The 115,033-nt window shown below is 67.7% G+C and carries 100 protein-coding genes, 1 tRNA gene, 1 rRNA gene and 1 riboswitch; of the genes, 48 read left to right on the top strand and 54 right to left on the bottom strand.

What is annotated here, in order from left to right:
- The first annotated feature begins 88 nt into the window (after positions 1–88).
- Positions 89–547 (top strand): DUF4307 domain-containing protein, encoded by a 459-nt coding sequence (locus AC6EUH_RS06800; RefSeq protein ID WP_056433101.1) that lies wholly within the window; start codon positions 89–91, stop codon positions 545–547.
- Positions 548–742: 195 nt separating this feature from the next.
- The gene (gene greA, locus AC6EUH_RS06795) at positions 743–1,237 is read left to right on the top strand and encodes a transcription elongation factor GreA (RefSeq protein ID WP_056433100.1); all 495 of its coding nucleotides are present in this window, start codon (positions 743–745) and stop codon (positions 1,235–1,237) included.
- A gap of 114 nt (positions 1,238–1,351) precedes the next feature.
- On the opposite strand, the gene AC6EUH_RS06790 is transcribed toward greA, so the two are convergent.
- Genes AC6EUH_RS06790 through AC6EUH_RS06775 form a run of 4 tightly spaced genes read right to left on the bottom strand, consistent with a single transcriptional unit; the run spans position 1,352 to position 5,656 of the window.
- A complete protein-coding gene (locus AC6EUH_RS06790) occupies positions 1,352–1,975 on the bottom strand; it encodes a rhomboid family intramembrane serine protease (protein WP_056433099.1) in 624 nt (207 codons plus the stop codon).
- Between the two features lie 9 nt (positions 1,976–1,984).
- Positions 1,985–3,223, bottom strand: a complete 1,239-nt coding sequence (gene ilvA / locus AC6EUH_RS06785; RefSeq protein WP_056433098.1) for a threonine ammonia-lyase — start codon at positions 3,221–3,223, stop codon at positions 1,985–1,987.
- Between the two features lie 33 nt (positions 3,224–3,256).
- Positions 3,257–4,618, bottom strand: coding sequence for an AI-2E family transporter (locus AC6EUH_RS06780; RefSeq protein ID WP_056433097.1), 1,362 nt, complete (start codon positions 4,616–4,618; stop codon positions 3,257–3,259).
- A 48-nt stretch (positions 4,619–4,666) separates the two neighbouring features.
- Complete coding sequence (locus AC6EUH_RS06775) at positions 4,667–5,656, bottom strand: aldose 1-epimerase family protein (protein ID WP_499738160.1); 990 nt, start codon at positions 5,654–5,656, stop codon at positions 4,667–4,669.
- Positions 5,657–5,744: 88 nt separating this feature from the next.
- Between AC6EUH_RS06775 and galK the strand changes: the two genes are divergently transcribed.
- Positions 5,745–6,905: a galactokinase gene (gene galK / locus AC6EUH_RS06770; protein WP_056433094.1), complete on the top strand. Its 1,161-nt coding sequence runs from the start codon at positions 5,745–5,747 to the stop codon at positions 6,903–6,905.
- Between the two features lie 20 nt (positions 6,906–6,925).
- On the top strand, positions 6,926–8,164 hold the full coding sequence (locus AC6EUH_RS06765; RefSeq protein ID WP_056433091.1) for an acetyl-CoA C-acetyltransferase: 1,239 nt from the start codon (positions 6,926–6,928) through the stop codon (positions 8,162–8,164).
- Between the two features lie 146 nt (positions 8,165–8,310).
- Here the strand turns inward: AC6EUH_RS06765 and AC6EUH_RS06760 are convergent, their stop codons facing one another.
- Positions 8,311–9,237: a Bax inhibitor-1/YccA family protein gene (locus AC6EUH_RS06760; protein WP_056433089.1), complete on the bottom strand. Its 927-nt coding sequence runs from the start codon at positions 9,235–9,237 to the stop codon at positions 8,311–8,313.
- A 552-nt stretch (positions 9,238–9,789) separates the two neighbouring features.
- On the opposite strand from AC6EUH_RS06760, the gene AC6EUH_RS06755 reads away from it, so the two are divergent.
- From AC6EUH_RS06755 to AC6EUH_RS06740, 4 genes are read left to right on the top strand one after another with little or no spacing between them, the layout of a single operon-like run.
- A complete protein-coding gene (locus AC6EUH_RS06755; RefSeq protein WP_156367647.1) occupies positions 9,790–11,073 on the top strand; it encodes a branched-chain amino acid ABC transporter permease in 1,284 nt (427 codons plus the stop codon).
- Positions 11,074–11,082: 9 nt separating this feature from the next.
- Positions 11,083–12,051: a branched-chain amino acid ABC transporter permease gene (locus tag AC6EUH_RS06750; RefSeq protein WP_056433086.1), complete on the top strand. Its 969-nt coding sequence runs from the start codon at positions 11,083–11,085 to the stop codon at positions 12,049–12,051.
- Positions 12,048–13,124, top strand: a complete 1,077-nt coding sequence (locus AC6EUH_RS06745; RefSeq protein ID WP_056433083.1) for an ABC transporter ATP-binding protein — start codon at positions 12,048–12,050, stop codon at positions 13,122–13,124. Before AC6EUH_RS06750 ends, AC6EUH_RS06745 begins: the two co-directional genes overlap by 4 nt.
- Complete coding sequence (locus tag AC6EUH_RS06740) at positions 13,121–13,894, top strand: ABC transporter ATP-binding protein (RefSeq protein ID WP_056433080.1); 774 nt, start codon at positions 13,121–13,123, stop codon at positions 13,892–13,894. Before AC6EUH_RS06745 ends, AC6EUH_RS06740 begins: the two co-directional genes overlap by 4 nt.
- Positions 13,895–14,382: 488 nt before the next feature.
- On the opposite strand, the gene AC6EUH_RS06735 is transcribed toward AC6EUH_RS06740, so the two are convergent.
- From AC6EUH_RS06735 to AC6EUH_RS06620, 24 genes are all read right to left on the bottom strand, one after another.
- Entirely contained in the window at positions 14,383–15,735 is a 1,353-nt protein-coding gene (locus AC6EUH_RS06735; RefSeq protein WP_056433078.1) for an ABC transporter substrate-binding protein, read from the bottom strand.
- A 177-nt stretch (positions 15,736–15,912) separates the two neighbouring features.
- Positions 15,913–15,986: transfer RNA gene (locus AC6EUH_RS06730), tRNA-Leu, on the bottom strand.
- 32 nt (positions 15,987–16,018) lie between these two features.
- On the bottom strand, positions 16,019–16,966 hold the full coding sequence (locus AC6EUH_RS06725; protein WP_499738159.1) for an N-acetyltransferase: 948 nt from the start codon (positions 16,964–16,966) through the stop codon (positions 16,019–16,021).
- Positions 16,967–17,087: 121 nt separating this feature from the next.
- Positions 17,088–18,557, bottom strand: a complete 1,470-nt coding sequence (locus AC6EUH_RS06720) for an NAD(P)/FAD-dependent oxidoreductase (protein ID WP_056433073.1) — start codon at positions 18,555–18,557, stop codon at positions 17,088–17,090.
- A 38-nt stretch (positions 18,558–18,595) separates the two neighbouring features.
- Entirely contained in the window at positions 18,596–19,996 is a 1,401-nt protein-coding gene (locus tag AC6EUH_RS06715; RefSeq protein WP_499738158.1) for a S8 family serine peptidase, read from the bottom strand.
- A gap of 135 nt (positions 19,997–20,131) precedes the next feature.
- Positions 20,132–21,079, bottom strand: a complete 948-nt coding sequence (locus tag AC6EUH_RS06710) for a Ppx/GppA phosphatase family protein (protein WP_499738157.1) — start codon at positions 21,077–21,079, stop codon at positions 20,132–20,134.
- Positions 21,076–21,780: a DUF501 domain-containing protein gene (locus AC6EUH_RS06705; RefSeq protein ID WP_499738213.1), complete on the bottom strand. Its 705-nt coding sequence runs from the start codon at positions 21,778–21,780 to the stop codon at positions 21,076–21,078. The genes AC6EUH_RS06710 and AC6EUH_RS06705 overlap by 4 nt, the downstream gene beginning before the upstream one ends.
- A 150-nt stretch (positions 21,781–21,930) precedes the next feature.
- Complete coding sequence (locus AC6EUH_RS06700; protein WP_056433063.1) at positions 21,931–22,677, bottom strand: FtsB family cell division protein; 747 nt, start codon at positions 22,675–22,677, stop codon at positions 21,931–21,933.
- A 241-nt stretch (positions 22,678–22,918) separates the two neighbouring features.
- On the bottom strand, positions 22,919–24,199 hold the full coding sequence (gene eno, locus AC6EUH_RS06695; protein ID WP_144674259.1) for a phosphopyruvate hydratase: 1,281 nt from the start codon (positions 24,197–24,199) through the stop codon (positions 22,919–22,921).
- A gap of 157 nt (positions 24,200–24,356) precedes the next feature.
- Entirely contained in the window at positions 24,357–25,004 is a 648-nt protein-coding gene (locus tag AC6EUH_RS06690) for a MazG nucleotide pyrophosphohydrolase domain-containing protein (RefSeq protein ID WP_499738212.1), read from the bottom strand.
- A 67-nt stretch (positions 25,005–25,071) separates the two neighbouring features.
- Positions 25,072–26,232: an adenosine deaminase gene (locus tag AC6EUH_RS06685; RefSeq protein ID WP_499738156.1), complete on the bottom strand. Its 1,161-nt coding sequence runs from the start codon at positions 26,230–26,232 to the stop codon at positions 25,072–25,074.
- 93 nt (positions 26,233–26,325) lie between these two features.
- The gene (locus AC6EUH_RS06680) at positions 26,326–27,141 is read right to left on the bottom strand and encodes a DedA family protein (RefSeq protein ID WP_499738155.1); all 816 of its coding nucleotides are present in this window, start codon (positions 27,139–27,141) and stop codon (positions 26,326–26,328) included.
- Positions 27,142–27,238: 97 nt separating this feature from the next.
- Complete coding sequence (locus tag AC6EUH_RS06675; protein WP_499738154.1) at positions 27,239–27,889, bottom strand: DedA family protein; 651 nt, start codon at positions 27,887–27,889, stop codon at positions 27,239–27,241.
- Between the two features lie 139 nt (positions 27,890–28,028).
- A complete protein-coding gene (locus AC6EUH_RS06670) occupies positions 28,029–29,351 on the bottom strand; it encodes a thymidine phosphorylase (RefSeq protein WP_056433049.1) in 1,323 nt (440 codons plus the stop codon).
- A complete protein-coding gene (locus tag AC6EUH_RS06665) occupies positions 29,348–29,752 on the bottom strand; it encodes a cytidine deaminase (protein ID WP_056433046.1) in 405 nt (134 codons plus the stop codon). Before AC6EUH_RS06665 ends, AC6EUH_RS06670 begins: the two co-directional genes overlap by 4 nt.
- 2 nt (positions 29,753–29,754) lie before the next feature.
- Positions 29,755–31,080, bottom strand: coding sequence for an ABC transporter permease (locus AC6EUH_RS06660; protein ID WP_056433043.1), 1,326 nt, complete (start codon positions 31,078–31,080; stop codon positions 29,755–29,757).
- Positions 31,077–32,480, bottom strand: coding sequence for an ABC transporter permease (locus AC6EUH_RS06655; RefSeq protein ID WP_499738153.1), 1,404 nt, complete (start codon positions 32,478–32,480; stop codon positions 31,077–31,079). Before AC6EUH_RS06655 ends, AC6EUH_RS06660 begins: the two co-directional genes overlap by 4 nt.
- Complete coding sequence (locus AC6EUH_RS06650; protein WP_499738152.1) at positions 32,473–34,152, bottom strand: ABC transporter ATP-binding protein; 1,680 nt, start codon at positions 34,150–34,152, stop codon at positions 32,473–32,475. The genes AC6EUH_RS06655 and AC6EUH_RS06650 overlap by 8 nt, the downstream gene beginning before the upstream one ends.
- Positions 34,153–34,319: 167 nt before the next feature.
- Entirely contained in the window at positions 34,320–35,429 is a 1,110-nt protein-coding gene (locus tag AC6EUH_RS06645) for a BMP family lipoprotein (protein WP_442853907.1), read from the bottom strand.
- A 282-nt stretch (positions 35,430–35,711) separates the two neighbouring features.
- Entirely contained in the window at positions 35,712–36,743 is a 1,032-nt protein-coding gene (locus AC6EUH_RS06640; RefSeq protein WP_499738151.1) for an NADP-dependent oxidoreductase, read from the bottom strand.
- Complete coding sequence (locus tag AC6EUH_RS06635; RefSeq protein WP_056433031.1) at positions 36,740–37,171, bottom strand: organic hydroperoxide resistance protein; 432 nt, start codon at positions 37,169–37,171, stop codon at positions 36,740–36,742. Before AC6EUH_RS06635 ends, AC6EUH_RS06640 begins: the two co-directional genes overlap by 4 nt.
- A gap of 152 nt (positions 37,172–37,323) precedes the next feature.
- Positions 37,324–37,716 (bottom strand): MarR family winged helix-turn-helix transcriptional regulator, encoded by a 393-nt coding sequence (locus tag AC6EUH_RS06630; protein ID WP_499738211.1) that lies wholly within the window; start codon positions 37,714–37,716, stop codon positions 37,324–37,326.
- A 201-nt stretch (positions 37,717–37,917) separates the two neighbouring features.
- Positions 37,918–39,117: an amidohydrolase gene (locus AC6EUH_RS06625; RefSeq protein WP_056433023.1), complete on the bottom strand. Its 1,200-nt coding sequence runs from the start codon at positions 39,115–39,117 to the stop codon at positions 37,918–37,920.
- 129 nt (positions 39,118–39,246) lie between these two features.
- Positions 39,247–40,416 (bottom strand): mannose-1-phosphate guanylyltransferase, encoded by a 1,170-nt coding sequence (locus AC6EUH_RS06620; protein ID WP_499738150.1) that lies wholly within the window; start codon positions 40,414–40,416, stop codon positions 39,247–39,249.
- A 326-nt stretch (positions 40,417–40,742) separates the two neighbouring features.
- On the opposite strand from AC6EUH_RS06620, the gene sdhC reads away from it, so the two are divergent.
- The 5 genes from sdhC to AC6EUH_RS06595 all read left to right on the top strand — a co-directional run bounded on the left by sdhC (position 40,743) and on the right by AC6EUH_RS06595 (position 45,196).
- Positions 40,743–41,123, top strand: coding sequence for a succinate dehydrogenase, cytochrome b556 subunit (gene sdhC, locus AC6EUH_RS06615; protein WP_082492811.1), 381 nt, complete (start codon positions 40,743–40,745; stop codon positions 41,121–41,123).
- A gap of 2 nt (positions 41,124–41,125) precedes the next feature.
- The gene (locus AC6EUH_RS06610; protein WP_499738149.1) at positions 41,126–41,623 is read left to right on the top strand and encodes a succinate dehydrogenase hydrophobic membrane anchor subunit; all 498 of its coding nucleotides are present in this window, start codon (positions 41,126–41,128) and stop codon (positions 41,621–41,623) included.
- A 126-nt stretch (positions 41,624–41,749) separates the two neighbouring features.
- Positions 41,750–43,549 carry a succinate dehydrogenase flavoprotein subunit gene (gene sdhA, locus AC6EUH_RS06605; protein ID WP_056433010.1) on the top strand — a complete coding sequence of 600 codons (1,800 nt, stop codon included), beginning with the start codon at positions 41,750–41,752 and terminating at the stop codon, positions 43,547–43,549.
- Position 43,550: 1 nt separating this feature from the next.
- Complete coding sequence (locus tag AC6EUH_RS06600; RefSeq protein ID WP_056433008.1) at positions 43,551–44,333, top strand: succinate dehydrogenase iron-sulfur subunit; 783 nt, start codon at positions 43,551–43,553, stop codon at positions 44,331–44,333.
- Between the two features lie 98 nt (positions 44,334–44,431).
- Complete coding sequence (locus AC6EUH_RS06595; RefSeq protein ID WP_056433004.1) at positions 44,432–45,196, top strand: alpha/beta hydrolase family protein; 765 nt, start codon at positions 44,432–44,434, stop codon at positions 45,194–45,196.
- Here the strand turns inward: AC6EUH_RS06595 and AC6EUH_RS06590 are convergent.
- From AC6EUH_RS06590 to glyA, 11 genes are all read right to left on the bottom strand, one after another.
- Positions 45,159–46,325, bottom strand: a complete 1,167-nt coding sequence (locus tag AC6EUH_RS06590; protein WP_499738210.1) for a YihY/virulence factor BrkB family protein — start codon at positions 46,323–46,325, stop codon at positions 45,159–45,161. The two genes, AC6EUH_RS06595 and AC6EUH_RS06590, sit on opposite strands and share 38 nt — an antisense overlap.
- The gene (locus AC6EUH_RS06585; protein ID WP_082492810.1) at positions 46,270–46,935 is read right to left on the bottom strand and encodes a 2'-5' RNA ligase family protein; all 666 of its coding nucleotides are present in this window, start codon (positions 46,933–46,935) and stop codon (positions 46,270–46,272) included. The genes AC6EUH_RS06590 and AC6EUH_RS06585 overlap by 56 nt, the downstream gene beginning before the upstream one ends.
- A 4-nt stretch (positions 46,936–46,939) precedes the next feature.
- Complete coding sequence (gene trpS / locus AC6EUH_RS06580) at positions 46,940–48,067, bottom strand: tryptophan--tRNA ligase (RefSeq protein ID WP_056432997.1); 1,128 nt, start codon at positions 48,065–48,067, stop codon at positions 46,940–46,942.
- A gap of 17 nt (positions 48,068–48,084) precedes the next feature.
- Entirely contained in the window at positions 48,085–48,918 is an 834-nt protein-coding gene (locus AC6EUH_RS06575; RefSeq protein ID WP_056432994.1) for an exodeoxyribonuclease III, read from the bottom strand.
- A gap of 10 nt (positions 48,919–48,928) precedes the next feature.
- On the bottom strand, positions 48,929–49,504 hold the full coding sequence (locus AC6EUH_RS06570) for a hypothetical protein (RefSeq protein ID WP_056432992.1): 576 nt from the start codon (positions 49,502–49,504) through the stop codon (positions 48,929–48,931).
- A 124-nt stretch (positions 49,505–49,628) separates the two neighbouring features.
- A complete protein-coding gene (locus tag AC6EUH_RS06565; RefSeq protein WP_056432989.1) occupies positions 49,629–49,985 on the bottom strand; it encodes a VOC family protein in 357 nt (118 codons plus the stop codon).
- A gap of 24 nt (positions 49,986–50,009) precedes the next feature.
- Positions 50,010–50,858: an ABC transporter permease gene (locus AC6EUH_RS06560; protein ID WP_499738148.1), complete on the bottom strand. Its 849-nt coding sequence runs from the start codon at positions 50,856–50,858 to the stop codon at positions 50,010–50,012.
- Complete coding sequence (locus AC6EUH_RS06555; RefSeq protein ID WP_499738147.1) at positions 50,855–51,733, bottom strand: ABC transporter permease; 879 nt, start codon at positions 51,731–51,733, stop codon at positions 50,855–50,857. The genes AC6EUH_RS06560 and AC6EUH_RS06555 overlap by 4 nt, the downstream gene beginning before the upstream one ends.
- Positions 51,726–52,637 (bottom strand): ABC transporter ATP-binding protein, encoded by a 912-nt coding sequence (locus tag AC6EUH_RS06550; RefSeq protein WP_056433254.1) that lies wholly within the window; start codon positions 52,635–52,637, stop codon positions 51,726–51,728. Before AC6EUH_RS06550 ends, AC6EUH_RS06555 begins: the two co-directional genes overlap by 8 nt.
- Before the next feature lie 273 nt (positions 52,638–52,910).
- Entirely contained in the window at positions 52,911–53,834 is a 924-nt protein-coding gene (locus AC6EUH_RS06545; RefSeq protein ID WP_499738209.1) for a bifunctional methylenetetrahydrofolate dehydrogenase/methenyltetrahydrofolate cyclohydrolase, read from the bottom strand.
- Between the two features lie 25 nt (positions 53,835–53,859).
- Positions 53,860–55,161 carry a serine hydroxymethyltransferase gene (glyA, locus tag AC6EUH_RS06540; protein WP_499738146.1) on the bottom strand — a complete coding sequence of 434 codons (1,302 nt, stop codon included), beginning with the start codon at positions 55,159–55,161 and terminating at the stop codon, positions 53,860–53,862.
- Between the two features lie 169 nt (positions 55,162–55,330).
- A riboswitch (ZMP/ZTP riboswitch) is annotated at positions 55,331–55,416 on the bottom strand.
- 72 nt (positions 55,417–55,488) lie between these two features.
- Between glyA and purU the strand changes: the two genes are divergently transcribed.
- Both purU and AC6EUH_RS06530 read left to right on the top strand, forming a co-directional pair.
- On the top strand, positions 55,489–56,349 hold the full coding sequence (gene purU / locus AC6EUH_RS06535) for a formyltetrahydrofolate deformylase (protein ID WP_056432978.1): 861 nt from the start codon (positions 55,489–55,491) through the stop codon (positions 56,347–56,349).
- Between the two features lie 40 nt (positions 56,350–56,389).
- Positions 56,390–56,815 carry a class I SAM-dependent methyltransferase gene (locus AC6EUH_RS06530; RefSeq protein ID WP_056432975.1) on the top strand — a complete coding sequence of 142 codons (426 nt, stop codon included), beginning with the start codon at positions 56,390–56,392 and terminating at the stop codon, positions 56,813–56,815.
- A gap of 83 nt (positions 56,816–56,898) precedes the next feature.
- Here AC6EUH_RS06530 and AC6EUH_RS06525 read toward each other — a convergent pair whose 3' ends face one another.
- Positions 56,899–57,171, bottom strand: coding sequence for a hypothetical protein (locus tag AC6EUH_RS06525; RefSeq protein WP_156367646.1), 273 nt, complete (start codon positions 57,169–57,171; stop codon positions 56,899–56,901).
- 159 nt (positions 57,172–57,330) lie between these two features.
- Here AC6EUH_RS06525 and AC6EUH_RS06520 point away from each other — a divergent pair, with 159 nt between their 5' ends.
- Positions 57,331–57,849, top strand: a complete 519-nt coding sequence (locus AC6EUH_RS06520) for a gamma carbonic anhydrase family protein (protein ID WP_056432970.1) — start codon at positions 57,331–57,333, stop codon at positions 57,847–57,849.
- Positions 57,850–57,863: 14 nt separating this feature from the next.
- On the opposite strand, the gene AC6EUH_RS06515 is transcribed toward AC6EUH_RS06520, so the two are convergent.
- Positions 57,864–59,567 carry a flavin monoamine oxidase family protein gene (locus AC6EUH_RS06515; RefSeq protein ID WP_499738145.1) on the bottom strand — a complete coding sequence of 568 codons (1,704 nt, stop codon included), beginning with the start codon at positions 59,565–59,567 and terminating at the stop codon, positions 57,864–57,866.
- Positions 59,564–61,099 carry an amino acid permease gene (locus AC6EUH_RS06510; protein ID WP_499738144.1) on the bottom strand — a complete coding sequence of 512 codons (1,536 nt, stop codon included), beginning with the start codon at positions 61,097–61,099 and terminating at the stop codon, positions 59,564–59,566. The genes AC6EUH_RS06515 and AC6EUH_RS06510 overlap by 4 nt, the downstream gene beginning before the upstream one ends.
- A 109-nt stretch (positions 61,100–61,208) precedes the next feature.
- Here AC6EUH_RS06510 and AC6EUH_RS06505 point away from each other — a divergent pair, with 109 nt between their 5' ends.
- The gene (locus tag AC6EUH_RS06505) at positions 61,209–62,981 is read left to right on the top strand and encodes a PucR family transcriptional regulator (RefSeq protein WP_499738143.1); all 1,773 of its coding nucleotides are present in this window, start codon (positions 61,209–61,211) and stop codon (positions 62,979–62,981) included.
- On the opposite strand, the gene AC6EUH_RS06500 is transcribed toward AC6EUH_RS06505, so the two are convergent.
- Positions 62,960–63,751: a nitrilase-related carbon-nitrogen hydrolase gene (locus tag AC6EUH_RS06500; protein ID WP_499738208.1), complete on the bottom strand. Its 792-nt coding sequence runs from the start codon at positions 63,749–63,751 to the stop codon at positions 62,960–62,962. The two genes, AC6EUH_RS06505 and AC6EUH_RS06500, sit on opposite strands and share 22 nt — an antisense overlap.
- 318 nt (positions 63,752–64,069) lie before the next feature.
- Between AC6EUH_RS06500 and AC6EUH_RS06495 the strand changes: the two genes are divergently transcribed.
- From AC6EUH_RS06495 to AC6EUH_RS06450, 10 genes are all read left to right on the top strand, one after another.
- Positions 64,070–65,260 carry an ROK family transcriptional regulator gene (locus AC6EUH_RS06495; RefSeq protein WP_056432957.1) on the top strand — a complete coding sequence of 397 codons (1,191 nt, stop codon included), beginning with the start codon at positions 64,070–64,072 and terminating at the stop codon, positions 65,258–65,260.
- Between the two features lie 130 nt (positions 65,261–65,390).
- Positions 65,391–66,947, top strand: a complete 1,557-nt coding sequence (mmsA, locus tag AC6EUH_RS06490) for a multiple monosaccharide ABC transporter ATP-binding protein (protein ID WP_056432954.1) — start codon at positions 65,391–65,393, stop codon at positions 66,945–66,947.
- 53 nt (positions 66,948–67,000) lie between these two features.
- A complete protein-coding gene (gene mmsB / locus AC6EUH_RS06485) occupies positions 67,001–68,269 on the top strand; it encodes a multiple monosaccharide ABC transporter permease (protein ID WP_499738142.1) in 1,269 nt (422 codons plus the stop codon).
- 62 nt (positions 68,270–68,331) lie between these two features.
- A complete protein-coding gene (locus AC6EUH_RS06480; RefSeq protein WP_499738141.1) occupies positions 68,332–69,432 on the top strand; it encodes a substrate-binding domain-containing protein in 1,101 nt (366 codons plus the stop codon).
- A 191-nt stretch (positions 69,433–69,623) separates the two neighbouring features.
- Positions 69,624–71,048: an ABC transporter permease gene (locus AC6EUH_RS06475; RefSeq protein WP_499738140.1), complete on the top strand. Its 1,425-nt coding sequence runs from the start codon at positions 69,624–69,626 to the stop codon at positions 71,046–71,048.
- A 2-nt stretch (positions 71,049–71,050) separates the two neighbouring features.
- Positions 71,051–71,758 (top strand): ABC transporter ATP-binding protein, encoded by a 708-nt coding sequence (locus AC6EUH_RS06470; protein WP_056432941.1) that lies wholly within the window; start codon positions 71,051–71,053, stop codon positions 71,756–71,758.
- 150 nt (positions 71,759–71,908) lie between these two features.
- Positions 71,909–72,979: a Gfo/Idh/MocA family protein gene (locus tag AC6EUH_RS06465; protein WP_499738139.1), complete on the top strand. Its 1,071-nt coding sequence runs from the start codon at positions 71,909–71,911 to the stop codon at positions 72,977–72,979.
- Between the two features lie 870 nt (positions 72,980–73,849).
- On the top strand, positions 73,850–74,440 hold the full coding sequence (locus tag AC6EUH_RS06460; RefSeq protein ID WP_499738138.1) for a hypothetical protein: 591 nt from the start codon (positions 73,850–73,852) through the stop codon (positions 74,438–74,440).
- Positions 74,441–75,139: 699 nt separating this feature from the next.
- Entirely contained in the window at positions 75,140–76,300 is a 1,161-nt protein-coding gene (locus AC6EUH_RS06455; protein WP_499738207.1) for a serine/threonine-protein kinase, read from the top strand.
- Positions 76,297–76,851, top strand: coding sequence for an FIMAH domain-containing protein (locus tag AC6EUH_RS06450; RefSeq protein WP_499738137.1), 555 nt, complete (start codon positions 76,297–76,299; stop codon positions 76,849–76,851). Before AC6EUH_RS06455 ends, AC6EUH_RS06450 begins: the two co-directional genes overlap by 4 nt.
- Positions 76,852–76,981: 130 nt before the next feature.
- Here the strand turns inward: AC6EUH_RS06450 and AC6EUH_RS06445 are convergent, their stop codons facing one another.
- Positions 76,982–79,201 (bottom strand): NADP-dependent isocitrate dehydrogenase, encoded by a 2,220-nt coding sequence (locus AC6EUH_RS06445; RefSeq protein WP_499738136.1) that lies wholly within the window; start codon positions 79,199–79,201, stop codon positions 76,982–76,984.
- A gap of 247 nt (positions 79,202–79,448) precedes the next feature.
- On the opposite strand from AC6EUH_RS06445, the gene AC6EUH_RS06440 reads away from it, so the two are divergent.
- Positions 79,449–80,450, top strand: coding sequence for a trypsin-like serine peptidase (locus AC6EUH_RS06440; RefSeq protein ID WP_499738135.1), 1,002 nt, complete (start codon positions 79,449–79,451; stop codon positions 80,448–80,450).
- A gap of 568 nt (positions 80,451–81,018) precedes the next feature.
- Here AC6EUH_RS06440 and purH read toward each other — a convergent pair.
- Positions 81,019–82,704, bottom strand: a complete 1,686-nt coding sequence (gene purH, locus AC6EUH_RS06435; RefSeq protein WP_499738134.1) for a bifunctional phosphoribosylaminoimidazolecarboxamide formyltransferase/IMP cyclohydrolase — start codon at positions 82,702–82,704, stop codon at positions 81,019–81,021.
- Positions 82,705–82,864: 160 nt separating this feature from the next.
- On the opposite strand from purH, the gene AC6EUH_RS06430 reads away from it, so the two are divergent.
- Entirely contained in the window at positions 82,865–84,217 is a 1,353-nt protein-coding gene (locus AC6EUH_RS06430; RefSeq protein ID WP_499738133.1) for an MFS transporter, read from the top strand.
- A 68-nt stretch (positions 84,218–84,285) separates the two neighbouring features.
- Here AC6EUH_RS06430 and AC6EUH_RS06425 read toward each other — a convergent pair whose 3' ends face one another.
- Positions 84,286–85,215 (bottom strand): hypothetical protein, encoded by a 930-nt coding sequence (locus AC6EUH_RS06425; RefSeq protein WP_499738132.1) that lies wholly within the window; start codon positions 85,213–85,215, stop codon positions 84,286–84,288.
- A 147-nt stretch (positions 85,216–85,362) separates the two neighbouring features.
- Positions 85,363–85,935, bottom strand: coding sequence for a phosphoribosylglycinamide formyltransferase (gene purN / locus AC6EUH_RS06420; protein ID WP_499738131.1), 573 nt, complete (start codon positions 85,933–85,935; stop codon positions 85,363–85,365).
- Positions 85,936–85,974: 39 nt separating this feature from the next.
- Here purN and AC6EUH_RS06415 point away from each other — a divergent pair, with 39 nt between their 5' ends.
- Positions 85,975–86,421, top strand: coding sequence for a hypothetical protein (locus tag AC6EUH_RS06415; RefSeq protein WP_499738130.1), 447 nt, complete (start codon positions 85,975–85,977; stop codon positions 86,419–86,421).
- A 58-nt stretch (positions 86,422–86,479) separates the two neighbouring features.
- On the opposite strand, the gene AC6EUH_RS06410 is transcribed toward AC6EUH_RS06415, so the two are convergent.
- Positions 86,480–87,796 carry a cell division protein PerM gene (locus AC6EUH_RS06410; RefSeq protein WP_056432903.1) on the bottom strand — a complete coding sequence of 439 codons (1,317 nt, stop codon included), beginning with the start codon at positions 87,794–87,796 and terminating at the stop codon, positions 86,480–86,482.
- Between the two features lie 252 nt (positions 87,797–88,048).
- Between AC6EUH_RS06410 and AC6EUH_RS06405 the strand changes: the two genes are divergently transcribed.
- From AC6EUH_RS06405 to fdxA, 10 genes are all read left to right on the top strand, one after another.
- Positions 88,049–88,453, top strand: coding sequence for a DUF4383 domain-containing protein (locus AC6EUH_RS06405; RefSeq protein WP_499738129.1), 405 nt, complete (start codon positions 88,049–88,051; stop codon positions 88,451–88,453).
- Between the two features lie 450 nt (positions 88,454–88,903).
- The gene (locus tag AC6EUH_RS06400) at positions 88,904–89,512 is read left to right on the top strand and encodes a helix-turn-helix domain-containing protein (RefSeq protein ID WP_056432900.1); all 609 of its coding nucleotides are present in this window, start codon (positions 88,904–88,906) and stop codon (positions 89,510–89,512) included.
- Between the two features lie 176 nt (positions 89,513–89,688).
- A complete protein-coding gene (locus tag AC6EUH_RS06395; RefSeq protein WP_499738206.1) occupies positions 89,689–91,008 on the top strand; it encodes an MFS transporter in 1,320 nt (439 codons plus the stop codon).
- Between the two features lie 11 nt (positions 91,009–91,019).
- The gene (locus AC6EUH_RS06390) at positions 91,020–92,402 is read left to right on the top strand and encodes an FAD-dependent oxidoreductase (RefSeq protein WP_056432892.1); all 1,383 of its coding nucleotides are present in this window, start codon (positions 91,020–91,022) and stop codon (positions 92,400–92,402) included.
- The gene (locus AC6EUH_RS06385) at positions 92,399–93,685 is read left to right on the top strand and encodes a CaiB/BaiF CoA transferase family protein (protein ID WP_499738128.1); all 1,287 of its coding nucleotides are present in this window, start codon (positions 92,399–92,401) and stop codon (positions 93,683–93,685) included. The genes AC6EUH_RS06390 and AC6EUH_RS06385 overlap by 4 nt, the downstream gene beginning before the upstream one ends.
- A 29-nt stretch (positions 93,686–93,714) precedes the next feature.
- Entirely contained in the window at positions 93,715–94,539 is an 825-nt protein-coding gene (locus AC6EUH_RS06380) for an enoyl-CoA hydratase-related protein (RefSeq protein ID WP_499738127.1), read from the top strand.
- A gap of 32 nt (positions 94,540–94,571) precedes the next feature.
- A complete protein-coding gene (locus tag AC6EUH_RS06375; protein WP_499738126.1) occupies positions 94,572–95,498 on the top strand; it encodes a dihydrodipicolinate synthase family protein in 927 nt (308 codons plus the stop codon).
- Positions 95,498–96,283: an SDR family oxidoreductase gene (locus AC6EUH_RS06370; RefSeq protein ID WP_056432886.1), complete on the top strand. Its 786-nt coding sequence runs from the start codon at positions 95,498–95,500 to the stop codon at positions 96,281–96,283. Before AC6EUH_RS06375 ends, AC6EUH_RS06370 begins: the two co-directional genes overlap by 1 nt.
- 35 nt (positions 96,284–96,318) lie before the next feature.
- Positions 96,319–97,797: an aldehyde dehydrogenase family protein gene (locus tag AC6EUH_RS06365; protein ID WP_499738125.1), complete on the top strand. Its 1,479-nt coding sequence runs from the start codon at positions 96,319–96,321 to the stop codon at positions 97,795–97,797.
- A 6-nt stretch (positions 97,798–97,803) separates the two neighbouring features.
- Positions 97,804–98,124 carry a ferredoxin gene (fdxA, locus tag AC6EUH_RS06360; RefSeq protein WP_499738124.1) on the top strand — a complete coding sequence of 107 codons (321 nt, stop codon included), beginning with the start codon at positions 97,804–97,806 and terminating at the stop codon, positions 98,122–98,124.
- A gap of 203 nt (positions 98,125–98,327) precedes the next feature.
- On the opposite strand, the gene AC6EUH_RS06355 is transcribed toward fdxA, so the two are convergent.
- Positions 98,328–98,507, bottom strand: a complete 180-nt coding sequence (locus tag AC6EUH_RS06355) for a hypothetical protein (RefSeq protein WP_499738123.1) — start codon at positions 98,505–98,507, stop codon at positions 98,328–98,330.
- A gap of 55 nt (positions 98,508–98,562) precedes the next feature.
- Between AC6EUH_RS06355 and AC6EUH_RS06350 the strand changes: the two genes are divergently transcribed.
- On the top strand, positions 98,563–99,426 hold the full coding sequence (locus tag AC6EUH_RS06350) for an HNH endonuclease (RefSeq protein ID WP_499738122.1): 864 nt from the start codon (positions 98,563–98,565) through the stop codon (positions 99,424–99,426).
- 237 nt (positions 99,427–99,663) lie between these two features.
- Here the strand turns inward: AC6EUH_RS06350 and AC6EUH_RS06345 are convergent, their stop codons facing one another.
- Positions 99,664–101,046, bottom strand: coding sequence for a phenylacetate--CoA ligase family protein (locus tag AC6EUH_RS06345; RefSeq protein ID WP_499738121.1), 1,383 nt, complete (start codon positions 101,044–101,046; stop codon positions 99,664–99,666).
- Between the two features lie 250 nt (positions 101,047–101,296).
- Here AC6EUH_RS06345 and AC6EUH_RS06340 point away from each other — a divergent pair, with 250 nt between their 5' ends.
- From AC6EUH_RS06340 to AC6EUH_RS06310, 7 genes are all read left to right on the top strand, one after another.
- A complete protein-coding gene (locus AC6EUH_RS06340; protein ID WP_499738120.1) occupies positions 101,297–102,733 on the top strand; it encodes a flotillin family protein in 1,437 nt (478 codons plus the stop codon).
- A gap of 44 nt (positions 102,734–102,777) precedes the next feature.
- A complete protein-coding gene (locus AC6EUH_RS06335) occupies positions 102,778–102,981 on the top strand; it encodes an NfeD C-terminal domain-containing protein (RefSeq protein ID WP_499738119.1) in 204 nt (67 codons plus the stop codon).
- A gap of 544 nt (positions 102,982–103,525) precedes the next feature.
- Positions 103,526–104,689 carry a glycosyltransferase family 4 protein gene (locus tag AC6EUH_RS06330; protein WP_499738118.1) on the top strand — a complete coding sequence of 388 codons (1,164 nt, stop codon included), beginning with the start codon at positions 103,526–103,528 and terminating at the stop codon, positions 104,687–104,689.
- Entirely contained in the window at positions 104,686–106,113 is a 1,428-nt protein-coding gene (locus tag AC6EUH_RS06325) for a UDP-glucose dehydrogenase family protein (protein ID WP_499738117.1), read from the top strand. The genes AC6EUH_RS06330 and AC6EUH_RS06325 overlap by 4 nt, the downstream gene beginning before the upstream one ends.
- 179 nt (positions 106,114–106,292) lie before the next feature.
- Positions 106,293–108,464, top strand: coding sequence for a putative bifunctional diguanylate cyclase/phosphodiesterase (locus tag AC6EUH_RS06320; protein ID WP_499738116.1), 2,172 nt, complete (start codon positions 106,293–106,295; stop codon positions 108,462–108,464).
- A 139-nt stretch (positions 108,465–108,603) separates the two neighbouring features.
- Complete coding sequence (locus AC6EUH_RS06315) at positions 108,604–110,706, top strand: putative bifunctional diguanylate cyclase/phosphodiesterase (protein WP_499738115.1); 2,103 nt, start codon at positions 108,604–108,606, stop codon at positions 110,704–110,706.
- Positions 110,707–110,917: 211 nt separating this feature from the next.
- A complete protein-coding gene (locus tag AC6EUH_RS06310; protein ID WP_499738114.1) occupies positions 110,918–112,813 on the top strand; it encodes a putative bifunctional diguanylate cyclase/phosphodiesterase in 1,896 nt (631 codons plus the stop codon).
- Positions 112,814–113,432: 619 nt separating this feature from the next.
- Here AC6EUH_RS06310 and AC6EUH_RS06305 read toward each other — a convergent pair.
- The 3 genes from AC6EUH_RS06305 to rrf form a co-directional block, all read right to left on the bottom strand.
- The gene (locus AC6EUH_RS06305) at positions 113,433–113,735 is read right to left on the bottom strand and encodes an excalibur calcium-binding domain-containing protein (protein WP_499738113.1); all 303 of its coding nucleotides are present in this window, start codon (positions 113,733–113,735) and stop codon (positions 113,433–113,435) included.
- A gap of 93 nt (positions 113,736–113,828) precedes the next feature.
- Complete coding sequence (locus AC6EUH_RS06300) at positions 113,829–114,674, bottom strand: SDR family NAD(P)-dependent oxidoreductase (RefSeq protein WP_056427137.1); 846 nt, start codon at positions 114,672–114,674, stop codon at positions 113,829–113,831.
- A gap of 154 nt (positions 114,675–114,828) precedes the next feature.
- Positions 114,829–114,945: ribosomal RNA gene (gene rrf, locus AC6EUH_RS06295) — 5S ribosomal RNA — on the bottom strand.
- Positions 114,946–115,033 lie beyond the last annotated feature (88 nt).

The raw sequence follows: 115,033 nt of genomic DNA, 5'->3' as shown, positions 1-115,033 counted from the left end.
CTTCAGGCAGGTCTTCAGGCAGGTCTTGAGGCAGGGGTATCGGACCGGACCGGCGGACACCCCTCCCGATCCACACTAAACTGGACTGGTGACTTCCAAGGATCAGCCTGCCGCGCCTGCCCCGGCATCTCCCAGCCTAGCCAATCGTTACGGCGGCCAAAAGCGAACGCTGAGCGGTAAAGCCAAACGCACCATCCTGATCCTTGCCCTTGCGGCCGGAATGGGCTTTATGGCCTGGATATCGACGTCGAACGCGACCGAGAGCGTCACCTTCAAGGACATCGGCTACAGCACGCCGGACGCCACTGTGGCGGAGATCGATTTTCAAGTCACCAAGGACCCGGCCACCGCGGCCAAGTGCTCGGTCAAGGCGCTGGATTCCAAGTTCGCCGTCGTCGGCTGGAAAGTGGTGGACATCGCCCCCAACGCCGCCGACGCCGGTTCCGACGGCGGCCGCACCACGGTCCACCGGGCCACGGTGCGCACCGAGTCCCAGGCCGTGTCCGGCGTCGTCGACAGCTGCTGGATCCCCGACGCCGGCAACTAGCGTCGCGGCAGTAAGCCGGCCCGCCGGTCGCCGGGCGGCCGTAACGCGGTGTGATACACGCCGCAGGGTTCTTTGGTTTATCCACAGGATTGACTACAATGGATCAATACCTTTCCCCCGCTGAGCTGGTTGCTGAGTCCCAAAAGTGGCCACCGTGGCGGGGTCTTTGCTTGTTTGACCATAAAGGAGAAGTCCGTGTCTACCACCAACAGCGCAACTGCAGCTTGGCTTACCCAGGAAGCTTTTGACCGCCTGAAGGCAGAGCTGGACCACCTCTCCGGCCCCGGCCGGGCGGAAATCGTCCAGAAGATCGAGGCGGCGCGCCAGGAGGGCGACCTCAAGGAGAACGGCGGCTACCACGCGGCCAAAGAGGAGCAGGGCAAGATCGAAGCCCGCATCCGCCAGCTGACCGCTTTGCTCCGGGACGCCCACGTCGGCGAATCCCCGGCGGACGACGGAATCGTCGAACCCGGAATGATTGTTGTGGCCAAGATCGCCGGCGATGAGGAAACCTTCCTGCTCGGTTCCCGCGAAATTGCCGGCGACTCGGATCTGGATGTCTTCAGCGAGAAGTCACCGCTGGGTGCTGCCATCGTCGGCCACAAGGAAGGCGACAAGCTCAGCTACACCGCCCCGAACGGCAAGGACATCACCGTGGAAATCGTCTCCGCCAAGCCGTACGCCGGCTAATACTGTTCACCTGCTGCACCGCAGCGCACGACGCCGGTCCTCCCCTAGCGGGAGGGCCGGCGTCGTGCGTTGCGGCGCGGTTCATTTCGGCGCAGTTCATTTCGGCGCAGTGCGCTACTGCCGGGTGCGCGGAGCTCCTGCCCGCGGGACGCTCAGGAGCAGGGCGGCAAGCACGCCGCCGACGGCCCCGCCGAGGTGCGCCTGCCACGAGACATAGCCGGCCACCGTGGGGAGGATGCCGAAAAGGATCCCCCCGTAGGTCAGGAACAACACCACTGACAGCAGGATCTGCCACCAGTTGCGGTTAAAGAAACCGCGCACCAGCAGGAACGCAAAGAGGCCGAACACCAGCCCCGACGCCCCCACGGTGACGTTGAATCCGCCGATCAGCCACACCACAACCCCGGAGGCCAGCCAGCTCAGTGCCAGGGTTGTGAAAAAGACGCGGGTCCCGGACAGCAGCACCAGGAAGCCAAAGATGATCAGCGGCAGCGTGTTGGAGAACAGGTGTGCCAGGTTGGCGTGCAGCAAGGGGAAGGTCAGGATGTCCAGGAGCCCGTCCGGGCTGCGCGGGCGCAGGCCGAAGGTGCCGTTGAGCGAACGGAGCATCAGGGTGTTGATGATCTCGATGACGTACAGCACCAGGACAAACGATCCCACCACCAGCAGTCCCTTGCGGGCGCGCGCGGCGGTAGTATCGGCGGCGCGCGGCCTGCCGTTCCGGGTGGAGTCAAGCATCGCTGCCCCCTAGTGCACCACAATCGGCTGGAAGCCTTCGGCCCGGAGCGCCGCGAGGACCTTCTCGCAGTGTTCGTGGCCTTTCGTCTCCAGGTTCACGGTAATGGACACATCGCCCATGCTGATCGAGCCGCCCACGCGGGTGTGGTCCAGGCCTGTCACGTTGGCGTCGTTCTCGGCGATGATCCGGGCGATCGTGGCCAGTGAGCCGGGACGGTCGTCCAGCATCATGCGCACGGTCATGTACCGTCCCGCGGCGGAGAGGCCGCGCTGGATGACCTTGAGCATCAGCATCGGGTCGATGTTGCCGCCGGAGAGCACCACGGCGACGGTTCCCGGGTTCTCGATTTTGCCTTCCATCAGCGCCGCGACGCCCACTGCCCCGGCCGGCTCGACGACCATCTTGGCGCGTTCCAGCAGGAAGATGAGCGCGCGTGCCAGGGCGTCCTCGCTGACGGTGACGACGTCGTCGACGAGTTCCCGGATGATGCTGAACGGAAGCTGGCCGGGCCGGCCGACGGCAATGCCGTCGGCCATGGTGGAGACGCGTTTGAGCGGAACCAGGGCGTCCGCCGCGAGGGAGGGCGGGTACGCTGCCGCGTTTTCGGCCTGGACGCCGATGATCCGGATCTCACGGCCCAGTTCCTTGGCCCTGGCCTTGACGGCCACGGCCACTCCGGCGAGGAGTCCGCCGCCGCCGACGCCCATCAGGATGGTGTCGACATACGGCACCTGTTCCAGGATTTCCAGTCCCACCGTGCCCTGGCCGGCAACGACGTCGACATCGTCGAACGGGTGGACGAAGACGGCCCCGGTCTCGTCCGCATAGCGCTTCGCTTCGGCGAGGGCCTCGTCGACGTTGTGGCCGTGCAGGACCACCTCGGCGCCATGACTGCGGGTGGCGGCCAGTTTGGGCAGGGCGACGCCCAGCGGCATATAGATCCGCGCTTTGATGCCCAGGCTCTTTGCCGCGACCGCCACACCCTGGGCGTGGTTTCCGGCGGAGGCCGCGACGACGCCACGTTTCTTCTCCTCCGGCGAGAGTTTGGCCATCCGGACGTAGGCGCCGCGGACCTTGAAGGACCCGGCCCGCTGCAGGTTTTCGCACTTGAGGAAGACCTCGCCGCCCACCATGGCGCCCAGGGCGCGGGAGGATTCAACTGGCGTCCGCGTGATAATCCCGTCGAGCAGCTTCTGCGCCTCCAGGACATCGTCCAGCGTGACGGGCAGGCTCTCAAGGGTGTTCACGAACTAGTCTCCTTTTTCGGATCAGACTTCGGATCAGGGTGTGGACCCGGCACCCCGTCCGGCATCGCTGCCCGGGGAACCGTCGTCGGGTGCGGCGCCGTTGCCGCGGCCGGAGGCTACGCCCGGCAGGCGGGCGTCCCCCACGGGGATTTCCGCGCCGGACGCAGGTCCAGGAATGTCCTGCTGGCCCCAGGTGGCCGGCGCACTTTCATGTTCCCACGTTCTGCCGGCAATGTAGCGAATCGACGAGTTTGCTACGGCCAGGATGGGAACAGAGAACAGGGCCCCGGGAATTCCGGCAAGGTAGGACCCGGCGGCGACGGCCAGGATGACGGCCACGGGGTGCAGCGAGACGGCCTTGCCCATCACCAGGGGCTGGAGGATGTGGCTCTCCAGCTGCTGGACCAGCAAAACGATCCCCAGCATGATCAGCGCGTTGACCCAGCCGTTGGCAACGAGCGCCAGCAGGACGGCGACGGCGCCGGTCACGAGGGCGCCGACGATCGGGATGAAGGAGCCGAGGAACACCAACACACCCAGCGGCAGGGCCAGCGGCACGCCGATGATCGCGGCCCCGACACCGATCCCGACTGCGTCCACGAAGGCGACGAACATCTGGATCCTGGCGTAGCTCACCATCGAGGCCCAGCCGACGCGGCCGGCTCCGTCGGTTGCGGCGCGTGCTTTCCGGGGCAGGAGCCGCACGAGGAAGGCCCAGATGCGGTCTCCTTCCAGCAGGAAGAAGATCAGGATGAACAGCGCCAGGATCATGCCGGCCGCGAAGTGCCCGGCCGTGCTGCCAAAGGAGAGCGCGCCGCTGAGAATGCTGCTGCTGTTGTCTTGCAGGGCGGCCGTGCCCTCTTTCAGGTACTGGTCGATCTGGGCCGCGGAGAGGTGCAGCGGGCCGTCCGCGAGCCAGACCTGGATTTTCTGGATCCCGGTCAGCGCCTCGCTCCACAGCTCGGCGAAGCCGGCTACGAGCTGCCGGCCGACGAGGGCCAGCGCCCCGCCGATCACACCGATGAAGCCCAGGACGGTGATGGCGACCGCGAGACCGTTGGGAACCCGGTTCCGCCGGAGCCAGTTCTTCACCGGCGCCAGCAACCCGGCCAGCAGCGCGGCAACCATGACCGGAATCAGGAGGAAGCTGACCCTGCTAAGCAGCCACACCAGCGCGCCGGCCATAAGAATGATGAGCCCGAGGCGCCAGGACCACGAGGCTGCGATCCGCACGCCGTACGGGATGTCTTGGTCGATTTCCCGGTCCGTGACAGCCCGCACCTGTGCGGTGGAGACGCCGGCGGGGAATGTGGCGGCGGCGCCGGCCGAGTGACGGGTGGCAGCACGGGCTGCGTCGGAATGGTCTCGCGGGGCGGCCGGGTCAGCTGGGGTCATAGCCCCATGATTCACCAGCGCCGCCCGGATGGGAAACGCTGCCGTCCCTCACGGCTCAAGGGACGCGCTGATCCCCCACGTCATGGCGAACCGCTCCCCCGGCGGCAGCCAGCGGAGGCCGTCGCCGCTGTTGAACGCGTTGGCCGGACCGGTCATCGGTTCGATCGCCACGGCCTTGGCCCTGCCCGGGAACTGCGTGGTGACGAAGACATGGACGTAGCCGCAGCTGGCGTCCTGCCAGAGGCTCACGTGGCGCCCGTCCGGTGCGCTCAGCGTGTGGCGGGCAATGCCAGCGTCGAACGCCAGGTCGGTGTAGGCGGAATCGAGGTCCAGATCGGCCACCAGCCGCCCACCACGGAGGTCGAAGTCGCCGCTCACGGGTTCCGTGCCGCGCGGGATCAGGCGCTGGTCCGTCTCAAGCCTTGTGCGGGCACCCACAGTGACAGTGAGCTGCTCGCTGGGCACGTCCCCAAGCCGGAGGTAGGGATGGGCGCCGAGGACGAACGGAGCCGGCTCCTGGGAATCGTTGATCAGCTGCTGCCGGACCACAAGGCCCAGGTCCGCGGCCAGTTCGTAACGCACCCGGTGGCGCAGCAGGAAGGGGTACCCGTGCTGCGGGAACACGGCCGATTCGAGGGTGACCGAGAATTCGGATTCGTCGACCAGTTCATAGGAGGCGTTGCGCAGCAGTCCGTGGCTGGCATTGTTGCGGGACACCTCGGTGATGTCCAGCTGCTGCTTCTTGCCGTTGAGGTACCAGACGCCGTCCTCCACGCGGTTGGCCCACGGCGCCAGCGTAATGCCGGCGGCGCCCGGCGAAATCTCCCCGTCCCCGTAACTCTCCGTCAGTGCCGCGCCGCCCCGGCTGTACAGCCGCAGCCCGGCGGCCAGTTCGGTGACGACGGCGAGCGCGTCACCGCGCCGCAGCTCATACTGCCGGCCCGTGGCATAGCGCCGGACGGAAGGGTCCGGGCCGGGGCCGCCGGTGGAGTTCGCGCTGTGGGGGGATTCCGGGGAAGCGGGGCTTTGCAGGTCCATGGTCCCCACCGTACCCAGCCGCGCGCCGCGGCGTATACCGTGGATCCATGACGCGCCATTTTAGGACCGCCACCGCAGCCGGCGCGGCATGACGCCGCGCCTCGACGCCGGGCAGCTGGCCGCCAGGTTTCAGTCCGTCTTCGGCGCTGCGCCGGACGGGGTGTGGCAGGCCCCGGGCCGGGTTAACCTGATCGGCGAGCACACCGACTACAACGAGGGTTTCGTGCTGCCGTTTGCGATCAACAGGACCGCCCGCGTGGCGGTCCGCCGGCGTTCGGACTCCACCATCAGGCTGCTGTCCACCTTCGGCAACCAAGGACTGACCACGGTGGATGCCGGATCCCTCAGCCGGGGCACGGCGAGGGGCTGGACCAAATATCCGCTGGGGGTCCTCTGGGCGCTGCAGCAGCGCGGACTCCACGTGGGCGGACTGGACCTGCTGCTGGACTCCGACGTTCCGCGCGGCGCCGGGCTGTCCTCCTCCCACGCCATCGAATGCGCCGTCATCACAGCGGTCAACGAGCTCGCCGCGGCGGGCCTGGATACTCGGGAGATGGTCCTGGCGACCCAGCGCGCGGAAAATGACTTCGTCGGCGCCCCCACCGGCATCATGGACCAGTCAGCGTCCCTGCGCGGGGCGGCCGGGCATGTCCTCTTCCTCGACTGCCGCAGCCAGGACATCCGGCTGGTGCCGTTCGACGCCGACAGCGCCAGGCTGGTGCCGCTCGTGATCGACACGAAGGTGTCGCATTCCCACGCCGGCGGCGGCTACGCGTCCCGGCGCGCCTCCTGCGAACGGGGTGCCGGGATCCTCGGAGTCAAGGCGTTGCGCGACGTCGGGCCGGACGACCTGGACGCGGCGGCCGGCCGTCTGGACCCGGAGACGTTCCGCCGGGTGCGGCACGTGGTGACGGAAAATGAGCGGGTCCTGCAGGCGGTCAAGGTCCTGGAAACCGCCGGGCCGGCGGCGATCGGACCGCTGCTGGATGCGTCCCACGCCTCGATGCGGGACGACTTCGAGATCTCCTGCCCGGAACTGGACGTCGCCGTCGAGGCTGCCCGTTCCGCCGGCGCGGTCGGCGCCCGGATGACCGGGGGCGGTTTCGGCGGTTCGGCCATCGCGCTCACCCCGGCAGCGGCCGAGCGGCAGGTGCGCGCCGCCGTCGGACTTGCCTTCGCGGCGGCCGGGTACGCGCCACCGGAGATCTTCAGCGTCCGGCCGGCAGCCGGGGCGATGCGCCTGGCATAGGCGGAGCGTAGGCTGGGCGCATGCCAGAAGCCGTCATTGTTTCCACTGCCAGAAGCCCGATCGGACGCGCCTTCAAAGGGTCGCTGAAGGACGAACGGCCCGACGACCTCGCGACCGCCATGGTGACCGCGGCGCTGGCCCGGATTCCGTCCTTCGACGCGGCCGACGACGCGGGCCGGGGCCTGGACGATCTCTATCTGGGCTGCGCCGAGCCCAGCGGCGAAGCCGGTTCCAACATGGCCAGGGTGGTCACCATCCTGGCCGGACTGGACAACGTTCCCGGGGCCACGATCAACCGCTTCTGCGCCTCCAGCCTGCAAACGCTCCGGATGGCCTTCCACGCCATCAAGGCCGGCGAAGGACACGCGTTTGTTGCCGCCGGAGTGGAGTCCGTGTCCCGTTACCGTGACTGGGCCGGCGCGGGAGAGACGGACGCCAGCACGCACAATCCGCTCTTTGATGCCGCCCGGCAGCGCACCGCCGCCAGGGCGGGGTCCAATACCCCGTGGACGGATCCGCGGCTGGGCGGCCGTATGCCGGACATCTATATCGCCATGGGCCAGACCGCCGAAAACGTCGCAACCAGCTTCGGCATCAGCCGGGCGGACCAGGACGCCTGGGCCGTGCTGAGCCAGAACCGCGCCGAGGCAGCCATCGCCTCCGGATTCTATGCCCGCGAGATCACCGCCTACACCCGCAGGGACGGCACCGTGATCGACCGGGACGACTCCCCGCGGGCCGGCGTCACTATGGAGTCGGTCAGCGCCCTGCAGCCGGTCTTCCGCGCCGAGGGCACCGTCACCGCCGGCAACGCCTGCCCGCTGAACGACGGAGCGGCCGCCGTCGTGGTGATGAGCGATTCGCGGGCGCGCGAACTCGGGCTGGAACCTCTGGCGCGGATTATCTCCACCGGCGTCAGCGCCCTCTCCCCCGAGCTCATGGGCATGGGCCCGGTGGAGGCGAGCCGACGGGCGCTGGACCTGGCCGGGCTGGGTATCCAGGACATCGACCTGGTGGAACTCAACGAGGCCTTCGCGGTGCAGGTCGTCGCCAGCGCCAAGGAACTCGGGATCGATCATGACAAGCTCAACGTCCACGGCGGCGCCATCGCACTGGGCCATCCTTTCGGCATGACCGGCGCCCGGATGACCACCACCCTGCTCAACGGCCTCCGGGAACGCGATGCGACCCTGGGGCTGGCCACGTTGTGCGTCGGCGGCGGCCAGGGCATGGCCGTGGTGCTGGAGCGGCTGGGCTGAGCGGGCGCCTACCGCCGTCGGCACCGCCGCCGCCCGCCACCGCACAAGATTGGCGCACAGCGCCGCCACAACTGCAAAGAGGAGCCCCGCCGTGTGGCGGGGCTCCTCTTTCTTGGTTCTCAGGTACCGGCAATCAGCCGCGGGTGTTACTCGTCGCCGCGGAGGATCGCCAGGAGGCGGATGATCTCAACGTAGAGCCACACCAGGGTCACCGTGAGGCCGAAGGCCGCGGTCCAGGAGAAGCGCTGCGGGGCGCCGCTACGGACGCCGGCTTCGATGCTGGTGAAGTCCATAATCAGCGAGAACGCGGCCAGGCCGATCGCCAGCACGCCGATGAAGACGCCCAGCGGGATGCCCATGATCTCCATTGAGGTGCGCAGGCCGAACGGGGAATCGACGGCGCCGGTCCACATCATGACCATGTTGATGAGCGCGAAGACGGCGTAGCCGATGGTGGCGATCATAAAGAAGCGCATGGCCTTCGGCGTGGCCCGGACCTTGCCGCTCCGGAAGAGCACCAGGGTCACGGCGAACACGGAGAGCGTGCCGATCACGGCCTGCAGGCCGACGCCCGGGTACATGTTGTCCAGGATCCGCGTCAGGCCGCCGAGGAAAAGACCCTCGAGGGCTGCGTAGGCCAGGATCAGCGCAGGAGACGGCTGCTTCTTGAAGGTGTTGACCAGGGCGAGGACGAATCCGCCCAGCGCGCCGACGATCATGAGCATGTAGGCCAGGCCCTCTGCCACCACCAGGGTGACGGCGGCACCGGCAACCACGGCGCCGAGGCAGGCCGCGGTCTTCATGATGACGTCGTCGTAGGTCATGCGTCCCGTGTCGGCGGGGCCGGCGGCGGGCCGGTTGTACATGTCCTGGAGCTGGCCCTGGGTCATGCCCTGCTGGGCAGCGCTCCAGCCGGCCTGGCCGTCCATGACCTGGCCCGGGGCGCGGCCCGGAACCTGGCCGTACTGGCCCTGTCCGTAGTGGCCCTGTCCGTACGCCTGCGGGGCAGGCGGTGCCTGGGTGGCTCCACGGAAGTTCTTTCCGTTGAAGACTGGGTTTCCGCCAAGTGCCATTGCTGGTGTCCTCCAAATAAGGGGGTGAGTATTGATCCGGTGGTGATCTGTCGGAACTCGTTACGAGTCGGGGCTCGTTACAAGTCGGTGCTCGTTACAACACGCTACCAATTCCAACAGCTGGCATGCAGGGATAGTTCCCGGGACGCCGCTCCCGCAACCCAACCGTGACCTCTCCGCCGTGTTCCGGCTCCGGACGGCGCTGCGCGGCGACGGAATGTTTAGGCATACTCCGGATCAACAAAAGTTTACTTTAGGACAGGTAAAGCACCCCGCCGCCCGGGCTTCACGGTTGTTACCCGATCGCGACGTTCCGCCTGCTCGCGACGGCATTCTTTGCCCCGCGCGGGCTGTAACATAAGCCAAACAGGGTGACGGATATCACAAGCCTTACCGCTCCACCGCATCGCACCACGCACCACCCTCCGTCCCCCTGACTGTTCGCAGCGGTTGCAATGGCGCAACCCACACCACCCCCATGTGGAGGTTTTCATTTTGAGAAGCACACCGAGAGGCCTGTCGCAGAGACGGCGCGGCAGACTGCTGAAAGTTGTGGGGGCTGTTTTTGCCGCCGTGGCCGCGCTACTGCTGATCGTCGCGCCGGCATCACAGGCCACGAGCCCCTCTCCGACACCATCCCCGTCGGCAACCACGTTCCAGAACAGCATCAGCGGCTTCCTGCGCGGCGACGACCGCGCCCCGATCGCTGACGTCACCATCACCGCCACGAACGGCGACTTCACCGGAACGGCGACGTCGAATGCCAACGGCTCCTGGACTATCGGGGTACCCACCCAGGGAACCTACAAGGTCGAGCTGGATGAATCCACGCTCCCGGAGGGCATTCAGCTCGCGGAGGGCCAGCAAAACCCCCGCGAAGTCACCTTCAGCCAGACCTCCAACCTCTCGGTGATCTTCGCCTTCGGCGAAGGCATCGTGGTGCAGCAGCAGGATTTCGGCCAGAACCTGATCAACCGCCTCGTGGCGGGCCTGAGCTTCGGTCTTCTGCTGGCCCTTGCCTCCGTTGGCCTCTCGCTGATCTTCGGCACCACCGGGTTGACCAACTTCGCCCACGGTGAAATGGTCACCCTCGGCGCCGTCCTGGTGTTCTCCTTCAACGCCATGAACCTTCCGTTCTGGCTGGCCATCCTGCTCGCGCTGCTCGGCGGCGGTCTATTCGGATACGTCCAGGACGCGGGCTTGTGGAAGCCGCTGCGGCGCCGCGGCACCGGCCTGGTTCCGATGATGATCGTCAGCATCGGCCTCGCGCTGGCCGTCCGCTACGTGATCCAGTTCTTCTTCGGCGGCGCCACCCAGCAGCTGCCGTTCGCCCAGAGCTCGGAGATACAGCTCGGCCCGATCTCCATCTCCCCCAACAACCTCTGGTCCCTCGTGATCAGCGCGGTGGTCATTGCGATCCTCGGCGTCGTTCTTCTCAAGACCCGCCTCGGCAAAGCCACCCGCGCGGTCGCCGACAACCCGGCCCTGGCGGCGGCCTCCGGCATCGACGTCGACTCCGTCATCCGGATTGTCTGGGTCACCGGCGGCATGCTCGCGTCCCTCGGCGGCATCCTGTGGGCGTACTACCGGCCCGGTGTCACGTTCGACATGGGTTCGCAGATCCTGCTGCTCATCTTCGCCGGCGTCACGCTGGGTGGCCTCGGCACTGTGTGGGGCGCCCTGATCGGCTCCATCATCGTCGGCATCTTCGTGGAGCTGACCACCGTGTTCGGCCTCGCCGCCGACCTTAAATACGTGGGAGCACTGTTCATCATGATTATTGTCCTTCTGATCCGGCCCCAAGGCATCTTGGGCCGGCGCGAGCGCGTGGGTTAGGAGACAGCCATGGACTTCGGATTTATTTTTTCCAGCGCTGCCGGAGAACTGTTTAGCCCGACGACGGCGGCATACGCCCTCGCCACGCTCGGCCTTGCGGTTCACTTCGGCTACGCCGGCCTGCTCAACTTCGGCCAGGCCGGCTTCATGGCGGTGGGAGCCTACGGCTTCGCCATCTCCACCCTGACGTTCGGTGTTCCGTTCTTCGTCGGTCTTCTGATCGCCGTGGTCTGCTCGGCCATCTTCGCGTTGCTGCTGGGTATTCCCACCCTCCGGCTGCGGGCCGACTACCTGGCCATCGTCACGATCGCGGCGGCGGAGATCGTCCGTTACATCGTCACGACCAACCAGCTGACCGCCATCACCGGTTCGGCCAACGGCCTCGCCGCGTTTGAAGGTGACTTCTACGCGATGAACCCGTTCCCTCCGGGTTCCTACATGGGCATGAACAACCGCGACTTCTTCATCCGGGTAGTCGCCTGGGCAGTCGTGGCCCTGTTCTGCACCTTGGTGTGGCTGCTGATGCGCAGCCCCTGGGGGCGCGTCCTCAAGGGCATCCGTGAAGACGAAAACGCCGTCCGCTCGCTCGGCAAGAACGTGTACGCCTACAAGATGCAGGCCCTGATCATCGGTGGTGTCCTCGGCGCCCTGGCCGGCATGATCTTCACCCTCCCCCGCGGCGCGGTCCAGCCGGCGAACTACGGCACCGAACTGACGTTCTTCCTCTACACCTGCCTGCTGCTCGGCGGCCTGGGCACGGTGCTGGGGCCGGTCGTCGGCGCCATGATCTTCTGGGTCGTGCTGTCCCTCACTCAAGGCATCCTGTACGGCCTGATCGAATCCGGCGCCATCACCTGGCTGAACACCGTCCAGGCCGGCCAGCTGCGCTACATCCTGGTGGGTGTCGCGCTGATGCTGCTGATGATCTTCAGGCCCCAAGGTGTCCTCGGCAACAAGAAGGAGCTGGCGTTCGCATGAGCACGCAGAGCGAAGAACCCCGAGAGTCGGAAAATATCGACTACATGACGGACACGCGTCCGATCGCCGCGGGCGAGGCCGCCCCCGGCTGCAAGAAGCGCGATCCGATCGTGGTCGCGGAAAACGTCACCCGCAGCTTCGGCGGCATCAACGCCGTCGACGTCGAGTATCTCGAAATCCCGCGGCACAAAATCACCGCACTGATCGGCCCGAACGGTGCGGGCAAAACCACGCTGTTCAATCTGCTGACCGGCTTCGACACCCCCAACACGGGCAAGTGGCAGTTCGAGGGCAACAGCCTCGCCGGGGTCTCCTCCTACAAGGTGGCCCGGATGGGCATGGTCCGCACGTTCCAGCTGACCAAGGTCATGGGCAAGCTCACCGTGATGGAGAACATGCGTCTCGGCGCCTCCCATCAGTCCGGCGAGCGGCTGTCCAAGGCCCTGTTCAAGGGTATCTGGGGCGGCCAGGAAAAGAAGATCACCCAGGAAGCCAATGTGCTGCTGGAGAAGTTCAAGCTGGACGCCAAGAAGGACGACTACGCCGCGTCCCTGTCCGGCGGACAGCGCAAGCTCCTGGAAATGGCCCGCTCGCTGATGGTCCGGCCCAAGCTGGTCATGCTCGACGAGCCGATGGCAGGCGTCAACCCGGCGCTGACGCAGTCGCTGCTGGACCACATCAAGAACCTCAAGGCCGAGGGCATGACCGTGCTGTTCGTCGAGCACGACATGCACATGGTGCGGCACATCGCCGACTGGGTCGTGGTCATGGCCGAAGGCAAGATTGTGGCCGAAGGCCCGCCGGTCGAGGTCATGAAGAATCCGGCCGTGATCGACGCTTACCTGGGCGCCCACCACGACGTGGATCTCGGTGACTCGGAAGGCATCAAGGAGCTGGCCGCTGAACTGGTCGCCGATGAGGAATCGATCGTCGGCACCGAAAATGCCGGCATCATCTCGCTCGACGTCGTCGCCGGTGAAACGGATTCGCCCGCGGTCCCGGACAGCAACGGTCCGCCGCGCGGACGGCGCAGCGCCGAGGAGCCGACCCGCACAGAGAAGGACACAGAATGAGCGCCACCAGCGCGGCAGCCGCCGCCACACCAGTCCATGACGAGGATTCGGTCGTCAAGGTCACCGATCTGGTGGCCGGCTACATCCCGGGCGTCAACATCCTCAACGGCTGCAGCATCGAGGCCCGCAAGGGTGAGCTGATTGGCATTATCGGTCCCAACGGCGCAGGTAAGTCGACCCTGCTCAAGGCGATGTTCGGCCTGGTCAAGGTCCACTCGGGTTCCGTCGTGGTGCGCGGGCAGGACATCACCGGGCTGAAGGCCAACAAGCTCGTCAGCCGGGGCATCGGCTTTGTGCCGCAAAACAACAACGTGTTCGCCGCGTTGACCATCGAGGAAAACCTCCAGATGGGCATGTTCCAGCGGCCCAAGGACTTTGCGGAGCGCTTCGACTTCGTCACGGGCCTGTTCCCGGAACTCGGCAAGCGGCGCGCCCAGCGCGCGGGCTCGCTCTCCGGCGGCGAACGCCAGATGGTTGCGATGGGACGGGCCCTCATGATGGACCCGGCCGTGCTGCTGCTCGACGAGCCCTCGGCGGGCCTCTCCCCTGTCAAGCAGGATGAGACCTTCCTCCGGGTTCACGAGATCAACCGTGCAGGCGTTTCGGTCATCATGGTGGAACAGAATGCCCGGCGCTGCCTGCAGATCTGCGACCGCGGCTATGTCCTGGACCAGGGCAAGGACGCGTACACCGGCACCGGCCGGGAGCTCATGAAGGACCCGAAGGTCATTCAGCTGTACCTGGGCACCCTCGCCGACACCGTCGAGTAATCCCCCGGCAGCACCGCAGCAGAAGGGCCGTCACCAGCCGGTGGCGGCCCTTCTGCGTGCCCGGGGTCCAACGTCCGGGCTTCCCGCCGTCCCCGGCGGCTCCGGGCGCCTCCGTGGTGACCTCCGGGCGCCTCCGCAGCCGCTTGCTCGGCGCCTGCGCTCGTCCCTCCCCGGCGGCCCCCTCCCCTCGCACGCTCGGGCAGGGAACCCCGCCCCCCGTGGGCCCAGCGCAACCACGGCGCTTTCACAAGCATCTGCCTCCGTCGCCCTCAGCGTTAATCCCACCTGCCACTCCCTCCCAAAACGACGCGGTGTCATGCAGCGCAGCGTTCTGGCCGGGCCGTCGAACCACGGAGCCGGGTTCCCGCCGTCGGGCAGTCCCATGCCGTTCAAAAGGCCGCTGCGCCTGACGCCCCGACTGCTCCCCCGCACGCAAAAGACCCCCGCCCAAGGGGCGGGGGTCTCCTGGTGGCTTGGGAAGGGTGGGCTTAGAGCTTGCCGAACTCTTCCTTGGATGCCTTGTAGGTGTTGTCATCCTGGAACTCGTAGATGCCGACGTATGCTTCGGTCGGGTCACCGGCGTCGGAGAACGTTACGGGGCCGGACTGGCCGTCGTAGTCGATGTCCTTGCCGTTGCGGAGCAGGGTGACGCAGGTCGGGAAGTCGCTGCACTTTTCGCCGCCTTCCGAGACTGCCTTGAGCTGCTTGGCGATGTCGACGCCCTTGGTGCTCTTGGCGGCTTCGGAAGCCAGTGCGATCAGGTTTGCGGCGTCGTAGGATTCGCCTGCGTAGCTGTAGTCCTTCAGCGCGGGATCGATGGCCAGGAGCTTCTTCTTGAAGTCCTCCTTCGCGAAGGTGCCCGGGATGGTGCCCTGGGCGCCCTTCAGGGTTCCGGCCTGGAAGTCCTTGCTGTAGTCGGACATGTTGCCGTCTACGAGGAAGAGCTGCGTGGGCTTGATGCCCTTGCCGGTCATCAGCGGCACGATGCTCTTGGCCTGGTCAAAGGTGATCAGGGCGATGGCATCCGGCTTCGCGGCGATGACCTTGTCCACCTGGCTGCTGAACTGGGAATCACCTTCGTTGAAGAGTTCCTCTGCGACGACCTGGCCGCCGGCTGCCTCGAACGCCGACTTCACGTTCTTCGCGAGGCCTGTTCCGTAAGCGTCGTTCAGGACGATCATGCCAACGGTCTGGGCGCCACAGGTGGCCATGTAGTTGCCGAGGACCTTGCCCTGTAGCACGTCAGAGGGAGCGGTGCGCCAGTAGAGGCCCTTGTCGTCCCAGTCGGTGAAGTCAGGCGAGGTGTTCGCCGGGGAGAACTGGATGACGCCTGCGCCGGTGATCTGGTTGATCACGGTCTTGGAAACGCCGGAGGATGCGGCACCGATGATGGCGCCGACGCCCTGGCCCAGGAGGGCGGTGGTGGACTGCGTGGCGATGTCGGTCTTGGTGTCGCCGGAGTCGCGGTGGATGACCTGCACCGGCTTACCCAGCACACCGCCGGCCGAGTTGATTTCCTTGATGCCAAGGTTGACACCCGCGATCTCGGGCGGGCCAAGGAAGGCCAGCGACCCGGTGGTCGGCAGGAGCGAGCCGATCTTCAGCGGGGTGTCAGTGGTGGTGGTGGAAGCAGGAACCTGGCCGGTGTTGGTCGCGGCCGATGTTCCGGCGCCAGCTCCAGCGCTGGGTGCCGGGCAGGCGATGCCCGCGGCGTTGGCAGAGGCGGATCCGGTCGACGTCGGGGTGGACGAGCCACCACAAGCCGTAGCCAGAAGGGCGACGCCGATGCTAAGCGCGGTCAGCTTAGCGATGCGGGGTGCCACCTGGGGGAGTGAAGTCATTTACAATCTCCTCGATCTAAAGGTGCGAACGGCCTTTGATGCGAATGATCAGGTGTTCCTGATTTAACTTCAAGCTAGTGCAATTCCGGCCCGATCCAAAGTGACTACGGTCACATCCTTATAACACTCGTTGCATAGAGGAAATCTGGCCGCCGGACCCGGGCGCGCCAGGAACAGTGCCCCAGGTGGGACTCGAACCCACAACACGCGGATTTTAAGTCCGCTGCCTCTGCCAATTGGGCTACTGGGGCGCCCGGTCAATGGTATCCCGCCGGACCGCCGGCTAGGCGACGCCGAACGGCTTGGCGTAGCGGAATGTCCCGCTCACGCCGCCGGGCCAGACGGCCAGCGGCAGCAGCTGGAAATGCCCGCCCCAGGCCGGGTCGGGGGCCTCCACGCCGAGGGAGGTGGACGCCACGAAGCCGAACCGCGAGTAGTACTCCGGATCGCCCAGAAGCGCGATGCCGCGCTCCCCCGCGGCGTTGGCCCGGGCGATCGTTTCCTTCATCAGCGCGCTGCCGATGCCGTGCCGCTGCAGGCGCGGGACGACGCCGATGGGGCCCAGGCCCAATAGCGCCAGCTCCCCCGCCCAGGCACGGGTGCTGATGACGTGACCAACGACCTCGCCGCCGAGCTCAGCGATGACGCTGAACTCCGGCAGGTAGTCCTCGCACTCGAAGAGCGCGGCCAGGAGTGCCACTTCCTCGGGCTCGCCCTGGACGGGCAGCCCGGTGACCGGTGAGACCGCGAAGGCCGCGGCGGTGAGGGCCAGGACGGCAGGCCGGTCCGCGGGCTGTTCACTGCGCAACACCAGTTCCGGGGCGGGCTTGTGCTCCCCGCTGGCCGCGACCAGCTCGTGCAGCACCTCGAGCGCCCGGTCGGCGTCCGCGACAGGGACCAGAATGTGGTCGTGATGGAAGCCGGCCAGGACGTTGCAGCTGATCTTGGCCTCGGTCAGGGCGGCGCTGACGGCGGCGGTCAGGCCGATGGCCTCGAGGGAGGAGTGCACCTGGAGGGTGATCCATGCTCCGACGAAGTCGTAGGACAGTCCGAGGCTGTCGGCTTCGGCCCGCGGCAGGACGACGGTCAGGCCCTCTGCCTCGCGGACGGCGGCAGCGACCGCACCGGCGAGGGGCCTGCCGTGGGGCCAGAGGACGTAGACGAACTCGCCCTCACGGAGTTCCGGGTGCATGGTGGCCAGCAGGGTGTGGAGGTCCTTTTCAGCTGTCATGGGGCAAGTCTAGGCGGGGCACCGCCCGGTGCGGGCCGGGATCCGGCGGATGATGACGGCTTAACAGCGACGGCGGCCGCTCCCCCACAGGGGAACGGCCGCCGTCGAACGGTGATGCAGGCTACTTCGAGTCTGCCGACACGGCTTCCTTGTTGGCAGCCTTGCCCGCCCCGGCCGCCGGCTTCTCAGCCGAAGGCGCGGCGGGAGCCGCAGCCGGCTTGGGTGCCGGTGTCGCGGCGGCAACGAACGCACCGCGGGGGTTGTCCAGATCGACCAGCTGGGTGGTGTCGCGGCCAACGAAGAACGCCAGGATCCAGCCGAAGATCACGCGGAGCTTGCGTTCCACAGTGGGCATGGCCAGGCCGTGGTAGCCGCGGTGTGCAAGCCAGGCGAGGGGTCCCTTGAGACCAATCCGGCCGACGATGTTGAGGTTGGCGACACCCTTCCATTCGCCGAATCCGGCAACGGCGCCCAGGTTCTTGTGCTTGTAGTCCTTGAGGGGCTTGTCCCAGCGGGATGCCCACAGGTTCTTGGCAAGCCGCTTGGCCTGGCGCAGGGCGTGCTGGGCGTTGGGGACGCAGGTGCCGTCCGGCAGCCCGCTGCCCGTGAGGTCCGGCACGGCTGCAATGTCGCCGGCGGCCCAAGCGTTTTCGATGATGCCTTCGTCCCCGGCGATGCGCAGATCCGGAAGGACGCGCACGCGGCCGCGGGGCTCCAGCGGGAAGTCGGTGGAACGGATCATCGGGTTGGCCTGCACACCGGCAGTCCAGACCAGGGTGTCCGACTCGAATTCCTGGGCCGGGGTCTTGTCCGGGAGGTTGATGAGCTTCAAGGAGCCCTCGGCGTTGTCGAGGGAGGTGTTGAGCAAGACCTCGATGCCGCGGCTGCGGAGGTGCTCGACAACCCACTCGGCCTGGTTGGCGGTGACTTCCGGCATGATCCGGCCCATGGCCTCGACCAGGACGAAGCGGACTTCCTCCTGCTTGACGCGCGGGTTGTTCTTGACCGCGGCGCGGGCCAGGTCTTCCATCTCGGTGATGCATTCGATGCCGGCGAAGCCGCCGCCGACGACGACGAAGGTCAGGGCCCGGGCGCGTTCCACCGGGTCGGTCATCAGAGAGCCGGCTTCGATCCGCTCGAGCACACCGTTGCGCAGGGCGACGGCTTCCTCGATGGTCTTGAGGCCGATGCCCTTGTCCGCGAGCCCTTTGATCGGGAACGTGCGGGTGATCGCGCCTGCGGCCACCACGACGTCGAAGTACGGAACCTCGAAGGTCTCGCCGCCGTCGGCCGGGGCCACAACAGCCGTGCGGCTGGCGTGGTCGATCGACGTGACGCGGCCCTGGATCAGTTCCGTCTGCTTGAGGTGCTTGCGGTGCGAGACAACGGCGTGGCGTGCCTCGATGTTGCCGCCGGCAACTTCGGGGAGGAAGGGCTGGTAGGTCATGTAGGGCAGGGGATCAACGAGGGTGACGATGCCACCGGCATTCGCGATCTTCTTCTGCAGTTTGAGGGCTACGTACAGGCCGACGTACCCGCCGCCGACGACGAGTACCCTGGGACGGTCCTGGAGCTGAGGGGAGGATGCCATTCCCCAAGAATACCGCACTTTGTGAAAAACTTCACTAACTACGGCTTCCCGCTGGAATCCGCGGAATCAAGCACCCCGGTTTCCGGGTTTCCGGAGCTGTCGGACCCGGCCTTCGGGTCCGTCCGGACCGCACGCCGGAGCTGGAAGAAGGCGGCTCCCACGATGCACAGGAACAGTCCGCCGAAGCCGAGCACCACCATGGCCGGCACGGCGCTGTCCAGCCCGGACGGGGCCTCCGCCACCGGGACAGTGGGCTCCGGGAGGGTGGGCGCGGCGCTGGACGGGGTCGGCGCGGCTGCGGCCGGTGCGCTGGACAGGTTGCCCCGACGGTGCACCCGGATCCAGTCGGAAATCGACCCCAGCGGATTGACCCGGGTTTCCGGCACATCGTCCTTCAGCGCAGCTTCGGCGTTGAGGATCCCGAATCCGTACAGCGGGTCCTTCCCCGGAGCGCCGGCATCCTTCGCGGTGCTCACGATTCTGTTGATGACCTGATTGGCCGTCATGTCCGGCCATTTGGAACGGATGAGCGCGGCAACACCGGCGACGATGGGGGTGGCGCCCGAAGTGCCCGCCCATTCCACGTAGCCGCCGCCGGGCATACCCCCGATCAGGTCTTCTGCGGGGGCCGCCACGCCGATGCTGATCCCCTGGGACGAGGAATCGACGCTGGCCTTTCCCTTGCGGTCCAGGCCCGCGACGGTAAGCACACCAGGGATGGTGGCGGGGGCCCCGACCTGGACGTTGCCGCCGCCACGGTTGCCTGCGGCGGCAACGATCACAACGTCGTTCTGCTCGGCGTACAGGAACGCCGCGTCCCAGCTCTGCGGCCATTCCGGTGAGGTGCTGCCGAGGGAGATGTTGATGACGCGGGCCCCGTTGTCGACAGCCCAGCGGACGGCCTGGGGAATCTGGTCCTGGTCGCTCTTGCCGCCCGGGTTCGCCGATCCGAGCCACGTCGAAACGGACAGCAGCTCCGCTTCGGGGGCCACACCGACGATTCCGTCCGGTCCGACGGTCGGCCCGGCACTGGGGCTGGGGCTGGGGCTCGCCTTTTCCGTCGACTTCGCGGGCTGGTGGCCCCGGCCTGCGAGCATAGTGGCGACAAGGGTTCCGTGCTCGGGCTTCGCTCCGATGCTCTTCTGGCCGTCCGTGCTCCCGGCACCGGAGACATCGACGCCGCCGGTCAGGACGCCGGCCAGGTCGGGATGTTTGCCGTCCACGCCGCTGTCGATCACGGCGACCTTGACGTTGGCGCCCTTGGACACCTCCCAGGCCTTGGTGATGCCGGACTCCGCGAGCCAGTATTGCTTTTTGCGCCAGTCATCGGCGTGCGCTGCGGGCGCGGCCGTCAAGCCGGCCGCAAGGGTACCGCCCGCAAGGGCCAAGGCCATCAACGCGGAGGCGGCCCGGCGTCGCCGGTCTGTTGCTCTGGTCATTCGGGTCCTATCGGCGGGACAGCTGGTGGCGCTGCGGTTGCGGTGGCGCTGCGGAACGCCGAGGGATCGTGGTGGGGAGGTGCGAACGGGCGCCGTTCGGGCGGGCGTCCGCCGGCCACGCGGCCGGCCTGCGGCCTAGCTGATACTCAAGGCAATTCCGTCAAGAATATCGTGTTCGCTGGTGACTGCCGTCGTGACCCTGTGGCCGGTGGCGTCAGCCAGCCGTTCCAGGACGCGCCGCCAGACGAGGGCGCCTGCCCCGATCACGTCCACGCGGCCGGGGTGCATGTAGGGCAGGGTGGCGCGCTCCGCGTGGGACATGGCGAGCAGTTCAGTGCAGGCCCGGCGCACGTCGTCGAGCGAAAGTTCGGTGCCATGGATGGCCTCCGCGGAGTATTCCGGCAGCCGGAGCGCGTGGGCCGTGATGGTGGTGACGGAACCGGCCACACCAACGACGGCGGTGCTGCGGTCCAGCGGAACAGTCATCGCCACTTCATCGAGGGCAGCGTCGACGTCGGCCTCCGCTGCGGCGATCTGCTCGGCTGTGGGCGGGTCGCTGCGCAGGTGGCGTTCTGTCATCCGGACGCACCCGACGTCGACGGACCTGGCAGCGATGACGCCGTCGGCGTTGCCCAGCACGAACTCGGTGCTCCCGCCGCCGAGGTCGACCACGAGGATGGGATCCTCGCCGCGCGAGGGCAGGACGCTGCTGGCGCCCGCGAAGGACAGCGCGGCTTCCGCGTCCCCGGTGATCACTTCGGGTTCGACGCCGAGGAGCCCGCGGATGCCGTCCACGAAGTCCTGCCGGTTGCGGGCGTCGCGTGTGGCCGAGGTCGCGACGAAGCGCACTCTGGTGGCCCCGTGGCTCTCGATCAGCCCGGCATAGTCGGCGGCCGCGGCGAAGGTCCGGTCCAGGGCCTCCGGCGCGAGCTCGCCCGTGGCGTCCACGCCCTGGCCGAGCCGGACGACGCGCATTTCGCGCACGACGTCGGCCAGCCAGGGAGCACCGCCGTCCGATTCCACATCGGCGATGAGCAGGCGGATCGAGTTGGTGCCGCAGTCGACGGCGGCCACGCGGGTCACTGTCCGGCCCCGCTGGCGTCGGCTGAACCGGCGGTTCCGGTGGCGCCGGCGTCTCCGGCGCTGCCGGGATCTTCGGTGCGTGGCTTCCGGACCGGGGCCGGCCGGCCCACGATCTCCGGAAGCCCCTGCGGGCCGTGCCGGCTGAGGTCCTGGGAGGGGGCTTCGCCGCCGGTGTCCCACGCGCCGTCGCAATAGCAGCGCTCTGGTGTCCACCACTCGCTGATGGCTGCGATGGCCTCGTCCCCGAGCGGGTTCACGCCCGGTCCGGCGGCCAGCGAATGCCCCACCAGGACGTGCAGGCACTTGACGCGGGTAGGCATGCCGCCGGCGGAGATGCCGTCAATCTCGGGGACAGCTCCGATGCCTGACCGGGAACCGATCTCCGCGCGGGAGGCCAGATAGGCCTCATGCGCGGCGCGGTAGTCCGCCGCGAGGTCCGCGTCTCCCCCGAGCCGCTCATTCATTTCGTTCATCAGGCCCGCCGCCTCCAGCCGTGACACCGCCGAGGTAATGACCGGGTGCGTGAGGTAGAAGGTGGTGGGGAACGGTGTGCCATTGCTCAGCCGCGGCGAAGTGGCCGCCACCAGCGGGTTGCCGCAGACGCAGCGGGCCGGGATCTCGACGACGTCACGCACCGGGCGCCCTAGTTGCCTGCTCAGGACATCGAGGTCGCGGGGCGAGGGCCGGCGGGAATCCGCCACGGAGCCGGATAAATCCGGGGTTGCCGGGTTGTGTGCGCTCGGGTCCGCTGCCGCGGGGGCCTCGTCCACTCGGTTCTCGTCCACGGGGGCGGCACCTTCCTGCCCTGTCTGGCTTTGTCCGGCGGACAATCCTGCGGCGGGCGCCGCTTCTTAGTCTGTTGCCGAGCGCCGGATGGACTCCCAGAGGGAATCCACCCAGGGCAGCTCGGCCGGGTCTTGGGCTGATCCTGTACCGGCCGCGCCACTGGTTGATCCGGCGGGAAGATCGCTGCCAAAGACCCAGTAGCCCGTCTCGCCGGGCATAACCATGTTAATGCGGTCGCGGGCCTGTTGCTTCACGTAGTTAGGATCCTGCCACCGGGAGACCTGGCGCCGGAGATCATTCTGCTCGGACTGTTTCGCCGCAATGTCCGCCTGCAGCTCGGCGATTTCGGCACGTTTTTCGAAGAAGATCTTGACGGTGGGCGCCAGCATGATGGTGATGGCAATCATAACGACGAGCAGCGCCAGCATGCGGCCGGAGAATGCCTTGGCCGGCACGGGGTGGTCCTCCGCCGGCGCGGCGCCCTTCCCGGAGGATGGGGCAGTGCTGTTCCCGGCTGCCGCCGGCGTTGTTGCACCCGGCGCTGCTTCACCCGGCCGGGGAGCCCCCGGAGCGGTTGCGGACGCCGGCGTTCCTGCACCTGGCGCTGCGGCCGGGCGGGTTACGGCCGGACGGGCGGTGGCTGCGTTGCCGGTGTGCTGACGGGGGGCCGGAACAGCCGTGCCGGCCGGGTTCGGCTGGGTCCCGCGGGAGTTGCCGAAATCAGCCTGGATGACGTCGCCGCCGTCGCCGGTATCCGGAGACTTCGGCGCCGCAGGCGTGGCCCGGGGAACCTTGGGTCGGCGGGTGGCCATGTCACTCCTGTAATGCCGGGCGCTGATCCGGCTGGCTTGCGGCTTGCTGGTTCAGCGCTATTCAATGCTCATCCCCGTGGCCCGGACCGGCACCGGCAAAAGCCGGCTGAGCGGCGCCGGCGCGGCGCCAGAAGCGGAACCGCGCCAAAAAGGAACCGCGCCAAAAAGGAACAGTGCCAAAAAAGGAACCGGTGGCCATGGTCTTTCAACCATAGCCACCGGTTCGCGGTTCCGGCGGTTACTAGCCGTTGAAACGCGGGAAAGCGCTCCGGCCGGCGTAACGTGCGGCGTCGTCGAGCTCCTCTTCGATGCGCAGCAGCTGGTTGTACTTGGCGACGCGTTCGGAGCGGGCCGGGGCACCGGTCTTGATCTGGCCCGCGTTGGTGGCAACGGCGATGTCCGCGATCGTGGTGTCCTCGGTCTCGCCGGAGCGGTGCGAGGTGATGGTGGTGTAACCCGCGCGCTGGGCGAGGGAGACGGCGTCCAGGGTTTCGGTCAGGGAACCGATCTGGTTGACCTTCACCAGCAGCGAGTTGGCGGTCTTCGAATCGATGCCGGTCTGGAGTCGCTCCGGGTTCGTGACGAAGAGGTCGTCACCCACGATCTGGACCTTGTCGCCGATGGCGTCGGTGAGGGTCTTCCAGCCTTCCCAGTCGTTTTCGTCCAGCGGGTCCTCGATGGAAACCAGCGGGTAGTCTGCGACGAGTTCGGCGTAGTAGGCGCTCATCTCGGAGGAGCTGAGGGTCTTGCCTTCGAACTGGTAGGCGCCGTCCTTGAAGAACTCGGAGGAGGCAACGTCCAGGGCAAGGGCGATGTCCTGGCCCGGGGTGTAGCCGGCGTTCCGGATGGCTTCCTGGATGAGGTCCAGGGCGGCGCGGTTGGACGGCAGGTTCGGCGCGAAGCCGCCTTCGTCGCCGAGGCCGGTGGACAGGCCCTTGGCCTGCAGGACCGCCTTGAGGGCGTGGTAGACCTCAACACCCCAGCGCAGGCCTTCGGAGAAGGTCTCGGCACCCAGCGGGACAACCATGAATTCCTGGATGTCGACGTCGGAGTCGGCGTGCGAGCCGCCGTTGAGGATGTTCATCAGCGGTACGGGCAGGACGTGCGCGTTGGGGCCGCCCAGGTACTTGTAGAGCGGCAGGTCGGCGGACGCAGCGGCGGCGTTGGCGACGGCCAGGGACACGCCCAGGATGGCGTTGGCGCCGAGCTTGCTCTTGTTGGCGGTGCCGTCCAGGTCGATCATCGACTGATCGATGCTGCGCTGGTCCGTGGCGTCGAAACCGATCAGGGCCGGGGCGATCTGGTCGATAACGGCGTCGACGGCCTTCTGGACGCCCTTGCCGAGGTAACGGCCCTTGTCGCCGTCGCGGAGTTCCACGGCCTCGTGCTCGCCGGTGGAGGCGCCGGAGGGAACTGCTGCGCGGCCGATCTGGCCGTCCGAGAGCAGGACTTCAACTTCTACGGTGGGGTTGCCACGGGAATCGAGGATCTCGCGGGCGTGGATGGCATCGATAAGCGCCATGGATAGGCTCCTTTGGGTGAAGCGATCTGCTGGGAATCTGATGGGAAATCTCGCTGGGAATCAAGCTGAAAAACAGACGTCCTCGTCGCTACCCAGCCTAGTCGAGAGTGGGATAAGTTACAGAAACCTATCCAGTCCCCGGACGTCATTTGGCGGATTACGGGGACGGTTCATGCGGCGGAGCCGCTGGCCGGCCCTTCTGGAAGCGGCGGTTGGCGCCGCGGAGTGCGCGTTCGGCGTCCAGCCCCTGGCCCCGTGCGGAGGCCGCGATCGCGAACAGCAGATCCCCCAGGTCCGCCTCCGACGTCGGGACGTCAACCGGCCTGGTGGGAGCCGGCAGTCCGGCCCGTTCGGCGCGGTCGAGCAGTTTCTGCGCCCGGGCCAACGCCGGGAGCGCGCCGGGGACGCCTCCGAGTGCCCCCAGCCGGGAAGAATCAGCGCGGGAGCCTTCAGCGCCCGCATCCGCGGCCCCGGAGTGCAGGACCTGCTCCGAGCGCTTGACGGCGTCCCATGTGCGGACGATTTCCTCCACCGTCGCCGGGAAGGACTCCTGCAGGGATCCGTCAGGACGGAACACGTGCGGGTTGCGCCGGACCATTTTGGCGGTGAGGCCGCGGGCGACGTCGTCGAGGCCGAAGGCTCCCCGCTCCTCGGCGAGCCGGGAGTGGAGGACCACCTGAAGCAGGACGTCGCCCAGTTCTGCCTTCAGCTCCGCGTCGCCGCCGGCCGTCTCGATGGTTTCCGCCACCTCGTAAGCCTCCTCGAGGAGGTACTCCACGAGGGATTCGTGGGTGAGGGCACCCATCCAGGGGCAGTGGGCGCGCAGTTCGCCAATGCACTCGACCAGCGCACCCACCGCATTGGAGTCCTTGTTAGCCAAGATCGGCGTAGGCCTCATTGATGTATTCGACGAGGGCTTCCTTCTCCTCGAGCGGCAGGAAGGCGGCCTCGGCTGCGTTCAGCGTCAGCTCCAGCAGGTCGTCGAGGTCGTAGTCGAACGTCTCCACCAGCAGTTCGAACTCGTCCGTGAGCGTCACGCCGCTCATGAGGCGGTTGTCCGTGTTGATGGTGACGTTGAAGCCGAGCTGGTAGAGCATGTCCAGCGGGTGGCTTTCGATGCCCTCGCCGAAGCCGGCGACGGCGCCGGTCTGCAGGTTGGAGGAGGGGCAGATCTCCAGGGCGATACCCCGGTCCCGCACCCAGCTGGCCAGCTCGCCGAGGGTCACCATGCCGATGTTGTCGTCGAGCTCGTCGCCGCTGTTATCGGCCGAATCTTCGTCCGACTCGAATTCAACAGTGACGTCCTCGGCGATGCGGACGCCGTGGCCCAGGCGCAGCGCGCGTCCGTCGACCAGGGCGGACTGGATGCTTTCAAGTCCGGCGGCTTCGCCGGCGTGGACCGTGGCCGGGAAGTTATGCTCGGCCAGGTAGGTGAAGGCGTCCTTGAACCGGGACGGCAGGAAGCCGTCCTCAGCGCCGGCGATGTCGAAGCCGACGGCGCCGTTGTTGCGGTGGCGGACGGCCAGCTCGGCGATTTCCTGGCCGCGGTCGGCGTGGCGCATGGCGGTGATGAGCTGGCCGACCTGGATGTCGCGGCCGGTCTCGGCGACGGCATCGACGCCGGCATCAAGGCCCGCCTGCACGGCCTCGACGGCGTCGTCCAGGCTCAGGCCCTTCGTCAGGTGCTGTTCGGGGGCCCAGCGCACTTCACCGTAGACAACGCCGTCGTCGGCGAGGTCTTCGACGAATTCCTTGGCGACGCGGAAGAGCCCGTCCTTGGTCTGCATCACGGCGATGGTGTGGTCGAACGTCTCGAGGTAGCGGACCAGCGAGCCGGAGTCGGCGGATTCGCGGAACCACTCCCCCAGGGCGACGGGATCCGTGGACGGCAGCGTGTGTCCCACGGCCTCGGCAAGTTCAATGATGGTGGCCGGACGGAGTCCGCCGTCCAGGTGGTCGTGAAGGGAAACCTTGGGGAGGCCCTTCAGGTCGAATTCGAGGTCAGGGGCAGCGTCAAGAATTATCTCAGTCACGTTCCAACCTTAGGGTCGGAGGCCGGGCAACACCAGCCGGTCCGACGGCAGACGCCGGCCGGTCCGACGGCAGACGCCGGCCGGGCGGTGGGATCAGGCCTCGACGTCGGCCGGTGCAGCCATCTGCGCGGGCAACGCGGTGGTGCCGGAGCCGTGCCGGTGCGCGGGCGCAGGGCCCTTTTCCGTAGCTCCAACCGTGGTCTGCGGAACCTGGGCGTGCGGGGCCTGGGCGTCCTGGGCCTGGGCGTGCGCCAATTTGGCTTCTGCCGCGAGCGTGGCGGCCCGGCTGGCGGCCGCGGCAGCGCCACGGGTGTCGCGCCAGCGGTGCAGCCAGGTCAGCAGGTGGTCGATCACGATGCCGAGGACGATGGCAAAAGCGATGGCGATCCCGACCCCGAGCAGCGGGTGTTCGTGGACCCAGTTGCCGGCGACGATGCCGACGCCGGCCGAGTAGGCCACCCAGGTGACGGAGGCGAAGACGTCAAGAACGACGAAGCGGCGGCGCGGGTACGCGGTGGTGCCGGCGATCCAGTTCACGGCCACACGCCCCACCGGGATGTACCGGGCGGTGAAGATCAACATGGCGCCGCGCTTGTCGAGTTCATAGCGCGCCCAGTTCAGGGCGCGGTGGATCTTGGGTTTGCGCATCCAGCGGAACCGTTCGACGCCGATATGACGACCCAGCATGTACGCCATGTTGTCCCCGGCAATGGCCCCGATGGCTGCCGCGGCCATGACCCACCACATGTTCGGCTGGCCGGACGTGACAGAGAGGGCACCCAAAGCGACGATCAGGGTTTCGCTCGGCAGAATCGGAACGAAACCGTCGATGAAGCAGAAGATCGTAAGAATCGGATAAATCCACCACTGTCCCGCGGCATGGAGAATAGCCTCATTGATAAATTCCACGCGGGCGTTGCTCCTAGGAAAGTGACGAAAAGCGCTCTTCAGTGTCCCATGACGGACAGGGATGCGCTACGTTCCATCAGGATAAATCTGATGCGTTTCAGGGCTCCGTCTTTTTGGGCTCCGCCGGAGGGACCGGCTGTCCGGCGTCCCCGGGAAGCGGACCCCGGACCTTGCTGATGACAACGTCCACCAGGATGCCCAGGCCGACCGCGCAGATGACGGCGACGATGACGCCCAGCAGGTGGTTCTCTTCAAACCATTGGCCAAAGAAGAGGCCGATCGCGACAGAGTAGGCGGCCCACAGGACGGCAGAGAGGACGGTCAGCGCGACGAAGCGTGACTGCGCAAAGTGTGTGGCGCCGGCCGTCAGGTTGACGGCGACGCGGCCGATCGGCACGAAGCGCGCCACGAGGATCAGCGAGGCGGGCCGTTTGCGCAGTTCCGCGCCCGCCCACCGGAAGGCCCGCTGCATTCGGTGGCCGCGCATCCAGGTCCAGCGCCGCGTGCCGGTGCTGCGGCCGATCAGGTAGGCGATGTTGTCGCCGATGAAGGCGCCGGCAGCGGCGGTCACGGCCAGGAGCGCCGGGTTGGGGACGTCGGCGGTGGCGGCCACGGCGGCGAGTCCCACGACGACCGATTCGCTCGGAATGGGCGGGAAGAAGCCGTCAATCACGCAGCACGCGAACACCAGGACGAGTACCCAGGGTTGCCCGGCTGCGGCCAGGATGAAGTCGTTGATTGCCTGCACGGTTTCCTAACAAACAACGGGAGGACGGCTGTCGTGCCAGTGTACTGCGGGGCAGGCCGCAGCTTGCCCTGTCACTTGTGGTCGCCAACCCGGGGGTTTAGCGACCACAAGTGATGGGGCAACGGGCTGCTGCCGGCTGCTAGGAGATGCGGTCGATGATGAGCTGCTGCGCCGGGCGGGAGCCTTCCGGGGCAATCACGACGGCGTGTTCCAGCGCTTCCCGGGCCCGCTCGAACTTCTCCGGGGTGTCCGTCAGGAGCGTCATGAGCGGCTCCCCGGCCTTGACCGTGGCGCCCGGCTTGGCGTGCATCCGCACGCCGGCGCCGGCCTGGACCTGGTCCTCCTTGCGGGCACGTCCGGCGCCGAGGCGCCAGGCCGCGACGCCGACGGCCATCGCGTCGAGCTCCACCAGCACGCCGTCGGCCGGGGCGTAGATGACCTCGGATTCCCGGGCGACCGGAAGCTTGGCGCGAGGGTCCCCGCCCTGCGCCTCGATCATCCGGTTCCAGACGTCCATGGCCCGGCCGTCGCGGAGCGCGGCCCGGGGATCGGCATCGCGGACGCCGGCGCACGCCAGCATTTCCTCTGCGAGCCGGACGGTGAGTTCGACGACGTCTTCCGGTCCCCCGCCGGCAAGGACCTCCACCGATTCCTCGACCTCGATCGCGTTGCCGGCGGTGAGGCCCAGCGGCGTGTTCATGTTGGTGAGCAGGGCCACCGTGTTGACGCCGGCGTCCTTGCCCAGGGCCACCATGGTCTCGGCGAGTTCGCGGGCGCGGGCCTCGTCCTTCATAAAAGCGCCGCTGCCCACCTTGACGTCCAGCACCAGCGAACCGGTGCCTTCGGCGATTTTCTTGCTCATGATCGAGGACGCGATCAGCGGGATGGCCTCCACTGTTCCGGTGACATCGCGGAGCGCGTAGAGCTTCTTGTCCGCCGGGGCCAGTCCCGCGCCGGCGGCGCAGATGACCGCGCCGACGTCCTGGAGCTGGGCCAGCATTTCCTCGTTACTCAGTGCGGCGCGCCAGCCCGGGATCGATTCGAGCTTGTCCAGCGTGCCGCCGGTGTGGCCCAGGCCGCGGCCCGAGAGCTGCGGCACGGCAACGCCGAAGACGGCCACCAGGGGTGCCAGCGGGAGGGTGATTTTGTCCCCCACCCCGCCGGTGGAGTGCTTGTCGGAGGTGGGCTTCCCACTGCCGTCGGGGCGGCGCAGGCTGGAAAAGTCCATTCGCTCGCCGGACGCGATCATTGCCGCCGTCCAGCGGGAGATCTCGGCCCGGTCCATGCCGTTGAGCAGGATCGCCATGTTCAGGGCGGCCATCTGCTCGTCGGCGATGGCGCCGCGGGTGTACGCGTCGATGGTCCAGTCGATCTGGGCCGGGCTGAGGACACCCTTGTCCCGCTTGATGCGGATGATGTCGACGGCGTCGAATGCTTCAGTGTTGCTGGTGGTCTGTGTCACCGGGGTTCCTCCAGGTGTTGGGGGCCAAAGGCATCGGGAAGGACCTGGTCCATGGTCTTGATTCCCTGGGTGGTCATGAGCTCCATGTCGGGAGCCCTGAATTCGTACAGCAACTGCCGGCAACGTCCGCAGGGCATCAGGACATTACCGCCAGCATCGACGCAGTAGAAGGCGCGGAGCAGGCCGCCTCCGGTCATGTGCAGATTGCCCACAAGGGCGCACTCGGCGCACAGCGTCAGCCCGTAGCTGGCGTTTTCGACATTGCAGCCGCTGACAATCCGGCCGTCCGCGGTGAGGGCTGCTGCCCCCACCGCGAACTTCGAATACGGCGCATAGGCGTTCTCCATGGCGGCGACCGCGGCGGCCTCGAGGGCGGCCCAGTCGACGTCGGCGCTGTCCATCGTCAACCCTTGACGTACGGTATGCCGCTTGCGGCCGGTGGCCGCGAGCGGCCGACGAGCCCGGCGACGGCGAACACGGTCACGAGGTACGGCAGCATCGCCATGAACTGGCTCGGCACCGGGGTGCCGATGATCGTCACGATGCTTTGCAGGTTGTCGGCGAAGCCGAACAGCAGCGCGGCGAAGAACGCCCCGATCGGGTTCCAGCGGCCCAGGATCATTGCGGCGAGGGCGATGAAGCCTCGGCCACCGGAAATCTCCTTCGTGAAGCTGTCAATCGCCACGAGCGTGAAGAAGGATCCGCCGATGCCGGCGACGGCGCCGCCCAGCGTGACGTTCCAGAAGCGGGTCGCGTTGACCTTGATGCCCAGGGTGTCGGCGGCCTGCGGGTGTTCACCGACGGAGCGGACACGCAGGCCCCACTTGGTTTTGAACAGCCCGATCCATACAACAATCACGGCGACGTACATGAGGTAGCCCACGACGGACTGCTTGAACAGGATGGGACCGATGACCGGAATGCTGGACAGGATCGGGATTTCGATGATGGGGAGCCTGCCGGGCGAGTTGAACATTTCCTTGTTCGCCTGCATCACGGTGCTGAACAGGAAGCCGGTGAGGCCCGAGACCAGGACGTTGAGCACCACACCGACGATGATCTGGTTGACGACGTACTTGATGCTGAACACGGCCAGCACCATCGACACGAGGGCGCCCGCCACGGCGGCCGCGACCAGGCCGAGGTAGGGGTTGTCGGTGAGGCTGGCGACAATCGCGGCCGTGAAGGCGCCGCCGAGGAGCTGGCCCTCGATGGCGATGTTCACGACGCCGGCGCGTTCGCACAGGACACCGGAGAGGGAGCCGAAGACAATCGGGACGGCGAGGGTCACGGACCCGGCGATGAGGCCGGCCAGCGAGATGCTGGGGGTCCTGGCGCCGCCGACCACCCAAATCAGGAAGGCAACCACGAAGATGACAGTGAACACCACCGGCAACCAGCGCGGGGAATGCCGGTTGTTCGTTTTCAGGACCATCGAGTAGCCGGCCAGGACGAGCAAGATCACGGAGAGCACGATGCCGGACAGGAAGGCGGGCACTTCGATCGCGGGCAACTGGAAGAAGTCCCCGCCGGAGGATACGCCGAACTTGGCGGTCTTTTGGGGACCCATCAGGCCAAAGAAGATGAACGCGACGACGGCCAGCACCATCAGTGTCACGGGCAGTTTCCACGTGACGGGTTTGGCCGATACTGTCTGCTTGCGTTCCTTTGCCTGCTCCGGCTTGCCCTGCGGGCCACCCGGTACGGGCGCTGTTGCTGTTGTGCTCATGCTGCACCTCCGGTGGTTGCTGCCTTCTGGGTCTTGCCGGCGGTTGCGGCCTTCTTCTTGCGGGGGTTCATTCCGAAGATCGCCCGGACCAGCGGCGGCGCCGCGATGAACAGCACGATGAGCGACTGGACCACCAGCACGATGTCGATCGGGGTGCCGGTCTGGATCTGCATCTGGACCGCACCGGCGCGGAAGGCGCCGAAGAGGATGCCGGCGGCGAACGTGCCCCACGGCGTCGAACGTCCCAGCAGTGCGACGGTGATGGCGTCAAAGCCGTAGGTCGCCGCGACACCGTCTGTGAGGACCTTTTCGGTGCCCGCCACCTGCGCGACGCCGGCCAGGCCGGCCAGGCCGCCGGCCAGGGTCATGACCAGAATGGTGGCGCGGGGAACGTTGATTCCGGCGGTCAGCGCCGCCTTGGGGTTGGCACCGACGGCGCGGAATTCGAAACCGATCGTGGACCGGTTCAACAGCCACGAGACAAAAACTGTCGCCGCGATGGCCAGCAGGAAGCCAAGGTGCAGCCGGTACTGGCTGCCGAAGATCTGCGGATACAGGGCAGACGGGTCCAGGATCGGGGAAATCGGGGTGGTCTCCCCCGGCCGCTGGAACAAGTCCGTGTCCAGCAGGTACCGCAGGAAGTAGAGGGCGATGTAGTTGAACATGATGGTCACGATGACCTCATGGGCGCCGGTTCTCGCCTTGAGCACGCCCACGAGGCCGCCCCAGACGGCACCGCCGACGATGCCTGCAATCAGGACGAGCAGCAGGTGAAGCCCCACCGGCAGGTCCAGGGCGAAGCCCACCCAGGCGGCCAGGATGCCGGCCATGATGATCTGCCCCTGCGCACCGATGTTGAACAGGCCCGCACGGAAGGCCAGTGCGACGCCGAGGCCGGCGGTGATGAGCGGTGTGGCGATGGTGAGGGTTTCCATCAGCGGGGCGAACTGTCCGGCAACGCCGTTGCCCCGGGGGTTGAAGACCGATCCCTGGAAGAGCGCGACGTAGGAGCCCGTGGCCGCTGACCAGACCGCGGCGAGGAAATCGGTGGGCCGGGCGAAGAAGTAGCTCGACGTGGCCGCGACCACCTTGTCCGTGGCGGCAATGAGGAGTCCGCCAAGGAACAGGGCGAGGAGGACGGCCAGGATGGTGACAATGCCGTTGCCGGTGAAGATCTTGCGCAGCACCGAATCCGGTTCCTCAGCGCCGGGGATCTTCCCGCTCTGGGCGGAGACCGGGACAGCCGATGGCCGCATCGCCCCGCCGGCGGTGTCCAGCGTGGTCACGAATTCGGCGTCGTCCTCCAGGGGGTCCTGGGGCCCCGCATCCGGGGACTGGGTTGTGGGAATCCGCTCCGGATCCGGTTCAGCCGAGTGTCGCGGCTGGTTGTTCTCACTCATGGTCGTCTCCTACAGCGCCGGAGCTGGACTCCTGCACGGGGTGGGCGGCGGGCGCCTGGTTCGATTCTTTGGTTGGGGCGGGTCCAGCGGCAGCGCCGGCGGCAGCGTCGGCGGCAGCCGCTCCCCCGGGATCCGTGGCCGGCTGCTTCCTCGCGGCGTCCGCGAGGGCTTCCTCCGGGGACAGCCCCGCCATCATCAGGCCGAGGACGTCACGACCGGTGCCGGCCGGGACAATCCCGACCAGCTTTCCCTTGTAGAGCACGGCGATCCGGTCGGCGAGCTCGATCACCTCGTCCAGTTCGGTGGAGACGATCATCACGGGGGTGCCGTGGTCGCGCTCGGCCACGATGCGCTTGTGCAGGAATTCGATGGATCCGACGTCCACGCCGCGGGTGGGCTGGGAGGCGATGAACAGCCGCAGCGGCCGGGAGAGTTCCCGGGCCATCACGACTTTCTGCTGGTTGCCGCCGGACAGTGTGCCGGCCGCGAGCGACCCTGACGGGGTGCGCACGTCGAACTCTTCGATCCGGGTCTTGGCGTTCTCCAGGACCGTGGCCGGGCTCATGCTGATGCCCTTGGCGAACGGGGCCTTGTCATAGCGGTCCAGGATCAGGTTCTCGGCGATCGAGAAGGTGCCGATCAGTCCGTCCACCGAGCGGTCTTCCGGCACGAAGCCGACGCCGGCGTTGAGGACGTCCTTGACGCTGCGGCCCAGGAGTTCCTCGCCGTCCAGCAGGATCGATCCCTGGGCGCGTTCATGGAGGCCCAGGATGGCCTCGGTCAGTTCCGTCTGGCCGTTGCCCTGGACGCCCGCGACGGCGACGATCTCGCCGCGTGCGATGTCGAAGCTGATGCCGTCCACGACGTGCTGGCCGCTGGGCGCGATCACGGTGAGGTCCTTGACCTGGAAAGTGGTCTCCTGGGGCTTGGCCGGGGCCTTGTCCAGGGTCAGGTTCACGGCCCGGCCCACCATCAAGGAAGCCAGTTCTGTCGTCGAGGCGCCGGGATCGGCGCTGCCGACCACCTTGCCGCGCCGGATCACGGTGATGGTGTCGGAGACGGCCTTGACCTCGCGGAGCTTGTGCGAAATGAAGACGATCGAGGTTCCGTGGCTCTTGAGCTGGCGCATGATGTCCAGCAGCTCATCGGTGTCCTGCGGGGTCAGCACGGCCGTGGGCTCATCGAGGATGAGCACCTTGGCGTCGCGGACCAGTGCCTTGATGATTTCCACACGCTGCTGCACGCCGACCGGGAGGTCCTCGACCATCGCATCGGGGTCGACGTCGAAGCCGTAGCGGTCCGAGATCTCCTTGATCTTCCGGCGGGTGTCATCCAGGTTCAGGAATCCGCCGGCCTTGGTGGCTTCGGCGCCCAGCGCGACGTTTTCGGCCACCGTGAAAACCGGGACCAGCATAAAGTGCTGGTGCACCATGCCGATGCCCGCGGCCATGGCGTCGCCGGGGCCGCGGAAAGTGACGGGTTTGTCGTCGATGAGGATCTGGCCCTCGGTGGGCTCGTACAGTCCATACAGGACGTTCATCAGCGTGGACTTACCCGCGCCGTTCTCGCCGAGCAGACAATGAATCTGCCCGGGTTCAACAACCACATCAATGTGATCGTTGGCTACCAGGGAGCCGAAGCGTTTGGTGATCCCCTTGAGTTCAAGTTTCAAAACTCTGACCAATCTCGAAGTGTCCGGCAGTCATGGCTCGGACGGATGATGGGGCTGCAGACCCAGCCTAGTGCCTGCAGCCGGAAGCGGAGCCGGTCCGCTCAACGAAAAGCGCCACAGCCCGTGCGGTGGTGACCGGACGGGCCGTGGCGCTTAGCGAAAGGACGTTAGACCTTCGGGCTGGCTGCGGATTCAACCTTCAGCTTGCCGTCGGCGATGTCCTTCTTGATCTGCTCCAGCTCGGACTTCAGTTCCGCCGGAACCTGGGAGTCCAGGTCGTGGAACGGAGCCAGCTGGACGCCGTCGTTTGCGAGGGTGCCAACGTACGGAGTGTTGTTGAATTCGCCGTCCTTGTCCTGCTTCACAACGGTTTCAACGGCCTCGCCCATCAGCTTCATAACGGAGGAGAGCATGATGTCCTTGTAGTCCGGTGCCGTGAGGAAGCCGTCGGAGTCAACCCAGATGAGCTTGACGTCCTTGCCTGCGGCCTTGGCTTCCTTCAGGGCCGCACCGGCACCCTTGCCGACCGGGCCAGCGACGGGCATGACGATGTCCGCGCCCTGGTCCAGGAAGTTCTGGGTGAACTGCTTGCCCTTGTCCTGCTTTTCGAAGTCACCGGTGAAGGAACCGTCCTGCTTGGCCTTGTCCCAGCCAAGAACCTTGACGTCCTTGCCCTTCTGCTCGTTGTAGTACTTGACGCCGTCGGCGTAGCCGTCCATGAAGATGGTGACCGTGGGGATCTTGATGCCGCCGAAGGTGGCAACCGTTCCGGTCTTGGTGGTTCCGGCGGCGAGGTAGCCGGCGAGGAACGCAGCCTGGGCCGTGTCGTAGATGATCGGCTTGACGTTGCTGATCGGGGTCTCGTAGCCGAAGTCGATGATGGCGAAGTGGCTGTCCGGGTTGGCCGTGGCCTGGGACTTGGTGGCGTCGCCGAGCAGGAAGCCCACCGTGACGGTCAGGTCGCAGCCGGCGGAGACCATGGCGCGGAGGTTCGGCTCGAAGTCGTTGTTGGTCTTGGACTCGGCCTGGTTGACCTTGATGCCCAGGTCCTGCTCAGCCTTCTTCAGACCCTCGTAGGAGGACTGGTTGAACGACTGGTCGTCGAATCCGCCCGAGTCGGAGACGATGCAGCCTGTGTAGTCGCTGGCCGTGGGGGCCGCGCTGCTGCCGGTCGTCGGGGCGGCGCCGCAGCCGGTCAGCAGAAGTGCAGCCGCACCGGCGGTGGCGACTCCGGCCATCGAACCGCGCTTGACGGTTGCACGCAGAGAGTTCTTCAATGTTCCTCCAGGAAGAAAAAGTAGGCGCTACGACGGGTGCTCAATGAGTGTCTGTTGGCGGCGTGGCCGCTGAAACGCTGTTTTCACTGATGGATTTCGCAGCACTGCGCCGAGGCGCACTGATGCAAGACACTTTAGTGGCCTGAGACACGTCCAAGTAGCACAGTTCACAGCGATTCCACAGATTGTTGAGAACTTGTTACCAAGCGGTAGACGTGGAAAGCCCCGCACCGGCATTCCGGAGCGGGGCTTTCCGCGAGTGGGCGGGTGGGGCCTACGGGCTTAGAGGCGGACCAGCATCTTGCCGGTGTTGGCGCCGTCCAGGAGGTCCATGAACGCCTGCGGAGCGTTCTCCAGTCCATCCACGATGGTCTCGTCGTAGCGCACGGTGCCGTCCGCGAGCCAGCCGGACATGGTTTCGACGAACTCGGCCATGTGCTGCCAGTAGCCGCCGACCAGGAATCCCTTGAGGGTCAACTGCTTGCCGATGGCCTGCATGAGGTTCCGCGGAGCCGGCGTGGGCTCTGTCGCGTTGTACTGCGAGATCGCTCCGCACATGGCCACGCGGCCACCGACCGTGAGCGCCGACAGCGCAGCTTCAAGGTGCTCCCCGCCGACGTTGTCGAAGTACACGTCGATCCCGCGTTCGCCGGCAGCCTCGGCAAGCTGCTCGGCCACCGGGCCGTCGTGGTAGTTGAACGCCGCATCAAAACCCAGCTCCAGCAGCCGGGCCACCTTTTCCGGCGAACCCGCGCTGCCGATGACGCGGGAGGCGCCCATAGCCTTGGCGATCTGCCCCACGAGGGAGCCAACGGCACCTGCGGCGCCTGAGACGAAGACGACTTCGCCGGCTTTGAAGTCCGCGACCTTGAGCAGGCCGGCATACGCCGTCAGGCCGGTCATGCCCAGCGCGCCGAGGAAAGCCTGTGCGGGGGCCAGATCGGTGCGGGCGGGGGTGGTGGCGCCGGCGTCGAGCACGGCATATTCACGCCAGCCCAAGGAATGGACGACGGCGTCGCCCACCTGGCGGTCAGCGGAACGGGAGGCGATGACCTCGCCGACGGCGCCGCCGTCGAGCGCGGCGTCCAGCGCGAACGGCGCCGAGTAGGACTTGACGTCGTTCATCCGGCCGCGCATGTACGGGTCCACCGAGATGAAGAGGTTGCGGACCAGGACCTGGCCGTCCTGGAGTTCAGGCAGGGCGGTCTCGGCCAGGCGGAAATTCTCCGGCACGGGCCGGCCGTGCGGGCGGGACGCCAGCTGGATCTCGCGGGTAGTGGCGGGACGGGTGGTGGTTTCGGTGTTGGCGCTCATGCGGCGACCTCCAGGATCTTGATGTCGACAGTAATGTTTCCGCGGGTGGCGTTGGAGTAGGGGCAGACGTCGTGCGCCTGGGCGACCAGGGCCTCCGCCGTTTCCCGGTCCACGGCGGGCAGGGCGATCTCGAGTTCAGCGGCGATGCCGTAGCCGGATCCGTCGGCGAGGGCGCCAAGGTGGATCTTGGCGGCGACGGCGGAATCCGTGAGGTCGGCCTTCTGCCGCCGCCCCACGAGGCGCAGGGCGGAGTGGAAACAGGCGGCGTAACCGGCGGCGAAGAGCTGTTCCGGGTTGGTCCCTTCGCCGTTGCCGCCGAGTTCCACCGGGCTGGCCAGGGCCACGCTCAGCCGGCCGTCCTTGGTGACGGCGGTGCCGTCGCGGCCTTCGCCCGAAGCCAGGGCCTCGGCTGTGTAGAGAGTCTTCATGGGAAATCCAATCTGTTGGGAAAAATCTGGTGGCCGGCGGCGAACACGCCGGAAACCTGCGCAGGCGCCGTGTGCTTCCGGCGACCTGGCGCGCCCCCGGCGATTTCGACGTCGGCGTGCGGGTTTCGACGTCGGCCGCTGGCGCGAGGGCTTCAGTGGGAGCCGTGCAGGGCGGCGGTGAGCCGGCCGAGGGTCTCGCGGAGCTGCTCAAGTTCGGCGGGCGAAAGCCCGGCGGCGTCAGCGAGCCGCTGCGGGATGGCGGACGCCCGCGTACTGAGTGCCGAGCCGGCGTCGGTCAGGAAGACCTCCACCCGGCGTTCGTCCGCCGCGGACCGGTGCCGTTCCACGAAGCCCAGCGCCTCGAGCCGCTTGAGCAGCGGCGAGAGTGTGCCGGAGTCGAGTCCCAGCTCCTCCCCCAGTTCCCGGACGCTGCGGGGTTGAGCCTCCCAGAGCACCAGCATGACGAGGTACTGCGGGTACGTCAGGCCGAGCTCGTCGAGGATGGGGCGGTACGCCGCCGTCGCCGCCCTCGAGGCCGAGTACATGGCGAAGCACAACTGCTTGTCGAGTCGGGGGGCGTTGTCACGGGGAGCGTTGGTCACATAAATACGATAGCCCACAATTAAATTGTGCACAACTCAAATACGCTGCTCTTGTTCCGCCGAGGTGAGAGTTCGCGCCCATGAGACTCCGCAGGATGGGCGCGAAGTCTCACCTGGGCGGGGGCGTGCCCACCGGCGCCCCGGTTAGAGGTCGCGGATGGTGCGCAGGGCCGCGGCGGTGAGGACCTGGACGCCCAGGCCCAGCGCGCGTTCGTCCAGGATGTAGTCTCCGCGGTGCAGGTCGTACTCCTCGCCGCCGGGGGTCTTGGTGCCGAGGCGCATCATGGCGCCGGGGAGGTCCGCGAGGAACCAGGCGAAGTCCTCGCCGCCCATCGACTGCGGGGTAAGGACCACGGCGCCTTCGCCGATCTCGGCACGGGCGGCGGCTTCGATCAGGGCGGTCTCGTGTTCGGAGTTCACCACGGGAGGCACGCCGCGGGTGTGTTCCAGGTGCACGTCGACGCCGTAGGGTGCGGCGATCTGCTGCACCACCTCGTCGAGGATCTTGCCGGCGCTGTGCCAGGCGTCGCGGTCCAGGCAGCGCATGGTGCCGGCCATGTAGCCGCTGGCCGGGATCGCGTTGGGGGCGGAGCCGGCGGAAATGTGGCCCCAGACGACAGAGACGCCGCTGCGTACGTCAACCCGGCGGGACAGGACCGCCGGGACGTTGACCGCGATCTGGGCGAGGGCGAAGACGAGTTCCTCGGTCAGGTGCGGGCGGGAGGTGTGGCCGCCGCGGCCGGTCAGCTCGATCTTGATGGTGTCCGAGGCGGAGGTGATGGCACCGATCCGGGTGCCGATCTTTCCCACCTCGATCCGGGGGTCGCAGTGCAGCGCCAGGATCCGGGGAACACCCTCGAGGACGCCCTGCTCGATGCAGCTCTGGGCGCCGCCGGGCATGGTTTCCTCGGCCGGCTGGAAGATGATCCGCACGGAACCGCGCAGCGGCGACTCCTCGTGCATCCGCTGCAGCACCAGGGCCGCCCCGAGCATGGTCGCGGTGTGGACATCGTGGCCGCAGGCGTGGGTGACGCCGTGGTTCTTCGAGGCGAACGGCAGCCCGGTTTCCTCGATGATGGGCAGGGCGTCAATGTCGCCGCGCAGGGCGGTGGCGATCGGGCCGTCGCCGATGTCAACCGTCAGGCCCGTCCCTTCGAGGCGCCGGGGTTTGAGTCCGGCTTCCTCGAGTCGCTTGGCGAGCTTGTCCGTGGTGCGGAATTCCTTGAAAGAGAGCTCCGGGTGTGCGTGCAGGTCCCGCCGGAAGGCGATCAGCTCCGGCAGGAGAGGCTCGAGCCACGGCCCCACCAATGTGGTGGGCTCAGCTTCAGTAGAGTAGTTGCGCACAGAATAACTCTAGCGAGCGGACAATAAATAGCGGCATCGCGTCCGGCGCGTTACGAACCGGGAAACACTTCCGGCGCCCCCGGTAGGGCCGAAGGGCCCGGAGGACGCCGGAACGAAAGGACGCCGGAATTAGAGAACGTCGGTGTCGCCGCTGGCCTTGAGCGCGTCGACAGCCTGCTTCACGCGCTGCGAATGTTCCTTGTGCATCACCAGGAGGGCGTCAGGGGTGTCCACCACGACCACGTCCTTGATGCCGATCAGCGCGATCACGCGCTGGGTATCGGAGACCACCACGCCGCTCGCGTCCTCGGTGAAGACGCGGGCGCCTTCACCGATCACGGTGACGTCCTTGACTTCCTTCGCGCTGTGGAGCCGGCCCACCGAGGCGAAGTCCCCGACGTCGTCCCAACGGAACGTGCCGGGAACGACGGCGACATCACCGGCGGCGGCGGCCGGTTCGGCCACCGCGTAGTCAATCGCAATCTTGGGCAGGGTGGGCCAGACGCGGGACTTGACCTCGTCGCGCTGCGGGGTGTCCCAGGCCCGGGCGATTTCCTGGACCCCGGCGAAAAGCTCGGGTTCGTTGGCTTCGAGGTGCTTGAGCATCAGCGAGACGGGTGCCACGAACATTCCGGCGTTCCAGACATATTCGCCGCTGTCGAGGTACTCCTGGGCGATCTCCTCGCTGGGCTTTTCCACGAACTCGACGACGGCTTGGGCGCTGGGGGCGCCGTCCACCCCGAGGTTCTTCCCGGCCCGGATGTAGCCGAAGCCGGTGGACGGGTGGGTGGGCTTGATGCCGATCGTGACGATCTTGCCGGCCGCGGCCGCGTGGATGGCCTCACGGACAGCATCGTGAAACAGCTCATCGGGGCTGATCACCTGGTCCGCGGCGAACGATCCCATGATGGTGTCGGGATTGCGCTCGTGCAGGATCGCCGCGGCCAGGCCAACGGCGGCGCCGGAGTCTTTGGGTTCGCTCTCGAGCACGAGGTCGGCGTCGTCGATCTCGGGGAGCTGGTTGCAGACAGCGTCGCGGTGGGCCATGCCGGTCACCACAAGGATGTGTTTGCCGGCGAGCGGCTCAAGCCGGTCGTAGGTGGAACGCAGGAGGGTGCTGCCCGAGCCCGTGAGGTCGTGAAGGAACTTGGGGGCTGCTGCCCTGGACAGCGGCCAGAGCCGGGTTCCCACGCCGCCGGCAGGAATCACCGCGATAAAGCGGCCCAGGGCCGAACCCTGAGCAGATACCTGCGCCGATACCTGCGGCGAGTCCTGGCTTGTCACATTGTCTGTAGTCATCACCGCTACTTTAGCCGACCGTGATGCGTCGGTCCCTGATCCGGCGGCGGACACGACACCGCACTCTGCACAGGAAGGCGCATCCTGCACCGGGCGCCGGAGCGCTGGGAAGGAACTCCCCGGGGGCCCAGCACCCCAACGAATGTGGCGTTCGTCTCAAAACCCGGGAAAATCCCCGCCGGGCGCCGTCACCGAGGGGTGGCTGAATTGAATAAGCTGTAAGCGAAGCCTAGATTTAGGCTTGAGCTTACGAGTGCTCTCGCAGCAGGCGTTCCCCCCGCGTGGATCCCATGCCAGCGCCGCTGTGTTGCAGGGAGGTTTATTCAGTGCCGACAAAACCAGCTGGCACCTTGTACCGCGGCCGTGAAGGCATGTGGTCCTGGGTTGGACATCGCATTACCGGTGTAGTGATCTTTTTCTTCTTGTTGGTCCATGTGCTGGACACCTCACTGGTGCGTGTGTCCCCCGAGGCCTACACCGCCGTGATCGGTGCCTACAAGAACCCCCTGATGGCCCTGGGTGAAACGGGCCTTGTCGCAGCGATCGTGTTCCACGCCTTCAACGGCCTGCGGATCATCGCCGTCGACTTCTGGAAGAAGGGCGCCAAGTACCAGCGCCAGATGCTGTGGACGGTGCTCATTCTCTGGGCAGTCGTCATGGTGGGCTTCTCCATCCGCCACCTTTCCCTCGCCCTTGGAGGTCACTAGCCATGAGTGCAACTGAGATTCAGAGCCCGCGCAGCGCCAAGGCGCCCGCCGCCAAGGTGGGCAGCAACCGGATCGCTCCTCAGTACCGCCGCAACGGCAGTTCCAAGGGGAACTTCGAAATGCTCGCATGGCTCTTCATGCGGCTCTCCGGCGTTGTCCTGGTGGTGCTGATCTTCGGGCACCTGTTCGTCAACCTCCTGGTGGGCGAAGGCATCCACGCGATCGACTTCGGTTTTGTGGCCGGCAAGTGGGCCGACCCGTTCTGGCAGATCTGGGACCTGGCCATGCTGTGGCTCGCCATGCTGCACGGCACCAACGGTGTGCGCACCATCATCAACGATTACGCCGAAAAGGACGCCACGCGCCTCTGGCTGAAGATCGTGCTCTACGCGGCCACCACCGTCATCATCATCCTGGGCACCCTGGTCATCTTCACGTTTGACCCGTGCCCCGTCGCGAACGGCGTCCAGCTGCCCGGCGGCTTCTGCCCCGCCCCGTAGCGGCGCGACCCCAGCGGCAACCGATCCCTGCCTGCCCGGTGCAGGCCAGGGATTTCCACGAGATTTCACCGGGCAGGCTCCGCCGGCCGGTGTTGTTAGCGAATTTTGAGAGAAAGAGCGTCTGGTATGCAGGTCCATAAGTACGACGTCGTCATCGTCGGTGCCGGTGGCGCCGGGATGCGCGCGGCGATCGAATCCGGTCAGCGCGCCCGAACAGCAGTACTGACCAAGCTGTACCCCACCCGCTCCCACACCGGCGCGGCTCAGGGCGGCATGTGCGCAGCCCTGGCCAACGTCGAAGAGGACAACTGGGAGTGGCACACCTTCGACACCATCAAGGGCGGCGACTACCTGGTTGACCAGGACGCGGCCGAGGTTATGGCGAAAGAAGCGATCGACGCCGTTCTAGACCTGGAGAAGATGGGCCTGCCGTTCAACCGCACGCCCGAGGGCCGGATCGACCAGCGCCGTTTCGGCGGCCACACCCGCGACCACGGCAAGGCTCCGGTCCGCCGCGCCTGCTACGCCGCGGACCGCACCGGCCACATGATCCTCCAGACCCTGTACCAGAACTGCGTCAAGCACAACGTCGAGTTCTACAACGAGTACTACGTCCTTGACCTGCTGACCGTCGAGGAAGACGCCGTCCGCGAGGACGGCACCGCGTACAAGCAGAAGCGTGTTGCCGGCGTCGTCTCCTACGACCTCGCCTCCGGTGAACTGCACGTCTTCCAGGCCAAGTCCGTGGTGTTCGCCTCCGGCGGCGCCGGCAAGGTCTTCAAGACCACGTCCAACGCGCACACCCTCACCGGCGACGGCATGGGCATCGCGTTCCGCCGCGGCATCCCCCTGGAGGACATGGAGTTCTTCCAGTTCCACCCGACAGGCCTCGCCGGCCTGGGCATCCTCCTCTCCGAGGCTGCCCGCGGCGAAGGCGCCATCCTGCGCAACTCCGAGGGTGAGCGCTTCATGGAGCGCTACGCCCCCACCATCAAGGACCTCGCCCCCCGCGACATCGTGGCCCGCTCCATGGCCAACGAAGTCCGCGAGGGACGCGGCTGCGGCCCCAACAAGGACTACGTCCTCCTGGACCTGACGCACCTTGAGCCGGCGCACATCGATGCCAAGCTGCCGGACATCACCGAGTTCGCCCGCACCTACCTCGGCGTCGAGCCGTACACGGAGCCGGTTCCGGTGTTCCCGACGGCGCACTACGCCATGGGCGGCATCCCCACCAACATCAGCGCCGAGGTGCTCCAGGACAACGACACCGTGGTCCCGGGCCTCTACGCCGCCGGTGAGGTGGCCTGCGTGTCCGTGCACGGCTCCAACCGCCTGGGCACCAACTCCCTGCTGGACATCAACGTCTTCGGCAAGCGCGCCGGCATCGCCGCCGCGGAATACGCCAAGACCGCGGACTTCGTGGAGCTCCCCGCTGACCCGGAGGCCTACACGCTGAACCTGCTGGACCACGTCCGCACCTCCGACGGCACCGAGAAGGTCGCTGCGATCCGCAAGGAACTGCAGGACACCATGGACGCCAACATGCAGGTGTTCCGCACCGCCGAGACGCTGAACCAGGTCCTGAAGGACATCGCGTCCTTCGAGGAGCGGTACCAGCGCATCAGCGTCCAGGACAAGGGCAAGCGCTTCAACCTTGACCTCCTCGAAGCCGTGGAACTGGGCTTCCTCCTGGAGCTCGCCAAGGTCATGACCGTGGCGGCCTTGCACCGCGAGGAATCCCGCGGCGGACACTTCCGCGAGGACTTCCCCGAACGCGACGACGAAAAATTCATGAAGCACTCCATGGCGTATAAGGATGAGCATGCTCCGGCGGATGGTTCCGCTGAGGCCATTGCCGGCATCCGGCTTGCCACCAAACCGGTGGTCTTTACGCGTTACGAGCCGATGGTGAGGAAGTACTAAGATGACCGCTGAACTCGCTGAGCCAGCCTCCAAGATCGAACTGCCCGCCCACATCGGAGGCGGCGGGGAGATCCCGTCCTTCGATGTGACCCTGCGCGTGCGCCGCTACAACCCTGAGGTCTCCGAGGACGCCACGTGGGATGACTTCAAGGTCACCATGTACGGCACCGACCGAGTCCTCGACGCCCTGCACAAGATCAAGTGGGAGATGGACGGCAGCGTCTCCTTCCGCCGGTCCTGTGCCCACGGCGTCTGCGGCTCCGATGCGATGCGCATCAACGGCCGCAACCGCCTCGCCTGCAAGACCCTCCTGAAGGACCTGGACACGTCCAAGCCCATCACGGTCGAGCCGATCAAGGGCCTTCCGGTGGAGAAGGACCTGATCGTGGACATGGAGCCGTTCTTCCAGTCCTTCCGCGAGGTTATGCCCTTCCTGATCAACCGGGGCCACGAGCCCACCAAGGAACGCCTGCAGTCCGCCGAGGACCGCGAGCGGTTCGACGACACCACCAAGTGCATCCTCTGCGCCGCGTGCACCTCGTCCTGCCCGGTGTTCTGGACCGACGGCCAGTACTTCGGCCCGGCCGCGATCGTCAACGCACACCGCTTCATCTTCGATTCCCGCGATGACGCCGGCGACATGCGCCTGGAGATCCTCAACGACAAGGAAGGCGTGTGGCGCTGCCGCACCACCTTCAACTGCACCGAAGCGTGCCCGCGCGGCATCCAGGTCACGCAGGCCATCGCCGAGGTCAAGCAGGCCATTCTGTCCCGCAAGATCTAGCCACCGGCCACTCACAGCATTCATCACGACGACGGCGCCTCTCACCTCACGGGTGGGGGCGCCGTCGTCGTCCTCCCGCTCTCACGAAAGGGGACACCGTGTCCCGCTCCGAAAAAGTCAGCTTCCAGGGTTCCACCGGCGAACTGCTCTCCGGCATTGTTGATGTCCCGGAGGGCCCGGTGAAGGGCTGGGGCGTCTTCTCGCACGGTTTCACCCTGGGCAAGGACAGTCCCTCGGCGTCGCGGCTGTGCAAGGCCCTGGCGGACAACGGCGTGGGCATGCTCCGGTTCGACAACTTGGGCCTCGGCGAGTCAGCGGGGATGTGGTCGGAGGGGTCCTTTAGCCACAAAGTGGCCGACACCGTCAAGGCGGCCGAGTTCATGCGGGACTCGGGCCGGCCCGTCTCGCTGCTGGTGGGCCATTCCTTCGGCGGGGCTGCCGTCCTGGCTGCCGCCGGCGCCATCCCGGAACTCGACGCCGTCGCGACCGTGGGGGCGCCGTTCTCGCCCAAACACGTGGCCCACGTGTTTGACGCCGCCCTGGACCGGATCCTCAGTGAGGGTAGCGCGGAAGTGGACCTTGGCGGCAAACGGGTGGAGATCCGGCGGCACTTCGTGGAGGACCTGGAGAAGGCGGACCTCACGGACTGCATCAAGCGGCTCGGCAAGCCGCTGCTGGTGATGCACTCCCCCACGGACAACACGGTGGGGATCGAGAACGCCAGCACCATCTTCCAGACGGCGCGGCATCCGCGCAGTTTTGTGTCCCTTGAGGGCAGCGATCACCTGTTGACGGCCAAGGGCCAGGCGGCCCGTGCCGGGAAGATTATTTCGGCGTGGGCCGACCAGTACCTCGACGCCTGAACGCCGCGGACCAGGCCGTCCGCCCGGGCCGGGGCTCCGCCGGCGTTTTGCCCGGCTGGACGCGCCGGGCGCCCCACCCGGTGGTTGTGGTACCCGGCGCCATGTTGCGGTCCTGCTCCCGGATGGCCACCCACGCGGCGCAGATGACGTAGACCTGGCTGACCAGGTTGAACCAGATCAGCAGGCCGATGATGATGGCGAAGGGCGCCAGAATGGGGTTCTTGCCCGCACTGGCCAGCAGCTGGGTGCTGAAAATCTGCAGCACGGTGGTGCCCACCGCGGCGAGGATGGTGCCTTCCAGGAGGGCGCGGCGGGCCGGCTTCAGCCCCGCCGCCACCCGGAACATGATCAGGGCGGTTCCCCAGCCGAGCAGCAGGGGCACGAGGATCGTCACGGAGGTGGTCAGGGGGCCGGCCAGCAACGGATCGAGGCTCAGCTGCTCCGTCACCCAGTCGGCCGCCGTGCCGAACACCAGCGACGCTGCCGCGCTGATCACCAGGGCCACTCCCAACAGGATCAGCGCGCCGACGTCGAGCAGTATCTGCAGGACCGGGTTCATGCCCCGCGGGCCGAGCTGCATCATGCCCCGCACGCCGTCGCGGATGCCGCTGATCCAGCCCAGGGACGTGAACACCGTCACCACGGCGGCGATCACGGCCGCCCAGCCCAGGCTGGTGGGGTTCAACAGCGCGTACGGGTCAACCAGGCCCTCGCTGCCGTCCACCTGCAGGAGGCCGGGCGCGGTCAGGGCCACGCTCTTGATGATTTGGTCCAGCAGCGCCGGCTGACCGCTCAGGAAGAGGCCGGCCAGAGAGAACCCCGTGGCCAACAGACCTGTGATGGAGAAGAACATCCTGAACCCGATGCCGGCACTCATCAGCGGGCCGTGCTGGCGGCCGTAGTGCTGGAAAGCGCGCAGGGGTAACAAGGTGTTGAGCCGGGCCAGCATCCACCCGACCATGGCCATGAGCGACGCCAGTCGCCCGCCGCCGGACCGCCGGGCCTTGCCCCAATCGACCCGCTTGCGGATGACCTCCAGTTTCAGCCCGGCCAGGTCGGTGGGAAGGGGCGGCTTACCGGGCGCCTGCGGTGCCGTCCTGGCCTCTGTCGTCGTCAGGTTTGGTCCCAAAGTCAAGCTCTTCCCGTAGCTGCCAAATGCCGTTGTCATCGTGCTCGTAGAGTCCCATGCTAGCCACCGGGAACGTGGCCCGGTAATCCTTGAGGACCGCTTCGGCTTCGTCGAGACTTTCCGGGGCGACGTCGTGGGCCACCGTGACATGCGGGTGATAGGCAAACGGCAGGTCCCGTTCCAGGGGTCCGGACTGCAGTTGACGGTGCAGGTTCACGCAATCCCCGAAACCGTCCTCGACGTTCAGGAACACCACCGGGGACACCGGCCGGAAGGATCCGGTGCCCGCGATGGTCACGTTGAACGGCTCCTGCTGGCTGGCGATCTCGCGGACATGGCTGCGGGTCGCTTCCCAGTCCTGGGTCATGGTGGTGGTCACCAGCGTGATGTGGGCCGGGATGACTTCCGCCATGGGATCACCGAACGACGCACGCCAGCGCTGGAGCTCCTCGGCGATCTCGTCCGGGAACCCCAGGATCACGCCGACGCCGATGCCCTCGCTGCCCTGTCCGTTGTCCCCCGCGTCCGCGGCATCCGGAGCGGCGCGCCTGACGGCACGCGCGGTGGCGCGTTTCGGCTCGCTGGCGGTGACTTTGCTGACGGAGGACATTGGCCTAGCGGACTCCCCGGGTTCCGGCGTAGGGCAGGAAACCCACCTTCGCGTAGACATCGGTCAGGGTGACCGCGGCGATCTCGCGGGCCTTGTCAGCGCCGAGGGCCAGCAGCCGGTCAAGCTCCGCGGGGTCATTCAGCAGTTCGTTGGCCCGGTCGCGGATGGGGGTCAGGTGCTCCGCGACAGCCTCGGCCAGGTCAACCTTGAGGTGGCCGTACATTTTGCCCTGGTAGGCGGCGACGAGGGCCTCAACACTCTGGCCGGTAATGGCCGAGTAGATGGTCAGGAGGTTGGAGACCCCCGGCTTGGCCTCGCGGTCGAACCGGATCTCCGTTTCCGCATCCGTCACCGCGGATTTGATCCGCTTGGTGATGACCTTGGGATCATCCAGCAGGTTGATCAGGCCCGCCGGTGATTCCGCCGACTTCGACATCTTGGCGGTGGGGTGCTGCAGGTCGTAAATCTTCGCCGATTCCTTCTGGATGAAGGGCGCCGGAACGTTGAAGGTCTCCCCGAAACGTGAGTTGAAGCGCTGGGCCAGATCGCGGCTGAGCTCCACGTGCTGGCGCTGGTCCTCGCCCACCGGAACGCCGTGCGGCTGGTAGAGGAGGATGTCCGCGGCCTGCAGGATGGGATAGGTGAACAGCCCAACGCTGGCCTGGTCCGAGCCGTGCCGTGAGGCCTTGTCCTTGAACTGGGTCATACGGGAGGCCTCGCCGAAGCCGGTGATGCAGTTCAGGACCCAGGCCAGCTGGGCGTGTTCGGGCACCTGGGACTGGACAAAGAGCGTGCACTTGTCCACATCCACGCCGCCGGCGATGTACTGTGCGGCCGTGACGCGGGTGCGGTGGGCCAATTCGGCCGGATCCTGCGGAACCGTGATCGCGTGCAGGTCCGGGATGAAAAAGACGGCGTCATACTCGTCCTGCATCCGGACCCAGTTCACCAGGGCGCCGAGGTAGTTGCCCAGGTGCAGGGAATCCGCCGAGGGCTGCATGCCGGAGAGGATGCGCTGGCGCGTCCCTGTTGAGGGAACGGGGGCGGCGGCGCGGACGGCAGCGGCGGAGGCAGCCGTGGCGGGTGCGGCGCCGGGGTCGTTCACGGGAGTCACAGTGGAAGAAGAGGTCATTCGTGGAGGCCTTAAGACTAGAGCCGGTAGTCCACTACCAGCGGGGCGTGGTCGGAGAAGCGGGTGTCCCAGGACGGTGCGCGGTCAACAACGGCCGACACTGCGGCAGCAGCGAGGTCGGGCGTGGCCATGTGGTAATCAATGCGCCAGCCGGTGTCGTTATCGAAGGCCTGTCCCCGTTGCGACCACCAAGTGTAGGGGCCGTCGACGTTACCCGCCAGGCCCCTGTGAACATCCTTCCAGCCGATCTCCTCGCCAAAGAAGCGGTCAAAGTAGGCGCGCTCCTCCGGCAGGAAGCCGGCACGTTTGACGTTGCCCTTCCAGTTCCTGATGTCCAGCTCCGTGTGGCCGACGTTGAGGTCGCCCACCACCAGGGCGTGGTCGCTGTGTTTGGCCAGTTCGGGGAGCCGGCTGACCATGACGTCGAGGAAACGGAACTTGTCGTCCTGCTTGGGGGTGCCCGCCTCGCCGGAGTGCACATACGCGCTGGCCACGGTCAGCTGCGAGGCCTCCCCTGCCGAGTTGCGGACAGTGTAGTCCGCTTCGACCCAGCGCCCGGCGGTGGCGAAGTAGTCATCGCCAATGCCCACCCGGGTTTGCTGGGGTTCGGTGCGGGAGGCGATCGCGACGCCGGCGCGGCCCTTGGCCTCGGCCTCAGCGTGCAGGATGTACCAGCCCTCGCCGAGCAGTTCGTGGACGATCGCGTCCGGCGCGCGGACTTCCTGCAGGCAGAGGATGTCCACCTCTCGCGGCTCAAGCCACTCCGCCATGCCCTTTTTGTAGGCGGCACGGAGGCCATTGACGTTGACTGATGCGATGCGAAGGTTGTCCTTCTTCAATGCCGAGCTCACCCGATCCACTCTAGTCGACAATGGTTCCGGAGACGGGCTCGTCCCTGCCGCCGGAGGACTTGATCATGTCCCGGGCGTTGGTGGCGGTGATCTCGATGGTCTCGAGCGCGCGCCGGATCGTGTCCTGGTCCGAGGCCGAGCCCTTCGCCCGCTCCTGCTCGACGACGCGGACCTGCACCTGCACGATCTTGAACGAGTGGTCCAGCTTCAGGTCCCGGACCTCGTCCGCTTCCCGGCGGACCTCCACGACGCGGGTACTGCCGTGGTCAACACTGCCCGACGACGGCGCCCGGCCGGCCGCCGCGTTGAAGGCGTTCTGCGCTTCGGTGAGCTTGGCGCCGGCCTTCCGAGCCGCCTTCTGGATGCTGAAGACGACGAAGGCGGCCAGGGCGAGCCAGAAGCCGGCGATGATCGCCACGATCCAGCCGACGACGTCGTTCTGGTTCGCAGCGAAGATGACCGCGACGACGAACGCGATGATAAACACCATCATTCCGGGTCCGCTGATGCGGAGCATGGAGAACTTGCCCGTGGCGGTGTTGTACGCGGACGGCTTGGAAGACTCGGAGTTGCCCAGAGATTGCATGAGCCCATTATCGCAAACCCCCGCCGCGGCCCGGCCCGCTTCCACCCCGGGCGAACAGACGTGGGACACGGCTTTACGACAGGACAGGTTCTACGACAGGACTGGTTCTACGACAGGACTGGTTCTACGACAGGACCAGGCAGAACGGGTGGCCGCTGGGGTCCGTGTAGACGCGGAAGGTGTCCGTGCCGGCGTCGAGGCTGGTCGCGCCGAGCCGGAGCACCTCCGCTTCGGCGGCGTCGAGGTCCCCGACGAGCACGTCCACGTGCATCTGCTGCGGGTGGTCGGCGTCGGGCCACTGCGGACGGACCAGCCGTTCAACGCGCTGGAGCGCGATGGCGGGACGGTCGGCGGCGTCGCCGATGGAAATGAATTCGTCTTCCTCCTGCACCCGGATCATGCCCAGCAGCTCCTGGTAGAAGCTGGCGAGTTTGTCCGGGTCCTCGCAGTCGATGACGAGGGCCTGCCATTTGCCGATCATGGTTCTCCTTATTTCGAAGGATGCCTACTTGAGGAACAGCTTGCGCAGGCGGCCGGTGGTGAGCAGGACGCCGAGGGCAATCATCACGAGGTAGTAGCCAATATGCACTGCGGTGGCCGGGGTGAAGACTCCCACGCTGATCTGCCGCAGCAGCTCCACGCCGTGCCAGAGCGGCATGGCCTGGATGAGCCACTGGATGGACTGCGGGTAGACGCTGAGCGGGTAGAACGTGGCGCTGAAGAGGAACATCGGCAGCATCACGAAGTTGATCCAGTCCATCTGCTGGAACGTCTTCATGTAGCTGGTGATGCCCATGCCGAAACTCGCGAAGCCGAAGGCGATCAGCACCGCGGCCGGGATCATCAGGATGGCCCACGGTGTGGTGATCAGCCCCATCAGGCCCATCACCGCGGTGAATCCTGTGGCGTACATCAGGCCGCGGAGCAGGGCCAGGAAAATCTCCCCCATGGCGACGTCCAGCGGGCCCAGTGAGGTGTACAGCATGCCCTGGTACAGCTTGGCGAAGTTCATCTTGAAGAACACGTTCCAGGTGGAATCGTAGACCGCGCCGTTCATCGCGGACACGGCCAGCAGGGCCGGGGCGATGTACTCCGCGTAGGAGATTTCCCCGCCGCCGGGCCCCTGCACCGAGCCGACGATCGCGCCCAGGCCCACGCCCATCGAGATCAGGTACAGCACCGGCTCGAAGAAGCCCGAGAGCATCACCATCCAGTTGCTGCTCTTGGTGGCCATCAGCCCGCGGGCTACGACGGCGCGGACGTTGCGGGAGTAGAGCGACCCGAAGTGCCGGTTGCGGGCCGCCTCGGTGACGCTGGTGTTCCCCGGCCCCGGGCCGGTGGTGATGGCGCTCATCCGCCCATCCTTTTGACGAACTGGCGTTTGGTCAGGACCCAGCCGACGACGCACAGCGCCAGCAGGAACACAACGTGCGCGATGGTCAGCAGCGGGGGCTCCTCGTAGCCGTAGCTAAGCACCCGGCCCAGCTCCGTTCCGTGCCAGATCGGGGAGATCCAGCCGATCCAGCGCACGGCGAGGGGAAGGGTGTCCAGCGGGAAGAAGGTCCCGGAAAACAGGAACAACGGCATCACGATGAAGCGCATCACCATGGCGAACTGGCCCTTGTCCTCCTTGATGGAAGCCGCATAGGCCATCAGCGGCAGGCCGAAGGACAGCCCGGCAAGGGTGGCGACCAGGACGGAGGCCCAGCCCCAGGGGCTCGGGGACGCGCCGAACAACGCCACCACGCCGAAGTAGATGGCGGACTGCAGCAGCAGGCGCACCGTGACGGCGATGATCTGTCCGAGCGCGATCTGCTCCGGCGTCAACGGGGAGGCGTGCGGTCCGTAGTAGACCCGGCGCCATTTGAAACCGTCCATCACCGGGAAGGTGAACTCGTTCGCGGCGGTCATCACGGCGGCCGAGATCAGCAGCGCCGGCGCGATGAACACCAGGTAGCTGACCCCGCCGAACGCCGCCGTGCTGTTAGTGTCCACGAGGGTGGCGAGCCCGACGCCCATCGCAAAGAGGTAGGCGACTGGCTGCCCGACGCCGTACATCACGATGGTCCAGCCGTAGCCCTTCATCACGCGCAGGACCTGCTCGGCGTAGTAGAACGCGCCCCACTTCCGGGCCTTCGCCGCGGAGACCTCCGGCGAATGCGCGCGGAGGGCGGGCACCGCCGTCGTGCCGGCCGGAATTGAGTGAGTCAGCTCTGCCTTCTTAGTCAACGAGGCTCCTGCCGGTCAGGCGCAGGAAGACGTCCTCGAGCGAGGACCTGCGCACCAGCGAGGTCACCGGGCGCAGTCCGCGGGCGGAGACCTCTTCGAGGGCGGCCTCGCCGTCGTGCGCGTAGATCAGGACGCGGTCCGGCAGGGTTTCCAGCCGTTCGCCGATCCCTTCGAGTTCGGCGCCGACGGTGGCGTTGCGTTCCGAGCCGAAGCGCAGTTCCAGGACTTCACGGGTGGAGTACTCGCGGATCAGGCTGGCGGGCGAGCCCTCGGCCATGATCTTGCCCTTGTCCACCACAATCAGGCGGTCGCAGAGCTGCTCGGCCTCGTCCATGTAGTGGGTGGTGAGGATCAGGGTGACGCCCTGCTCCTTGAGCCGGAAGAGCCGGTCCCAGAGGATGTGCCGGGCCTGCGGGTCCAGCCCGGTGGTGGGCTCGTCCAGCAGCAGGATCCGCGGTTCGTTGATGAGGGAGCGCGCGATGGTGAGCCGGCGCTTCATGCCGCCGGAGAGCGCATCGACCTTGGATTTGGCCTTGTCCGTGAGCTGGGCGAACTCCAGCAGCTCATCGGCCTTGGGCTTGAGGTAGCTCATGGGCAGGCCGAAGTAGCGGCCGTAGACCAGCAGGTTGTCCCGGACCTTGAGCTCCTCGTCCAGGTTGTCCTGCTGCGGGACGACGCCAAGGTGCGCGCGGACCTCCGGGCCGTTCTGGTCCGGGTCCAGGCCCATGATGGTGAGGTTTCCGGAGGTCCGCTGGGACACCCCGCCGATCATCTTCATGGTGGTGGACTTGCCGGCGCCGTTCGGGCCGAGCAGGCCGAACGCCTCGCCGGCGGGCACGGAGAAGGAGATACCGTCGACGGCGGCGACATCCCCGTAGCGCTTGGTCAGGTTTTCGGCAGTGATGACGTACTGCGGAGCGCCGGTAGCGGAGGGGCTGCCGGCACTTGAGGGACGGCTTTGGGTGGCGTCCTTTTGGGAGGCTTCCGAGGGTGGGGTTTGCTTTGAGGCGAGTTCAGGCACCCGAACACGGTAATGGAAACAGCCGAACTATGAAAGAGTCTTTTCGTAAAAAATCCAGACGTTTGCCGTTCCGTTATCTCCCGGGCTCAAACGTCCAGGGCGCCGCCTCCTTCGAAGGAGGCGGCGCCCTGGGGTCAGATCGTTCCGTCTCCGAGACTAGGCGTGGCCGGAGCTGCTGCTTTCTCTACTGCCTGCGGCAGCGTGCCGTTCCGCGGTTTCCACCACGTTGGCCAGCAGCATGGCGCGGGTCATGGGGCCCACTCCGCCGGGATTCGGGGAGAGCCAGGCGGCGACATCGGCCGCCGCGGGGTCCACGTCTCCGGTGACCACGGCCTTGCCGGAGCCGTCCTCGACGCGGCTGACGCCGACGTCGAGCACAATGGCGCCCGGCTTGAGGTCCGCCGCCTTGATCATGTGCGGCTGGCCGGCCGCGGCGATCACGACGTCGGCCTGCCGGAGTTCGGCAGGCAGGTCGACGGTGCCGGTGTGGGCCAGGATGACCGTGGCGTTGACGTCCTTGCGGGTAAGCAGCAGTCCCACCGGTCGGCCGATGGTGACGCCGCGGCCCACCACCAGCACACGCTTTCCGTTGAGGTCGATGCCGTGCCGGGTGAGCAGTTCCACGCAGCCCTTCGGGGTGCAGGGCAGTGGGGACTTCATGGGGCCGCCGACGTTGGCCACCAGCCGGCCGAGATTCATCGGGTGCAGGCCGTCGGCGTCCTTCTCGGGATCCATGGCCTCCAGGATGACGTCCTGGTCGATGTGCTTGGGCAGCGGGAGCTGGACGATGTAGCCGGTGCATTCCGGGTTGTCGTTGAGCTCCCGGACCACGGCCAGCAGCTCCTCCTGGGTGGTGTCCTCCGGCAGGTCCCGGCGGATGGACGTGATGCCAACCTCGGCGCAGTCCTTGTGCTTGCCGCCCACGTACCAGGTGCTGCCCGGGTCGGAGCCCACCAGGATGGTGCCGAGGCCCGGAACGATGCCCTGGGCCTTGAGGACGGCGACCCGTTCGGTCAGTTCGGCCTTGATCGTCGCGGCGGTGGCTTTGCCGTCAAGGATCCGGGCGGTGCTTGCGGGGATGCTTGTGGTCTCCGTCGTCATCCGCTTACCACTGCTCGTGCTGCGGGTACAGCGGGAAGTCGGCGGCGAGCTTGTCCACACGGGACTGGAGCGCCTCCACGTCCGTGGCGGAGCCGGCCTTCAGCGCTGTGGCGATAATCTCCGCGACCTCGGTGAACTCCTCGGCGCCGAAGCCCCGGGTGGCCAGGGCGGGGGTGCCGATGCGCAGGCCCGAGGTGACCATCGGCGGGCGCGGGTCGAACGGGACGGCGTTGCGGTTGACCGTGATGCCCACCGAGTGCAGGAGGTCTTCGGCCTGCTGGCCATCGAGCTGCGAGTTGCGCAGGTCCACCAGGACCAGGTGCACGTCGGTGCCGCCGGTGAGGACGGACACGCCGGCGTCGGACACATCGGCCTGGTTCAGGCGGTCGGCGATGATCCGGGCGCCTTCCAGGACGCGCTCCTGGCGCTCCTTGAATTCCTCCGTACCGGCGATCTTGAACGCCACGGCCTTGGCGGCGATGACGTGCATCAGCGGCCCGCCCTGCTGGCCCGGGAAGACGTTGGAGTTGATCTTCTTGGCCCACTCCTGCTTGGCCAGGATCACGCCGGAGCGGGGCCCCGCAAGGGTCTTGTGCACCGTGGAGGTAACGACGTCGGAGTGCGGGACCGGGCTGGGGTGCAGTCCGGCGGCCACGAGGCCGGCGAAGTGCGCCATGTCCGTCCAGAGCAGGGCGCCGACCTCGTCGGCGATGGAGCGGAACGCGGCGAAGTCCAGGTGGCGCGGGTAGGCGGACCAGCCGGCGATGATCACCTGGGGCTTTTCGGCGATGGCCTGCTCGCGGAGCTTGTCCATGTCGATGCGGAAGTTGCCTTCCTCGACCTGGTAGGCGGCAACGTCGTAGAGCTTGCCGGAGAAGTTCAGCTTCATGCCGTGGGTCAGGTGCCCGCCGTGGGCCAGGGACAGGCCGAGGATCTTCTCGCCCGGCTTGATCATCGCGGACAGGGCCGCGGCGTTGGCCTGGGCGCCGGAGTGCGGCTGGACGTTGGCGTATTCGGCGCCGAACAGCACCTTCACGCGGTCGATCGCCAGCTGCTCGGCGATGTCCACGTATTCGCAGCCGCCGTAGTAGCGGCGGCCGGGGTAGCCCTCGGCGTACTTGTTGGTCAGGACCGAGCCCTGGGCTTCCATGACAGCGCGCGGGGCGAAGTTCTCGGAGGCGATCATTTCCAGGGTGCCGCGCTGGCGGCCCAGCTCCTGGGCAAGGACGGCGGCGATTTCGGGATCGAGGTCGGCCAGCGGCTGGTTGCTCACGGCGGCTGACGAAAGGCTAAGAGAGGTGGTCACGGGGAACTCCTGGCTAGGCAACGGGCACTGCTTAAGGTCAGGTTACCGGCTCGTCCGCGGCGGCGCCCCTAGATTACGGCCCCGGAAGACGGGGCGTGGCAAGGGACCGGCACCCGTATGCGGGGTACCGACGCGGACCGGCAGCAGGTGCTCCCGACCGGAAAACATGACCCTCGGCCCAGGCGTACGATCCGTGGTCTTCGTGATTGCCGCTCCCTGGTGGTTAGCCACCCAACGCCAGTTGCGACCCTTCCAGCCTACCCCAGGCCGGGCTCCCGGCCACAGCCTGCGCACTGCCCCTGCGCCGCCGCGGGTAGGCTATCCTCCGTGACTGACCACCAGCTGACTGCTTCCTATATCCTCACCCTCTCCTGCCCGGACCGCCCCGGAATCGTGCACGCCGTCGCCGGCGCCCTGCTCGTCGCGGGGTGCAACATTACCGACTCACAGCAGTACGGCAGCCAGAGCACAGGCACCTTCTTCATGCGCGTCGAGGCCACGACGGCGGCCTCCCAGCTGGAGCTGCAGGCCGCCCTGGAGCCCGTGGCCCAGGCGTTCGGCATGCAGTGGAGCCTCAACCCGGCCGGCAGGAAGGTCCGCACCCTGCTGATGGCCAGCACGTCGGCGCACTGCCTCAACGACCTGCTGTTCCTGCAGCGCTCCGGCACGCTGCCGATCGAGATCCCGGCCATCGTGTCCAACCACCGCGACCTGGCGGGCCTGGCCGAGTTCTACGGCATCCCCTTCCACCACATCCCGGTCACCCCGGAAACCAAAGTCCAGGCCGAGGACCAGCTCCGGGCACTCATGGCCGAGCACGACGTCGAGCTCACGGTCCTGGCCCGCTACATGCAGATCATCTCCGACGACCTGTGCCAGGAGCTGACCGGCAAGGCCATCAACATCCACCACTCCTTCCTGCCGTCGTTCAAGGGGGCCAAGCCCTACCACCAGGCGCACGCCCGCGGTGTGAAGCTGATCGGCGCCACCGCGCACTACGTGACCGCGGCCCTGGATGAGGGCCCCATCATCGAGCAGGAAGTCATCCGCGTGGACCACCGGCGGACGGCCGAGCAGTTCGTCCAGATGGGCCGCGACGTGGAGGGACGCACGCTGGCCCAGGCGGTGCAGTGGCATGCCGAGCACCGGGTCCTCCTCGACGGAAACCGGACGGTTGTATTCAACTGACCCTGTTGTATTCACCTGACGCTGGTCATTGAATAGGGGTATGGCACTTTCCCCGGAAGACCCGCTCTCGGAATTTGTGGCCCTGCTCAAATCCGAGGGCCGCAACGGTGTGCTGGGCCTTGACTGCGGCCAGGGCGAGGACGGGTTGCGCTTTGTGCGCTCCGGCATCCATTTCACCGGTGTCGACCGGTCCGAGGAGCACATCCATTCCGCCCGGGCCCACGGGCTGGAAGCCTCGGTGGCCGGCCCCCCGTCGTTGCCGTTCGCCGATTCGGCCTTCCCGTCCGTATGGGCGGTTGACGCCCTGGCCGGCCTGCCGCCGGAGGAATGGGGCGACGTCGTCCGCGAACTCGAGCGGGTGGCGGCGCCCGGCGCCCCGATCGCCGTCGTGCTCCCGGAGCCGGGTTCTGCGGAACAGGGACCAGGCCAGGGACCGGGCTTCACAGTCCTGCGCTCCCCCGCCTAACCCCCCCGTTGACCTATCAGTAGTTGTCGTTCTGAGGGCCCGGAAGGGACCAAAAGTGATAGCTCAACGGTGGGTGGACGGGCTCAGGGGCGGCGCGCACGGCCCATGTACCCGCCCAGGAAACCGCCGATGATCAGCAGGGCTCCGCCTGCGCGGGCCAGTCCCACGCCCAACCCGTGCCGGTCCCGGGTCCGCGCGGCCCAGGACGCCAGGAAGATGAGCGTGGCGGCGAGGTTGGCCGCGGCATGGACGACGCCGACGCGCCGGGTGGCGCGGTCCGCAACCCGGACGGCCGGGTCAAGGCGGTCCGCGTTCTCCAGCCGCCGCATCGTTCGCAGGAACACGTTCTCGGTCACCACGGACCACCTCCCGGACGGCGCATTTGATGGCCCGATCCTACTCAGCTCCGGGCACGGTTCAACCCCCGTTGACCCATCACTTCTGGTGGTTCTCAGCCCGGAGAACCACCACAAGTGATAGCGCAACGGGCCGGGGGCGTGTCCTAGGCTGGAGGCATGGCTCCCATTTACGCTTTCGCCGGGGACACCCCGGCCGTTCACGAATCCGCCTTCATCGCACCGAGCGCCTCGGTGATCGGCAAGGCCACCCTCGCCGAGGACTCCAGCGCCTTCTACGGCGTCTCCGTCCGGGCCGACACCGCCGCGATCACCGTGGGGGCCGGCACCAACCTGCAGGACAACGTGGTGCTGCACGCGGACCCCGGCTTCCCCTGCACCGTCGGCGCCCGGGTCAGCGTCGGGCACAGCGCCGTGGTGCACGGCTGCACGGTCGAGGACGACTGCCTGATCGGCATGAGCGCCACCATCCTCAACGGTGCCGTGATCGGCGCCGGGTCGCTCGTCGCGGCCGGCGCCGTGGTCCTGGAAGGAACCGTAGTCCCGCCCCGCTCGCTGGTGGCCGGCGTGCCGGCCAAGGTCCGGCGCGAGCTGAGCGACGAGGAATTCGCCGGGGTGCAGCAGAACGCGGCGCACTACCGGGAGCTGGCCCGGGCGCACCGCGACCTGCACGGCTAAGCACGCTGGGAGACTCAGTCCAGCGAGATCGGGCCCAGTTCGTCCAGCACATCGCCCGGCCCCGGGTTCCCGGCCGCCGAGGCCCCGCCCAGGTGGTTGACGACGCCCCAGACCGCGTTCAGTCCGGTGGTCACCGCGCCCTCGGCCCACCCGGCGGTGAACGACACGTCGTCGCCGGCCAGGAAGATCCCGCGCTGCTCCTCCGGGAGCCGGTCCTGCTTGAAGTGGCTGAAGAGGCGCTGCTGGTAGCGGTAGTGTCCCGGCAGGTTGGCCTTGAAGGCCCCCATGAAGTTGGGGTCCGCTTCCCACGAGACGGTGATGGGCTGGCCGACGATGTGGCCGGCGATGTCCACGCCCGGGTAGATCTGCTCGAGCGAGTGCAGCATCAGCTCCACCCGCTGGTCCGCGTCCAGGGCCAGCCATTTCAGCGCGTCGTCGTTCCAGGTGTAGGAGAGCAGGATGACGGCGGGCTGGTCCGGCCCGTTGTCCAGCAGGTACGTGGCACGGTTCAGCCGGTCGGTCAGCGTCATGGACATGACCTCGCGGCCCGTCGCGGGATCGATGTCCTTCCAGAAGGGCCGGTCGACCATCACGAAGGTCTTGGACGACTGCATGTAGTGGGAGCGTTCGATCGCGGTCCACAGCTCTGCCGGGAACAGGGTTTCTTCGGTGTGGATCCGTGTCGACAGCAGCCATGACTGGCAGGTGGTGATCACGGCCGGATAGGCAGCCTCGCGGCCCCACTGCTCCCTGATGCGGAAGTCGCCGCTGCCGTCCCGGGCGATCCGGTCCACGGCGCCGCGCGGGGCACCGGCGTGCAGCGACGCCAGCGACGTCCCCTCGGGCCAGTGGGCCATGCCCGACGGCGCGTGCTGCCAGAGTGCCTCCGGGAGCCGTTGCGCCCCGCCGGCAATGAGCCGGTGCGCGTCGTCGGCGTCGGTGTAGACGACGCGCAGGATCTCGAGGATGGAGTTGGGGAAGTCCGTGTCCCAGCCGCCTGTGCCGAAGCCCACCTGGCCGAACGCCTCGCGGTGCGCGAAACCGGCTTGCTTGAACGAGTCGCTGCCGGCGATGAAGCCGTAGAAGGTCTGTTCATCCAGCAGGGGAAGCAGCCCGTTCCACAGCTCCTTGATCCGGGCGGTGTCCCGCGCGCGGATGGCGTCCTGCATCTCGGTGAACTTGGCGCCGTCGTTGACGGCGGCCTTCCAGGCCTCGGCGACTTCCCGGAAGAACGGCGGGAGGTCCGCCGGGGTGCGGGCGTAGTGCCTCTGCCCGGCGAGCTCGATCACCGTGCTGGAGGTCGCCGCCGCCAGCGGGTTCGGGAACTCCTGGGTTTCCAGACCGAGCAGCTCGACGTAGTGGTAGAACGCCTTGCCCGACACCGGGAAGCGCATCCCGCCGAGGTCGGCGACCACGCCGGCGGCGGAGGGGAAGCTCGCGGTCCGCAGCCGGCCGCCGATCTGGTCCGCCTCGTAGAGGACCGGGCGCAGGCCCAGTTTCATCAGCTCGTGGGCCGCCACCAGTCCGGAGAGCCCTGCGCCGACCACGGCAACTTCGGTTCCGTGCAGCCCGGCCGGGACGGTGCCCAGGCCGTCCGGGTGGGCCAGGTAGTGGTCGTAGCTGAACGGGAAGTCGGGATTCAGCATGGTGATCGGGGCCCGGTCGCCGGAGCCGGGCGCTGCCGGTCCGGGGGCCGGGAATTCTGTGGCGGTTGTCATGAGTGGTGTACTTTCATCGGTTCGGGTGTGGGGTCGGACGGGGCTGCGGCGGATAATTCACGGTATTCCTCGTGGCTGAGCGCCGCTACCCGGGAGTGCCTGCGGCCGTAGCCGAAGTAGACGGCCAGTCCCACCAGCATCCACAGTCCAAAGACCACCCACGTGTCGGCGCCCAGGTTGAGCATGAGGTAGCCGCACATGGCGGCTCCCAGGATGGGGGTCAGCGGAAACAGCGGGACGCGGAAGCTTCGCGTGAGTTCGGGCCGGTGGCGCCGCAGGTAGATGACGGCGACGTTGACCAGGGCGAAGGCGAAGAGCGTGCCGATGCTGGTGGCATCCGCCAGCGCACCGAGCGGGACGAGGCCCGCGGTGAGGGCGACGGCGGTGCCCACAATCAGGGTCCCGGCCACCGGGGTGCCGGTGCGGGGCGAGACGCGGCTGAAGATTCTGGGCACCATGCCGTCCCGTGACATCGACAGCAGGATGCGGGTCTGGCCGTAGAGGACCGTCAGCACGATGCTGGCGATGGCCAGCACGGCCCCGACGGCGAACACCAGCGCAATCCAGGGCTGCCCGGTGGTCTCTTCCAGGATCTTCACGAGGGCGGCTTCGGTGCCGTCGAACCAGCCCCAGGGCCGCGCGCCGATCGCGGCGACCGCGACGAGCACGTAGATGGTGGTGACGATCAGCATCGAAAGCAGGATGGCCCGGGGCAGGTCGCGCTTCGGATTGCGGGCTTCCTCGCCGGCCGTGGAGGCTGCATCGAACCCGATGTAGGAGAAGAACACCCGGGAGGCCGCGGCGGAGACGCCGGCTGCTCCCATCGGCAGCAGCGGTTCGAAGTGTGCGGCGTTGAACGCGGTGAAGGCCACGGCGCAGAAGAACACCAGGATGCCGACCTTGATCACCACAATGGCCGTGTTGATCCAGGCGCTTTCCCTGGCGCCGCGGACCAGCAGCGCCGTGGCCAGGACCACGATCACGATCGCCGGCACGTTCAGCACGCCGCCGTTCCCGGGCGGCTGCGAGATTGCGTCCGGCAGCGCCAGGCCGAAGACTGCGAGGGCTTCGTTGACATATTGGCCGGCCCCGACGGCGACGGCGGCGACAGAGACGGCGTATTCGAGCACCAGGCACCAGCCGCAGATCCAGGCCATGCCTTCGCCCATAGTCGCGTACGTGTAGGAGTAGCTCGACCCTGCCGCGGGCACCATTCCGGCCATTTCGGCGTAGGAGACGGCGGAGAGCAGCGCAGCGACCCCGGCGATCGCGAAGGAGATCCAGATGGCCGGGCCCGCCAGCGGCACGGATTCACCCAGGATGACCAGGATGCCGGTGCCGAGCGTGGCACCGACGCTGATCATCGTCAGCTGCAGCACGCCGAAGCTGCGGACCAGCCGCGTGCCGCCGTGTCCGGTTTCGGCTTCGCTGACGAGCTGCCCGATCGGCTTGCGGCGAAGCAGTTGCGCGGTCAGTCCGGGACGGCCCGTGGTGGCCGGTGGCCGTTCTCCCATAAGAGTTGGCACAGTCATCGTTGACGTCCGTTCTTCAGTAGTGGTCTTTCCCCGCGTCCAGCCTAGGCTTGTGAGCCAGCTCTCACGGTTGTGCAAAATGACCTGTAGTCTTCAGTCATGAGACTTAATGCACCGCAACTCCCGGCCCCGGGCGCCCGTGGCGACCGTGGCTGCTGACGACGCCGAGCGGCTGGGTTTCGTCACCCTGGCACAGTTCCTGCGCCAGCTGCCGCCGGACCTGTCGGTTCTGCACGACGGCGGCAACGGGGCGGAACGGCTGCGCTGGGTGGAGCCGAGCGAGCTGGAGGATCCCACCCCATACCTGCTCGACGGCGAGTTCCTGCTCACCGCCGGCCTGCCGTTTCTGGGCGGGGGCGGCGCCGAAGAATTTGTGGACGCCTACGTGCGGAGGCTGGTCGGTGCGCGCGTCTCCGCCCTGGGCTTCGGCCTGGAACCGTACTTCGACGCGGTACCCGATTCTGTGGTGCAGGCCTGCCGGCGCCACAACCTGACCCTCGTGGCCGTCCCGAAAACCGTTCCCTTCGCCGCCGTCGGCCTGGAGTTCTCCCAGTTGCTGGAATCGGACAACGCCGCGACGTTCCGGCAGCTCGCGGACACGAACCGGCAGCTAATGCGTGCAGTGTTGTCGGCGCGGCCGGAGCACGAGCTCCTGGCCGCCCTCGTACAGCGGGTTCCGGTCTGGGCAGTCCTGGTGGGCGCGGACGGACGGGTGCGCGCCCGCGGAACCGCCGGCGCAGCCGGAGCCCCCGCCACGCCCGGCGCGGATGCGGCAGCGCTGGCGCCCCTGCTGGCAAGGCTGCTGTCCGGCAGCGGCCCGCGGGTGGAGCTGGACTCGTTTGGCACGGCAGGTTCGGCGCTGGTCTTCGGGTATCCCCTGCGCAGCACCCGGGACGCCAACCTGGGCGCCCTGGTCCTGGGCACCGACGCCCCGCTGACCCCCGCCCAGAACAGCGTCGTCTCCACCGCCGTCGGGCTGCTGGAACTGCTGGTGCGCCAGCGCACCAGCGGCTCACTGGCCCCCAGCCAGCTGGCCACCGCGCTGCTGCTGCATCCGGACAGTGTGGCGTCCGGAGGCACCCGCCAACTCAACGGACTCAAGGACCTGCTGGCGCAGAGCGTCTCCTCCACCCGGTCCGGCCAGCTGCGCGTGGTGCTGGGCATCCGCCCGCAGGCTGCAGGGGCGCCGGACGCCCCGGCAGCCGCCGCAGCCACCGCTGTCCCGGCAGGCGCCGCCGCCGCACCGGGCCGCGCCGGCCGCTCCGGCGAGAGTCCCGTGCGGGAGCTGCTGGAGTGGCGCCGGAAGTTTGATACCAAGCTGGTGGAGATCACCGACTTCGGCTTTGCCACCATCACCCGGCTGAAGGTCGACGACGCCCTGCTGGCCGCCGCGGAACGGCTCGGCTGGCGCTTGGTGGTCGGGAGCGCCACCGAGCTCTCCGGTCTGGCGGAGGCCTACCAGCGGGCCTGGTCCCTTCGCGGCCGCGTCGGGACCACCGGACGCAGCGTGCGGGTTGATGACGTGACGTGGTCCGTGGCCGGGCTGCTCGGCAAGGAGGCCGGCGCCATGCTGGCCGCCCGGCTGCTGGCGCCCGTGCTGGCGCTGGCACCGGAACGGCGGGACGCCCTGCTCGGCATCCTCCGTGCCTGGCTCGGCGCGAACGGCAGCTGGGATGCCACGGCCAAAGCCACCGGCCTGCACCGCAACAGCATCCGCCGGCAGATCGGCACTCTCGCGGAATTGCTGGACCTGGATTTCAATCACGCGCAGGCCCGGGCCGAGCTCTGGATTGCCCTGCAGTACACGGACGAACTGCCCGGGATGCGGGCGGCGCCGGAGGCCCCGGAGTCCGGCGCCGGTCAGCCGCCCCAGGAACGGTAGATCTCCGGCCGGAGATCATCCAGGTATGCGACCTCGGGCCCGGTCGCGCCCGGTTCCGGCAGCTCGGCGAACAGCAGTTCGGCTCCGGTGCCGGCCGAGGCCAGGAGACCGCCGTCCGGGGCTGCGATGACGCTGCCGCCCAGGAAGTCGCAGCCCTCCTCCGTCCCGCAGTGGTTGGCATAGGCCACCGCCAGATGGTTCTCCAGCGCCCGCGCCCTGATCAGCACCTGCGGCACGGCGTCGAATCCTTTCGCGAGGGCGGTCGGCACCAGCAAGAGTTCGGCCCCGCGCACCGCGGCGGCGCGGACGGTCTCGGGGAACTCCACGTCGTAGCAGATCACCAGTGAGGTCCTGAGTCCGTGGAAGTCCACGACGCCGGGGCTGGCGCCTGCGGGGGCAAAGGCCTGGCGCTCCTCCGGCCCGAAGAGATGGACCTTGGCATAGCTGAGAAGCTCGTCGCCGTCCTTATCGACGAGGGTGGCCGTGATCTGCCAGTCCCCCGCGGCGGTGACGGCGGGGAGGCTGTAGACCAGCGCAATGCCGTTCTGGCGGGCCACGTCTGCCAGGGCGCGCCGGAGGGAAGGCAGCGCCGCCGGGTCGAACTCCGCCCGCAGCCGGAGGGGCGCATACCCCACCGGGAAGAGCTCCGGGGTGAGGAGCAGCTGGGCGCCGGCCGCCGCAGCCTTGCCGGCGGCGGCCTCCACCGCGGCGCAATTGGCGTCAACATCCAGTACGGCGGCATTCGCCTGCATCAGGGCCAGCAGCACCATTACCACCTCAGGATCCCGGGGTCCGCCCTTGGCGGCGGACTCTCGCTCCCCAAGCGTAGCCACCCGCCGGCATCGCCGTCCCGGTGCATTTCCGCCCGGCCGCCCGGGAAGCAGGGTGAAATGCCCCGCCGGGCCCGGCAGGTGCACGGCAGGCGCCCGGCAGGCGCACGGCAGGCGCCCGGCAGGCGCACGGCAGGCGCCCGGGCAGGCGCGGCACCAGCCCGCGCACCGGCCCTCAGAGGCCCACCGGCGGACTCCCCCGACCCGCCATGCGTTAACTTCTTGACTACAAGAGGCGGATGGGGCAATCTTCATTGCATGCCCTCACCAACGCGCTCAACGAGGAGCCGAACCAAGAACCCCGGATCTCAATCCGCACTCCGGCATCTGAACCAACAGCGGATCATCGAATGCCTTCTCGCCGGTCCCTCCACACAGGCGGAACTCGCGCGGCAGACCGGCCTCTCCACGGCCACGGTCTCGAACATCGTGAAGATCATGCAGGACGCCGGGCTGGCCTCCACCGAACCGATCACCAGCTCCGGGCGGCGGGCCCTGAACGTCCGGCTCAACAGCAACGGCGCCGTGGCCGTCGGCATCGACTTCGGCCGCCGGCACCTGCGCGTCGTGCTGGCTTCGCTGAGCTATCACGTGATCGCCGAGGAATCGATCCTGCTCCCCCTGGGCCACCACGCCGAGGAGGGCATCGTGGCCGCCGTCGGACTCCTTGACCGGCTCCTGGCCAACAGCGGCGTGGAACGCAGCGCCGTCGTCGGGGCCGGCGTCGGCATCCCCGGCCCCATCGACCGCCGGACGGGCACGGTGGCGCAGGGCGCCATCCTGCCCGAATGGGTGGGCATCAACATCCTGCAGCGCCTCGAGGACGCCCTGAATCTCCCGGTTTTCGTGGACAACGACGCCAACTTGGGCGCCCTCTCCGAGGTCACCTGGGGGCCGCATACCGGCATCAGCAACCTGATGTTCCTCAAGATCGGCTCCGGCATCGGCGCGGGGCTGATCCTGAACGGCATGCCCTACTACGGCAACGTGGGCATCACCGGCGAAATCGGCCACGCGACGATCCACGAGCACGGGCTGGTCTGCCGCTGCGGCAACCGCGGCTGTCTGGAAACCATCGCGTCGACCACCACCATGATCGAGCTCCTGAGCCGCGGCGAGGACAAACCGATCACCCCCGAGGACATCGTCCGCAAGGCCATCGCGCGGGACTCCGCGACCCTGCGCGTCGTCGACGACGCCGGGCTCGCCGTCGGCCGCGCGCTGGGCAATGTGGCCAACCTGATCAACCCCGAAGTGATTGTGGTCGGCGGGCCGCTGGCAGGGCTCGGCGAACTGCTGCTGGATCCGATCCGGCGCGGCCTGGTCCGGCACGCGGTGCCCGTGATCGGCGAAACGACAACGCTCACCATGTCCTCGCTGGGTGACCGCGCCGAGGCCCTCGGGGCCACCGCACTGGTCTTCCAGCACGCCGGAATCCGGCGGAACTAAGTTTTCGTTACCGGGCCGTTGCGTTAAAGACTTGACGACAACGCCTGTGATCCAGTTTACTTTCTCATCAGACGGCCCTGCGGTTTGCAGGGGCGGACAACGAAGTCATGCATTGGAGGCGTAAGGGCAGATGACGTCCCTCAACACGCACAGCGATCCGGTAATCCTCGAGATGCGCTCCATCACCAAAGAGTTCCCCGGCGTTAAAGCATTGGCCGAGGTGAACCTGCGGGTGAAGGCCGGTGAGATCCACGCGATTTGCGGTGAGAACGGCGCCGGCAAGTCCACCCTGATGAAGGTGCTTTCCGGGGTCTACCCCTTCGGCAGCTACACCGGGGACATCGTTTACCAGAGCGAAGTCCAGGAATTCAAGGACATCCGGGCCAGCGAACACGCCGGCATCGTGATCATCCACCAGGAACTCGCGCTGATCCCCGAGCTGTCCATCATGGAGAACATCTTCCTGGGCAACGAGCCCACCAAGCGCGGCGTGATCGACTGGGCCGAGGCCCGGATCCGCTCCACCGAACTGCTGGCCCGGGTGGGGCTCCGGGAGGACCCGGAAACCCCGATCAAGGAGATCGGCGTCGGCAAGCAACAGCTTGTAGAAATCGCTAAGGCCCTGAACAAGTCGGTGAAGCTGCTCATCCTCGACGAGCCCACGGCGGCACTGAACGAATCCGACTCCCAGCACCTGCTGGACCTCATGCTCGGCCTGAAAGGCCGCGGCATCACGTCCATCATCATTTCCCACAAGCTGAACGAGATCGAGCAGATCGCGGACTCCATCACCATCATCCGTGACGGCAAATCGATCGAGACGCTGAACGTCAAGGCCGACGGCGTCGACGAGGACCGCATCATCAAGGGCATGGTGGGCCGGACGCTGGAATCCCGGTTCCCGGACCACGAGCCGAAGATCGGCGAGGTCTTCTTCGAAGTCAAGAACTGGAACGTGGGCCACCCGCAGGTCCAGGACCGCATGGTCTGCAAGAACTCCAACTTCTTCGTCCGCCGCGGCGAGATCGTCGGCTTCGCCGGGCTGATGGGCGCGGGCCGTACCGAACTGGCCCGCTCCGTCTTCGGCCGGTCCTACGGCCGGTTCCTCTCCGGGCAGGTGTACCTGGACGGCAAGGAGGTGGAGCTCAAGAGCGTCCGCCAGGCCATCGACGCCGGCCTGGGCTACGTCACCGAGGACCGCAAGATGCTCGGGCTGAACCTGCTGGACGACATCAAAGCCACCACGGTCTCCGCCAACCTGCGCAAGGTCAGCAAGCACAACGTCATCGACGCCAACAAGGTCTTCACCGTGGCCGAGCAGTACCGCAAATCGCTGCGGACCAAGGCGCCCTCGGTGGAGGAAGGCGTGGCAAAACTCTCCGGAGGCAACCAACAGAAGGTGGTGCTGGCGAAATGGATGTTCACCGATCCTGAGCTGCTGATCCTCGACGAGCCCACCCGCGGGATCGATGTCGGCGCCAAGTACGAGATCTACGGCATCATCCAGCAGCTGGCCAACCAGGGGAAGGGCGTCATTGTGATTTCCTCGGAGCTGCCCGAGCTGCTGGGCCTCTCGGACCGCATCTACACCATCTTCGAAGGCGCCATCACCGGCGTGCTCAACAAGGACGAAGCAAGTCAGGAAAACCTCATGAAGCTCATGACCTCCGCCCGCAAGACCGCCTGACCCGCTGGGCCATCCAGAACACTCCGAACCCTCCGGAAACAAGGACTGAAACAATGAACGCGCTCAAGAAGCTCTTTGGCGGCAACACCCGCCAATTCGGCATGATCTTCGCCCTGGTGGCCCTGATCATCTTCTTCCAGATTGCAACAGATGGCCGCACGCTCACCCCGGGCAACGTCATCAACCTCTTCAACGGCAACTCCTACATCCTGATCCTCGCCATCGGTATGGTGCTGGTGATCATCGCAGGGCACATCGACCTGTCCGTCGGTTCGGTTGCGGCGTTCGTGGGCGTCTGTGTGGCCCTGTTCATCAGGGACTGGGGCATCCCGTGGTACCTGGGTGTCCTCATGGGGCTGCTCCTGGGCGTCCTGATCGGCGCCTGGCAAGGCTTCTGGACGGCCTACGTCGGCATCCCGGCGTTCATTGTCACGCTGTCCGGCATGCTCATTTTCCGCGGCGCCAACCAGTTCGTCGGCAAGTCGAACACCATCCCGGTTCCCGGGGATTACCAGTACATCGGCTCCGGCTACCTTCCCGAAATCGGACCCAGCACCGGCTACAACAACCTCACCCTGCTCCTGGGCCTGGCCGCCGTCGCCTTCGTGGTCTTCAGCGAGATCCGCTCCCGCCGCAACGCCAAGGCCCTCGGCGCCGAGGTACCCGAAGCCTGGGTCAGCGTCGTCAAGCTGGTCCTGATCTGCGGCGCCATCCTGTACGCCACCTACCTCTTCGCCACCGGCCGGCCGGGCACGTCCTTCCCGATCCCCGGGCTGATCCTCGCCGTCCTGGTCATCGTCTACGGCTTCATCTCCTCCAAGACCGTCATCGGCCGCCACATCTACGCCGTCGGCGGCAACCGCCACGCCGCCGAGCTCTCCGGCGTCCAGTCCAAGAAGGTCAACTTCCTGGTGATGATGAACATGTCCATCCTGGCCGGCCTCGCCGGCATGATCTTCGTCGGCCGCTCCACCGCGTCGGGCCCGTTCGACGGCGTCGGCTGGGAACTGGATGCCATCGCGGCCGTCTTCATCGGCGGCGCAGCGGTGACCGGCGGCGTCGGCACCGTGATCGGCTCGATTGTCGGTGGCCTGGTGATGGCCGTGCTGAACAACGGCCTACAGCTCCTCGGCGTCGGCGCCGACCTCACCCAGATCATCAAGGGTCTGGTGCTCCTGATCGCCGTCGCGTTCGATGTCTACAACAAGACCCAGGGCAAGAAATCCATCATCGGCCTGATGTTCAAGAACTTCGGCCGCAGCAGCGAGATGAAGGCCGACGAGACAACCTCCACCAAAGAGGTCATCTCCCGCGGCGCCTAGTCCGCCCCTGATCCGCTCCATCACGATTCTCCGCACACCATCTAAAGAAAGTGAACCAAGCAATGCGAATGATTGGTAAAGCAGGAAAGGCAGCAGCAATCGCTGCTATTGCGGCACTGGCGCTGACAGCCTGCGGCCGCTCCGACAGCGGGGCGACCGGCGGTTCCACCACCGGCGGCGAGGCCTTCCCGAAGGACTCCCTGATCGGCGTCGCGCTCCCCCAGAAGACCAGCGAAAACTGGGTGCTGGCAGAGACGCTCTTCAATGACGGACTCAAGGAAGCCGGCTTCAAGCCGGATGTGCAGTTCGCCAACGGCGGCGTTTCGGAACAGCAGAACCAGATCAGCGCCATGATCACCAAGGGCGCCAAGGTCATCATCGTTGGCGCCATCGACGGTGCGCAGCTGGGCACCCAGCTCCAGCAGGCCAAGGAATCCGGCGCCACGATCATCGCGTATGACCGGCTGCTGCTGAACACCCCGAACGTGGACTACTACGTGGCCTACGACAACTTCAAGGTCGGCGAACTCCAGGGCCAGGCCCTGCTGGAGGGCATGAAGGCCAAGAAGCCGGAAGGCCCCTACAACATCGAGCTCTTCGCAGGCTCGCCTGATGACGCCAATGCGAAGGTCTTCTTCGACGGCGCCATGAGCGTCCTGAAGCCGAAGATGGACGACGGCACCCTGAAGGTGCTCTCCGGCCAGACCTCCTTCGAGCAGGCCGTTACCCAGGGCTGGAAGGCAGAGAACGCCCAGAAGCGCATGGACACCCTGCTCGCCGGAACCTACGCGAGCGCCACCCTTGACGGTGTGCTGTCCCCGAACGACACCCTGGCCCGCGCCATCATCACGTCCGTCAAGGCCGCCGGCAAGCCGATTCCGGTTGTCACAGGCCAGGACTCCGAGGTTGAGTCCGTGAAGTCCATCATGGCCGGTGAGCAGTACTCCACCATCAACAAGGACACCAGCAAGCTCGTGGAGCATGCCATCACCATGGTCAAGGACCTCCAGGCCGGCAAGACGCCGGAGATCAACGATGACAAGTCCTACGACAACAAGGTCAAGATTGTTCCCGCGTACCTGCTGGAACCGGTCATCGTGACGCAGGAAAACGTCAAGACGGCCTACGTCAACGATCCGGTCCTTGGACCGCTGACGCAGTAGTTCCTGTGTAGACAGCACCTCAAGGAGCCCCGGCTCCGCCTCCTGGCGGGCCGGGGCTTTTTGCTGCCCTCACTCCGGGGCAGACCTTCACAGCGGATCCATAGCTCCGGAAAGCGGTCCGCACAGCAGCCCGTACCAGTGTGGTGTCTACCGCCGGCTATTCCGGCCGACCCAAGATCCCTAGGAGTCACGTGAGCGTCCTTGCCCGGAGTGTAGGCAACGCCTTCAGAAACAAGGTCCGAACAGCTGCCGTGGTGGCCGTTCTGGCGGTTGCCATCGGCCTCGCACTGGCCATGCTGGTGGCCAACCAGGCCGTCGCGGGGAAGGTCGCGGAACTGAATGCCTCGGTGGGCACCGTCCTCACCGTCAATCCTGCGGGCGGCCAGGGCTTCGAAGGCGGCGGCGAGCCGCTGACCGCGGAACAGGCCACGACGGCGGCCTCCGTGCCGAACGTGAGCACGGTGGTCGGCACCAAGGCGCTGCGGCTCCGCAACGCCGATGCGGCCGCCGCCCAGACCGGAGGTCCGGGAGGTCTTGGCGGACAGGGTGGACCGGGCGGGCAGGCCGCCACCACGCTGACTACGAGTCTCACCGCCGCCGTCGACGCCGGAACGCTCGGCGCCCGCAACCAGGCCTCCACCGGGACGTCCGGGACGTCGGGGACGGCGCCGGCGTTCTCGGTGCCCATCACAGCCACCGGCATCGGCGCCGAGGTAGACACCACCGGCAAGGCACTGGAACTGACGGAGGGCACGGGGCTGGGCGACTACACGGCCGCCTCCACCGGTGCCCTGCTCGGTACCACCCTGGCCGAGAAGAACGGCCTTGCCGTCGGCTCGACGTTCACCATCAACGACCAGAGCTTCACCGTGGCGGGCCTGTTCGACGCCGGCACCGCGTTCGGCAACAACGCCCTGTACCTGACACTCCCTGCGGCCCAGACACTCGCGGAACTCCCCGGGGAACTTTCCACGATGATCGTCACCGTGAATTCGATGGAAAACGTCGAGGCCGCCAAGACGGCCCTGCAGGAGGCGCTGGGCTCCGATGCGGCCGACGTCAGCCAGGGCCAGCGCAACCTTGAAAGCGCGGTCAGCTCGCTCGGCAGCGTCAAGAACATCTCCTTCATCGCCTTCGTGGCGGCCCTCGCCACCGCGGGCCTGATCATTTTGCTGATCATGGTCATGCTGGTCCGCGAGCGCCGCCGGGAAATCGGCGTGCTGAAGGCAATCGGTGCCCGGAACCGCACCATCGGGCTGCAGTTCGTCCTGGAGGCGCTGGTCCTCGTGGCCCTGGGCAGTGCGGTGGGTGCCGCCGTCGCGTCCTTCGCCAGCGGCGGCATCGCCTCCGCACTGATCAGCTCCAACACCGCCACCACCACCGTGCCCGGCCAGCGCGGCATCCCCGGCGGCACGCCCGGCGGATTCCCCGGCGCGCCCGGCGAAGGACCCCTTGGCGGGGCCAGCCAGCTGCTGACGTCCGTCACCGCGAGCGCCTCGCCCGGTGTGATCGCCGCCGGTATTGCCGCGGTGTTTGGTGTCGCCATCATCGGGGCGCTGGTTCCGGCCCTCCTGACCGCCCGCATCCGTCCCATCGAAGTCCTCCGGGGAGAGTAGCCATGATTGAAGTCAAGAACCTGGTCCGCACGTTCAAGTCCGGCGACCGCACCATTAAGCCGGTCAATGATGTCAGCTTCGAGCTCGAGCAGGGCACGCTGGCCTCCATCGTGGGCAAGAGCGGCAGCGGCAAGAGCACCCTGTTGTCCCTCCTCGGCGCCCTCGATAAGCCGACCAGCGGGGATGTGCTGGTCAACGGCGTGAGCCTGGCCGGCATGCCCGACAGCAAGCTCACCGAGTACCGGCGGCGGGACATCGGCTTCGTGTTCCAGCAGTTCAACCTGATTCCCAACCTGTCCGCGGTGGACAACGTCATGCTGCCCATGGAGTTTGCGGGGATCCGGAAGGCCGTCCGCCTGGGGCGTGCCCGGGAACTGCTGGAGCAGGTGCAGCTCGATCCGGACAAGCATGTCCGCCGTATCAACCGGCTCTCCGGCGGCGAGCAGCAACGCGTGGCGATCGCCCGCGCGCTGGCCAACTCCCCCCAACTGATCCTGGCGGACGAACCCACGGGCAACCTCGACGAACAGACCGGGGAGCACATCATCGAGCTCCTCAGTTCGCTGAGCCGGGACCACAACACGACCATCCTCGTGGTGACCCACGACCGCTCCCTGGCGAACAAGACCGACCGGAGGTTCCGGCTCCAGCAGGGCCGGCTGACGGAGGAGGGCGCGCGCAACCGGGCCGCGGCAGGCTCCCCGGCCTGACCTGCCGGCCGCCCGGCAGGGCCGCCGCGGAAGCCGGGTGCGCTCCCCTCCCCGACGCTCCCTCAGCTTCCGCGGCTCCCTCCCCGACGCTCCCTCAGCTTCCGCGGCCCCCTCCCCGACGCTCCCTGCCCCGGGTGAGAAGATGGCACCATGACCGCCCTCATCGCCAAGCCCTGGTTGTTCAGTCAGCCGGACACCGATCCCCGGACTGCAACAGGCGCCAGGTTGCGCTGGGGTGTCATCGCCACGGGAGGCATCGCGGCGTCCGTGACCCGCGACCTGGAACTCCTTGCGGATGCCGAACTCTACGCCGTCAGTTCGCGCACGCAGGCGGCAGCGGATGCCTTCGCCTCCGATTTCGGCTTCGCGCGTGCGTACGGGGATCAGAACGGGCAGACCGGTTATGAACGGCTGCTTGCCAACGACGCCGTCGACGTCGTCTACGTCGCGACGCCGCACGCCCACCACCATGAGATCGCGCTGGCGGCCCTGACCGCGGGTAAGCACGTCCTCTGCGAGAAGGCGCTCACTGTCAACGCCCGGGAGGCCTCGGAGCTCGTGTCGCTGGCGCGCAACAAGGGCCTGTTCCTGATGGAGGCCATGTGGAGCCGCTTCCTGCCCAGCATGCAACGGGCCTTCGAGATCGCCGCCTCCGGCGAGATCGGGGAGGTCAAGTGGGTGGGGGCGGACCTGGGCTTCCCGGCGCCGTATTCGCCCGCCTCGCGCCTCTGGGCACCCAAGGACGGAGGCGGCGCGCTGCTGGACCTCACCGTTTACCCGCTGCTCTGGGCCCTGGGCACGCTCGGCTTCCCGCAGACGGTCAGTGCCACCGGCTGGCTGAACGACGACGGCGTGGACGCCCAGAACGCGCTCACGCTCGGTTACCACCACGGCGCCCAGGCGCAGCTGACCTCCTCCCTTTTGGCGCACGGCCCCCGCACCGCAACGGTGGCCGGCAGCCATGGCTTCCTGCAGTCCCTCGGTTCGATCAACAACCCCAAGGAGCTTCTGGTCCGGGTGGGCTTCGAAGAGCCGCGCAGCGAATTCTTCGACGTCGTCGGGCGGGGCTACAGCTACGAACTGCGCGAGGTGACCCGTTGCATCCAGCAAGGTCTCACCGAGAGCCCCGTGATGCCGCTTGAGGATTCCCTCAACACCATGCGGTTGTTCGACGGGGTGCGCGCGCAGCTGGGTGTGATTTATCCCAACGACGCCCGGTGACGGCCGTTTTCGGCGATTGGGGCCAGCCGAGTTTGTGATGCACTCTGGACTCTCCACCGCGCGCGGACTTACCCTATAGGGAACCATCGAGCGTTCGGGGAATGGGGTGTGCACTTGGACCCAGCAGCTGTCCCGCTACGCGCGCGCCGAACCTTCCGGCGGGTGATTCTGGGCGGTGTCGCCGGGATCGCCTGGCTGACGCTCGCAGCGACGGCGGCCAGCGCTGACGAGGCTGCTTCTCCCCCTCCGACGGCGGCCGCCACAGTCATGACGGTCCCCGCGGGAGCAGCGCCGGCGACAGCGAACCCGGTTCCAACGGTTTTGACGGTAGCCCACGTCATTGTCGCTGCCGTGCCCACGGCCGCGGAAACCACCTGGGCAGCTGTTCCGGTTCCGACCCCCGACGGTGAACCAGCCCCAACCCCCTCAACTCCAGACCCCCCATCTCCGGCGCCTCCGCCCGAGCCTGCTGTCCCCGCGCCCGTTCTGGCGCCCGACCCTCGGGCCCCTGCTGTTCCTCCCGCACCGCCGGCCCCTCCCGCTCCTCCCGTTCCTGAACCTGTGCTGGAGCCCGCTCCGCCCGCTCCTGCACCCGATCCAGCTCCACCCGTGACCACTCCGGCGCCCGATCCCGCACCGCCGGCTGCCGATCCATCCCCTCCCGTGACCGCCCCGGCCCCGGACCCCACGCCTCCAGGCACAACCCCGGCCCCGGTCCCGGATTCGGTGCCCGCCGATCCGGTGGGGGCGGGCCAGGTGCCGTCAGTGCCGCCAGCGACAAGTCCGGCACCGCCCGTTGATCCAACCGGTCCTGGGCCGGATCTCCAGGACGTCGTTCTCCCCGAAACGTCTCCCCCTGCCCCGGGCCCCGTGGTCGCACCGGCACCGGTGGTCGCACCGGCACCCGTGGTCGCACCGGCACCCGTGGTCTCGACGGCGTCCGTGGTCTCGACGGCGTCCGTGGTCGCACCGGCAACGGTGGTCTCTCCGGCGTCCGCGGATGCACGTGCATCCGGAATCCCCGCCGGCTGCCAGGTCGGCGGCCAGGCTTTGAGGGACCTGCAGCACGCCAGGTGGGCGTCGGGCAACGAGTTCCTTGGAAGGGTCCTGTACCTCCCGGTGCTGGCAGGAGAGATCAGCCTGACGGGGAAGGTCCAGCAGCCCGGCAGCACGCACCCGCAGGAAAAGGCACCGGGAGAACCTGCGCCGCCGGCCCCTAGCGGTAAGCACCGCCCTGGCCCCATGCCCAACGGGACAGGTCTGCCCGCCCCCAACGCCCTGCCCGCGGCTCCCGGCTCCGGAACCGGAAATACGGTCTCGTCCGGCGGCCCCGGATGTGGAGCCGCCTGGCTTCCCAACCAGTACCTGGTCATTCCCACCGCCGGCGCGGAACCAATCCGCGGCCCGCTTCAGCACGTCCATTCCGCCGACGCTGCTGACCCCGGTTCCTCCCCTGACTAGTTAGCCGTCTCTGCCTTCCACAGAGCACGGCCATTCGGGCTGCCGTTGAGCGCCCGTTAACAGTCATTCAGGAGATTCCCCATGGACGCCACCGTCCACCGCCGGTACTCCGGCACCCCGTTTGCCTCTTTCGCCTCCCCCGCCTCGGGACTGACGTCGTCAGCGCCTGCAGGACCGGACGCCGCGCCGGCCAGCCCCGGAGGCCCCCCTGCGCGCCGCAAACCCTGCCCCCAGCAGGAGGAACGCCCGCCCTAAGAGCCCCGCTCCCGCCAGGTCTTTGTGAGGCCGGAGCGAAGTCGTTGGGTCCGCTGGGGGACTCAACGGCCCACAACTCCGGCAAGGCAGTCCATCGTTGGGTCCGCTGGGGGACTCAACGGTGAACAGGCCCCGCAAGGCAATCCGTCGTTGGGTCCGCTGGGGGACTCAACGGTGAACAGGCTCCGGCAAGGCAATCCGTCGTTGGGTCCGCTGGGGGACTCAACGGCAGACAGGCTGCGGAAGCTTCTGCCCCGCACAGCGGCCATCGGTCTTTGGCCGCAGTGCGGGGAGCCGATACCCGTCCCGGTATCATTCAGGAGGTGCGCCGCCGTGGCGCACGGAGAAGGGACGGGGACAAACGTGGACAGTTCGCCCGATATCGTCACGGCCGAGCTCCTGGGCGGCCGATACCAACTGGGGGAAGTGATCGGCCGGGGCGGCATGGCTTCCGTCTACGCCGCCAAGGACATGAACCTGGGCCGCGACGTGGCGCTCAAACTCTTTGCGCCGCAGTCCGCCGATGCCGACGAACTCAAGCGCCAGGAAGCCGAGATTCAACTCCTGGCAACCCTGAACCATCCGAGCCTGGTCACATTGTTCGACGCCGGCACGGACACCCGGATCCCCGGGGAACCCCGCCCCTTCCTCACGATGGAACTCGTTGACGGACAGGACCTCCGGACGCGGATCCGGCACAGCCCGCTGCCGCTGGCTGAGATCGCGGTCATCGGAGCCGGAGTGTCGGACGCCCTGGCCTACGTGCACTCGCTCGGCATCATCCACAGGGATATCAAGCCGGCGAACATCCTCCTGGTTCCGGTCCGTCCCGGGGAACCGCTGCGGCCCAAACTCACCGACTTCGGGATCGCCCGCATGATGGATGGCACCCGGCTGACAGCGACGGGCACCATGGTGGGCACCGCCGCGTACCTGAGCCCGGAACAGTCCCGGGGCGCGGACCTGGGCCCGGCCAGCGACATCTATTCCCTGGGGCTGGTCCTGCTCGAATGCCTCAAGGGAGAGGTCGAATATCCCGGCAGCGCGGTGGAATCCGCGGTGGCGAGACTGCACAGGGCACCGGGCATCCCCGATTCCGTCCCGGCCGAATGGGCCAAGCTGATCCGGTCCATGACAGCGCTGGACCCCTTGGACCGTCCGTCTGCAGCGGACCTCGAGGTGGCGCTGCGGCATGCCCTGATCTCGCCCGGCGCCCTTCCCGGCCTCCTGGCCGAAGAGCGGACCCGGGTGCTGCCCGCCCCTCCGGGCCGGCCACCGCGGCTGCCTGCCGCGGCACCGGTTCCCGAAGACGCCTCTTCCACCCGCTCGGGCGGGGGGACGCTGGCCCTGCACCGGCTGGACCCGGACGCAGTGGCCGGCCCAGGCCGGAGGTCACTCCTGATGCGGTCCGCTGCACGCTTCAGGCGGTCCCGCCGCCGCACCCGGATCCTGCTGTCCCTTGCGTTGCTGGCCGTCATGACGGGTGGCGTCGCCGCCGTCGTCGCCCTGGCAACCCCTGAACCGCCCGACGTCGTCCCCTACCCGGGTGTGCCCGGGGAGCTTGGCGAGCACCTGAAAGAGCTGCAGAAGAGCGTGGAACCATGAGCTTGATTAACCGGCGGGCCCGCGGCGCCGCGCGCAACAGCCGGCGTCTGCGCCTCGCCGGCGCGGTCCTTGGCATGGCGCTCGTCACCGCCACCCTTGGCGGCTGCGCCGCCGCCCCGGATCTGGACCGCAATGCCGCCCGGCAGCTGCAATCCAAGGTCCTTGCCGTGACCGGGGCAGCCGCCGCCAATGATCCGGCCGCATCACTGAAGCACCTTGACGCTTTCGTGCTGGAACTGGATGAGGCGGCTGCCCGCGGGGACGTGTCCTTCAAACGGCACCAGAGCATCAGCAAGTCCGTCGACGCCGTCCGGGCGGACCTCAAGGCCCGGCAGGCCGAAGCCGCCCGGGTTGCCGCCGAGCAGAAGGCCAAGGCCGCCGCAGACAAAGCGGCAGCAGACAAGGCCGCGGCAGACAAGGCGCAAGCAGAAAAAGCGGCGGCGCAGGCAGCAGCCGCGCAGGCCGCTGCAGCCGCTGCGGCTCCCCCGCCCGCCGTCGCGCCCGCGCCGGCCGACAAGGGCAAGCCGAAGGGTAAGGGCAAGAACGGCTGAAGCCGCGCCGGGCCGTTCCGACGGCGACGCCGGCAGCGGCCCTGACAGGGCAAAAACGCCGAACGGCGCAGCGGAAGTTTCCGCTGCGCCGTTCGGCGTTGCCTGTCGCCGGTGAAACGGCGTGGCGGTCCTAGCCCAGCATCGACAGGACTTCGCTGAACTTGGCCGAGGGCCGCATGACTGCGGTGACCTTGGCCTCGTCCGGGTGATAGTACCCGCCGAGGTCCACCGGCGAGCCCTGGGCAGCCAGGAGCTCTCCGACGATGGTTTCCTCGCCGGCATCCAGCGCGCCGGAGACGGCGGCGAAGGCCGCGGCCAGCTCGGCGTCGTCGGTCTGGCGGGACAGTTCCTGGGCCCAGAACTTGGCCAGGTAGAAGTGGCTGCCGCGGTTGTCCAGTTCGCCGGCCTTGCGCTTCGGGGACTTGTTCTCCAGCAGGAACGTCCCGGTGGCGCGGTCCAGGGTGTCGGCAAGGATCTGCGCGCGGGCGTTGCCCGTGGACGTGGCAAGGTGCTCAAAGCTGACGGCCAGGGCCAGGAACTCACCCAGGCTGTCCCAGCGCAGGTGGTTTTCCTTCAGAAGCTGCTGGACGTGCTTCGGGGCAGAGCCGCCGGCGCCGGTTTCGAAGAGGCCGCCGCCGTTGATCAGCGGCACCACGGAGAGCATCTTGGCGCTGGTGCCAAGTTCCAGGATCGGGAACAGGTCCGTAAGGTAGTCGCGCAGCACGTTGCCGGTCACCGAGATGGTGTCCTCGCCCTTACGGATCCGCTCCAGTGTGAAGGCCGTAGCCTCGACCGGGGACAGGATGGCGATCTCCAGGCCCTCGGTGTCGTGTTCCTTGAGGTATTCCTCCACCTTGGCGATCATCTGGGCGTCGTGGGCGCGGCTCTTGTCCAGCCAGAAGACGGCCGGCGTGGCGGAGGCGCGGGCGCGGGTGACGGCCAGCTTGACCCAGTCGCGGACCGGGACATCCTTGGTCTGGCAGGCGCGCCAGATGTCACCCGGGGCGACCTGGTGCTCGATCAGCACGGTGCCGGCGTCGCCGATCAGCTGCACGGTGCCGGCGGACTGGATCTCGAAGGTCTTGTCGTGGCTGCCGTATTCCTCGGCGGCCTGGGCCATCAGGCCGACGTTCGGGACGGTGCCCATCGTGGTGGGGTCGAAGGCGCCGTGGGCGCGGCAGTCGTCGATGACCACCTGGTAGATGCCGGCGTAGCTGCTGTCCGGGAGGACGGCGAGCGTGTCGGCTTCCTGGCCGTCGCGGCCCCACATGTGTCCGGAGCTGCGGATCATGGCCGGCATGGAGGCGTCCACGATCACGTCGGAGGGGACGTGCAGGTTGGTGATGCCCTTGTCGGAATCGACCATGGCCAGCTCGGGGCCGTCGTTCAGGCCCTTCTGGATGGCTGCCTCGACGTCGGCGCGGATCTCCTCGGGGAGGTCCTCGAGGCCGTTGAGGATGGAGGCGAGGCCGTTGTTCGGGCTCAGGCCGGCGGCGGCGAGCTGGGCGCCGTACGTGTCGAAGAGGTCGGCGAAGTACGCCTTGACGACGTGGCCGAAGATGATCGGGTCCGAGACCTTCATCATGGTGGCCTTCAGGTGGGCGGAGAACAGCACACCCTCTTCCTTCGCGCGGGCCACCTGTGCGGCGAGGAAGGTATCCAGCGCGGCCGCGCGCATCACGGTGCCGTCGATGACCTCGCCGGCGAGGACGGGGAAGGCACGCTTGAGCACCTTGACCGTGCCGTCCTCCTTGACCAGCTGGATCTTGACGTTGCCGTCGGCCTTGATGACCACGGACTTCTCGTTGGAGCGGAAGTCATCGGCGTCCATGGTGGCGACGTTGGTCTTGGACTCGGGGGTCCAGGCGCCCATGCTGTGCGGGTTCTGGCGGGCATAGGCCTTGACCGACAGCGGCGCGCGGCGGTCCGAGTTGCCCTCGCGGAGCACCGGGTTGACGGCGGAACCCTTGATCTTGTCGTAGCGGGAGCGGATGTCCGTCTCCTCGTCCGAGGAGGGGTTGTCCGGGTAGTCCGGAAGGGCGTAGCCCTGGCCCTGGAGTTCCGCGATGGCGGCCTTCAGCTGCGGCGTCGAGGCGCTGATGTTGGGCAGCTTGATGATGTTGGCCTCGGGCTTCTTGACGAGGCCGCCAAGCTCGGCCAGGGCGTCACTGACGCGCTGCTCTTCGGTGAGGTAGTCGCCGAACGCGGCGATGATGCGGCCGGCCAGCGAAATGTCTCGGGTCTCCACCTCCACACCGGCCGTCGAAGCGTAGGCTTCGACAATCGGCAAGAACGAATAGGTTGCCAGCATCGGCGCTTCGTCGGTGTGGGTATAGATAATCTTTGCCATTGCTCGGGCGTCTCCCTGAAGGTCTGGGTATTTCCGGAATTTTGTGTTATCTCAACATCACTAACTTACCCGAGGGAGCCGGGTTGCCGCCTACCGGCGTCGTCCGCCCCGGACTCCATGAAGCGCACAACCCGTCATGACAAGACTTGACAAGATGCTTTACAGATTGGTCAAAGTCCCGTAGTTTCGTTCCCATCACAGCGGACGCCACCGGCAGCCGCACCGCTTTCCACCGGTTAGGACAACCATGAGAACACCCAAAACTCTGGCCACCAGCCTATTGAGCCTCTCGGCCGCAGCACTCCTGGCATTGAGCGCTGCGGGGGCAGCCAGCGCAGCCCCGGCACCCGGCAAGGCACCGACGGAGACGTCGGGGGTCAGCAGCCACACCGTCGTCGAGACAGGCGGAGCGGAGTACTGGACGGCCGAGCGGATGCGCAACGCCATCCCCGGTGACGTGCTGGCCGAAAAGGCCAAACAGCGGAGCGCCAACTCCACGGCCGCCCTGAGCCGGCCGGCCGAAGCCGGGGCGCCCAGCACGGTGGAGGCCCAGAGCCCGCTGCGCCAGGCCAAGGAAGTCCAGCCCAAGGCAAATGCCAGCGAGACACCGGTCAAGCACATCGGCAAGGTCTTCTTCACCCTGGGCGGCACCAACTACGTCTGCTCGGGCAACTCGGTCTCCTCCACGAACAAGAGCACCGTCTCCACCGCCGGCCACTGCGTCAACGAGGGCCCGGGCGCCTTCGCCACCAAGTTCACGTTCGTTCCCGCCTACCTGAACGGCTCCGCGCCCTACGGTATGTGGACGGCCAAGTCCCTCCACGCCCCCACCCAGTGGAGCTCCGGCGGCGACATGACGTACGACACCGGCTTCGCCGTTATGAACACCCTCAACGGCCAGAAACTAGCCGACGTCGTGGGTGCCTCGGGCGTACAGTTCAACGCCGCACGCGGCCTGAGCTACAAGGCCTTCGGCTACCCCGCAGCGGCGCCCTTCAACGGCGAGTCCCTCAAGAGCTGCAGCGGCACCGCCACGAATGACCCGTACAACCCGCAGTTCAACAGCCAGGGCATTCCCTGCAACATGACCGGCGGGTCCTCGGGCGGCCCGTGGTTCATCGGTTCCAGCTCCACCGGCTACCAGAACTCGGTCAACAGCTACGGCTACGGCAGCAAGTCCACCACGATGTACGGCCCGTACTGGGGCTCCGTCATCCAGCAGGCCTACAGCAGCGCGGCCGCCGCCTAGGCGTCCACCCGGCTACACAGACGCGGGGTCACTCGAGGCCCATCTCCAGCAGCGGGGATGGGCCCAGGTGGCCCCGCTTTGGCGTGCGGCCCCGAATTGTGCCCTCGGCCACGGGACATGCCCTCCCCCGGCACGAAGGACTGGGCACAATCCCCTGGCACTACGGGACATGCCCTCCCTTGGCGCCTTGGCTTGGACATATACCCCTCGTGCCCAGTCCTGGGCTCGAACAATGAGCATGTCCCCGCCCTGCTCGCTACGCGCGTCCAGCCTGACCCCAATAATCCTGGCAACTACGGCCTAGCCACGGGACATGTCCTCCCACGGCACGAAGGACTGGGCGCAATCCCCCGGGCACCGCCGGACATGCCCTGGCCCGGAACGAAGGACTGGGCACAATCCCTTTATGCCCATCCGCGGCCACAAAAAATGGACATGCCCTCCGCGAGGGGAGGGCATGTCCATTCTTGGTGCTGCGGCCGCGCCGGTCCGCGGCCCAGCGACACCCGCCGCTCGGGCGAGCAACCGCGCGCCGGGCTCCGCGACGAGCAACCCCGCCAGCAGTTACTTAGTGGAAGAAGTGCCGGGCGCCGGTGAAGTACATCGTGATGCCCGCGGCGTTGGCTGCGGCGATGACTTCGTCGTCCCGGACCGAGCCACCGGGCTGGACGACGGCGCGGACGCCGGCGTCGATCAGGATCTGCAGCCCGTCGGCGAACGGGAAGAACGCGTCCGACGCCGCGACGGCCCCGCGGGCACGTTCCGGGGCTCCGGCGGCGTCGGCGTTGGAAGCGCCGCCCGCACCGTCAACATCGGAGTCCACAGTTACACCCAGCGAGTTGGCCCGCTCGACGGCGAGCTTGCAGGAATCGAGCCGGTTGACCTGGCCCATGCCGATGCCCACGGCGGCGCCATCCGAAGCCAGCAGGATGGCGTTGGACTTGGCGGCGCGGCAGGCGGTCCAGGCGAACGCGAGGTCGGCCAGGGTGCCGGCGTCGGCGGCGTCACCGGCGGCGAGGGTCCAGTTGGCGGGGTTGTCGCCGTCGGCGTCCACCCGGTCTGACATCTGCACCAGCACGCCGCCGGAGACCTGGCGGATTTCGGAGGGGTAGCGGCCGTAGCCCTCGGGCAGGGCGAGGAGGCGGATGTTCTTCTTCTTGGACAGGATCTCCACGGCCTCGTCTTCGAAGCCCGGGGCGATGACCACCTCGGTGAAGATGCCCGCGACGGTCCGGGCCATGCCCGCGGTGACCGTACGGTTCGCCGCGATCACGCCGCCGAACGCGGAGACCGGGTCGCAGGCGTGCGCCTTGGCATGCGCGTCGGCGATGGGGTCCGCCGCGGAGGCCGAACCCACGGCCACACCGCAGGGGTTGGCGTGTTTGATGATCGCGACGGCCGGCTCGGCGAAGTCGAAGGCGGCGCGCAGGGCGGCGTCGGCGTCGACGAAGTTGTTGTAGCTCATGGCCTTGCCGTGCAGCTGGTCGGCCTGCGCGATGCCGGCCGGGGCGGCCTTGTCCACGTAGAGGGCGGCCTGCTGGTGCGGGTTTTCGCCGTAGCGGAGCACCTCGGAGCGCTCCAGGGCCAGCCCGGCGTAGGCGGGCCAGTCGATGACGCCGTCGCCGTCCTCGTCGAGGAACTGGCTCGCGGTCCAGCTGGCCACGGCGGTGTCATAGGTCGCGGTGTGCGCGAAGGCCTTGGCGGCCAGCCGGCGTCGGGTCTTCAGGTCAAAGCCGCCGGAAGCGGCGGCAGCCACGACGTCGTGGTACGAGGAGGGGTCCACCACAATCGCGACGGCGGCGTGGTTCTTCGCGGCGGAGCGCACCATCGCGGGGCCGCCGATGTCGATCTGCTCGACGACGTCGTCCTGCGCGGCGCCGGACTTCACGGTTTCCACGAACGGGTAGAGGTTCACGACGACGAGGTCGAACGGCTCGATGTCCATCGACGCGAGCGTCTCCATGTGGGCCGGGACGCGGCGGTCGGCGAGGATGCCGCCGTGGACGCGCGGGTGGAGGGTCTTGACGCGGCCGTCCAGCATTTCCGGGGAGCCGGTGACTTCCTCGACTTCCTGCACCGGGATGCCGGCGGCGGCGATCCTCTTGGCGGTGGAGCCGGTGGAGACGATCTTGACGCCGGCGTCGTGCAGGCCCCTCGCGAGCTCCTCCAGACCAGTCTTGTCGTAGACCGAAATCAGGGCCCGGCGGATGGGAACACGGTCGATGGATACACGGTCAAGCTGCGTGAAGCTCACAAAAGTCTCCGTCTTATATCGCGGCGGGGCCGCGGGTGGTGGGGATGCGGCCAGTTTATCGCGTCAGCGCCCTCTGCCGTCCGCCGGGATGCCCGCGCGCCGGAGTATGAAGCGCGCCGCACCCGCGCGCGGCCACGTAGAGTTTTCCCAGGAGGCTGAGATGAATACATACACCACGGTGCCCAGCGGCGAACAGGTGGTCCAGGAACTGCCCTGGCGCTGGAAGGTGCAGGGCCGGATCTTCCTGATCGGCGGCCTGGGCTTTATGTTCGACGCCTGGGACGTCACGCTCAACGGCATCCTGATTCCGCTGCTGTCCAAGCACTGGTCCCTCAGCCCGGGCGAGGCCGCCTGGATCGGCGCCTCGAACCTGATCGGCATGGCCCTGGGCGCCTTCATCTGGGGCACCATCGCGGACACGATCGGGCGCAAAAAGGCCTTCACCGCCACGTTGCTGATCTTCTCGCTCTTCACCGTGCTGGGCGCCTTCTCCCCCGACTTCCTCTGGTTTGTCGCCTTCCGGTTTATGGCCGGCTTCGGCCTGGGCGGCTGCATCCCGGTGGACTACGCGCTGGTAGGCGAGTTCACGCCCCGCAAGCAGCGCGGCAAGGTGCTCACCGCGATGGACGGCTGGTGGCCGATCGGGGCCGCGCTGTGCGGCTTCGTGTCCGCCGGCCTCGTGGCCCTGTACGGGGACTGGCGGCTGACCATGCTGGTCATGGTGCTGCCGGCGCTGCTGGTCTTCTGGGTCCGCCGCAGCGTCCCCGAATCCCCGCTGTTCCTGATCCGCAAGGGCCGGCGGGACGAGGCCGCCAAGGTGATCGATGACCTCGTCGCCGCGACCGGGGCGGAGCCCCGCGTTTACAGCCTGCCCGAGGCGCAGGATGCGCCCCGGCTCTCCGCCGGCAGCGCCTGGACCCAGCTGCGCCTGCTCTGGCAGTACGACTGGAAAATCACGACGGCGGCCTGGTCCCTGTTCTTCAGCATCCTGCTGGTCTACTACCTGTCGCTGACGTGGATGCCGCGGATCCTGATCGGCGCCGGATTCGAGGAGTACAAGGCGTTCCTCACCACCGCCTCCATGGCCGCCGTCGGGCTCCTCGGGGTGGTGGTGGCGGCGCTGCTGGTGGAACGCGTGGGGCGCAAGTGGATCCTGGCGATCACCGGTCCGCTGTCCGCGCTGACCCTGGTGATCGTCGCGATCGTGGTGGACATCCCGACGGCGGCCGTGTTCTGGCTGCTGGTGTTCGGCTTTGTGGTGCAGGTGGCCATCCCGGTGCTCTACGCCTATGTCTCCGAGCTGTATCCGACGGAGCTGCGCGGCTCGGGCTTCGGCTGGGCCTCGACGTTCTCCCGGCTCGGCGCCGGCTTCGGCCCGCTGGTCTTCGCGGCGTTCCTCTGGCCGGAACTGGGGCTCGCGACGTCGTTCGCCGTCGCCGGTGTGCTGGTGCTCCTGAGTGTGCTGTGGATGGCGTTCTTCGCGCCCGAGACCAAGCAGCGCCAGCTCGCCTAGGCGCTCACTCCGCCAACTGACTCGCAGCAGGGGCCGTTTCGAGCGTCCAAAACGGCCCCTGTTGCGAGTCAGTTGGGCTGCCAGCCACGGCTGGCGAGAGCGGCCCGGACCTTGGCGACGGCGGCGCGTGCGTCGTTCGCCATGTGCCGTTTGGAGATCCGGACAAGGATCCACCCAGCCCCGCTGAAGTCCTCTTCCTTGGCGATGTCGCGGATGACTTGGGCTGCTTCGGAATGCACGGCGCCCTCGTACTCCACGGCAATTCGGTACTTCGGATAGGCAAGATCAGGTTGACGTACGACGCCGGGGCGCAGGACCGTGCCCACGTTTAGGTCCGGTTCCGGCAGTCCCGAACGGCACAGCGCGAGCCGGAGCCTCGTCTCGGGGGCCGAGTCCGCACCGATCCGGGCCTGTTCGAGGGCCAGCCGCGCCTTGCGGATGCCGGGCGTACCCTTGTGCCGATCCAGCATCTCGGCCAGTTGCCCCGGACTGGCGTAGGGCTTCGTCGGGTTCTCGATTGCAGGCCGGGGATGGCGCAATAGGTGATCCGCCACCACGGTCAGCTCGTCAACGCTCATCTTCCGCGCGCAGTCCAGCCACGTCCGGGTCCGCGTGGTGACCAGCACGCCGTCGACCCTGGTGATTTCGTCGTCGAAGAACTGCCCGACGTGGCCGATCACGCCCCTTCGCCGCGGTATCGCCATCGTGTCAGGGCGGGAAATGTGGATGCCGGGAGCATGCGAGCCCGGTAGGAAGCCCGGAAAGTCCCAGATCAGGAATGCTGTCGCGTGGGAGGCCGCGGAGAATTGCGTCACTAGGGTCAGGGGCCGGGCTTGGAGGTTCAGTGAATCGGGCAGTTCAGCCAGCAATCGGATCCCGCGGCTCGGAATGTGCAGGGAGCTGTGCTTGAGCCGGCGCCGGCTGACCCCGACCTCGGCTGCCTCTTGGACGGTAAACGGCGCCGACAACGCCGCCGGGAGCGGTCGGGGTGTCTTCATCGACCCATCGTCGCAAAGCCAGGTACTGCTCCGGAGAGTTATCCACAGGCATTCGCCGGCCTATGAAAGTGACTCGCAGCAGGGGCCGTTTTGAGCGTCCAAAACGGCCCCTGCTGCGAGTCAGTTGGGTGGGCAGGCTACTCGCGGTCAGGGCGTCTTTGCGGCGGCGAGGGACGCCAGCGTGGAGACCAGGAGCCGGCGTTCCACCACCTTGATCCGTTCATGCAGGGAGTCCTCGGTCTCGCCGTCCCCGACCGTCACGGCTTCCTGCGCAATGATCGGGCCCGTGTCCACCCCGGCGTCGGCCCAGTGCACCGTGCAGCCAGTGACCTTCACGCCGTAGGCCAGCGCGTCGCGGACGCCGTGCGCGCCGGGGAACGCGGGCAGCAGGGCCGGGTGCGTGTTGAGGTATTTGCCGCCGAACGCGTCGATGAAGTCCGCACTGACGATCCGCATGAACCCTGACGACACGACGACGTCGGGCGCGTACGCGGCCACGGCTTCGGTGAGCGCCGTGTTCCAGGCGGCCCGGTCCGGGTAGGCCTTGAAGTCCACCACGAAGGTCGGGATGCCGGCGGCGGCGGAGCGCTCCACCCCGTACGTGCCCGGCCTGTCCGCGCCGACCGCGGCGATCTCGACGTCGAGCCTGCCCTCTTTCACGGCGTCGATGACGGCCTGGAGGTTGGAGCCGGTGCCGGAGACGAGGACTACGATGCGCATGGTCTTAGCTTATGGGGCCGCTCGCGTAGGCTGGAAAACATGAATCCCCCGAACGACTCCGGCAGCCAGGGCGGCCAGGGCGGCCAGCCGCAGGGCCAGCATCCGCTCAGCGACGCGGCCAAGGCCTCGCAGGCGAAAACCCACATGCTGTTCCGCAGCTTCATCGTGGCGGTGCTGGGGTCGTTCTTCGTCTACCAGTTGGACATCAATTACCTCTGGCTGAGTGCACTCCTGACGGTGGCCGCGATCGTGCTGGGCATCATGGTGCTGGTCCGGTACGCCAAGTTCAAGGAATCCAGGTTTGTGCTGTTCGGAACGATTTCCGGGCTGGTGGTTGTGGCCGTGCAGGTGCTGCTGCTTGTGTCCTCGGCCCTGTTCTTCAACCAGGTCCGGGATTACCAGCAGTGCAGCCGACAGGCCCTGACCCAGCAGGCGGCCTCCAAGTGCCAGACCCAGCTGGAAGAATCGCTGCCCCGGTTCCGCTAAGCGCGGTTCCGCTAAGCGCGGTGCCGCCGAACGTGGTCCCGCTAAACGCAGAGCCGCGTCACAGGGACGCCGGCTCCAGGTCCGCTTCGCGCAGCTTCTGCTGGCGTTCCAGCCACGGTCCGGCGGCGTAACCGATCACGACGCCGATCCCCACTTCCGCGGCCACGAACAGTGCCGTCCGGAGCGGATCGGGTCCAATGTCCGTGAGCCGCCCGATGCCCGCGGAGCCGCGGGCCAACCAGGCCAGACCGGCCGCGAGCAGCCCGGCGACGCCGCCGACCATCACGCCGAGCGCCAGGGTGGACACCGTGGCGGTGAACCAGCGCGCACGGACCTTGATCGAGAGCCATTCGTCGAAGTGGTTTTCGCCCTCCCGCAGGAACCACCAGCCGGCCAGGATCCCGGCGAGGACCGGTACCACCAGCGCCGCGGCACCAAACTCCATCGATCCGGCCGGCAGCGCAGCGAACACCGGGATCGACGGCAGCGGCCCGACGGCGGTGCCGAGCGCCCCAGCCTGGGAGCCGACACCGAGGGCGAAGCCCGCACCGGACGTCCACGCGAGCGCGAACAGCGCCAAGTTGGGCAGGAAGCCGAGCTGCGCGATGGTAAGCACGGCACCGCCCCAGGCTCCGGCGTCGAGCGCTTCATAGACCGCGATCACGAGGTTCCAGTGGATGAACAAGGTGGCGGCGAGCAGCACGCAGGACATCGCCAGGCTGGCCATCAGCGCCACGAAGCCGGCTTTGATCGCGGACCCGAGGTAGGAGCCGGCCCAGCGCGAGTGCTGGCTGGTACGGGAGAGCCAGGCGACGGCGTCGACGCCGATCAGCCGGCTCCAGGAGCCGGCCTCGCGGCGGGCTCCGATCACCATGCCGAGCGCGAACGGGATCAGCGGAATAAGGGCGGCGGACCACAGGCCCACGCCGACGTCATGCGTGCGGCAGACAAAGCCCGTGGTCAGGCCGAAAGCGGCGTACATCAGCCACGAGCCGAGCAGCGCCTGCCAGAGCTGGTCTGTGTAGGACGCCCGGGCGAGCCGCCGGCCCGCGCGCCAGGCCAGCAGGAACGGGACGAGCGTCAGCCCGAGCGGGATTAGGGAAAGGACGCCGGATTCCGGCTGGGCCGCGGATCCGACGCCGGCGGTGTCCAGAAGCAGCGGAACGCCGTGGATCAGCAGCCAGGCCTGGCCGGCGAGGCGGGCCAGGGCATCGGGCGCCCCATTCAGGAAACCGGCGGTGGCCCACACGGCGAGAATCGGCGCCGCCACCACCAGTGCGGAGATGAAGGCTGCCTGCGCGGACTCGAGGGCTCCCTGCAGCCACAACGGCATCGGAAGTCCACGTTCCCCGGTCTGATCAGCGCGCAGTTTCATCGTGTTCCATCGTGCCATGTGCAGGGGTTCCCGCCCGGTACGACAGGCTCAAAGTGCCGATTTCGGCAGGGATTCTTCCCCGTTTCAGGTAGTGCGCCCTCAGTTCAACTGTTCCCCTATCCAGCGCTTTTTTCCCTACCCGGCCGTAAAATTGGAATGTCCGCAATCAGTGGTTGGAGGCAGAAAATGACTACCGCATCTCCACATGCACATGGCGTTCACTTCGGACGCACAGATGTCCAGAACGTCGGCATGGGTGTAGGTATCGTCCTTATAGTCGTGGGCATCCTGGGGTTCATCCCCGGCATCACCACGCAGTACAACTCATTGGCGATCGTTGGACCGAATTCCACGGCCCTGTTCCTGGGCCTGTTCCAGGTATCGATGCTGCTGAACGTGATCCAGGCCCTCATCGGCACCATCGGCGTGGTGATGTCCCGGAACAACCCCATGGGCGCCCGGAACTTCCTCATGGGCTTTGGCCTGCTGTACGTCGTCCTGAGCGCCTACACGCTCATTGTCGGTGTGGGGGCGGCGGCCAATTTCCTGTCGCTGAATGTCATGGGTGCATGGGGTTTTATGATCTTGGGCGTAGCAATGGTAGTCGCCGGCTGGCTGATGTCGAGGCATCTGGCCGACGATGCACAAACCCGGTAAGCGAACACCGGGAAAAAGGGAGCCGCGAATGAGTAACGTTTCATAGCAATCTGAAAATTCGTACTACCTGCTGGTGCAGTCGCCTCGCGGAAACGCAGCGGCTGCACCAGCTTTCTTTGTGGTTGGGGTTGGTGGCGGCGCGTGGGGTCCCTGATGGTTAGGGCGTTGGTCGCGCGACGCGAGAGCGGTCGAAACATCACCGCCCCTCCGCGTCGGCCTGCGGCCCTTCCCATCTGCGCAGAACCGTCACCCCGCATACGTTGTCCGCGGCAGCCTCCGGTGCCCGCACGCCCGCAAATCCCCAACGCACCGCACGCCCGACCCGCGCAACTCTCACCCACGAAACCGCACTCCTGTAAATATTTTCACTTTAATTAGGACAGAATCATTGACCTGCTAAAAATCTTCACTATAGTTATGTGAGTCAGCTCACCAAGTGAAGGACATCGAATGACCGCCGAGAGCACCACGGGCAGTGCCCCCCTTGCCACCAGCGCCTTGTTGGCCACGGTCGGCAACAAGGTGCGCTCCATGCGCAAGGAAAAGGGCATGACGCTCGCCAAGCTCTCGGAGATCACGGGCCTCAGCCCGGCAATCGTCAGCCAGATCGAACGAGGCCTGGCGAATCCGTCCTTCACCACCCTGGCGCAGCTGGCCCACGGCCTGGACATCCCGGTCGGGAAATTCTTCATCGGCCAGGAAGAAACCAGGTCCCCCGTGGTCCGCAAGGCCGATCGGCGCAACCTGAAAGGCGTCACCAAGAAATCCGTGGGCGAGGCAGTCTATGAACTGCTCACACCCGACCTCAACGGCGCCTTGGAAGCCCAATGGATCGTCAGCCCGCCCGGCCATGACACCAGCGCTACCCCTTTCCGCCACAGCGGCGAGGAATTCGGCATCATCCTCGCCGGCCGGAAGGACATCTTCCTGGACGGCGAGTGCTACACGCTCGAGGAAGGCGATTCCATCACCTTCTCCTCGGACACCCCGCACTGGTACAAGAACAGCTACGAAGAGGTATGCGTAGCGATCTGGGTCAACGCACCTCACGCGTGGTAGCGGCGCCGACCCCAAGCGGCCCCTATCGTTTCCCACTGTCGCGGTCCCCCACGGCCCGCTGACAGTCCTTGCCACATTCGCAGCCACCGCCCCTTAACCCCGGACGGCGATGCGTCATACCCTCCCCCGCCTCCCAATGGCGTCAGCGTAAGGACAATTCCATGCTCGACACCCCCATGCTCGACAGCACCCGGCCTGACAGCGCAGTCACGGCCCCGAAAAACGCAAGAGACACCAAAAAATTCACCCCCGAGGTCCGCAAAGGTCTTCTGGGCCTCGGCCTCGGCAACGCCCTGGAATGGTACGACTGGATGGTCTTCGGCCTCCTCTCCGCCTTCATCGGCCCCAATTTCTTCCCCAACACCGATCCCCTCTCCGCCACGCTGAACGCCCTCGCCGTGTTCGCCGTCGGCTTCGCGTTCCGGCCGCTGGGCGGCATCATGCTCGGCACCCTCGCGGACCGGATCGGTCGACGCCGGGTGATGCTGATGTCGATCATGCTGATGGCCGGCACCACCCTGGTCATCGCCGTCTGCCCCAGCTACGAACAGATCGGCGTCTGGGCCGGCATCATCCTCGTGGCGTGCCGCATCCTGCAGGGCATCTCCACCGGCATCGAAGCCCCGCTCTCCACCTCCCACGCCGTGGAACTGGTTCCGGACGGCCGCGAAGGCTACGTCGCCGGCATCATGTCGTTCTACGTCAACATCGGCATCCTGCTCGCCTCGCTGGTCAGCTTCCTGTGCAGCCTCACCCTCGGCGGCGCCGTGATGGCCGAATGGGGCTGGCGTGTGCCGTTCATCATCGGCGCGGCCTTCGGCTTCGTCGTCGTATACCTCCGCCGGGCCCTCCCGGAAACCCTCAAGCCGGAAGAAATGGCCAACAACTCCTCCGGCGCCGTCTGGACCGGGGTCCGCAAGCACTGGCTCTCCGTCCTGGCCATCATCTTCGTCGTCGGTGCAGCGCAGGCCTACAACTACGCCTGGAACGTCGGACTCCCCAGCGCCGCCCGCAGCGGCTTCAAGGAAGACCCGACGGCGGTCTTCGCCCTCACCACCGCGCTGGGCGTGATCCTCGTGGCCGGCAGCTGGATCATCGGCAAACTGGCCGACGGCAAGTCGATGTCCCGCTGGTTCCTCATCACCCGCATCCTGGCCATTCCCTCCGTGTTCCTCATGCTGATGTACGTCCAGCCCGGCATCGGCGGCTTCGCGGCGGTCCTGCTCGGCGGTTCCCTGGTTCTGGTTCTGAACATGACCCTCTACAACGTGGTCAGCACGTCCCTGATGCCCAAGAACTGCCGCGGCACCGGCGTGGCCCTCGGCTACGGGATCGGCGTCGCCCTCTTCGGCGGCACCGCCTCCTACCTGCTGGTCTGGCTCCAGTCCACGAACCTCAGCTGGGTCTTCCCGGTGTACGTCGCCGTCCTGTCCATCCTCAGCATCGTTTTGTACCTCGCGGCCCGCCGCACCAACGGCATCTTCGTCGGAAAGTAAGGATCCCTCCTATGAACTCCCTTGACCCCCAAATCTCCCTGGACCTCCGCACCACGACGGCGGACCTCACCGCCCCGGTCATCTCCCGCTCCGACGTCCTCGTGGTGGGCGGCGGCCCCGCAGGTGTGGCCGCCGCCGTCACGGCCGCCCGCTCCGGCGCCTCGGTCACGCTGCTGGAACGCTACTCCTCGCTCGGCGGCCTCGCCTCCGGCGGTATGGTCCTGGTGCTCGATGACATGATCAACGGCCAGGAAATTACCGTCACCGGCATCGTCTCCGAGTACGTCGAACGGCTCCAGAAGCTGGGCCTGGCCATTGTGCCGCCGGCCGATGACCGCAAGACCTCCGAGGAACTCTGGAACAAGTGGGGCCGCTACGGCACCTTCGACTTCCACTCCCACACCACCCCGAAGCCGGTCTGCTACGCCGCGGCGTTCGATCCGGACGGCTGGAAGCGCGTCTCCAACGACCTCGTCCGCGAAGCCGGCGTCAACCTCCGCCTGCACTCCTGGTTCTCCCGCCCCATCGTGGACAACGGCGTGATGAAGGGCGTCATTTGCGAGACCAAGTCCGGCCCGCAGGCGTTTATGGCGGACATCGTCATCGACACCACCGGCGACATCGACGTCGCCTCCCGGGCCGGTGCCAGCTACGTCAAGGACAGCTACCTCACCACCCTCGTCTTCCGCCTCGGCAACGTGGACACCAACGCCGCCGAAGCGTTCGAGCAGGCCAACCCGAAAGAAGCCCGCGCCATCAACCGCAAGATCAAGCGCCTCCTCGGCGGCGCCTGGGAACTGTGGTGGCTCAAGACCCCCATCGACGGCGTCGTCTGGTGCAACGCCCCGCACATGACCGGCTTCGACGGCGTCGACCCTGCGGACATGACCGCCGCCGAGTTCGCCGCCCGGGACCGGATCTCCGAGGCCGTGGACTACGTCCGCGCCAACCTGCCCGGCTTCGAGAACTGCTACATGCTGGACGTCGCCTCCCAGATGGGCGTCCGGCAGACCCGCCTGCTCGAAGGCGAGTACGTCATGACCAAGGACGACGTCACGTCCCGCCGGCACTTCGCGGACACCGTGGCCCGCGGCCGCGACTACTACTACCCGTACAGGTCGCTGCTGCCCAAGGAAGTGGACCAGCTCCTGGTCGCCGGCCGGCACTACTCCGCCACCCCGGAAGCGCAGAAGATGTCCCGCGAGATCCCGCCCTGCATGGCCATGGGCCAGGCGGTCGGCGTGGCCGCCGCCATCGCCATCGAACAGGGCGTCACCGTCCGCGAAGTCTCCCCGCTGGAGATCCAGCAGGGCATGCGCCGGCACGGCGCGGACCCGGGCGACGTCCCGTCGTCGAACGCCACGCTGGACCTGGACGCGGTGGTGGGGGTATGAGCACCGTGATCGAGGAACTCCTCGCCGGAGGCGAGACTTCAGAACGCACGACGGCGGCCCCCTCCGCCGCCGGACCCGAAACTACCGCTGAACGCCCCGGCACCCCGCTGCCGCTGGACGGGATCAAGATCGTGGACTTCACCCAGGTGTTTATGGGCCCGTCCTGCACCCAGCTGCTGGGCGATTACGGCGCGGACATCATCAAGGTGGAACGCCCGGGCGCCGGGGACATCTCCCGCAACTCGTTCCCGGACAAGGACGGCCAGGACAACCCGATCTTCCTGTCCATCAACCGCAACAAGCGCAGCATCTCCGTGGACACCCGCACGGACGAGGGCAAGGACGTGCTCCGCCGCCTGCTTTCCGATGCCGACGTGGTGGTCAGCAACTTCCGCTCCGGCGTCATGGAACGGATGGGCTTCGGCTACGAGGACCTCAAAGCGCAGAACCCCGGCATCATCTGGGCCTCCGGCACGGGCTTCGGCCCTGTGGGTCCGTACTCGCACAAGGGCGGCCAGGACGCGATCGCGCAGGCCTACTCCGGGGTGATGTGGCGCCGCGAATCCGAGGACCAGAAGCCGTCGATCTACCCCACCACACTCTGCGACTACATCACCGGCATGCACCTGATGCAGGGCATCCTGCTGGCCCTGCGCACCCGGGAGACCGCCGGCGTGGGTCAGAAGGTGGAGGTGACCATGTACGACTCCATGCTGCACCTGCAGATGCAGGAGGCCTGCATGCAGCTCAACCGCGGCTACGAGGTCAACTGGGGCGCCATGCCGCTCAGCGGCGTCTTCGAAACCACCGACGGCGCCGTATGCATGGTGGGCGGCTTCACCCCGGACCCGCTGGCCCGCATTTCCGAGGCGCTCGGCCTGGACGAGGACCTCACGCAGCGCCCCGAATTCGCGACCCTGGCCGAGCAGTTCCAGCACAAGCCGGCGCTGCAGGCGATCTTCCGCGAGCGCATCGCCACCAACACCACCGAGTACTGGACCACACGGCTCGAGGACCAGGGCCTCCTGAACGCGCCCGTGCACACGCTGGAACAGGCCCTCGCCGACGCGCAGACCGAAGCCAACGGCATGGTGGTGGAGGCCGAGCACCCCGGCGTCGGCACGGTGCGTATGCTCAACGCCCCGATCCGGCTCTCCGCCACCCCGCCCACCGTCCGCCGCGTGGCGCCACGGCTCGGCGAGCACAACGTGGAGGTCCTGCTGGAGAACGGCTTCGACGCCGAGACCATCAAGCGCCTGCAGCAGCTGGGGGTGCTCCGGTGACCGCCGTGTCAGTGGAAGGCACTGTGTCAGTGGAAAGCACGGCGGGCGCCGCGTCCGCCGCCGCCGCGCCGGTGGATCAGGTCACCCTGACCATCGAGAACCACGTCGCGACGGTGGTCATCGACCGCCAGCACGTGCTCAACGCGGTCGACGGCCGCGCCCAGGCCCGGCTCAACTCGATCTGGGATCAGCTGGAAGCCGACCCCGACGTCCGCGCCGTCGTTATCACCGGAGCAGGCAGCCGGGCGTTCTGCGCCGGGGCGGACATGTCCTCCTCCGCCGTCGACAAAACCGGGCTCGAGTACTGGGCCGGGCTGGACCCCAACGGGTTCGGCGGGCTCAGCCTGCGCACCAGCCTGGATATTCCGGTGATCGCCCGGGTCAACGGCTACGCCCTGGGTGGCGGCATGGAGATGGTGCTCGGCTCGGACATCGTGATCGCCGCGGATACCGCCCGCTTCGGGCTGACGGAGCCGCGCGTCGGGCGTTTGGCGCTCGACGGCGGCATCCACCAGCTGGTGCGCCGCATCCCCTACACCCAGGCGATGGGCATGCTCCTCACCGGGCGGAAGGCCGAAGCCGCGGAAATGCAGTCCATGGGCCTGGTCAACGAGGTGGTCCCGGCGGAGGAGCTCGACGCCGCGGTGCAGCGCTGGCTGGAGCAGATCCTCGCCTGCGCGCCCACGTCCGTCCGGGCCGTGAAGCAGATGGTCACCCGGACCGGGCACCTGACCGCGGCCGAGGCCCGCGGGCTCCGGCTGCCGGCGCTCATGGCGGCGCTGGACAGCGAGGACTCGGCCGAGGGCGTCCGCGCCTTCCAGGAAAAGCGCCGGCCCGTGTGGCCGGGACGCTGACCATGCACGAACAACCAGTTAAGGAGAATCCGATGCGGGAGTCACTGGCACCCGGAGTGTGGGGCGTCGTCGCCACGCCGTTCCAGGGCAGCACCCTGGATGTCGACACCGACAGCCTGGCCGGGCTCGTGGAGTACTACGAATCCATCGGCGCCACCGGCCTCACCGTCCTGGGCGTGTTCGGCGAGGCCGCCGCGCTGACGGCAGCCGAACGCAGCCTGGTCCTTGAGGTCGCCGTCGAGGAAACCGGCCTGCCCCTCGTGGTGGGTGTGACCTCGCTTTACACCGGCACCGCCGTCGAGGAAATCCGGGCGGCGCAAGCCGTGGCCGGCGAGCGGCTGGCCGCCGTGATGGTGCAGGCCAACTCCGCCAACCCCGCGGTGGTGGTGGCGCACCTGAACGCCATCCACCAGGCCACCGGCGCGAAGGTGGTGCTGCAGGATTATCCCCTGGCCAGCGGCGTCAGCATCAGCACCGGGTCCCTCATCAACGTGGTGCAGGCCTGCCGCTTTGTCATCGCGGTCAAGGCGGAGGCCCCGCCCACGTCCGTGGCCATCGCGCAGCTCACCGCGGCGTTTGATGTGTCCGTGTTCGGCGGACTCGGCGGCCAGGGGCTGCTGGACGAGCTCCTGTCCGGGGCGGCCGGGGCCATGACCGGTTTCTCCTACCCCGAAGCGCTCATCGCCTGCGTCCGCGCCTGGCAGAGCGACGGGTACGCGGCCGCCCGCGATGCCCTGCTGCCCTACCTGCCGCTGATCAACTTCGAGCAGCAGGCCCGCATTGCGCTGCCCGTCCGGAAGGAGTGCCTGCGCCAGCGCGGGTTGATCGCCGACGCCGGCGTCCGCGCCCCGGGGGCACCGTTCCCGGAGGTCCTCCGGCTGAGCATGCTCAATCATCTGGCGGAAGCCGCCGCGGCATTGGACGCGCGCCCGGCCTTCACCACGGCGGGGAGCTTCTGATGGATCTCGGAATCAGCGGCAAGACCGCCCTCGTCGCCGCCTCCACCGGCGGCCTGGGACTCGCGATCGCCCGCGCCCTCGCCGGGGAAGGCGTGCGCGTCGCCGTCACCGGGCGCCGGCTGGACCGTGCCAAGGAGATCGCTGCCGAGCTGGAGGCCGACGGGCACCACGCCATCGGAATAGAGGCCGACCTGAGCACCCCGGCAGGGGTGGCAACCGCCGTCGAACGCTCGGTCGAAGCGCTGGGACCCATCGACATCCTGGTGCTCAACGGCCCGGGCCCCAAGCCCGGTGCGGCTGCCACCCTCAGCGCCGACGACATCGCCGCGGCCTTCGAGCTGCTGGTCAAACCGCACCACGCGCTCGTTTCACACGTGCTGCCCGGCATGCGGGAACGGCGCTGGGGCCGGATCCTCGCCGTCGGCTCCAGCGGCGTGGTGGCTCCCCTGCCCAACCTGGCCGTGTCCAACACCGGGCGCGCGGCCCTGGCCGGCTACCTCAAGACCCTCGCCGCCGAGGTGGCACTCGACGCCGTCACGGTGAACATGCTCCTCCCCGGCCGGATCGCCACCGACCGTGTGGCCGAACTGGACCAGGCCGCCGCCAAACGCCGCGGCACCACCGTCGAGGAAATCCAGCTCGAATCCCGCAAGACCATCCCCGCCCGCCGCTACGGCGAACCCGAGGAATTCGGCGCCGCCGCCGCGTTCCTCTGCAGCGCCCCGGCGTCCTACATCACCGGCATCGCGCTCAGGTGCGACGGCGGCCTGATCCGCAGCCTCTAAACGTCCCGCCCTCTCCCACGACCCGAAGGAACCCCATGACTTCCACGGCAACAGACCACACCACGGCCACCTCCACCGACCGTGCGCTCATCACCGCCCGGCACCTCATCAACGGCGAATGGCTCGGCGACGCGGACACCGAACGGATGAACCCTGCCCGCCCCGGCGAGCTCGCCGCCCTCTCCCCCAGCGGCACCGCCGCCGACGTCGACGCCGCCATCACCGCGGCCGCCGCCGCCCAGCCGGCCTGGGCCGCCCTGCCCGCCCCGTCCCGCGGCGCCATCCTGATGGCCGCCGGCAACCTGCTCCTGGACCGCCAGACCGCCATCGCCGAGGACCTGGTCCGCGAGGAAGGCAAGACCCTCGCGGAGGCCAAGGGCGAGGTCAAGCGCGCGTCCGACGTGTTGCGCTTCTTCGGCTCCCTCGGCTGGGCCGCCACCGGCGAAGTCCTGCCCAGCGGCCTGCCGGACACCACCATCACCACCCGCCGCGAGGCACTTGGCGTCGTCGGGCTCATCACCCCGTGGAACTTCCCCATCGCCATCCCGGCCTGGAAGTCCGCCCCCGCGCTGATCAGCGGCAACGCCGTGGTCATCAAGCCAGCCGAACTCACCCCGCTCTCCGCCACCCACCTCGCCCGCGCCCTGCAGGACGCCGGGCTGCCGGCCGGCGTGTTCAACGTGGTGCACGGCAAGGGCCGCGTGGTGGGCGACGCCCTGGCCCGCGACCCGCGCATCGCCGGGCTGTCCTTCACCGGCTCGACGGCGGTGGGCCTGGGCCTGCAGGAGATCCTGAACGCCCGCCGCGCCCGGGTGCAGCTGGAGATGGGCGGCAAGAACGGCGTGCTGGTCCTGGACGACGCCGATCCCCGCAAGGCCGCCAAGGTGGTCGCCGCCGGCGCGTTCGGACTCACCGGCCAGGCCTGCACCGCGACGTCCCGCGTCTACGTCACCCCCGGCATCCGTGCCGCGTTCCTCGAGGCCCTCACCGAGGAAGCCGCCGCCTACACCCCCGGCGACGGCATGGACGCGGCCATGGGGGCCGTGGTCAGCCCGCAGCAGTTCGAGCAGAACCAGGCCGCGGTGCGCTCCGCCGTCGACCGCGGCGCTGTCCTGCTGGCCGGTGCGCACGACGGCGACCCCGCCGGGCCGCTCCTCTTCCCGGCCGCCGTGCTCACCGACCTGCCGTTCGACGACGCCGCCGTGACCGAGGAGATCTTCGGACCAGTCGTGGCCGTGCTGGAGGTCGCCGACTACGAAGCCGGCCTGGCCGCGATCAACGATTCCCGCTACGGCCTCACCGCCGGCATCTGCACCGACTCCCTGGCGTTGTCCACGGACTTCGCGGCGCGGGCGCAGGCCGGCGTCATCAAGGTCAACCGTCCGACGGCCGGCCTGGACCTCAACGTCCCGTTCGGCGGCGTGAAGGACTCCTCCACCAACACGTTCCGGGAGCAGGGGAAGTCCGCGCTGGACTTCTTCACCTGGGGCAAGACCGTCTACACGGGTGTGTAGCGCGCCGTGACGTACGTGATCGCGCAACCCTGCGTGGATGTAAAGGACAAGGCCTGCATCGACGAATGCCCGGTGGACTGCATCTACGAGGGCGAACGCGCGCTCTACATCCACCCGTCCGAGTGTGTGGACTGCGGCGCCTGCGATCCGGTCTGCCCGGTGGAAGCGATCTACTACTCGGACGACGTGCCGGACGAGTGGGCCGATTACGTCCGGGCCAACGTGGAGTTCTTCGAGGAGCTGGGGTCGCCGCAGGGCGCCTCGGCGCTCGGGAAACTGGGCCGCGACCACGCGGTGGTGGCGGGTGAGCCGGTGCTGGCCCGCTGACTGCGCGCTGAGCCGGCCCGCTGGCTGCGCACGCTGAGAACCCGCCATTCGGCACAGACGGTCGCTAAGCCTCCTCGCTGAGCGGCCGTTTGCGTCCAGACGCCGCCCCGCACCAAACCATCCCCCACGAATGGCCGCCCAGCACCATCGCTTGGCGGCCATCCGCGTCGAAGCGCCCGCATTTCGGGCGGCTAGGGCATCGGTTAGAAGCGGACCAGGGAGTACGGCAGGCTCGGCAGGTTCCCCGCGGTCCAGGGCCGGTCGGACTTCTCCGCCGGAATGTGCCCGCGGCCGTCACGGACCACCATCACCACCGTGCCAACGATGGCGTACAGGGCAACCGCCGCCAGGATGATCAGCAGGACTACAAAGGACCCGGTCATGTCCAACACCTCTGATATCCATTTTACTGCGGTCCGCGCCTGCGAGAATGGCCGGATGACCGCCATCATCCTGGGCTGGAACCCCGACCGCTGGAACGACTGGAACTACGCCGCCGTCGTCGAGCGCGTGGCCGCGACCGGATTGCACCTTGAGCGGTGGAGCGTGGGCCGCCACCGGAACATTGCCGCGGGAACGGACGCCTGGCTGCTCCTGCAGGGAGACCGCGGCCGCGGACTCATCGGCCACGGCGTGGTGCTCTCGGAGCACGCCGAACCTGGGCCGCACTATGCAGAACCAGCGAAAACCGCGATGTACGTGCAGGTGGCTTTCGATTCCCTCCTTCCCTTGGGCGACCAGATAGCCTCCGCAGTTCTCAAGGAGACTGTGCCTGGGGTCCCCTGGGGCAGCGTGTTCGGTTCAGGGCTCGCCGTCGAACCGTCAGAGGAAGCCAATATCCGCGCGCTGTGGGGCGATTTCCGGCTCCAGCCGGCGCCAGATCCCACAGAAGCTGCGCCCGGGACCTATCCGGAAGGCGCCGTCACCAGAGTCGAGGTCAACCGCTACGAACGAAGTCCGGAGGCGCGCCGGGCCTGCATTGCCCACCACGGCACCAGCTGCGCCGCCTGCGGGTTCTCCTTCGAACAGACGTACGGCGAGATCGGCAAGGACTTCATCCACGTCCACCATGTCGTCCCGGTGTCCCAGCTCGGCAGCAGCTACCAGCTCGATCCCATCTCCGACCTCGTCCCGCTCTGCGCCAACTGCCACGCCATGGCGCACCAGGGCGTGAGCACGCCGCGGACCGTGGCCGAGCTGCGCCGCATCATCGGCGACGCCGGTTTCCTCCGCGGAACCACCGTCAGTCCCGAAGAGCTGGAAGCCCAGCGCGCCGCCCGGGAGCTTCTGGGACCGCAGTAACTGCAGCCGTTAATCGCATAGGGCCGCTTCGCGCGGTGGCATTGGGGCCATCTGTGGCGAATCGTTCCTCCACCCGGTGGACGTCGGGTCTCGGGCCCAAGTCGAGGCTGGCCGGAGTCGAGGCTCGGGCCGACGTCGAGGCTGGCCGACGTCGAGTCTCGGGCCGAAGCATGCCTGCCCCGGCAGTGCCGGTCGACCTCCGCGCCGTGACGACGTCGACCCGTCCGCGGCGCGCCCTTACGCGGACCAGACCTGCCGGAACTTGCCGCTGCGGTCGGTCCGGGGCGGTTCATCTGCATGGTCGATGGCGATCGGTCCGGTCCCCTGCGTCGCGAAGAAGCTGCCCAATCGCTGCTCGACTGCCGTCTGCACCTGTGCCCTGTCGGCGTCGGGCTCCGTCTCCAGCCGCAGGCGCAAGGTTCCCGGCCCGGTGCGGATCGCCTGGAACCGGCGTACTCCGGCAGTCTCCTCGATGACCGTGCCCAGTGCCAGCGGGAGGACGGTGACCGCGCGCCCGTCCGGCGCCTCGAAGGAGACCAGGTCCCCGGCACGGCCTTCGATTGTCACGGCAGGGAAGGGACTGCCGCAGGGGCACGGGGATGTCGCGAGCGTGACCCGGTCGCCGAGGTCATAGCGGATGATGGGCTGCACCCGGTTGGCCAGGTTGGTGACGAGCGCCGTGTAGGACCGGACGCCGGCGGGGACGGGCTGGTAGTTCTCGTCGACCGGCTCCAGGATGTACCAGTCAGCATTGACGTGGAACGCGCCGTTCCGGCACTGGCTGGTCAGGGCCGGGACCTCCGAGGAAAGATAGCGTTCAGTCACCCGGCAGCCGAGCGAGGCTTCGATGGCCGCACGTCCGGTCGCCGACAAGTTCTCGCCGGAACTGATGGCCAGGACGGGACGGATCCTGAGCCGCCCGGCCCGTTGCTCCGAGGCCAGTTGGATCATGGCGCTCGGATACCCGTAGAGCAGGGTGGGATTGAATTCATTGAGTTCAGCCACCAGCTCCGGAAGCGGCCTCAGGACGGAGAAGACCCGGACCCTCCGGGCGACGGCGGCGGCCCGACGTCGGGCGGATTCCGTCAGGACCACACCCGCGAAGTGGCCGCCTCCGGCGACAAGGGCAGCGGCCCGCGGCCCCCGCCGCAGAAGCCTTCGCACTTCCCCGGCCCTGACCAGGGTCCGTCGCTCGCGGATCCGGACCACCAGGTTCACCACCACCCACGAGATCCGGTCGTGAACCAAGACGGCCGGCTCCCCCGTTGTGCCGGACGTGGTCACCACCAGGTACTTCCCGCGGTAGGCCCTCCCAAGTTGGGAGAGGTCGGAGAGCAACTCTGTCTTCAGCCTCGCCAAAGTGATGTTCGGGTCCGTCACCCAGTCATCAAAGTTCTCCATCAGCTCCCGCTTGCCTACGTGCGGGAGCTGCCGCGCATCCGCGACGTCGTCCGGAGCGTCCCGATACAAGTGGCGGTAAAAAGGCGAAGCGGACCGGGCAAAAGCCACGAGTTCCGCGAGCCGGGCCTGCTGCCGGCGGGCGATCCCTTCCGGGCCTTCCCCCTCAGCGCGCCAGACATCCCAGGCGATCGCCGCCGTCGTTCCAAAGACACCACGCATCGCGAATCACCTTTCCGGGCTGGCCGGCGGCCCCACGCCCACCCTGCCACGCCGGCAGATGCCCTCACAGGGGCTTTCGTCCCCGCGCCATCCAATCGCTGGACTTTACGGCGGGGAGCGCATCAGACTGTCTACAACAGCCGGATTGGCGGCCCTGGACTTCCGCATTCCGGTCCGGCCGGGTTCTATCAGCGGCGCCGTTGGGGGCCGTGCCGCACCACCTTTTCCAGCATCGCGAAAGGACCTGGTTATGCCGGATTTTTCAGTATTCTTCCCGCTAATTGCCACGCTCATCACGGCGGCGGTTGTCATCGCCGTTATTTGGATGACGACAAAACTGATGTGGAAAGTGGCTGAACCCAATGAGGCCCTCATCATCTCGGGGCTGACGCGGGGAACCCTGGATACCAGGGAGGGAATGGACTTCAAGATCGTCACCGGCAAGGGCGCGCTCGTGTTTCCCGGGCTGCAGACCGTCAGGACCCTGTCCCTGACCCTCAATGAAACCGAGCTCAAAGTCTCCTGCGTGACGTCGCAGGGCATCCAGGTGATTGTCGAAGGTGTTGTCATCTACAAGATCGGGGACGCCCCGCCGTTCATCGCCAACGCCGCGCGGCGCTTCCTCGGCCAGCAGCCCAAAATGGAAAGCCAGGTCTACAACGTCTTCGAGGGGCACCTGCGCTCGATCATAGGCAGCATGACCATGGAGGAAATCATCCGCGAGCGCGACAAACTCGGGTCACAGGTCCGGAGCGCCAGCGGCGTCGAAATGGAAAAGCTCGGACTCGTGGTCGACTCGCTCCAGATCAAGGACCTGCAGGATCCCACAAGCTACATCGAGAACATCGCCAAACCTCATATCGCCCAGGTCAAGATGGAGGCGCGCATCGCCGAGGCCACCAGGAACCGTGAGGCTGCGGAAAAGGAAGCCGAAGCGGAGGCACTGATCGCGGACGCACGGAGCATCTCGGCCATCAGGCAATCCGAGGCGCAGGCCAATGCCGAACGGGCCAAAGCTCACGCCGCCCAGGCAGGGCCCCTCGCCGACGCGACAGCCCGCCAGCAGGTGGTGGTCCAGGAGACCGAGGTGGCCAAGCTCGAGGCCGACCGGGAGGAACAGAAACTGCAGACCAGCGTCCGCAAGCCCGCCGATGCCAAGGCGTATGCGAAGCGTACCGAAGCCGAGGGCCAGAAGTCCGCCGACATCAGCGCCGCCGAGGCGCTGGCCCGCCGCACGGAACTCGAAGCAGAGGTCAATGCCCGGCGCACGGAACTCCAGGCCAACGCCAATGCCACGGCTGCGGCCGCCGCGGCCGGAGCCACCCGGGTTACCGGCGAGGCGGAGGCTGCGGCCACGAAGGCCCGCGGCGATGCTGCCGCCTCGGCGATCAAGGCCAAGGCGTTGGCCGAGGCGGACGGCATCAAGGCACGCGCCGAAGCCCTGGGCACCAACCAGGACGCCGTCATTTCCCAGCAGCTGGCGGAAAACATGCCGGCCATCGTCGCGGCTGCAGCTGAGCCCTTCGCCCATGTCGGCCAGTTCACCGTCCTCAACGGCGGCGAGGGCATCAACCGCATGATCGGCGGAATCCTGTCCCAGGTGGGCGACTATCTCCCCGCGCTCAGGTCCTCGCTGAGGAACGGCCGGGAGGATGCAAAGCGGCCGCCGAAAGCCCCGGATGCCTAATGCACAGGGACGTTGACCGGAGCCTCACCGGCAAAATCGGACGGGTGACCGGACGCATCGCGCCGGGCACCATCGGCGAAGTCATGCTCCCGTTCCGTGGCGGAACCAGCGCCTTCCACGCCCACCCGTTCGACAAGACCAGTGTCTTCGGCGTGGGCGAGGAGGTCCTGGTGATCTACTACGAGCCCCCACAAACCGTCTACGTTGATGAACTGCCGGATGTCCTGAGGAAGGACTTCCCCGTGTAGAAGCGCCATCCCAGGTTCGGCACGCTCGGTACACTGCCCGCTGCGGGTGGACATGCTCATTCTTCGCGGCCTCGAGAGGGCATATAGGGATTATGTCCAAGCCTTGGCCCCGCCGGAGGGCATGCCCAGTGGTCCAGTGGCCAGGCAACAATCAGCGGAGCGCGCACCTCGGTGGACATGCTCATTCTTCGCGGCCTCGAGAGGGCATGAAGGGATTATGTCCAAGCCTTGGCCTCGCCGGAGGGCATGCCCAGTGGCCCGGTGGCCAGGCAACAATCAGCGGAGCGCGCATCGGGTGGACATGCTCATTCTTGGCTCCGCGAGAGGGCATATAGGGATTATGTCCAAGCCTTGGCCCCACCGGAGGGCATGCCCAGCGGTTCCGTATCCGCATGCCCAGCGGGCGCACGCCCGCACCTCCCGCCTCACCCCAGCACCCAGCACCCAGCACCCAGCACCCAGCGCACACCCCGTTAACCCACTCTTCGCCCGGCCGCCACCCTGCCCACCCCGCGCCGCAAGCCAGCCCCCGCAGGGTGGAGGGGTGAGGATCGCAATTGTTGCTGAGTCATTCCTGCCGCTGATGAACGGGGTAACCCACTCGATCCTGCGGGTCCTGGAGCATCTGCAGGAGCGCGGGGACGAGGTGCTCGTGATCGCGCCGTCCACGCAGGACACGGGAACTCCCACCGAGGTCTACGGGGCGCATGTCCATCGGCTGCCCTCGGTGCCGCTGGCCGGCTACGCGAACGTCCGTGTGGCGATGGGCGGTGTCAACCGGGTCAAGCGAATCCTTGCCGAGTATGCACCGGACGTGGTCCACCTGGCGTCGCCGTTCGTGCTCGGCTGGCGGGCTGCGCAGGCCGCCCAGCAGCTGGGGATCCCCGCCGTCGCCATCTACCAGACCGAGGTCCCGGGCTACGCCGGGCGGTACGGCGTCCCCTTCCTGGAGAACTGGGCCTGGAACCGGGTGGAGAACATCCACCTGCTCGCGGCCCGGACGCTGGTGCCCTCCAGCTTCGCGCTCAACCAGCTTCGCGGCCGCGGCATTCCGCGCGTCGAGATGTGGCGGCGCGGCGTGGACACGCAGCGGTTCTCCCCGGACAAGCGCGACGCCGGCTGGCGGGGCAGCGTCGCCCCGGCCGGCGAGCGCATCATCGGCTACGTGGGCCGGCTCGCGGTCGAAAAGCAGGTGCAGGACCTCGCCGTGCTGGCAGATGTCCCCGGCACCCGGCTGGTGATTGTGGGCGACGGCCCCCAGCGCCAGGCCCTCGAGGACGCCTTGCCGGACGCGGTCTTCACCGGGTTCCTCGGCGGCGAGGAGCTGGCCCGCGCGGTGGCATCCTTCGACCTCTTCGTGCACCCCGGCGAGTTCGAGACCTTCTGCCAGACCATCCAGGAGGCGATGGCGTCGGGCGTGCCGGTGGTCGCCACGGGCCGCGGCGGCCCACTGGACCTCGTCGAAAACTCCCGCACCGGCTGGCTGTACGAGCCGGGCGACCTGGCCGCGCTGCGCGCCCGCGTGGCGGACCTGATGGGCGACGACGCCAAGCGCCGCGCCTTCGCAGCGGCGGCCCACGCTTCGGTCCAGGGCCGGACATGGTCCGCCCTGGGCGCCGAGCTGGTCCAGCACTACGAGGCGGTCCTCGCCAGTGTCCCCCGTGCAAGCCGTACAACCAGCACCACCCCTCAAGGAGTCGCCCTGTGAAAATTTCCGTGATCGGCTGCGGGTACCTGGGAGCCGTGCACGCGGCCACCCTCGCGTCGATGGGCCACACCGTGGTGGGGATCGACGTCGACGCCGGCAAAGTCGGGCAGCTGGGCCGCGGCACGGCGCCGTTCTTCGAACCCGGGCTGGACGAGCTCCTGCGCGACGGCATCACCACCGGCCGGCTCAGCTTCTCCACGGACTTCGCGGACGCGGCCGGCGCCCAGCTGCATTTCCTCTGTGTGGGCACGCCGCAGTCCAAGACGTCCGACGGCGCCGACCTCAGCTACCTCGTCGCCGCCACGAATGCGCTGCTCCCCCACCTGGCCGCCGGATCCGCCGTCGTGGGCAAATCCACGGTTCCGGTCGGAACGGTGGACATGCTCCGCGGTGTGCTGTCCCCGCGGCCGGACGTGCTCCTGGGCTGGAACCCCGAATTCCTGCGCCAGGGCACCGCGGTCAAGGACTCGCTGGTCCCGGACCGCCTGGTCTACGGCGTCCCGGAGGACGGCGAGCCTCGGGACCCCGCTTCCGCCCGCCCCAACAACTCCGACGACGGCGCTACCCGCCCCGGCCTCACTCGCCCCGCCATCAACACGGGCAACACCCGCCCAGCGGACTCCGGCGCAGCACTCACCGCGGCCCTCGACGCCGTCTACGCTCCCCTGCTGGCCGCCGGGATTCCGCGGCTGGTCTGCAACTTCGCCACGGCGGAACTGATCAAGTCGGCGTCGAACGCGTACCTGGCCACGAAGCTCAGTTTCATCAACGCGATGGCCGAGCTCTGTGACGCTACGGGCGCCGACGTGAAACAGCTGGGCGCGGCCATGGGCCTCGATCCGCGCATCGGCGGCCGGTACCTCCACGCCGGGCTGGGGTTCGGCGGCGGCTGCCTGCCCAAGGACATCCGTTCGCTCCGGGTCCAGGCGGCGGGACTGGGCGTGGACTCGGTGAACCGGTGGATGGACGTGGTGGATGCCATCAACCGGGACCAGCGTTCCCGCACGGTCGCGGTGGCGCGGGAACTGTGCGGCGGCCAGCTTGGCGGCCGCCGTGTCACGGTGCTCGGCGCGGCTTTCAAACCGGACACGGACGACATCCGCGATTCCCCTGCCCTGGATGTCGCCCTGCAGCTGGCGTCGGCCGGCGCGCATGTCACCGTGACGGACCCCGCCGCGATCAACAACGCGTGGCTGCGCTTCCCGCAGTTGCGTTTCGAGCCGTCCACGGCCCAGGCGCTGGACGGCGCGGAACTGGTGCTGCTGCTGACCGAGTGGGATGAGTACACGGGGCTCTCACCGGCCGGCGCCGGGCCCTCCTGGACGCCCGCAACGTGCTGGACGCCTCCGTCTGGGAGGCGGAAGGCTGGACGGTCCGCGGCCTGGGCCGGGGGCACACCGCCGGAACCATCACCACCGGCCTGAGCGCCGCGGGGCACCGGCCGGGATAACCGGCCCCCCGCTGAACCCGCCAAACCCCGTCCCCCAAAACGCCGCGCCATCCCTTCTTGGACCCCGCCCGGCGGTGCGACCCCTATGATTTCCTGAGGGGAGGGCTTTTCAATGAAATACCGGTGGTCTCACATTCGCTCGGCGGTTGCCGCGTGACAGCTTCCCCATACCCGGCGCCCGGCATCGAGGCGGTGCTGGAATCCAGCCCGGATGCCCTCCTGGTGGTCACCGAGGACGGCACCATCCTCCGCGTCAACGCCGCCACGGAACGCATGTTCGGCTACACCCGCGACGAGCTCCTGGGCCGGGATCACCGGATGCTCCTCGCCGAAGGCTTCCGCAGCGGCCTCCAGCGCATCTTCTTCGCCCTCCGCAAGGACGCCGACGCCTCTCCCGCCGCCCCCCACACCGACACCACCCCCTCCTTCCACCCGGTCGAGGCCTACGGGCTGCGGCGCGACGGCACCGAGTTCCAGGGCGAAGTGGCCTGCTCGCTGCTGGCCCAGGATAGCGAGGACGCCCCCGTCAGCATGGCAGTCGCCGTCCGTGACACCTCCCACCGGCAGGCCGCCGACGCGGGCCTGCGCGAAGCCATGTCCCTGCTCAGCGCCACGTTGGAGTCCACGGCCGACGGCATTCTGGTGGTCGGCGGCGACGGGCGGATCGCCGGCGTGAACAACCAGTTCATCTCCATGTGGGGCATCCCGCGGGAGCTCCTGGCCACCCAGGACGACGAGGCCGTACTGGGCTTCGTCCTGGACCAGCTGGTGGATCCCGGGCAGTTCGTCGAGAAAGTCACCGCGCTCTACGCCGCCCCCTCCGCGGAGAGCCATGACGTCCTGGACTTCCGCGACGGCCGGACCTTCGAACGCTACTCCCGCCCGCAGAAGGTCGCGGACAAGGTGGTGGGCCGCGTCTGGAGCTTCCGGGACGTGACCCCGGCCCGGATCGCGCAGGACCGGATCACCCAGGCCATGGCCGACCTCGCCGAGCAGGCCGCGCAGCTCAAGGACCTCGCGTTCAAGGACCCGCTCACCGGCCTGTCCAACCGCCAGCTCTTCAACGACCACCTCGCGGCGGCATTGTGCGGGCCGTACGGCACTGCCGTCGACGTCCTGCTCCTGGACCTGGACGACTTCAAGGAAGTCAACGACATCCTGGGCCATCACGCCGGCGACCAGATGCTGATCGAGGTGGGCCGCCGGCTGCGCGAGTGTGTCCGCCCGAACGACGTTGTAGCACGCCTGGGCGGCGACGAATTCGTAGTGCTCCTGGTCGGCTCGCTGGACGCCGAGGCGGTGGCCAAGAGGATCGTCGAAGCCCTGCGGGTCCCGCTCTGGATCGACGGGACCATGCTGCGCCCCAGCCTGAGCCTGGGGCTGGCGTCCATCAACGAGGACGCCGTGGACGCCTCCGAGCTGCTGCGCCGCGCCGACGTCGCCATGTACGCCGCGAAGACTGCCGGAAAGAACCGGTACCTGCGGTTCCGGCCGGAGATGATGAAGTCACTCGTGGAGCGCACGGCGCTGGAGGCCGGGCTGCGGGTGGCCGTGGACGCCGGCCAGATCGCCGTGCACTACCAGCCGATCGTCTCGTCCCGGCTCGGCGTTGTGGTCAAGGTCGAGGCGCTGGCCCGCTGGGAGCGCGACGGCGAAACCGTCCCGCCGCAGCAGTTCATCCCGGCGGCGGAGCGCAGCGGGCTGATCGTCGAGATCGGCACCGAGGTCCTCCTGAAGGGCTGCACCGAGCTGAAGCCCTGGCTCGCGGAAGATTCTTCGCGGTCGCTCGCCGTCAACGTCTCCGGGGTCCAGCTGCAGCACGGTGACTTCGCCGAGCTGGTGCTGGCCGTCACCGAATCCTGCGGGGTGGATCCGCGGCAGCTGGTCCTGGAGGTCACCGAGAGTGTGTTCTTCGACGACGACTGCCACGTCATCCAGCAGCTCGTCGCGCTCCGCAAGGCCGGAGTGCGGGTGGCCCTGGATGACTTCGGCACCGGCTACTCCTCCCTCGGCCGGCTCCAGGACCTGCCCGTGGACACGCTCAAAATCGACCAGTCCTTCACGTCTATGATCCACACCGGCAACGAAAACCTGCCGATCCTCAGCTGCATGGTCAGCATGGCCCACGGCCTGGGCCTGACCGTCACGGCGGAGGGGGTGGAGACGGCGGCGCAGGCCGAATACCTGATGAACCTGGACTGCGATTCCCTGCAGGGGTTCCTGTTTTCCGGCCCCGAAGCCGAGCCCGCCCTGGCCGCCGCTATCGCCCGTTCCGCCGGCGCATTCGCCGCCCTCCGCGGTGACCGGGTGGCCGGACGCCGCTGACCTGCGAAAAGTCCGGCCCTGTGATGCTGGACACAGGCGCAATGGACCCTATGATGCAGGAAACACTTTGTCCGCGGCGCCGCCGTCGGACTGCTCGTCATGTCTGTCAACATCCGTCGCTTTGGGGGCCGGTAACGCCGTGGGAACTGGGATTGAAGAAAGCCTGCTCGAGCAGGGCCCCGATGCTTTCTTGCTGCTGACCGCGGACGGAACCATCGCGTTCGTGAATTCGGCGGCCGAGCGACTGTTTGGCTATCCGCGCGAACAGCTGCTCGGCGTCGGGCACAACATCCTGCTCTCCGAGGACGAGCGCGGCGGGTTCCTGCGGGTCTTTGGCCGGCTGGGGCGCGGCAGCGCGGCGGGCCGCCGGCCGTTCGCGGCGGCAGGCCGGCGTCGGGATGGCAGCGAACTGCCGCTGGAGATCACGTGCTCGCTGGTAACGGCCGACGGCGGCCCGGCCATGGCGGTGGCCGTCCGGGACGGCAGCCACCGGGAGGACACCGACTCGGGCCGGCGGCTGGCGGTTTCGCTGCTCGATGCCACGCTGGAGACCACCGCCGACGGGATTGTGGTGGTCTCCAACGACGGCCAGATCACCGGGGTCAATGACCAGTACCTCAAGATGTGGGGCATGCCGCCGGAGCTGATCGCGGCGGAGGACCCGACGGCGCTGGTCACCTTCATCTCCCGCCAGCTGGCCAATCCGGACTACTTCCTGCAGAAGGTCGCGGAGCTGCACACCGACCGGGTGAAGCAGAGCCACGACGTGCTGGAGTTCAAGGATGGCCGCAGCGTGGAGCTCTACTCCCGGCCGCAGAAGGTCGCGGACGTGATCGTGGGCCGGATCTGGAATTTCCGCGACATCACCACGCGGCAGCGCGCCCAGGACCAGGCCCGCCGCGCCATGGAGGAACTCGCCGAACAGACGGACAAACTCAAGGAGCTGGCCTTCCAGGATCCGCTGACGGGCCTGGCGAACCGGATGCTCTTCAATGACCGCGCGGCCGCCGCGCTGCTGACCCCCGGGCCGGTGCACGTGCTGCTGCTGGACCTGGACGATTTCAAGGAAGTCAACGACGTCCTGGGCCACCACGCCGGGGACCAGATGCTCGTGGAGGTCTCGCGGCGGCTGCAGAACTGCGTTGGGCCGCACGGCACCGTGGCGCGCCTCGGCGGGGACGAATTCGTCGTCCTGCTGGTGGACTGCAACGATTCCGACGCCGTCGCCCAGCGCGTGGTGGCGGCCCTGAACGCCCCGGTGTCCATCGAAGGCACCCTGATGCGGCCGGGCCTGAGCCTGGGGGTGGCCTCGCGCGGCCCCGGGACCATGACGTCCTCGGAGCTGCTGCGCCAGGCGGACCTGGCCATGTACGCGGCGAAGGAGGCCGGCAAGAACTGCTACGTGCATTTCCGGCCGGAGATGCTCGCGGCGCTGCTGGAGCGCACCCAGCTGACCGCCGGGCTGCGGCGGGCCGTGGAACTGGGGCAGATCACCGTGCACTACCAGCCGGTGGTGTCCACCGAGCAGCTGGAGGTGGTGCAGTTCGAGGCCCTGGCCCGCTGGCAGTGGGAAGGCCAGCTGATGCCGCCGGACCAGTTCATCCAGACCGCGGAGCGCAGCGGCCTGATCCGGGAGATCGGGGCGGAAGTGCTGCGGCGCAGCTGCACCGAGCTGCAGCCCTGGCTCGCCGAGGACCCGCGCCGGACCTTGGCCGTGAACGTTTCCGGTGTGCAGCTGCAGCACCCGGACTTCGCCGAACGGGTCCTGGACATCGCGGCGTGGAGCGGCGTGGACCCGCACCAGCTGGTGCTCGAAGTGACAGAGAGCGTCTTCTTCGACGCCCAGTGCCACGTCATCACCCAGCTGGTGACCCTGCGCGGGGCCGGGATCCGGGTGGCCCTGGACGACTTCGGCACCGGCTACTCCTCGCTGGGCCGGCTGCAGGAGCTCCCCGTGGACGTCGTCAAGATCGACAAGTCCTTTGTCTCCATGCTGCGCACCGGGACCGAAAAGCTGCCCATCCTGACCTCCATGATCCACATGGCCCGCAGCCTGGGCCTGAAGGTCACGGCCGAGGGCATCGAAACCCCGGAGCAGGCCCGCTACCTGATGGATCACGGCTGCGACGCCCTGCAGGGCTACCTGTTCTCCCGTCCGCAGCCCGAATCGCGCCGCGAGCTCGGCATCCGCAGCTCCCTCGCGGCCATCGCGGCGCTGGAGGGTGTTCCGCTGCCGGTGTAGCCGGCCGGTTCCGACTGGCGTTGTATCGCTGGGTGCCGTGGTCCGTTAAACCGCTTGGTTGGCCCGCGGGGGCGACACAAAGATGGCCGCTGAATGACGCGTATCACGTGCAGCGCCCGCACCACATATGATTCAGTGAGCGCAGCCGGCCTTGTTCTCCGCAAGGGGTGGCTGCCACTTCACTTTCGTCGCTTGGGGGCAGGCAAAACACATGGAATCCGGACTCGCACAACTACTGCTGGAGCACAGCCCCGACCCGCTGCTGCTGCTCGATCCGGACGGCGCCATCTCCTTCCTGAACGCCGCCGCCGAGGAGCTCTTCGGCTACTCCCGGGCCCAGCTGCTGGGCGCCGATTCGTCCCTGATCCTGGCCGAGGCCTCCCGCGAACCCTTCCATGGTGTCCTCGCCGGCCTGGTCGCCTCCGCGCCCCGTTCCCGCCAGCCTTTCGCCGGTTCCGGCCGCCGCGCCGACGGCACCGAGCTCCCGGTCGAAATCACCTGCTCACTGCTGCCGCCCGACGCCGGTGCGGGGCCGGCGGCGCGGTCCGTCGCGCTTTCGGTCCGCGGCACCGGGCACCGCCCGGTTGCGCCCTCCGGGAACGGCACGGTTTCGCCCTCCGGGCACCTCACGGCGGGGTCTGCCGGCGTCCGGGCCTCCGGCAGTGCAGTCCACAGTGCGGCCGACGCCGGGACTGCCGGCACACTTCACGGCGCCGCGGGGGCTTCCGCGGATGCCGCGGCGCACCGCCGTCGTACCCTGGCGGCCTCCGCCGCCGTACCCGCCGCGTTCGCCGGGCACGATGACCAGCTGCGGGCCGGGGTGCTGCGTGATCCGCTGACGTCGCTGCCCAACGGCACCCTGTTCAACGAGCGGCTCGCCGCGGCGCTGCGCCGGCCGGACCCGGTGGATGTGTTGCTGCTGAACCTGGATGACTTCAAGAACCTCAACGACATGCTGGGCCGTTCCTCCGCGGACGAGCTGCTGGTGGAGGTCGCCAGCCGGCTCCGCAACTGTGTGCGGCCGCACGACACTGTGGCCCGGCTCGGCGGCGACGAGTTTGTGGTGCTCCTGACCGAATGCCTCAACGCCGACGCCGTGGCCAAGCGGATCTCCGAGTCCCTGTACGAGCCGCTGCGCGTGGGCGGCTCCCTGGTCCGGCCGGGCGTCAGCATGGGCCTGGCGTCCAGGACCGCCCAGACGCTGGACGGCGCGGAACTGCTGCGGCAGGCCGACGCAGCGATGACGGCGGCGAAGACCGGGGGCAAGAACGCCTGGCTGCGGTTCCGGCCGGAGATGCTGAACACTGTGACCGCCAAGGCGGACGGTCAGGCGGGGCTCCGGCAGGCGGTGGAGCTGGGCCAGATCTCGGTCCATTACCAGCCCGTGGTGTCGCCCGGGCTCGGGGCCGTGGTGCAGTTCGAGGCGTTCGCGCGGTGGGAGCGGCACGGCCGGCTGGTTCCGCCCAACCAATTCCTGCCAGTGGCCGAGCAGAGCGGGCTGATCCGCGAGATCGGCGACGAGGTCATGCGCCGGGCCTGCGCCGAAATCCGGCCCTGGCTGGCCGGCGACGCCGCGTACAGCGTGGCGGTGAACGTCTCGGGCCTGCAGTTCCAGAACCGCGACTTCGCCACCGACGTGCTTGCGATTGTGGCGTCCACCGGCGTGGATCCGCGCCAGCTCATGCTGGAACTGACCGAAAGTGTATTTTTCGAGTCGGACTCGGACGTGCTCCGCCAGCTGCGGCAGCTGCGGGAGGCCGGCGTGCGGATCGCGATGGACGACTTCGGCACCGGCTACGCGTCCCTGGGCCGGCTCAAGGAGTTGCCGCTGGACAAGGTCAAGATCGACCGCTCCTTTGTGGCCATGATCAAGACCGGCCAGGAACAGCTCCCGTTCTTCGGAACCATGATCAACGCCGCCCATGCCCTGGGCCTGAAGGTCACGGCCGAGGGCATCGAAACGCCGGCGCAGGCCCGGTACCTCATGGAGCGCGGGTGTGACTCCCTGCAGGGCTACCTGTTCGCCAAGCCAGCCCCGGCCAGCGAGCTGGCCGGGACGATGGAGAGCGCGCTCACGGCGATCGACAAGGTCGACGCCGGGCGTTAGTTCCGGCGTCGCTCCAGCAGGTTCTGCGGGCCTGGCGGCGACGCTCCCGCAGATCCGGCGGGATTACCGCCGACGCTCCCGCAGATCCGGCGGGATTACCGCCGACGCTCCCGCAGATCCGGCGGGATTACCACCGACGCTCCCGCAGATCCGGCGGGATTACCACCGACGCTCCCACAGATCCGGCGGGATTACCACCGACGCTCCCGCAGATCCGGCGGGACGTCGTTACGCCCGGTCTGCCGCGTCATGGCACGGCTGTCCCCGTGCGCCCCCGCCAGGAACTGGGCTGGAACGGCGCCCTTGGCTGAACAGCACGGGGGCGTCTGCGGGGGCGCCGTGGCGCCGGTCTGCCAGTCACCCTCCGCGACCACCGCTGCGCGCCCGACGTTCCTGCCCACTTGTACTTCGCTGCAACCCGGTGTCAGCCCGTTGCACCGCGACCTGGCGCGGACGTCTCCGTGCGCCCTAGCCAGGAATTGGGCTGGAACATCGTCGCGGACCGATAGCGGGAACAGGCGCACCCAGGGCCTGTCCTGGCCACCCCGACGCCCGCTCAGGCCACTTTTAAGCACAAATGGCCCCGGCCAGTGGCCGGGGCCATTTGTGCGCATTCGATTCAGCGCTTTTCGCAGGCGATGCCGTCGTTGTCACGGTCGAGGTCGTACTCGCCGCGGTGCCGGACCGCGCCGCCGTCGTTGTATCCGTAGAGGGTGTTGTCCACGCGGAAGTTGGTGACCCGCTTGCCGGTGGTCTTGTCCTTGGCGCCCTTGCGGCCCACGCCGTGCGGGTAGACCTTGTTGAGCTCCGTGCAGTTCTTGTAGGACTTTGGCGCGGGTGCGGCAGATGCCGGCACGGCCGTGCCGCTCAGCACGACGGCGCTGGCCGCGAGCGAGACAATCAGCAGTTTTTTCAGGCGCACGTTCGAGAGCCCTCCCCCAATAGAAGCCCTCGGCCGCGTGTCGGCGAGGCGCAATGAAATGCTAACCCAGATTTCCGCCCATGCGGGACAAGGTCAGCCGCGCGGATCCAGCTTGTCGAGCTCCTGCGCCACCATGGCCGCGCTGCGCTCCCACAGCTCCCGTGCCAGTTCGGCATCGTAGGCCTGCTTGTTGGCTTTGGCCAGCGCGCGTTTGGCGTAGTACGCACCGGAGATCCAGTCCTGCCCGGGCGTGGCCGTGGCGAGCCACACAAGTGTGTCCGCGCCCTGTTCGGGGCTCAGCAGGAAACGGTTGAGGATCGTCTTGTAGGCGTGCCGCATCGGACTGGTGGACTCCGCCGCAAAGTTGGTGGCTACGACGCCGGGGTGGAACGACGCAGTCCTGATCCCTTCGGCGCTGAAGCGACGGTGGAGCTCACTGGTGAAAAGGATATTCGCGAGTTTCCCGGTGCCGTACGCCCGGTTGGTGGAGTAGCCTTGGGCCGAGTCGAGGTCGAACAGGTCCAGTTTGCCGAATCCGTTGGCGGCGCTGGAGGTGTTGATGACGGTGGCGTTGCTGGCGGTGAGGACGTCCATCAGCTCGGTGGTCAGCAGGAACGGGGCCAGGTGGTTGACCTGGAAGGTCTTCTCGTGGCCGTCCACGGTGAGTTCACGCTTGCCCATAATGCCGCCGGCGTTGTTCGCCAGGACGTCTATTCGCGGGTACTTTTCCTTGAGCTGCGCTGCAAGCCGGCGCACCTGGGCCAGCTCCGCGAAGTCGGCGATGAAATGGTCCGCACCGATCTCTGCCGCGATCAGTTGGGTCTTCTCCGCGGAGCGCCCGACCACCACCACCTGCTCCCCCCGTTTGCTCAGGGTGCGTGCGGCGGACGCGCCGATGCCGTCGCTGGCGCCGGTGATGACAATGGTCCGAGCGGTCATGAAGGAGTCCTTTGTGAGGAAGCGGTAACTGGCTGTCGACATCGAGCCTACCGAACCACAACGACGCCGGGCTGACCAACGTTCCCGCTGTTGATTTCGGGGTTAAATGCGGGAGGACCCCCAACGTGGTTGGGGGTCCTCGACCTTAATGATGTTCCGGCGGTGACCTACTCTCCCACACCCTCCCGGGTGCAGTACCATCGGCGCTGTGGGTCTTAGCTTCCGGGTTCGGAATGGGACCGGGCGTTTCCCCCACGCTATGACCGCCGTAACCCTTGCTCCCGTTCCGTCCACGCCCTGGGGTGTGGTGGTGGGAAATCTTGTGGTTACAACTTCCTGCACCGGTGATGCTGGTGCAG

Source organism: Arthrobacter sp. 001422645, assembly GCF_059816125.1.
The sequence above is the reverse complement of the archived record's forward strand: the minus strand, read 5'-3'. Positions and strand labels throughout refer to the sequence as shown.

What these genes read in the sequence shown, in the direction of transcription:
- AC6EUH_RS06700 (WP_056433063.1), bottom strand. Translation starts at nt 22,677, where the DNA reads ATGGCCACCCGCCGACCCAAGGTTCCCCGGGCCACGCCTGCGGCGCCG.
- AC6EUH_RS06425 (WP_499738132.1), bottom strand. Translation starts at nt 85,215, where the DNA reads ATGAAGACACCCCGACCGCTCCCGGCGGCGTTGTCGGCGCCGTTTACC.
- mmsA (WP_056432954.1), top strand. Translation starts at nt 65,391, where the DNA reads ATGACGTCCCTCAACACGCACAGCGATCCGGTAATCCTCGAGATGCGC.
- AC6EUH_RS06300 (WP_056427137.1), bottom strand. Translation starts at nt 114,674, where the DNA reads ATGACCGCTCGGACCATTGTCATCACCGGCGCCAGCGACGGCATCGGC.
- AC6EUH_RS06660 (WP_056433043.1), bottom strand. Translation starts at nt 31,080, where the DNA reads ATGAGCACAACAGCAACAGCGCCCGTACCGGGTGGCCCGCAGGGCAAG.
- AC6EUH_RS06765 (WP_056433091.1), top strand. Translation starts at nt 6,926, where the DNA reads ATGCCAGAAGCCGTCATTGTTTCCACTGCCAGAAGCCCGATCGGACGC.
- AC6EUH_RS06775 (WP_499738160.1), bottom strand. Translation starts at nt 5,656, where the DNA reads ATGGACCTGCAAAGCCCCGCTTCCCCGGAATCCCCCCACAGCGCGAAC.
- AC6EUH_RS06465 (WP_499738139.1), top strand. Translation starts at nt 71,909, where the DNA reads ATGACCGCCCTCATCGCCAAGCCCTGGTTGTTCAGTCAGCCGGACACC.
- AC6EUH_RS06395 (WP_499738206.1), top strand. Translation starts at nt 89,689, where the DNA reads ATGCTCGACAGCACCCGGCCTGACAGCGCAGTCACGGCCCCGAAAAAC.
- AC6EUH_RS06430 (WP_499738133.1), top strand. Translation starts at nt 82,865, where the DNA reads ATGAATACATACACCACGGTGCCCAGCGGCGAACAGGTGGTCCAGGAA.
- purN (WP_499738131.1), bottom strand. Translation starts at nt 85,935, where the DNA reads ATGCGCATCGTAGTCCTCGTCTCCGGCACCGGCTCCAACCTCCAGGCC.
- AC6EUH_RS06340 (WP_499738120.1), top strand. Translation starts at nt 101,297, where the DNA reads ATGCCGGATTTTTCAGTATTCTTCCCGCTAATTGCCACGCTCATCACG.
- AC6EUH_RS06635 (WP_056433031.1), bottom strand. Translation starts at nt 37,171, where the DNA reads ATGAAGACTCTCTACACAGCCGAGGCCCTGGCTTCGGGCGAAGGCCGC.
- AC6EUH_RS06345 (WP_499738121.1), bottom strand. Translation starts at nt 101,046, where the DNA reads ATGCGTGGTGTCTTTGGAACGACGGCGGCGATCGCCTGGGATGTCTGG.
- AC6EUH_RS06385 (WP_499738128.1), top strand. Translation starts at nt 92,399, where the DNA reads ATGAGCACCGTGATCGAGGAACTCCTCGCCGGAGGCGAGACTTCAGAA.
- AC6EUH_RS06375 (WP_499738126.1), top strand. Translation starts at nt 94,572, where the DNA reads ATGCGGGAGTCACTGGCACCCGGAGTGTGGGGCGTCGTCGCCACGCCG.
- AC6EUH_RS06665 (WP_056433046.1), bottom strand. Translation starts at nt 29,752, where the DNA reads ATGGACAGCGCCGACGTCGACTGGGCCGCCCTCGAGGCCGCCGCGGTC.
- AC6EUH_RS06510 (WP_499738144.1), bottom strand. Translation starts at nt 61,099, where the DNA reads ATGACTGTGCCAACTCTTATGGGAGAACGGCCACCGGCCACCACGGGC.
- eno (WP_144674259.1), bottom strand. Translation starts at nt 24,199, where the DNA reads ATGGCGCTTATCGATGCCATCCACGCCCGCGAGATCCTCGATTCCCGT.
- AC6EUH_RS06445 (WP_499738136.1), bottom strand. Translation starts at nt 79,201, where the DNA reads ATGGCAAAGATTATCTATACCCACACCGACGAAGCGCCGATGCTGGCA.
- AC6EUH_RS06735 (WP_056433078.1), bottom strand. Translation starts at nt 15,735, where the DNA reads ATGACTTCACTCCCCCAGGTGGCACCCCGCATCGCTAAGCTGACCGCG.
- AC6EUH_RS06570 (WP_056432992.1), bottom strand. Translation starts at nt 49,504, where the DNA reads ATGCAATCTCTGGGCAACTCCGAGTCTTCCAAGCCGTCCGCGTACAAC.
- AC6EUH_RS06500 (WP_499738208.1), bottom strand. Translation starts at nt 63,751, where the DNA reads ATGGTGCTGCTGGCCCTGATGCAGGCGAATGCCGCCGTACTGGATGTT.
- AC6EUH_RS06630 (WP_499738211.1), bottom strand. Translation starts at nt 37,716, where the DNA reads ATGTACTCGGCCTCGAGGGCGGCGACGGCGGCGTACCGCCCCATCCTC.
- AC6EUH_RS06400 (WP_056432900.1), top strand. Translation starts at nt 88,904, where the DNA reads ATGACCGCCGAGAGCACCACGGGCAGTGCCCCCCTTGCCACCAGCGCC.
- AC6EUH_RS06515 (WP_499738145.1), bottom strand. Translation starts at nt 59,567, where the DNA reads ATGACAACCGCCACAGAATTCCCGGCCCCCGGACCGGCAGCGCCCGGC.
- AC6EUH_RS06505 (WP_499738143.1), top strand. Translation starts at nt 61,209, where the DNA reads ATGCACCGCAACTCCCGGCCCCGGGCGCCCGTGGCGACCGTGGCTGCT.
- AC6EUH_RS06470 (WP_056432941.1), top strand. Translation starts at nt 71,051, where the DNA reads ATGATTGAAGTCAAGAACCTGGTCCGCACGTTCAAGTCCGGCGACCGC.
- AC6EUH_RS06520 (WP_056432970.1), top strand. Translation starts at nt 57,331, where the DNA reads ATGGCTCCCATTTACGCTTTCGCCGGGGACACCCCGGCCGTTCACGAA.
- AC6EUH_RS06600 (WP_056433008.1), top strand. Translation starts at nt 43,551, where the DNA reads ATGACCGCTGAACTCGCTGAGCCAGCCTCCAAGATCGAACTGCCCGCC.
- AC6EUH_RS06450 (WP_499738137.1), top strand. Translation starts at nt 76,297, where the DNA reads ATGAGCTTGATTAACCGGCGGGCCCGCGGCGCCGCGCGCAACAGCCGG.
- AC6EUH_RS06690 (WP_499738212.1), bottom strand. Translation starts at nt 25,004, where the DNA reads ATGGGTGCCCTCACCCACGAATCCCTCGTGGAGTACCTCCTCGAGGAG.
- AC6EUH_RS06750 (WP_056433086.1), top strand. Translation starts at nt 11,083, where the DNA reads ATGGACTTCGGATTTATTTTTTCCAGCGCTGCCGGAGAACTGTTTAGC.
- AC6EUH_RS06720 (WP_056433073.1), bottom strand. Translation starts at nt 18,557, where the DNA reads ATGGCATCCTCCCCTCAGCTCCAGGACCGTCCCAGGGTACTCGTCGTC.
- mmsB (WP_499738142.1), top strand. Translation starts at nt 67,001, where the DNA reads ATGAACGCGCTCAAGAAGCTCTTTGGCGGCAACACCCGCCAATTCGGC.
- AC6EUH_RS06565 (WP_056432989.1), bottom strand. Translation starts at nt 49,985, where the DNA reads ATGATCGGCAAATGGCAGGCCCTCGTCATCGACTGCGAGGACCCGGAC.
- AC6EUH_RS06610 (WP_499738149.1), top strand. Translation starts at nt 41,126, where the DNA reads ATGAGTGCAACTGAGATTCAGAGCCCGCGCAGCGCCAAGGCGCCCGCC.
- AC6EUH_RS06655 (WP_499738153.1), bottom strand. Translation starts at nt 32,480, where the DNA reads ATGAGTGAGAACAACCAGCCGCGACACTCGGCTGAACCGGATCCGGAG.
- AC6EUH_RS06715 (WP_499738158.1), bottom strand. Translation starts at nt 19,996, where the DNA reads ATGACCAGAGCAACAGACCGGCGACGCCGGGCCGCCTCCGCGTTGATG.
- AC6EUH_RS06530 (WP_056432975.1), top strand. Translation starts at nt 56,390, where the DNA reads ATGGCACTTTCCCCGGAAGACCCGCTCTCGGAATTTGTGGCCCTGCTC.
- AC6EUH_RS06560 (WP_499738148.1), bottom strand. Translation starts at nt 50,858, where the DNA reads ATGAGCGCCATCACCACCGGCCCGGGGCCGGGGAACACCAGCGTCACC.
- AC6EUH_RS06780 (WP_056433097.1), bottom strand. Translation starts at nt 4,618, where the DNA reads ATGACCCCAGCTGACCCGGCCGCCCCGCGAGACCATTCCGACGCAGCC.
- AC6EUH_RS06410 (WP_056432903.1), bottom strand. Translation starts at nt 87,796, where the DNA reads ATGAAACTGCGCGCTGATCAGACCGGGGAACGTGGACTTCCGATGCCG.
- AC6EUH_RS06745 (WP_056433083.1), top strand. Translation starts at nt 12,048, where the DNA reads ATGAGCACGCAGAGCGAAGAACCCCGAGAGTCGGAAAATATCGACTAC.
- AC6EUH_RS06760 (WP_056433089.1), bottom strand. Translation starts at nt 9,237, where the DNA reads ATGGCACTTGGCGGAAACCCAGTCTTCAACGGAAAGAACTTCCGTGGA.
- AC6EUH_RS06440 (WP_499738135.1), top strand. Translation starts at nt 79,449, where the DNA reads ATGAGAACACCCAAAACTCTGGCCACCAGCCTATTGAGCCTCTCGGCC.
- sdhA (WP_056433010.1), top strand. Translation starts at nt 41,750, where the DNA reads ATGCAGGTCCATAAGTACGACGTCGTCATCGTCGGTGCCGGTGGCGCC.
- AC6EUH_RS06365 (WP_499738125.1), top strand. Translation starts at nt 96,319, where the DNA reads ATGACTTCCACGGCAACAGACCACACCACGGCCACCTCCACCGACCGT.
- AC6EUH_RS06725 (WP_499738159.1), bottom strand. Translation starts at nt 16,966, where the DNA reads ATGACAGCTGAAAAGGACCTCCACACCCTGCTGGCCACCATGCACCCG.
- AC6EUH_RS06415 (WP_499738130.1), top strand. Translation starts at nt 85,975, where the DNA reads ATGAATCCCCCGAACGACTCCGGCAGCCAGGGCGGCCAGGGCGGCCAG.
- AC6EUH_RS06495 (WP_056432957.1), top strand. Translation starts at nt 64,070, where the DNA reads ATGCCCTCACCAACGCGCTCAACGAGGAGCCGAACCAAGAACCCCGGA.
- AC6EUH_RS06355 (WP_499738123.1), bottom strand. Translation starts at nt 98,507, where the DNA reads ATGACCGGGTCCTTTGTAGTCCTGCTGATCATCCTGGCGGCGGTTGCC.
- AC6EUH_RS06640 (WP_499738151.1), bottom strand. Translation starts at nt 36,743, where the DNA reads ATGAGCGCCAACACCGAAACCACCACCCGTCCCGCCACTACCCGCGAG.
- AC6EUH_RS06740 (WP_056433080.1), top strand. Translation starts at nt 13,121, where the DNA reads ATGAGCGCCACCAGCGCGGCAGCCGCCGCCACACCAGTCCATGACGAG.
- AC6EUH_RS06370 (WP_056432886.1), top strand. Translation starts at nt 95,498, where the DNA reads ATGGATCTCGGAATCAGCGGCAAGACCGCCCTCGTCGCCGCCTCCACC.
- AC6EUH_RS06790 (WP_056433099.1), bottom strand. Translation starts at nt 1,975, where the DNA reads ATGCTTGACTCCACCCGGAACGGCAGGCCGCGCGCCGCCGATACTACC.
- AC6EUH_RS06455 (WP_499738207.1), top strand. Translation starts at nt 75,140, where the DNA reads ATGGCTTCCGTCTACGCCGCCAAGGACATGAACCTGGGCCGCGACGTG.
- AC6EUH_RS06620 (WP_499738150.1), bottom strand. Translation starts at nt 40,416, where the DNA reads ATGACTACAGACAATGTGACAAGCCAGGACTCGCCGCAGGTATCGGCG.
- AC6EUH_RS06405 (WP_499738129.1), top strand. Translation starts at nt 88,049, where the DNA reads ATGGGTGTAGGTATCGTCCTTATAGTCGTGGGCATCCTGGGGTTCATC.
- AC6EUH_RS06480 (WP_499738141.1), top strand. Translation starts at nt 68,332, where the DNA reads ATGCGAATGATTGGTAAAGCAGGAAAGGCAGCAGCAATCGCTGCTATT.
- AC6EUH_RS06310 (WP_499738114.1), top strand. Translation starts at nt 110,918, where the DNA reads ATGGAATCCGGACTCGCACAACTACTGCTGGAGCACAGCCCCGACCCG.
- trpS (WP_056432997.1), bottom strand. Translation starts at nt 48,067, where the DNA reads ATGACCTCTTCTTCCACTGTGACTCCCGTGAACGACCCCGGCGCCGCA.
- AC6EUH_RS06585 (WP_082492810.1), bottom strand. Translation starts at nt 46,935, where the DNA reads ATGTCCTCCGTCAGCAAAGTCACCGCCAGCGAGCCGAAACGCGCCACC.
- AC6EUH_RS06350 (WP_499738122.1), top strand. Translation starts at nt 98,563, where the DNA reads ATGACCGCCATCATCCTGGGCTGGAACCCCGACCGCTGGAACGACTGG.
- AC6EUH_RS06390 (WP_056432892.1), top strand. Translation starts at nt 91,020, where the DNA reads ATGAACTCCCTTGACCCCCAAATCTCCCTGGACCTCCGCACCACGACG.
- galK (WP_056433094.1), top strand. Translation starts at nt 5,745, where the DNA reads ATGACGCCGCGCCTCGACGCCGGGCAGCTGGCCGCCAGGTTTCAGTCC.